General features: G+C 70.5%; 101 protein-coding genes (1 of these 101 cut by a window edge). 53 read left to right on the top strand and 48 right to left on the bottom strand.

From position 1 onward, the window contains the following. The 3 genes from AB4Z14_RS14685 to topA all read right to left on the bottom strand — a co-directional run. Positions 1-665 carry the 5' portion of a PIG-L deacetylase family protein gene (locus AB4Z14_RS14685; protein WP_442275828.1) on the bottom strand. The gene continues 127 nt to the left of window position 1, outside the view, so only the first 665 of its 792 coding nucleotides appear in the window; the start codon lies at positions 663-665; its stop codon lies off the left edge, out of view. Positions 666-677: 12 nt separating this feature from the next. Further along, positions 678-1151 carry a GNAT family N-acetyltransferase gene (locus tag AB4Z14_RS14680; protein ID WP_442275827.1) on the bottom strand — a complete coding sequence of 158 codons (474 nt, stop codon included), beginning with the start codon at positions 1149-1151 and terminating at the stop codon, positions 678-680. A 189-nt stretch (positions 1152-1340) separates the two neighbouring features. Further along, positions 1341-4139: a type I DNA topoisomerase gene (gene topA, locus AB4Z14_RS14675; protein ID WP_442275826.1), complete on the bottom strand. Its 2799-nt coding sequence runs from the start codon at positions 4137-4139 to the stop codon at positions 1341-1343. Between the two features lie 292 nt (positions 4140-4431). Here topA and AB4Z14_RS14670 point away from each other — a divergent pair, with 292 nt between their 5' ends. The 13 genes from AB4Z14_RS14670 (at position 4432) to soxR (ending at position 19766) form a co-directional block, all read left to right on the top strand. Next, the gene (locus AB4Z14_RS14670; protein ID WP_442275825.1) at positions 4432-5211 is read left to right on the top strand and encodes a dioxygenase family protein; all 780 of its coding nucleotides are present in this window, start codon (positions 4432-4434) and stop codon (positions 5209-5211) included. Between the two features lie 324 nt (positions 5212-5535). After that, a complete protein-coding gene (locus AB4Z14_RS14665) occupies positions 5536-6795 on the top strand; it encodes a toxic anion resistance protein (RefSeq protein WP_442275824.1) in 1260 nt (419 codons plus the stop codon). A gap of 200 nt (positions 6796-6995) precedes the next feature. Continuing rightward, complete coding sequence (locus AB4Z14_RS14660; RefSeq protein ID WP_442275823.1) at positions 6996-7556, top strand: hypothetical protein; 561 nt, start codon at positions 6996-6998, stop codon at positions 7554-7556. A gap of 53 nt (positions 7557-7609) precedes the next feature. Then, positions 7610-9274: an AAA family ATPase gene (locus AB4Z14_RS14655; RefSeq protein ID WP_442275822.1), complete on the top strand. Its 1665-nt coding sequence runs from the start codon at positions 7610-7612 to the stop codon at positions 9272-9274. After that, positions 9271-10608, top strand: a complete 1338-nt coding sequence (locus tag AB4Z14_RS14650) for a hypothetical protein (RefSeq protein WP_442275821.1) — start codon at positions 9271-9273, stop codon at positions 10606-10608. The genes AB4Z14_RS14655 and AB4Z14_RS14650 overlap by 4 nt, the downstream gene beginning before the upstream one ends. Then, positions 10605-11591, top strand: a complete 987-nt coding sequence (locus AB4Z14_RS14645; RefSeq protein ID WP_442275820.1) for a glutamate ABC transporter substrate-binding protein — start codon at positions 10605-10607, stop codon at positions 11589-11591. The genes AB4Z14_RS14650 and AB4Z14_RS14645 overlap by 4 nt, the downstream gene beginning before the upstream one ends. Then, positions 11588-12826: a hypothetical protein gene (locus AB4Z14_RS14640; protein WP_442275819.1), complete on the top strand. Its 1239-nt coding sequence runs from the start codon at positions 11588-11590 to the stop codon at positions 12824-12826. The genes AB4Z14_RS14645 and AB4Z14_RS14640 overlap by 4 nt, the downstream gene beginning before the upstream one ends. Next, a complete protein-coding gene (locus AB4Z14_RS14635; RefSeq protein WP_442275818.1) occupies positions 12823-15228 on the top strand; it encodes a tetratricopeptide repeat protein in 2406 nt (801 codons plus the stop codon). Before AB4Z14_RS14640 ends, AB4Z14_RS14635 begins: the two co-directional genes overlap by 4 nt. Further along, on the top strand, positions 15225-16517 hold the full coding sequence (locus AB4Z14_RS14630; RefSeq protein ID WP_442275817.1) for a protein phosphatase 2C domain-containing protein: 1293 nt from the start codon (positions 15225-15227) through the stop codon (positions 16515-16517). Before AB4Z14_RS14635 ends, AB4Z14_RS14630 begins: the two co-directional genes overlap by 4 nt. Beyond that, complete coding sequence (locus AB4Z14_RS14625) at positions 16510-17808, top strand: VWA domain-containing protein (protein ID WP_442275816.1); 1299 nt, start codon at positions 16510-16512, stop codon at positions 17806-17808. The genes AB4Z14_RS14630 and AB4Z14_RS14625 overlap by 8 nt, the downstream gene beginning before the upstream one ends. After that, entirely contained in the window at positions 17805-18698 is an 894-nt protein-coding gene (locus AB4Z14_RS14620; RefSeq protein ID WP_442275815.1) for an FHA domain-containing protein, read from the top strand. Before AB4Z14_RS14625 ends, AB4Z14_RS14620 begins: the two co-directional genes overlap by 4 nt. A 72-nt stretch (positions 18699-18770) precedes the next feature. Further along, positions 18771-19334, top strand: coding sequence for an AAA family ATPase (locus AB4Z14_RS14615; protein WP_442275814.1), 564 nt, complete (start codon positions 18771-18773; stop codon positions 19332-19334). Then, on the top strand, positions 19335-19766 hold the full coding sequence (soxR, locus tag AB4Z14_RS14610; RefSeq protein ID WP_056773821.1) for a redox-sensitive transcriptional activator SoxR: 432 nt from the start codon (positions 19335-19337) through the stop codon (positions 19764-19766). It begins immediately after the preceding gene. A gap of 471 nt (positions 19767-20237) precedes the next feature. On the opposite strand, the gene AB4Z14_RS14605 is transcribed toward soxR, so the two are convergent. The 5 genes from AB4Z14_RS14605 to AB4Z14_RS14585 all read right to left on the bottom strand — a co-directional run bounded on the left by AB4Z14_RS14605 (position 20238) and on the right by AB4Z14_RS14585 (position 26954). After that, entirely contained in the window at positions 20238-22361 is a 2124-nt protein-coding gene (locus tag AB4Z14_RS14605) for an ABC transporter ATP-binding protein (protein ID WP_442275813.1), read from the bottom strand. Further along, positions 22361-24091, bottom strand: coding sequence for an ABC transporter ATP-binding protein (locus tag AB4Z14_RS14600; protein ID WP_442275812.1), 1731 nt, complete (start codon positions 24089-24091; stop codon positions 22361-22363). The genes AB4Z14_RS14605 and AB4Z14_RS14600 overlap by 1 nt, the downstream gene beginning before the upstream one ends. Before the next feature lie 85 nt (positions 24092-24176). Beyond that, positions 24177-24923, bottom strand: coding sequence for a TetR/AcrR family transcriptional regulator (locus AB4Z14_RS14595; RefSeq protein WP_442275811.1), 747 nt, complete (start codon positions 24921-24923; stop codon positions 24177-24179). A 76-nt stretch (positions 24924-24999) separates the two neighbouring features. Beyond that, positions 25000-26586 carry a DUF7059 domain-containing protein gene (locus tag AB4Z14_RS14590; protein ID WP_442275833.1) on the bottom strand — a complete coding sequence of 529 codons (1587 nt, stop codon included), beginning with the start codon at positions 26584-26586 and terminating at the stop codon, positions 25000-25002. Beyond that, a complete protein-coding gene (locus AB4Z14_RS14585) occupies positions 26583-26954 on the bottom strand; it encodes an anti-sigma factor antagonist (protein WP_020145193.1) in 372 nt (123 codons plus the stop codon). Before AB4Z14_RS14585 ends, AB4Z14_RS14590 begins: the two co-directional genes overlap by 4 nt. A gap of 176 nt (positions 26955-27130) precedes the next feature. Here AB4Z14_RS14585 and AB4Z14_RS14580 point away from each other — a divergent pair, with 176 nt between their 5' ends. From AB4Z14_RS14580 to AB4Z14_RS14550, 7 genes are all read left to right on the top strand, one after another. Further along, positions 27131-29458, top strand: a complete 2328-nt coding sequence (locus tag AB4Z14_RS14580) for a DEAD/DEAH box helicase (protein ID WP_442275810.1) — start codon at positions 27131-27133, stop codon at positions 29456-29458. Positions 29459-29658: 200 nt separating this feature from the next. Continuing rightward, a complete protein-coding gene (locus AB4Z14_RS14575) occupies positions 29659-29877 on the top strand; it encodes a hypothetical protein (protein ID WP_442275809.1) in 219 nt (72 codons plus the stop codon). A gap of 201 nt (positions 29878-30078) precedes the next feature. Next, complete coding sequence (locus AB4Z14_RS14570) at positions 30079-31116, top strand: sulfate ABC transporter substrate-binding protein (protein WP_442275808.1); 1038 nt, start codon at positions 30079-30081, stop codon at positions 31114-31116. Then, positions 31113-32081, top strand: coding sequence for a sulfate ABC transporter permease subunit CysT (gene cysT / locus AB4Z14_RS14565; RefSeq protein WP_442275807.1), 969 nt, complete (start codon positions 31113-31115; stop codon positions 32079-32081). Before AB4Z14_RS14570 ends, cysT begins: the two co-directional genes overlap by 4 nt. After that, on the top strand, positions 32078-32884 hold the full coding sequence (cysW, locus tag AB4Z14_RS14560; RefSeq protein WP_442275806.1) for a sulfate ABC transporter permease subunit CysW: 807 nt from the start codon (positions 32078-32080) through the stop codon (positions 32882-32884). Before cysT ends, cysW begins: the two co-directional genes overlap by 4 nt. Then, positions 32881-33891, top strand: coding sequence for a sulfate/molybdate ABC transporter ATP-binding protein (locus tag AB4Z14_RS14555; protein WP_442275805.1), 1011 nt, complete (start codon positions 32881-32883; stop codon positions 33889-33891). Before cysW ends, AB4Z14_RS14555 begins: the two co-directional genes overlap by 4 nt. A gap of 379 nt (positions 33892-34270) precedes the next feature. Beyond that, positions 34271-34735 (top strand): RrF2 family transcriptional regulator, encoded by a 465-nt coding sequence (locus tag AB4Z14_RS14550; protein ID WP_028785748.1) that lies wholly within the window; start codon positions 34271-34273, stop codon positions 34733-34735. An 81-nt stretch (positions 34736-34816) separates the two neighbouring features. On the opposite strand, the gene AB4Z14_RS14545 is transcribed toward AB4Z14_RS14550, so the two are convergent. From AB4Z14_RS14545 to AB4Z14_RS14510, 8 genes are all read right to left on the bottom strand, one after another. Beyond that, positions 34817-35197, bottom strand: a complete 381-nt coding sequence (locus tag AB4Z14_RS14545; RefSeq protein WP_442275804.1) for an Rv3654c family TadE-like protein — start codon at positions 35195-35197, stop codon at positions 34817-34819. Continuing rightward, positions 35194-35517: a TadE family type IV pilus minor pilin gene (locus AB4Z14_RS14540; protein ID WP_442275803.1), complete on the bottom strand. Its 324-nt coding sequence runs from the start codon at positions 35515-35517 to the stop codon at positions 35194-35196. The genes AB4Z14_RS14545 and AB4Z14_RS14540 overlap by 4 nt, the downstream gene beginning before the upstream one ends. A 41-nt stretch (positions 35518-35558) precedes the next feature. Further along, positions 35559-35762: a DUF4244 domain-containing protein gene (locus AB4Z14_RS14535; protein WP_442275802.1), complete on the bottom strand. Its 204-nt coding sequence runs from the start codon at positions 35760-35762 to the stop codon at positions 35559-35561. Between the two features lie 75 nt (positions 35763-35837). Beyond that, entirely contained in the window at positions 35838-36668 is an 831-nt protein-coding gene (locus AB4Z14_RS14530) for a type II secretion system F family protein (protein WP_442275801.1), read from the bottom strand. Next, a complete protein-coding gene (locus AB4Z14_RS14525) occupies positions 36665-37657 on the bottom strand; it encodes a type II secretion system F family protein (protein ID WP_442275800.1) in 993 nt (330 codons plus the stop codon). The genes AB4Z14_RS14530 and AB4Z14_RS14525 overlap by 4 nt, the downstream gene beginning before the upstream one ends. Further along, positions 37654-38937, bottom strand: coding sequence for a TadA family conjugal transfer-associated ATPase (locus AB4Z14_RS14520; protein WP_442275799.1), 1284 nt, complete (start codon positions 38935-38937; stop codon positions 37654-37656). Before AB4Z14_RS14520 ends, AB4Z14_RS14525 begins: the two co-directional genes overlap by 4 nt. Continuing rightward, on the bottom strand, positions 38934-39722 hold the full coding sequence (locus tag AB4Z14_RS14515; protein ID WP_442275798.1) for a hypothetical protein: 789 nt from the start codon (positions 39720-39722) through the stop codon (positions 38934-38936). The genes AB4Z14_RS14520 and AB4Z14_RS14515 overlap by 4 nt, the downstream gene beginning before the upstream one ends. Positions 39723-40414: 692 nt before the next feature. Continuing rightward, a complete protein-coding gene (locus AB4Z14_RS14510) occupies positions 40415-41287 on the bottom strand; it encodes a Fic family protein (protein WP_442275797.1) in 873 nt (290 codons plus the stop codon). A 236-nt stretch (positions 41288-41523) separates the two neighbouring features. On the opposite strand from AB4Z14_RS14510, the gene trpS reads away from it, so the two are divergent. Next, entirely contained in the window at positions 41524-42690 is a 1167-nt protein-coding gene (gene trpS, locus AB4Z14_RS14505; RefSeq protein ID WP_442275796.1) for a tryptophan--tRNA ligase, read from the top strand. A gap of 82 nt (positions 42691-42772) precedes the next feature. On the opposite strand, the gene AB4Z14_RS14500 is transcribed toward trpS, so the two are convergent. Together AB4Z14_RS14500 and AB4Z14_RS14495 are read right to left on the bottom strand one after the other, a co-directional pair. Beyond that, a complete protein-coding gene (locus tag AB4Z14_RS14500; protein WP_442275795.1) occupies positions 42773-43636 on the bottom strand; it encodes a lysophospholipid acyltransferase family protein in 864 nt (287 codons plus the stop codon). A 74-nt stretch (positions 43637-43710) separates the two neighbouring features. Continuing rightward, entirely contained in the window at positions 43711-45375 is a 1665-nt protein-coding gene (locus AB4Z14_RS14495; RefSeq protein WP_442275794.1) for an alkaline phosphatase D family protein, read from the bottom strand. A 296-nt stretch (positions 45376-45671) separates the two neighbouring features. Here AB4Z14_RS14495 and acs point away from each other — a divergent pair, with 296 nt between their 5' ends. Both acs and AB4Z14_RS14485 read left to right on the top strand, forming a co-directional pair. Next, positions 45672-47657 (top strand): acetate--CoA ligase, encoded by a 1986-nt coding sequence (gene acs / locus AB4Z14_RS14490; protein ID WP_442275793.1) that lies wholly within the window; start codon positions 45672-45674, stop codon positions 47655-47657. 288 nt (positions 47658-47945) lie between these two features. Further along, positions 47946-49154 carry an acyltransferase gene (locus AB4Z14_RS14485; RefSeq protein WP_442275792.1) on the top strand — a complete coding sequence of 403 codons (1209 nt, stop codon included), beginning with the start codon at positions 47946-47948 and terminating at the stop codon, positions 49152-49154. A 70-nt stretch (positions 49155-49224) separates the two neighbouring features. Here the strand turns inward: AB4Z14_RS14485 and AB4Z14_RS14480 are convergent, their stop codons facing one another. After that, positions 49225-51030 (bottom strand): CotH kinase family protein, encoded by a 1806-nt coding sequence (locus AB4Z14_RS14480; RefSeq protein ID WP_442275791.1) that lies wholly within the window; start codon positions 51028-51030, stop codon positions 49225-49227. A 252-nt stretch (positions 51031-51282) separates the two neighbouring features. On the opposite strand from AB4Z14_RS14480, the gene AB4Z14_RS14475 reads away from it, so the two are divergent. The 9 genes from AB4Z14_RS14475 (at position 51283) to AB4Z14_RS14435 (ending at position 62554) form a co-directional block, all read left to right on the top strand. Then, a complete protein-coding gene (locus AB4Z14_RS14475; protein ID WP_442275790.1) occupies positions 51283-51828 on the top strand; it encodes an NADPH-dependent FMN reductase in 546 nt (181 codons plus the stop codon). Positions 51829-52101: 273 nt separating this feature from the next. Then, positions 52102-53157, top strand: coding sequence for a trypsin-like peptidase domain-containing protein (locus AB4Z14_RS14470; protein WP_442275789.1), 1056 nt, complete (start codon positions 52102-52104; stop codon positions 53155-53157). 2 nt (positions 53158-53159) lie between these two features. Next, positions 53160-54308, top strand: a complete 1149-nt coding sequence (locus AB4Z14_RS14465; RefSeq protein ID WP_442275788.1) for a hypothetical protein — start codon at positions 53160-53162, stop codon at positions 54306-54308. Further along, positions 54305-57229 (top strand): AAA family ATPase, encoded by a 2925-nt coding sequence (locus AB4Z14_RS14460; RefSeq protein WP_442275787.1) that lies wholly within the window; start codon positions 54305-54307, stop codon positions 57227-57229. The genes AB4Z14_RS14465 and AB4Z14_RS14460 overlap by 4 nt, the downstream gene beginning before the upstream one ends. A 38-nt stretch (positions 57230-57267) precedes the next feature. Then, the gene (locus tag AB4Z14_RS14455) at positions 57268-57966 is read left to right on the top strand and encodes a hypothetical protein (RefSeq protein ID WP_442275786.1); all 699 of its coding nucleotides are present in this window, start codon (positions 57268-57270) and stop codon (positions 57964-57966) included. A 184-nt stretch (positions 57967-58150) separates the two neighbouring features. Next, entirely contained in the window at positions 58151-58741 is a 591-nt protein-coding gene (locus AB4Z14_RS14450) for a hypothetical protein (protein WP_442275785.1), read from the top strand. Positions 58742-58805: 64 nt separating this feature from the next. After that, positions 58806-60626, top strand: a complete 1821-nt coding sequence (locus AB4Z14_RS14445; RefSeq protein WP_442275784.1) for a DEAD/DEAH box helicase — start codon at positions 58806-58808, stop codon at positions 60624-60626. A 329-nt stretch (positions 60627-60955) separates the two neighbouring features. Then, entirely contained in the window at positions 60956-61756 is an 801-nt protein-coding gene (locus AB4Z14_RS14440) for a LuxR C-terminal-related transcriptional regulator (RefSeq protein ID WP_442275783.1), read from the top strand. 60 nt (positions 61757-61816) lie between these two features. Continuing rightward, positions 61817-62554 (top strand): AAA family ATPase, encoded by a 738-nt coding sequence (locus AB4Z14_RS14435; RefSeq protein ID WP_442275782.1) that lies wholly within the window; start codon positions 61817-61819, stop codon positions 62552-62554. A 17-nt stretch (positions 62555-62571) separates the two neighbouring features. Here the strand turns inward: AB4Z14_RS14435 and AB4Z14_RS14430 are convergent, their stop codons facing one another. Genes AB4Z14_RS14430 through AB4Z14_RS14400 form a run of 7 tightly spaced genes read right to left on the bottom strand, consistent with a single transcriptional unit; the run spans position 62572 to position 70893 of the window. Continuing rightward, positions 62572-63996: a hypothetical protein gene (locus AB4Z14_RS14430; protein WP_442275781.1), complete on the bottom strand. Its 1425-nt coding sequence runs from the start codon at positions 63994-63996 to the stop codon at positions 62572-62574. An 8-nt stretch (positions 63997-64004) separates the two neighbouring features. Next, a complete protein-coding gene (locus AB4Z14_RS14425; RefSeq protein ID WP_442275780.1) occupies positions 64005-64925 on the bottom strand; it encodes a type II secretion system F family protein in 921 nt (306 codons plus the stop codon). 1 nt (position 64926) lies between these two features. Beyond that, positions 64927-66915, bottom strand: coding sequence for a type II secretion system F family protein (locus AB4Z14_RS14420; RefSeq protein ID WP_442275779.1), 1989 nt, complete (start codon positions 66913-66915; stop codon positions 64927-64929). Next, complete coding sequence (locus AB4Z14_RS14415; RefSeq protein WP_442275778.1) at positions 66912-68309, bottom strand: CpaF family protein; 1398 nt, start codon at positions 68307-68309, stop codon at positions 66912-66914. The genes AB4Z14_RS14420 and AB4Z14_RS14415 overlap by 4 nt, the downstream gene beginning before the upstream one ends. Beyond that, the gene (locus AB4Z14_RS14410; protein ID WP_442275777.1) at positions 68306-69478 is read right to left on the bottom strand and encodes an AAA family ATPase; all 1173 of its coding nucleotides are present in this window, start codon (positions 69476-69478) and stop codon (positions 68306-68308) included. Before AB4Z14_RS14410 ends, AB4Z14_RS14415 begins: the two co-directional genes overlap by 4 nt. Beyond that, entirely contained in the window at positions 69475-70272 is a 798-nt protein-coding gene (cpaB, locus tag AB4Z14_RS14405) for a Flp pilus assembly protein CpaB (protein ID WP_442275776.1), read from the bottom strand. The genes AB4Z14_RS14410 and cpaB overlap by 4 nt, the downstream gene beginning before the upstream one ends. A 45-nt stretch (positions 70273-70317) precedes the next feature. Next, entirely contained in the window at positions 70318-70893 is a 576-nt protein-coding gene (locus AB4Z14_RS14400; RefSeq protein WP_442275775.1) for a hypothetical protein, read from the bottom strand. Between the two features lie 244 nt (positions 70894-71137). Between AB4Z14_RS14400 and AB4Z14_RS14395 the strand changes: the two genes are divergently transcribed. After that, a complete protein-coding gene (locus AB4Z14_RS14395; protein WP_442275774.1) occupies positions 71138-71497 on the top strand; it encodes a hypothetical protein in 360 nt (119 codons plus the stop codon). Here AB4Z14_RS14395 and AB4Z14_RS14390 read toward each other — a convergent pair. The 3 genes from AB4Z14_RS14390 to AB4Z14_RS14380 all read right to left on the bottom strand — a co-directional run bounded on the left by AB4Z14_RS14390 (position 71478) and on the right by AB4Z14_RS14380 (position 72428). Further along, positions 71478-71894 (bottom strand): TadE/TadG family type IV pilus assembly protein, encoded by a 417-nt coding sequence (locus AB4Z14_RS14390; RefSeq protein ID WP_442275773.1) that lies wholly within the window; start codon positions 71892-71894, stop codon positions 71478-71480. The genes AB4Z14_RS14395 and AB4Z14_RS14390 overlap by 20 nt on opposite strands. A gap of 68 nt (positions 71895-71962) precedes the next feature. Next, positions 71963-72133, bottom strand: a complete 171-nt coding sequence (locus tag AB4Z14_RS14385) for a Flp family type IVb pilin (protein ID WP_442275772.1) — start codon at positions 72131-72133, stop codon at positions 71963-71965. A gap of 124 nt (positions 72134-72257) precedes the next feature. Further along, positions 72258-72428, bottom strand: coding sequence for a Flp family type IVb pilin (locus AB4Z14_RS14380; protein WP_442275771.1), 171 nt, complete (start codon positions 72426-72428; stop codon positions 72258-72260). A gap of 217 nt (positions 72429-72645) precedes the next feature. On the opposite strand from AB4Z14_RS14380, the gene AB4Z14_RS14375 reads away from it, so the two are divergent. Next, complete coding sequence (locus AB4Z14_RS14375) at positions 72646-74016, top strand: hypothetical protein (protein ID WP_442275770.1); 1371 nt, start codon at positions 72646-72648, stop codon at positions 74014-74016. On the opposite strand, the gene AB4Z14_RS14370 is transcribed toward AB4Z14_RS14375, so the two are convergent. Beyond that, positions 74013-75170, bottom strand: a complete 1158-nt coding sequence (locus AB4Z14_RS14370; protein ID WP_442275769.1) for an acyltransferase family protein — start codon at positions 75168-75170, stop codon at positions 74013-74015. The two genes, AB4Z14_RS14375 and AB4Z14_RS14370, sit on opposite strands and share 4 nt — an antisense overlap. Positions 75171-75312: 142 nt before the next feature. Continuing rightward, complete coding sequence (locus AB4Z14_RS14365; protein ID WP_442275768.1) at positions 75313-76524, bottom strand: hypothetical protein; 1212 nt, start codon at positions 76522-76524, stop codon at positions 75313-75315. 279 nt (positions 76525-76803) lie between these two features. On the opposite strand from AB4Z14_RS14365, the gene AB4Z14_RS14360 reads away from it, so the two are divergent. Next, positions 76804-77562, top strand: coding sequence for a glycosyltransferase family 2 protein (locus AB4Z14_RS14360; protein WP_442275767.1), 759 nt, complete (start codon positions 76804-76806; stop codon positions 77560-77562). Then, a complete protein-coding gene (locus AB4Z14_RS14355) occupies positions 77559-77939 on the top strand; it encodes a DUF2304 domain-containing protein (protein ID WP_442275766.1) in 381 nt (126 codons plus the stop codon). Before AB4Z14_RS14360 ends, AB4Z14_RS14355 begins: the two co-directional genes overlap by 4 nt. A 49-nt stretch (positions 77940-77988) precedes the next feature. Here the strand turns inward: AB4Z14_RS14355 and AB4Z14_RS14350 are convergent, their stop codons facing one another. The 6 genes from AB4Z14_RS14350 to AB4Z14_RS14325 form a co-directional block, all read right to left on the bottom strand. Continuing rightward, positions 77989-78951 carry a GDP-L-fucose synthase family protein gene (locus AB4Z14_RS14350; protein WP_442275765.1) on the bottom strand — a complete coding sequence of 321 codons (963 nt, stop codon included), beginning with the start codon at positions 78949-78951 and terminating at the stop codon, positions 77989-77991. Then, a complete protein-coding gene (locus tag AB4Z14_RS14345; RefSeq protein ID WP_442275764.1) occupies positions 78948-79718 on the bottom strand; it encodes a glycosyltransferase in 771 nt (256 codons plus the stop codon). Before AB4Z14_RS14345 ends, AB4Z14_RS14350 begins: the two co-directional genes overlap by 4 nt. Positions 79719-79728: 10 nt before the next feature. After that, positions 79729-80748: a GDP-mannose 4,6-dehydratase gene (gene gmd / locus AB4Z14_RS14340; protein ID WP_442275763.1), complete on the bottom strand. Its 1020-nt coding sequence runs from the start codon at positions 80746-80748 to the stop codon at positions 79729-79731. Between the two features lie 103 nt (positions 80749-80851). Then, positions 80852-81784, bottom strand: coding sequence for an NAD-dependent epimerase/dehydratase family protein (locus tag AB4Z14_RS14335; RefSeq protein WP_442275762.1), 933 nt, complete (start codon positions 81782-81784; stop codon positions 80852-80854). Then, on the bottom strand, positions 81781-82995 hold the full coding sequence (locus tag AB4Z14_RS14330; RefSeq protein WP_442275761.1) for a glycosyltransferase: 1215 nt from the start codon (positions 82993-82995) through the stop codon (positions 81781-81783). The genes AB4Z14_RS14335 and AB4Z14_RS14330 overlap by 4 nt, the downstream gene beginning before the upstream one ends. Positions 82996-82998: 3 nt before the next feature. After that, complete coding sequence (locus AB4Z14_RS14325) at positions 82999-84306, bottom strand: DegT/DnrJ/EryC1/StrS family aminotransferase (protein WP_442275760.1); 1308 nt, start codon at positions 84304-84306, stop codon at positions 82999-83001. A gap of 142 nt (positions 84307-84448) precedes the next feature. Between AB4Z14_RS14325 and AB4Z14_RS14320 the strand changes: the two genes are divergently transcribed. Then, positions 84449-85699 carry a lipopolysaccharide biosynthesis protein gene (locus AB4Z14_RS14320; protein ID WP_442275759.1) on the top strand — a complete coding sequence of 417 codons (1251 nt, stop codon included), beginning with the start codon at positions 84449-84451 and terminating at the stop codon, positions 85697-85699. 6 nt (positions 85700-85705) lie between these two features. Here AB4Z14_RS14320 and AB4Z14_RS14315 read toward each other — a convergent pair whose 3' ends face one another. Then, positions 85706-85948 (bottom strand): hypothetical protein, encoded by a 243-nt coding sequence (locus AB4Z14_RS14315; protein ID WP_442275758.1) that lies wholly within the window; start codon positions 85946-85948, stop codon positions 85706-85708. Positions 85949-86316: 368 nt separating this feature from the next. On the opposite strand from AB4Z14_RS14315, the gene nhaA reads away from it, so the two are divergent. Continuing rightward, positions 86317-87669 carry a Na+/H+ antiporter NhaA gene (gene nhaA / locus AB4Z14_RS14310; protein WP_442275757.1) on the top strand — a complete coding sequence of 451 codons (1353 nt, stop codon included), beginning with the start codon at positions 86317-86319 and terminating at the stop codon, positions 87667-87669. A 41-nt stretch (positions 87670-87710) separates the two neighbouring features. Here the strand turns inward: nhaA and AB4Z14_RS14305 are convergent, their stop codons facing one another. After that, entirely contained in the window at positions 87711-88964 is a 1254-nt protein-coding gene (locus tag AB4Z14_RS14305) for a hypothetical protein (RefSeq protein ID WP_442275756.1), read from the bottom strand. 146 nt (positions 88965-89110) lie between these two features. After that, on the bottom strand, positions 89111-89968 hold the full coding sequence (locus AB4Z14_RS14300; RefSeq protein WP_442275755.1) for a glycosyltransferase 87 family protein: 858 nt from the start codon (positions 89966-89968) through the stop codon (positions 89111-89113). Between the two features lie 172 nt (positions 89969-90140). Between AB4Z14_RS14300 and AB4Z14_RS14295 the strand changes: the two genes are divergently transcribed. From AB4Z14_RS14295 to AB4Z14_RS14275, 5 genes are all read left to right on the top strand, one after another. Next, the gene (locus tag AB4Z14_RS14295) at positions 90141-90692 is read left to right on the top strand and encodes a phage holin family protein (RefSeq protein ID WP_442275754.1); all 552 of its coding nucleotides are present in this window, start codon (positions 90141-90143) and stop codon (positions 90690-90692) included. A 22-nt stretch (positions 90693-90714) separates the two neighbouring features. Further along, positions 90715-91626, top strand: a complete 912-nt coding sequence (locus tag AB4Z14_RS14290; protein WP_442275753.1) for an alpha/beta fold hydrolase — start codon at positions 90715-90717, stop codon at positions 91624-91626. Between the two features lie 121 nt (positions 91627-91747). Next, positions 91748-92509: a serine hydrolase gene (locus AB4Z14_RS14285; RefSeq protein ID WP_442275752.1), complete on the top strand. Its 762-nt coding sequence runs from the start codon at positions 91748-91750 to the stop codon at positions 92507-92509. Between the two features lie 107 nt (positions 92510-92616). Then, entirely contained in the window at positions 92617-93831 is a 1215-nt protein-coding gene (locus AB4Z14_RS14280; protein ID WP_442275751.1) for a glycosyltransferase 87 family protein, read from the top strand. A gap of 118 nt (positions 93832-93949) precedes the next feature. Next, on the top strand, positions 93950-95062 hold the full coding sequence (locus AB4Z14_RS14275) for a hypothetical protein (RefSeq protein ID WP_442275750.1): 1113 nt from the start codon (positions 93950-93952) through the stop codon (positions 95060-95062). A gap of 11 nt (positions 95063-95073) precedes the next feature. Here the strand turns inward: AB4Z14_RS14275 and AB4Z14_RS14270 are convergent, their stop codons facing one another. Then, positions 95074-96270 carry a sensor histidine kinase gene (locus tag AB4Z14_RS14270; protein ID WP_442275749.1) on the bottom strand — a complete coding sequence of 399 codons (1197 nt, stop codon included), beginning with the start codon at positions 96268-96270 and terminating at the stop codon, positions 95074-95076. Between the two features lie 62 nt (positions 96271-96332). Then, a complete protein-coding gene (locus tag AB4Z14_RS14265) occupies positions 96333-97004 on the bottom strand; it encodes a response regulator transcription factor (protein ID WP_442275748.1) in 672 nt (223 codons plus the stop codon). Positions 97005-97065: 61 nt separating this feature from the next. On the opposite strand from AB4Z14_RS14265, the gene AB4Z14_RS14260 reads away from it, so the two are divergent. The 3 genes from AB4Z14_RS14260 to AB4Z14_RS14250 all read left to right on the top strand — a co-directional run bounded on the left by AB4Z14_RS14260 (position 97066) and on the right by AB4Z14_RS14250 (position 102961). Beyond that, entirely contained in the window at positions 97066-98526 is a 1461-nt protein-coding gene (locus tag AB4Z14_RS14260) for a ferredoxin reductase family protein (protein WP_442275747.1), read from the top strand. Further along, entirely contained in the window at positions 98523-99068 is a 546-nt protein-coding gene (locus AB4Z14_RS14255) for an FMN-binding protein (protein WP_442275746.1), read from the top strand. The genes AB4Z14_RS14260 and AB4Z14_RS14255 overlap by 4 nt, the downstream gene beginning before the upstream one ends. A 266-nt stretch (positions 99069-99334) precedes the next feature. Continuing rightward, positions 99335-102961 (top strand): S8 family serine peptidase, encoded by a 3627-nt coding sequence (locus AB4Z14_RS14250; RefSeq protein ID WP_442275745.1) that lies wholly within the window; start codon positions 99335-99337, stop codon positions 102959-102961. 170 nt (positions 102962-103131) lie between these two features. Here the strand turns inward: AB4Z14_RS14250 and AB4Z14_RS14245 are convergent, their stop codons facing one another. Next, positions 103132-103803, bottom strand: coding sequence for a response regulator (locus AB4Z14_RS14245; protein ID WP_442275744.1), 672 nt, complete (start codon positions 103801-103803; stop codon positions 103132-103134). Then, positions 103800-105557 carry an ATP-binding protein gene (locus AB4Z14_RS14240; protein ID WP_442275743.1) on the bottom strand — a complete coding sequence of 586 codons (1758 nt, stop codon included), beginning with the start codon at positions 105555-105557 and terminating at the stop codon, positions 103800-103802. Before AB4Z14_RS14240 ends, AB4Z14_RS14245 begins: the two co-directional genes overlap by 4 nt. A 101-nt stretch (positions 105558-105658) precedes the next feature. On the opposite strand from AB4Z14_RS14240, the gene AB4Z14_RS14235 reads away from it, so the two are divergent. The 4 genes from AB4Z14_RS14235 to AB4Z14_RS14220 are packed head-to-tail and all read left to right on the top strand — an operon-like array spanning position 105659 to position 109213. Beyond that, complete coding sequence (locus AB4Z14_RS14235; protein WP_442275742.1) at positions 105659-106684, top strand: Bug family tripartite tricarboxylate transporter substrate binding protein; 1026 nt, start codon at positions 105659-105661, stop codon at positions 106682-106684. A 2-nt stretch (positions 106685-106686) separates the two neighbouring features. Continuing rightward, on the top strand, positions 106687-107274 hold the full coding sequence (locus tag AB4Z14_RS14230) for a tripartite tricarboxylate transporter TctB family protein (protein WP_442275741.1): 588 nt from the start codon (positions 106687-106689) through the stop codon (positions 107272-107274). Continuing rightward, entirely contained in the window at positions 107274-108824 is a 1551-nt protein-coding gene (locus AB4Z14_RS14225) for a tripartite tricarboxylate transporter permease (RefSeq protein WP_442275740.1), read from the top strand. The genes AB4Z14_RS14230 and AB4Z14_RS14225 overlap by 1 nt, the downstream gene beginning before the upstream one ends. Continuing rightward, positions 108821-109213 (top strand): universal stress protein, encoded by a 393-nt coding sequence (locus AB4Z14_RS14220; RefSeq protein WP_442275739.1) that lies wholly within the window; start codon positions 108821-108823, stop codon positions 109211-109213. Before AB4Z14_RS14225 ends, AB4Z14_RS14220 begins: the two co-directional genes overlap by 4 nt. A 144-nt stretch (positions 109214-109357) precedes the next feature. Here the strand turns inward: AB4Z14_RS14220 and AB4Z14_RS14215 are convergent, their stop codons facing one another. The 4 genes from AB4Z14_RS14215 to nth all read right to left on the bottom strand — a co-directional run bounded on the left by AB4Z14_RS14215 (position 109358) and on the right by nth (position 112809). Further along, on the bottom strand, positions 109358-110137 hold the full coding sequence (locus tag AB4Z14_RS14215; protein ID WP_442275738.1) for a GNAT family N-acetyltransferase: 780 nt from the start codon (positions 110135-110137) through the stop codon (positions 109358-109360). Positions 110138-110210: 73 nt separating this feature from the next. Then, the gene (locus AB4Z14_RS14210) at positions 110211-111413 is read right to left on the bottom strand and encodes a MarP family serine protease (RefSeq protein ID WP_442275737.1); all 1203 of its coding nucleotides are present in this window, start codon (positions 111411-111413) and stop codon (positions 110211-110213) included. Continuing rightward, positions 111410-112153 carry an NUDIX hydrolase gene (locus AB4Z14_RS14205; RefSeq protein WP_056774027.1) on the bottom strand — a complete coding sequence of 248 codons (744 nt, stop codon included), beginning with the start codon at positions 112151-112153 and terminating at the stop codon, positions 111410-111412. The genes AB4Z14_RS14210 and AB4Z14_RS14205 overlap by 4 nt, the downstream gene beginning before the upstream one ends. Further along, a complete protein-coding gene (gene nth / locus AB4Z14_RS14200) occupies positions 112150-112809 on the bottom strand; it encodes an endonuclease III (protein ID WP_235508717.1) in 660 nt (219 codons plus the stop codon). Before nth ends, AB4Z14_RS14205 begins: the two co-directional genes overlap by 4 nt. Positions 112810-113043: 234 nt before the next feature. Between nth and gntA the strand changes: the two genes are divergently transcribed. From gntA to AB4Z14_RS14185, 3 genes are all read left to right on the top strand, one after another. Next, complete coding sequence (gntA, locus tag AB4Z14_RS14195; RefSeq protein WP_442275736.1) at positions 113044-113820, top strand: guanitoxin biosynthesis heme-dependent pre-guanitoxin N-hydroxylase GntA; 777 nt, start codon at positions 113044-113046, stop codon at positions 113818-113820. A 47-nt stretch (positions 113821-113867) separates the two neighbouring features. Next, entirely contained in the window at positions 113868-114551 is a 684-nt protein-coding gene (locus tag AB4Z14_RS14190) for a DUF1989 domain-containing protein (protein ID WP_442275735.1), read from the top strand. A 65-nt stretch (positions 114552-114616) separates the two neighbouring features. Beyond that, on the top strand, positions 114617-115294 hold the full coding sequence (locus AB4Z14_RS14185; RefSeq protein WP_020145792.1) for a Crp/Fnr family transcriptional regulator: 678 nt from the start codon (positions 114617-114619) through the stop codon (positions 115292-115294). Positions 115295-115343 lie beyond the last annotated feature (49 nt).

Below are 115343 nucleotides of genomic sequence, written 5' to 3'. Positions count from 1 at the left end.
CTTGCGTGCGCCTTGAGCGCCGAGCGCTTGACCTCGAGGAACTCGCTCACGTCGCACGCCCAGTGCAGCTCGCTCTCGAGGCTGCCGAGGGGGTTGCCGTCGTCCATCGGCTGGCTGGGGTCCCACTCCCCCACGTCGAGGCCCGCGGCCATCGCGGCCTGGTGCGAGCGGATCATCGCATCGCGGTTCATCGAGCCCTCGAGGTAGCGAGGCGTGCCGGCGAGCTCGGCGGCACGCTTCGTCACGGCGTGCACCTTGACGTGGTCGGGGTGGCCGTAGCCGCCGTGCCAGTCGTAGCCGACGACAACGTCGGCCGCCTCCTCGCGCAGGACGGCCGCGAGGCGCTGCGCCGCCTCCTCCGTGTCGGCCCGGGCGAAGCTCTCCTCGTGGTCGTTCTGGGCCCACCCGGTCATGCCGGAGTCGGCGTAGCCGAGGAACGCGACGCGGTGGGTGCCGATGACGGCGTTGGAGGCGGCGGCCTCGGCCCGGCGCCGCTCGACGACGGTCTCGCCCTCGGCCAGGTCGTCGGGCGCGTCGCCGTGGTCGCCGTTCGTCGCGACGACGAGCACGACGCGGTGGCCCTCGCTGACGGCCCGCGCCATCGAGCCCGCGGACTGCGAGGCCTCGTCGTCGGGGTGGGCGTGGACGAAGACAACGGTTGACATGGACTCAGCCTCTCACCGCGGGCCGACGTTCCCGTCACCAGCGCCACCGGGCGCGACCGGCAGCGTGTAGACGACGTAGCCCTCGAACGTCGCGAGCTCGTCGTAGAGCCGGCGGGCGACGGCGTTCGACTCGTGGGTCTGCCAGTAGACGCTGCCGCAGCCCTGCGCGCGCGCCCAGTCGCGCACGGCTGCGATGAGGGTGCTCGCCACGCCCCGGGCCCGCACTGCCGGGTCGGTGAAGAGGTCCTCGAGGTAGCAGAGGTCGGGTTCGCTCGAGCTGGGGTGCACGAGGAAGTGGGTGATCCCCACGAGCTCGCCGTCCAGCCATGCCCCGAGCCCGTGCAGCCTTGCGTCAGAGGCGATCTCGCGCCACGCCCTGTCGTATGCCGCCTGGTTGAGCTCGCGCTCGTAGAAGCGGATGTACGCGCGGAAGAGCGTCTCCCACCGGTCCCGGTCGGCAGGTTCCAGGCGTCGGGTCTCGATCACGACCCGACGCTAGCGCGACGGCACCGTCCCCGGCAGGGCCACGACACGGCATACCCAATGAGCCACTCGAGTGAGCGCCCAACCACACTCGAGTGAGCACGCGGTCACAGACGAGCGAGCGCCCCACCCCACGAAGGTGGGACGGAGCGCTCACTCGAGTGGGACGGAGCGCTCACTCGACGGGGCGGGTCAGGCCTTCTTGGCGGTGGCCTTCTTCGTCGTGCGCGTCGTCGCCTTCTTCGCGGTCTTCTTCGCCGTCTTCTTCACGGCGCGCTTGCGGGTCGTCGGGCCCTTGGCGCGCTTCTCGGCGAGCAGCTCGAAGCCCCGCTCCGGCGTGATCGCCTCGGGGTCGTCGTCCTTGCGCAACGTCGCGTTGGTCTCGCCGTCGGTGACGTACGGACCGAAGCGGCCGTCCTTGACGACGACGGGCTTGCCGCTGACGGGGTCGGCGCCGAGCTCCTTGAGGGGCGGGGCGGCCGCGGCACGACCGCGCTGCTTGGGCTGGGCGTAGATCGCGAGCGCCTCGTCGAGCGTGATGTCGAAGAGCTGCTGCTCGGTCGTCAGCGACCGCGAGTCGGTGCCCTTCTTGAGGTACGGGCCGTACCGACCGTTCTGCGCGGTGATCTCGACACCCTCGGCGTCGGCACCGACGACGCGCGGCAGCGAGAGCAGCTTGAGCGCCGACTCGAGGTCGAGCGTCGCGAGCTCCATGTCCTTGAAGAGCGAGGCCGTGCGCGGCTTGACCTTGGCGGTCTTCTTGGCCTTGGGCTTGTCAGCCCCGGCCGCGGCGGCGTCGTCGTCCTCGATGACCTCGGTGACGTAGGGCCCGTAGCGCCCGGCGCGTGCGATGATCTCGCGGCCGGTCTCGGGGTCCGTGCCGAGCACCTTGCCGTCGTCGGCGGCGACCTCGAGCAGCTCGCGCGCCTTCTCGGGCGTCATCTCGTCGGGCGCGATGTCGTCGGTGATCGTCGCGCGGCGCGGCGTCGACGGCACCTCGGCGCCGTCGGCGAGCTCACCCGTCGCGAGGTCGACGCCCGCGGGCACGAGCTCCTCGACGTAGGGGCCGTAACGGCCGACGCGGACCACCATGCCGTCGCCGATCGGGATCGTGCTGATCTCCTTGGCGTCGATCTCGCCGAGGTCCTCGACGAGGTTGCGCAGACCGGCGGCCGAGGTGGCCTCCTCGCCGAAGTAGAAGCGCTTGAGCCACGCGACGCGACCCTCGTCGCCGTTGGCGATGCGGTCGAGGTCCTCCTCCATCGAGGCGGTGAACTCGTAGTCGACGAGGTTGCCGAAGTGCTCCTCGAGCAGCCGGGTCACGGCGAAGGCGAGCCACGTCGGCACGAGGGCCTGGCCCTTGGTGAAGACGTAGCCGCGGTCCTGGATGGTGCCGATCGTCGAGGCGTACGTCGACGGGCGGCCGATGCCGCGCTCCTCCATCGCCTTGACGAGGGTGGCCTCGGTGAAGCGGGCGGGCGGGCTCGTCTCGTGGCCGTCGGCCTCGGCGCGCACGACCTCGAGCGGGACGCCGGCGCTCAGCTTGGGCAGGCGGCGCTCCTCGGCGGCGGCGTCGGCGCGGGCGGCGGACTCGTCGTCACGGCCCTCCTCGTAGGCGGCGAGGAAGCCCTTGAAGGTGATGACGGTGCCGCTCGCGCTGAACTCGACCGACTGGGCGCCCTCGAGCGCCGTGTCGACGGCGAGCTTGACGGTGGCGGTCGAGCCACGGGCGTCGGCCATCTGCGACGCGACGGTGCGCTTCCAGATCAGCTCGTAGAGGGCGAACTCCTCGCCGCGCAGCGACCCGGCGACCTGGGCCGGGCTGCGGAAGCGGTCGCCGGCGGGGCGGATGGCCTCGTGGGCCTCCTGCGCGTTCTTGACCTTCTTCTCGTAGCGACGCGGGCTGTCCGGGACGTACTCGGCGCCGTACATGTCGCGGGCCTGGCTGCGCGCGGCGGTCATCGCGGCGTCCGACAGCGTCGTGCTGTCGGTACGCATGTAGGTGATGTAGCCGTTCTCGTAGAGCCGCTGGGCCACGCGCATCGCGTTCTTGGACGACATCCGCAGCTTGCGGGACGCCTCCTGCTGGAGGGTCGAGGTCGTGAACGGGGCCGACGGGCGGCGGGTGTAGGGCTTCTCCTGGACGTCGGTGACGCGCGCTTGGAGCCGGCGCTCTGCGCCGGAGAGGGGCAGGCAGGCCTCGGCGATCCGGGTCGCGAGGGCCTCGTCGAGGTGGACGACGCCCTTGCCGGTCAGGCGGCCGTCGTCGGCGAAGTCGCGACCGGTGGCGACGCGGACGCCGTCGACCGACGAGAGCCGGGCCGTGAACTGCTGGCTCGCACTGTCGGGGGTGAAGTCGCCCTCGACGTCCCAGTAGGAGGAGCGGACGAACGCCATGCGCTCACGCTCGCGCTCGACGACCATGCGGGTCGCGACGGACTGGACGCGGCCGGCCGAGAGGCCCTGGCGGACCTTGCGCCACAGGACCGGGCTGACCTCGTAGCCGTAGAGGCGGTCGAGGATGCGGCGGGTCTCCTGGGCGTCGACCATCGCGGTGTCGATCTCGCGGGTGTCGTTGACGGCCCGCTGGATCGCCTCGCGGGTGATCTCGTGGAACACCATGCGCTTGACGGGGACCCGCGGCTTGAGCGCCTCGAGCAGGTGCCACGCGATGGCCTCGCCCTCGCGGTCCTCATCGGTGGCGAGGTAGAGCTCGCTGGCGTCCTTGAGGAGGCGCTTGAGCTCGGCGACCTTCTTCTTCTTGTCGGGGTCGACGACGTAGTACGGCTCGAAGCCGTTGTCGACGTCGACGGCGAACTTGCCGAACGGGCCCTTCTTCATGTCGGCCGGCAGCTCGGAGGGGTTCGGCAGGTCACGGATGTGACCGACGGACGCCTCGACCTCGAAGTCGCCTCCGAGGTATCCGGCGATGGTCTTCGCCTTGGCGGGCGACTCGACGATGACGAGCTTGCGGCCCTTGCCTGCGGCCATGGTGCACCTTCAACTTCCCGCATCTCACGTGCAGCGGATTCGTCGCTGCCCCGACGTGGACGCGGACCGACCGTAACAGCCCGCGCCGAGTGCGGTCTCACGACATCCACCGGAGGGGGCGTATGCCGTCCGCCGCAGCCCGGGTCCTCGGGCTCGCTCGGGTGGGTGGTGCGGGCACCTGCCGCGGGTGCGGCGAAAAGGGGCCACCCGGCATACGCCCTCGGGAATGATGGCGATCCAACACTCGTTCCCCATGATAGTTTAGACTTCAACAACTTCGGAAGGAACCGCCATGTCCGCCCCCGTCCTGTACCTCAGCCACGGCGCCCCGCCGCTCGCCGACGACGAGCGCTGGACGGCCGAGCTGGCCGGATGGTCAGCGGACCTGCCGAAGCCCACGAACGTCCTCATGGTCTCCGCCCACTGGGAGGACGCACCGACGACGCTCGGCTCGACGACCGGCGCACCGCTGACCTACGACTTCTGGGGCTTCCCGCAGAAGTACTACGACGTGACCTACGACGCCCCTGCCGCCCCCGGGCTCGCGGACGACGTGACGAGGCTGCTCACGTGGCCGGGCCACCAGGTGCACCGCGACGAGGCGCGCGGCCTCGACCACGGCGCATACGTCCCGCTCAAGGAGATGTTCCCTGACGCCGACGTGCCGGTGCTCCAGATGTCGATGCCGACGCTCGACCCGCGCGGCCTCTTCGAGATCGGCCGGCGCCTCGCCCCCCTGCGCGAGCAGGGCACGATGATCGTCGGCTCCGGCTTCACGACCCACAACCTGCGCTGGTTCAACCCGCACGCCGGAGCCGACGGCCTGCCCCCGCGCGCCAGCGCCGAGTTCGACCACTGGGCCCAGGAGGCCATGAAGGCCCAGGACGTCGACAGCCTGCTCGACTTCCTCGACAAGGCCCCGGCCGCCCGCGAGGCCCACCCCCGCACCGAGCACTTCGCCCCGCTCTTCGTCACCCTCGGCGCCGCCTACGAGTCCGGCGGCCTCGACAACAAGAGCGTCATCGACGGCTTCTGGTTCGGGCTGAGCAAGCGCTCCTGGCAGTTCGACTGAGACGTCGGACGCCCCCGGTCGCCGGGGGTGGGAACCGGCGGGTAACCCCATCCGTTCTCCGGATGTGGGTGCCCCACGCACGCGGCCGCGGCTCGTAACCTCCCCTGACTCCGAGCCGCGGCCGCTCCCCTCTCCGGAGGGGTCGTCCGAGCGACGGAACCCACGCGTTCGCCCACCCGTCGCAGGCGCACGGCACGTAGAGTGGCCGTACGCCCGACGAGCGCGCCGCAGGCGTGATTCGTGCGCCGTCCGCGGTGCCGACGGGCGAGGGACTTCGGTCGCGTCGCCGACGTGGCCGGCACGCGAGGGAAGGACCCGCTCCACATGACTGACCAGCCCGCCGCCCAGGCAGCCGCGCCCGCCCAGGTCGCTCCCCTCGAGCCGCCGCCCGGCGACGCGTTCATCCTCACGGCTCCCGCGCCGACGGCCGCCGTCGCCGAGACCGCCGCGCCGAAGATGGCGCCGGCCGTCCCCGAGGCGGCCCTACCCGGCCTCGATGCCAAGGTCGACACCTACCTCGACTCCCTGACCAAGGCCGCGGCCCGCTCGCCCGAGTGGGAGACCAAGGCCGCCGACGTGCGGATGATGGGCAACGACGAGGTGCGGTTCGCCGCCGAGTCGTCCAACCGGATGCTCCAGATGCCGGTCAAGGCCCTCAACGAGGGCGGCCTGTCCGGCAACTCGAAGGTCGGCAAGACCCTGCTCGACCTGCGGCGCACCGTCGAGGACCTCGACCCGGGCCAGGCCGCGGGCGCCAAGAAGTTCCTCGGCATGATCCCCTTCGGCGACAAGGTCACCGACTACTTCCGCAAGTACCAGTCGGCCCAGAGCCACCTCAACGGCATCCTCCACTCGCTCCAGTCGGGGCAGGACGAGCTCGTCAAGGACAACGTCGCCCTCAACCTCGAGAAGAAGAACCTCTGGGAGTCGATGGGCCGGCTCAACCAGTACGTCTACGTCGCCGAGCGGCTCGACGCCAAGCTCGCCGCCCAGGTCGCGACCCTCGAGGCGACCGACCCCGAGCGGGCCAAGGCGCTGCGCGAGGACGTCCTCTTCTACGTGCGCCAGAAGCACCAGGACCTGCTGACCCAGCTCGCGGTCTCGATCCAGAACTACCTCGCGATCGACATCATCATCAAGAACAACATCGAGCTCATCAAGGGCGTCGACCGCGCGACCACGACGACCGTCTCGGCCCTGCGCACCGCCGTCATCGTGGCCCAGGCGCTCAACAACCAGCAGCTCGTCCTCGACCAGATCACGGCCCTCAACACGACGACCTCGGGCATCATCGAGCGCACGTCGGAGGCGCTCAAGCAGAACTCCGCCCGCATCCAGGAGCAGTCGGCGAGCGCGACGCTGTCGATCGAGTCGCTGCAGAAGGCCTTCGCCAACATCTACGAGACGATGGACACCATCGACCAGTTCAAGGTGCGGGCGCTCGACAACATGGCCGCGACGATCGGCACCCTCGAGACCGAGGTCGCCAAGTCGCGCACCTACCTCGACCGCGTGTCCAAGCAGGACGCCCGCCGCGCCGAGAACGCCGCTCCCGGGCTGCTCGACCTCGGCTCCGGCCGGTGAGGGTGGCTGCGCCTGGAGGCCCGACCGGGAGGTGACGGGCCCGCGACGCGGGTGAGGTGAGGCGGGATCGCCGTGGCGCGACCCGTGGAGCAGGATGTGCGTGGTCGGCCGACGGTCGGCGCGCGGGACACACCAGAGGGGACAACGCAGTGGGAATCCGGTCGTGGTTCGGGTTGGACAGGCCCGAGGCACCCGAGCCCGTGCGCTCGGGGCCGCCGACCACCGAGCAGCTCCTCGGGGCGCTCGACGCCATCGAGGCCCAGGCCCGTGAGGGCAAGGTGCCCGGCGTCGTGCTCTCGCGCCTGCTGCGGGTCACCCGGATCGTGCGCCAGACGCTGCCCCGCCTGTCCAACCTCGGCCTCGGCAGCAGCCAGGGCTTCAGCGTCATGGCCACCGCCACCGACTACCTGCCGGTCGCCATCGGCAACTACCTGCGCCTCCCGCGCGACTGGGCCGACACGCGCCCCATCGCGGCGGGCAAGAGCTCGGTCATGCTCCTCGTCGACCAGCTCGACCTGCTCGGTACGACGATGGACAAGGTCTACGACGCCGTGTGCCGTGCCGACGCCGAGGCGATCATCGTGCACGGGGCGTTCCTCGAGCAGAAGTTCGGCCAGGCGTCGGACGGTGGCGTGCTGGGTCTCGGTCCGGACCCGGTGCGGGTCGCCCCACCACCCGGCACGGGCTCGTCGGGAACCGCGGACCCGTCCGGTGCCGTCAGCACGTCATCGTCCCCCCACCCGCTGGCCCCGCCGGAGTGATGCATGAACGCCGACCGTGAACGCCGACCCCAGTGCCGAGCTGAGTGCGGATCATGACCACTGACGAGTCACGCCTCGCCGAGAGCCTGGAGCAGCTGAGCGACGTCGCCGCGGAGGCAGGACTCGACCCCGCCGCCGCCCGCGACGAGGGGCTGCGCGTCGCGGCTGCGCTGGCCGAGGCCGTGCCCGGGGCGGCCCTCGCCTGGGCCGAGGTCGCGCACCCCGGCCTCACCGACGTCGCCCGCATCAACGAGGCGTTCTTCGACGCCGCCTCGTCCGGGCGTCGCTGGCGCGGCGCCCCGACCGACCTGCTCGACGCCCTCGTCGCCTCCCGGCACTCCCTCGCCGCCGAGTACGCCGAGGCGCTGACCGAGGTGGCCTCGTCCGCCGTCATGCTCGGCACGGCGCCGATCTGGGTCATCGCCAACGCGTCCGCCGCCTCCGGCGCCTACCTCGCCGCGGCGCGCCTCCCCTCGCACGGGCTGCCCGGCTTGCCCGGTGGCCCTCTCGGCGGCGTGCCCGAGATGGGTTTCGGCTCCCCCGACACGATGCGTCCGAACGTCCCCGGTCCGATCGACCCCCGCCTCCTCGAGCTGACGCGCCCCGGCAGCCTTGGGGCGCAAGGCGACCCAGACGGCATCCCCGCTCCCGGCGCGACGGCCACAGCCGCCCCCGCCGATCCGCCGGCCGGACCCGAGAAGCCCGCCGAGCCCGAGAAGTCGGTCGAGGAGCTCCTCGCCGAGCTCGACGCGATGATCGGGCTGGCCCGGGTCAAGAAGGAGATCCACCGACAGGTCGCCCTGCTCAGTGTCGAGAAGATGCGCACCCACGCCGGCCTCAAGGCCCCGAAGATGAGCCGGCACCTCATCTTCGTCGGCAACCCAGGCACCGGGAAGACGACCGTGGCACGGCTCGTCGGTGGCATCTACAAGGCGCTCGGCCTGCTCCCCACCGGGCAGCTCGTCGAGGTCGACCGCAGCGAGCTCGTCGCCGGCTACGTCGGGCAGACCGCGTTGAAGACCGCAGAGGTCTGCGCCAAGGCCACCGGAGGCGTGCTCTTCATCGACGAGGCCTACGCCCTGACCGGCGACCAGTACGCCGAAGAGGCGGTCAACACCCTCGTCAAGGAGATGGAGGACCACCGCGAGGACCTCGTCGTCATCGTCGCCGGCTACCCCGACCCGATGGTCCGCTTCATCGCCCAGAACCCCGGTCTGGCCAGCCGGTTCACGACGACGATCGAGTTCGACGACTACTCCGACGACGAGCTCCTCGACATCCTCGACTCGATCGCCACGGGCTCCGACTACGAGCTGACCACCGAGGCCCACACCCGCGTGCGCCACATCCTGCAGGCCACGCCGCGCACCTCGGCCTTCGGCAACGGCCGCTTCTCGCGCAACCTCTTCGAGCAGGCCGTCGGCCGTCACGCGTGGCGGCTCAAGGACGCGACGGAGCCGACGCGCGACGAGCTGCGTCTACTCACCGCAGACGACGTCACCGACCAGCCCGACGAACCCGACGACGAACCCGCCGGCGCGCCAGCCGAGCCAGAGGGGGAGGCGCCCTTTTCACCGGTTGCACCGGAGGCGACTCCCGAGGATCCGGCGGCGCTCAGGGCAGACCCTGATGGTCCGGCGGGCACCGATGAGGCAGTCTCGAACGAGTACGACGAGCAGGACGACACGAGCGCGACCGAGCACGAGGACACCGCATGAGCGCACCGACGACGAACATCCCCGTCGCCATCCCGGCGGGTGCGTCGTCCGGCGCGCCCGCGGGCCAGCATCCGCGCACCATCGCCGGCAGCCTCTCCGGCGGCCTCCCCGGCGCCCGGGGCCTCGCGAGCCGGCTGCTCCACGGCACCCCCGGCCGGATGCGCCTCTTCGGCCTCCTCGGCGTCCTCGCTGCGCTCCTGCTCGGCGCGATCAGCGTCAACGCGCTGCTCGCGTCGCAGTCCGCGGTCGAACGTGCTGCCAACAACAGCGCCCAGGTGGTCCACGCCCAGTCGATCCACGTCGACCTGCTGCGCGCGGACGCCGTCGCCACCAACGCCTTCCTCGTCGGCGGTCTCGAGTCGCCCGAGTCACGGGCCAAGTACGAAGGCGCCATGGGGCGCGTCGCCGCCGGCATCGCCGAGGCGGCCGCTGCCCAGCCCGCCGACGGCAACGCGCTCGGGGTGCTGTCCCAGCGCGTGCAGACCTATGCGGCCCTCGTCGAGCAGGCCCGATCCAACAACCGACTCGGTCTGCCCGTCGGCGCGCAGTACCTCACCCAGGCGAGCACCGGGCTCCGGGCCGACGCGATCCCCATCATCACGCAGGTGGTCGCGGCCAACGAGGAGCGGGCGACGATGGAGTTCGAGCGCAGCAACTCGAGCGTCCAGCTCCTCGTCGGGGTCGTCTCGCTCATCGGTCTCGTGGGCCTCGCCGTGTGGCTCGCCAGGCGCACGCACCGCTACCTCAACCCGTCGCTGACCGGCGCGATCGCGCTGCTGCTCGTGGCCCTCTTCGTCACCGCCACCGTCATCACGGGCATCAGCACGGCGACCCGTGACGTGTCCCGCGGCGACTACGAGCAGGCCGTCGCCCTCGCGAACGTCACGACGGCAGCCAACGACGCCCGCGCCAACGAGAGCCTGACCCTCATCAAGCGCGGGTCCGGCGCGGCCAACGAGGCCGCGTGGAAGACCAACCGCACCGCCGTCGACGCCGGCCTCGCGAAGACCGACCAGTCCGGCGAGCTGACGCGGTCGTGGCAGGCCTACGTCGACGCCCACGTCAAGGTGCGGACGCTCGACAACGGCGGCCACTGGGACGATGCGGTCAAGCTCTCGACGAGCACGGCCGACGGCGGGGCCGCCAACACCTTCGACACCTTCGACGTCGCCGTGACGCAGGCGCGAGACAGCGCCGGCAAGGCCACGGTCACGACGCTCGAGGGGCTCGGCGGCAGCGCACCGCTCGTCGCCGTCGTCGTCGCCCTCGTGGCGCTCGGCGCGTCGTGGCTCATCGTCCGCGGAGTCGGCCAGCGGATTGAGGAGTACCGATGAGCACCATCAGCTCGACGCTGCGGCGCCGCCTCTCCACCCTCGTCGCCGTGGCCGGACTGGGCGCCCTCGCCGGCTGCTCCGGTGTCACGTACGCGGAGACCCAGCTGCCGACGACCCCGGCACCGAAACCGTCGAGCAGCGCGCCTGCCGTGGCCGCACCGACGTGCACCAACGCGACGCAGTCCTACGACCCGCTGCCGAGCCTGCCGGCCCGCGCCGACATCAGCGACGGCACGATGCGCAAGATCCTCGACAAGGGCTTCATCACCGTCGGGGTCTCGGCCGACACGTACCTCTTCGGGGCCCGCAACGCCTTCACCGGCGGCATCGAGGGCTTCGACATCGACATGGCACGCGCCGTCGCCAAGGCGATCTTCGGCGACCCGAGCAAGGTGCAGCTGCGCGTCATCACGGCCGGTGACCGCATCCCGCTGCTCCAGGATCGCGAGATCGACATGGTCGCCCGCAACATGTCGATGACGTGCGGGCGGTGGAACGACATCGGCTTCTCGGCCGAGTACTACCGCTCCGGCCAGAAGGTCCTCGTCAGCAAGGCCCTGCCCGGCGCCAAGGACCTCAGCCTCGCCGACCTCAAGGGCAAGCGGGTGTGTGCCCCGAACGGCACCACCTCGTTGACCAAGCTCCAGCAGGTGCCGGGACCGGTCGTCGTGACGGCCGGCACGCACACCGGCTGCCTCGTGCTGCTCCAACAGGGCAAGGCCGACGCCATCACGGGTGACGACACGGTGCTCGCCGGCCTCGCGGCCCAGGACCCGAACACCGTCATCACGAGTGCCAAGGCCATCACCGTCGAGCCCTACGGCCTGGGCCTCAACAAGGCCGACGTCTACCTGGCCCGCTACATCAACCGTGTCGTCGCCGACCTCGAGGCCGACGGCGAGTGGAAGACGATCTACAACCGCTGGCTCGCAGCGCCGCTCGGGCCCGCGCCCGCACCCCCGACCCCGGTCTACGGACGATGAGCGCAGTGCCGCAGAGCCACCCCGACCCGGGCACCGTCGCACCGACGGCGCCCGGGCGTCTCGGCGTGCCCGTCCAGGCCGGTGAGGCCCAGACCTACCTCAACGCGTTGCGCGAGTGGGTCGCCCAGCGCCGCGCCGACCTCGGCGAGGTCGACCGCGCGGTCCTCAAGCTGTCTCAGGCCGAGCAGGTCGCGATCACCACCGACCTCACCGTGGCGCTGACCTTCTGGAAGGCCGTCAGCGACCGACTCACCCTGCTCGAGACGACCTTCGACGGAGGCCGCGTCGGTCCCGTCGAGGCCGAGCGGCTCTCGACCCTCATCCACGGACGGCTCGACTCCAACACGACCGAGCACCTCGCGCTGCCGTCGAGTGGCTCGCTCGCGGTGAGCCTTCCGGAGGCGTGTCGGCTGCTCGACTCGCTGACCCGCACCCTCCAGGCGCGAGCCTCCCTCGCCCCCGGGGCGGCCGAGGCGACGCAGCGGATCACCATGGTGCGGGCCGGGATCGAGCGCACCCGCGACCAGATCCCGCTGGTCCCGGCCGGCACGCAGCGTGACGATGCCACCGAGAAGCTCGCGCGGCTCGACCGCCGGATGGACGACCTCGTGGAGCGCGCCCGTCGTGGCGCCGACGTCGGCGGCATCATCGGCCCCCTCGAGATCGACGTGGCCGTGATCGAGCGCGACCTCATCGTCGCGGCGGCCGAGCGCGCCTCCGCTGCCCGCAGCCGGGTGCGCACCCAGCAGCAGGTCGAGGAGCTCGACGCGCGCGCCGCCGCCATCCGCGCCCTCGAACGCGCCTGCCTCGAGGCGATCACGCCGGCACCGCATCTCGCGATCCCCAACGTCCGCGCGCTGGGACCGGTGCCGCAGGCGGCAGCCGAGCTCACGGCATACCGCGACAAGCTCGAGCGCGTCTCCCGGGCGCTCGACCTGGCCCACGAGACGTACGCCGCAGGGCTGGCCGAGCGCGACGAGGTCGTCGGGCTCGTGGGTGCCGTCGGCGCCATGGCCACCGCGGCGACGCTGGCTCCCGAGGCGGGAGCCGACGTGGCCGAGCTGCGGCGCCGCCTCGACGAGACGCTCGCCGCCCGCCCGCTGCCGATCTCCCGTGCCCGGGCCCTCGCCGCGGCCTTCTCGGCCTACGTCGACGCAGCCACCCGCCCGCAGCCCCGTGCCGGTCGCGCCGCCCCCCGTCCGTCCGCACCCCGACCCCAGAGGCCCCGACCATGAACTGCACGCAGCCGGGCTGCACCGGAACGATCGTCGACGGCTACTGCGACGTGTGCGGCATGGCCGCCGGCTCCACCCCCGCCGCCGTCAGAGCACCTGCACCGGCTGCGGCCGCCGCCGGTCCGTCCATCCCCGAGGGTGGCGCCTGCCAGCAGCCCGGATGCGCGGGAACGATCGACGCGGGCTACTGCAACGTCTGCGGCACCCCGGCCGACCAGCTCGGTGTCGCCGGGTATGCCGCCCCCTCCGCGCCGTCCGCCGCTGCCGCCACGGCCGGCGCCACCGCGGCGACAGGGGCCACCGGTGGTGTCGGCCCCGAGATCTCCACGCGCTCGGCTGCCTCGAGCAACCTCGCATCGGCAGCGTTGGGCTCCAAGCGTGCCCGCGAGGCCGGGTCCATCGCCACGCGTCGCACGGGGGGCTCGCAGCGCCTGCGCTCGGCCCGTCTCGGTGGCGGCATCACCTCGGTGCGCCCGGCACCCGAGATCGACGCCGAGAAGGCCCTGCTCACCAACCCGTCCGTGCCCGAGAACAAGCGCTTCTGCCCGAAGTGCGGCGAGCCCGTCGGCCGCGGCCGCGACGGCAAGCCGGGCCGGACGACCGGCTTCTGCGCCAACTGCCGCCACCCGTTCTCCTTCGACCCCAAGCTCAAGGCCGGCGACCTCGTCGCGGGCCAGTACGAGGTCGCCGGCTGCCTCGCCCACGGCGGCCTCGGCTGGATCTACCTCGCGCGCGACAAGAACGTCTCGGACCGGTGGGTCGTGCTCAAGGGCCTGCTCAACTCGGCCGACCCCGATGCCCTCGCGGCGGCGATCGCCGAGCAGCGCTTCCTCGCGCAGGTGTCGCACCCGAGCATCGTCGAGATCTACAACTTCGTGACGCACGACGACGCCGGCTACATCGTCATGGAGTACGTCGGCGGCACCTCGCTCAAGTCGATCCTCAAGCAGCGCCTCCAGGCCGCCGGAAGGTACGACCCGCTGCCCGTCGACCAGGCCCTCGCCTACATCCTCGAGATCCTGCCGTCGTTCCAGTACCTCCACGACCTCGGGCTCGTCTACTGCGACTTCAAGCCCGACAACATCATCCAGGTCGGCGACGAGGTCAAGCTCATCGACCTCGGTGGCGTGCGCCGCGCCGACGACGACGACTCGGCGATCTTCGGCACCGTCGGCTACCAGGCCCCCGAGGTGGCCGAGCTCGGCGTCTCCGCCGCCTCCGACATCTACACGATCGGGCGCACGCTCGTCGTGCTGACGATGGAGTTCCGTGGCTACCAGACGACCTTCCTCAACACCCTTCCGGCCCAGGACACCGTGCCGGTCTTCCAGCGCTACGACTCGTTCTACCGGCTCGTCGCCAAGGCGTGCGCGCCCAACCGTGACGACCGCTTCGTCTCGGCCGACGAGCTGCGCTCCCAGATGGTCGGGGTGCTCCGTGAGGTCGTCGCCCTCGACCGGGGGTCCGGCGCTGCGGCGACCACCGTCAGCTCGCTGCTCTTCGACGTGCCGACGCCGGGCGTCGAGCCCGACGACTGGCGCAACCTCCCGGCCATGCGCCGCGACCCGCACGACCCGCAGACCGGATGGCTCACCACGGTCTCCGGCTCACCGGAGGAGCGCCTCGCGACGCTCAAGCGGGCCGCCGTGCGCACGACGGAGGTGCTCCTCGAGCAGGCCCGTACCGCGCTCGACGCCAACCGGCCCGACGTCGCCGAGTCGACGGCCGGCGAGCTGCTGAGCGCCGACCCGTGGGAGTGGCGAGCGGTGTGGATCCAGGGCCTGGCCGCGCTCGAGCGGGGCGACTCACGAGCCGCGCAGGCCGCGTTCAACGCCGTCTACGGCCAGGTGCCGGGGGAGCTCGCGCCCAAGCTCGCGCTCGCGCAGGCCTCGGAGCAGGCCGGTGACGGCGCCGTCGCCGAGAACCTCTACGTCGCGTGCGCACGCACCGACGCCACGTACGTCCCCATGTCGGCCTTCGGCCTCGCCCGTATCCGGGCCGCGCGGTCCGACGTCGAGGGGGCCGTGGCGGCATACCGGCTCGTCCCGGTCCAGTCGAGCGCCTACCGCACGGCACGCGCGGGCCTCGCGGAGCTGCTCACCAAGGCGAACCGGGGGCTGCCCGACCTCGCCGAGGCACTGCGCACGCTCGACGACACCTCGCTGTCGGCGCGGCGCCGGGCCGAGCTCACGACGCTGATCTACCGTGAAGCGCTCGTCACCGTGGAGAAGAGTGGCAACAAGGCCGATGTCCGCCTCGGCGAGCACAAGGGCACCCCCAACGGCCTGCGTCTCGGGCTCGAGGAGGCCCTGCGCGAGCTGGCCAAGCGCACCCCCGACCTGTCCGAGCGCGTCCCCCTCGTGGACGAGGCCAACGCCATCCGACCCTGGAGCCTCTGGTGACCGACATCCCGACCACGGGAGCAGCAGAGCCCGCTCCGCTGCCCGCTGCCTCGTCCGCGGCCTCGTCCGGGGCGACCGCCTCGCGGGACTGTCCCGCCTGCGGCACGGCCAACCAGGCCGACTCGACCTTCTGCGAGGCGTGCGGCGCCGACCTCGTCGTCGCGGCCCGCGCCTCGAACGGGGCCCAGCCGCCGGCCGACGTCTCGGACGGCACCGTGCTCGCCTCCGCGACACCGCAGACGGCGCCCGCCGGCGAGGAGTCCCCCCTCGACGTCGGCTGGACGGGGGCCGTCCCGTCGGCGGCCGTCGCCCCCGTGGCGGACGACCTCACGTGCCACGCCTGTGGCGAGGGGCACATCGTCGACGGCTACTGCGACCACTGCGGCACCCCGCCGCCCAACCCGCGCGACCACCTCGTCGAGTCCCCGACGGCCTGGGTCGGCGGCGTCTGCGACATCGGAAGGCGCCACGCCCGCAACGAGGACGCCATGTCGCTCAGCGCCAGCGAGCCGGCAGGGTCGCGCGCGGTCCTCGTCGTCTGCGACGGCGTCTCGATGGCCACCGACTCGCACATCGCCTCGCTCGCGGCAGCGACGTCCGCCCGGGCGGTCCTCGACCAGCCCTTCCCCAAGGGCGTCGGCACCCCCGACGCCTGGGCGGCCGGCGCCGGGCGCGCGCTGACGAGCGCCGTCACCCGCGCCAACGAGGCCGTCGCGGCCTCGGTCGTCGAGGACGTGCCCAACCCGCCGTCGTGCACCTTCGCAGCCGCGGTCGTCGAGGACGACGTCATCGTCGCGGGCAACGTGGGCGACAGCCGCGTCTACTGGCTGCCCGACGACACGACGGAGCCCGCGCGCCAGCTCGGCCGCGACGACTCCTTCGCCCAGGAGCAGATGGCGGCGGGCGTCCCGAGGCTCGCGGCCGAGACCGGACCGCACGCGCACTCGATCACGCGCTGGCTCGGCAAGGACGCTCCCGACGACCTCACGCCGCACCTGACGACGCTGACGGCGACGCCCGGCTGGCTCATGGTCTGCTCAGACGGGCTGTGGAACTACTGCTCCGAGGCCGAGGCGCTGCGCACCCTGCTGACCGACGCCGCGGCCCGGCTCGACGACGCCACTCCCACGACGGTGGCCCAGGCCCTCGTCGACTTCGCCAACGAGCAGGGTGGACGCGACAACATCACGGTTGCCCTCGCCAGACTGGCTGGGCGAGGATCGAGCACGACGACGACCGAGGCGACCGCAGCGGCGGCGCCGGTGGAAGGGGACCCGACCGATGGCTGACTTCACGGCAGAGGTGTTCCAGAACGAGTTCCTGCCCGACGGGGGCACCGACGTGCACGCGATCGTCCGCGTGACCTCGACCGGCGCCTCGGCAGGTGCGTCGGCCGGCGCCTCGGCCGGGCTCGCCGACCCCGGCTCGGCGGCGGAGGTCATCCTCATCGACACCTCCGGCTCGATGGGCCGCCGCGGCGTCCAGGCCGCCGGCGAGGCCGCGAAGGCAGCCCTCGCCGAGATCGTCGACGGCACGCTCTTCTCGATCGTGTCCGGCAACGGCACGGCGCAGATCGTCTACCCCTACAGCCACCAGGGCGCGCTCGTGCCGATGTCGGCGCACACCCGCGGTGAGGCCAACCGGGCCATCGATGGCCTGCGTGCCAACGGCGGCACGGCGATGGGCACCTGGCTCACCCTCGCCCGGCAGATCTTCGAGACCGTGCCGCACGTGACCAAGCGCCACGCGATCCTGCTCACCGACGGCGTCAACGAGGGCGAGACGCCCCAGTCGCTGCAGGCCGCCGTCCGCAGCTGCGTGGGCGCCTTCCAGTGCGACTGCCGCGGCGTCGGCGACCAGTGGCGCGTCGACGAGGTGCGCGGCATCGCCTCGGCGCTGCTCGGCACCGTCGACCTCATCCCGGCGCCCGAGGAGATGGCCGCCGAGTTCGAGGCCATGATGCGTGCCTCGATGTCCCGGGGCGTCGCCAACTCGGAGCTGCGCGTCTGGGTGCCGCAGGGTGCCGAGCTGCTCTTCGTCAAGCAGGTGTCGCCGACGCTCGAGGACCTCACGTCGCGACGCACGGTCGTCAACCCCCTCACCGGCGCCTACCCGACCGGGGCGTGGTCCGACGAGAGCCGCGACTACCACGTGGCCGTCCGCCTCCCGGCTCGGACGCTCGGCCAGGAGCAGCTCGCGGCCCGCGTGCAGTTCTCGCTCGGCGGCGACCCTGTCGCCCAGGCCCTCGTCAAGGCCAAGTGGAGCAACGACGACTCGCTGACGACCCGCATCGACCCCGCGGTCGCCGCCTACACCGGGCAGGCCGAGCTCGCCACCGTCATCCAGGAGGGACTCGCGGCCAAGGCCGCCGGCCAGGACGACGTCGCGACCTCGAAGCTCGGTCGGGCCGTCCAGCTCGCCGACCAGACCGGCAACGAGGAGATGACCTCGCGTCTGCGGAAGGTCGTCGAGATCGATGACGCCGACACCGGGACCGTCCGGCTCAAGAAGGGGGCCTCGAAGATCGACGAGATGTCGCTCGACACGGCGTCGACGAAGACGAGCAGGGTGCGCCGGTGAGCGCTGTCTGCCCCAACGGGCACACGTCCGAGGCCGAGGACTACTGCGACACCTGCGGCTCGCCCATCGACGCGAGCGCCCAGCCGGCGGCAGGCGGCGGTGTCGGGGCCGGTGCCACCGACCCGAGGGGCGAACCGTCCGAGGCGGCGAACGGCGCTGGCACGTCCGGCTCCTCGCTCGACCTCGACCCTCCGGCCCCGGCAGCCCCCGCGACCACGGCTCCCGCCGACCCGGCTGCACCGGTGGGTCTCGTGTGCCCCAACTGCCAGACGGAGAACCCCGACGGCGCGCTCTTCTGCGAGGCCTGCGGCTACGACTTCACGACCGGCGCGATGCCGCGCGATCCGTCGGCCGGTCCGGGCGACCTCGAGGACACCGAGCCCGACGGTGAGGCCGTCGACCCCGCGGCTGCCGGCTCTGCCGGCGTCGCCGCGGGTGCCGCGGGTGCCGCCGCCGGCGAGCAGGCGTCCACGTCCTTCGAGTGGCTGGCCGAGGTCTGGGTCGACCCGGACTGGTACCAGACGCAGGAGGCCGAGGACCCTTGTCCCTCGCCCGGCCTGCCGACGATCATGCCGCTGCGGCACCGGAGCGTCCTGCTCGGTCGCGTGTCCACGAGCAAGAACACCAACCCCGAGATCGACCTGTCGTCCGACCCGGGCGTCAGCCGTCGACACGCCCAGCTGACCACCGACGGCTCGCGCTGGTTCGTCGAGGACCTCGGCAGCTCCAACGGCACCTTCGTCGGTCCCGCGTCCGGACCGCTCCCCCAGCGCGCCATCGCGGTCGGCCCGAAGACCGAGCTCGGCGACGACGACCGACTCTACGTCGGCGCGTGGACCCGCGTCGTCGTGCGTCGTGCCACGCCCGACGAGGTCGAGGCCTACGCCTGACGCCTGCCCGCTACTTGAACGCCACATGAACTCTGACGACTTTTCGCCCGGGGGCGCCTAGGGTGGTGCGATGTGAGCGACCGGGCCCTCCACACCGCCGTCGACATCCCGCAGGTCATCGTCGTCACCGGCGTCATGGCTGCGGGCAAGTCGACCGTCTCCCAGCTCCTCGCGGAGCGCTTCACGCGCGCAGTGCACCTGCGCGGTGACGAGTTCCGCCGCGTCGTCGTGCGCGGCCGCGTCGACATGTCGCCGCACGGCGACCCCGAGGCCGAACGCCAGCTCGCGCTGCGCCACGCCATCGCGGCCCACTCCGCCGACGAGTACGCCGCGGCCGGCTTCACCGTCGTCGTCCAGGACCTCTTCGTCGGCACGACCCTGCAGCCCTTCCTCGACCGGCTGACGGCGCGACCGCTCAGCCTCGTCATGCTCGCGCCCGACGTCGGCACCGTGATGCAGCGCGAGTCCGAGCGCGTCAAGGTCGGCTACGGCGACCTCTGGTCGATCCGCGACTTCGACCACAAGGTGCGCACCGAGACGCCGCACATCGGCCTCTGGCTCGACAGCTCGCAGCAGACGCCGGACGAGACGGTCGAGGAGATCCTCGCCCGCCTGACCGAGGCGAGGATCGCCTAGGTGTCGGGCCTGACGATCGGGCAGGTCGCCGAGCGCACCGGTGCGGCCACCTCCGCGCTGCGCTACTGGGAGGACCTCGGGCTCATCGCCTCGGTGCGCACGACGGGCAACCAGCGGCGCTACGAGCGGGCCACGATCCGGCGGGTGTCGTTCATCCGGGCGGCCCAACGGGTCGGGCTGTCCCTCGAGGAGATCGGGGCAGCACTGTCCACCCTCCCGGACGCCCGCACCCCCACCGCGTCGGACTGGGCCCGCCTCTCGCGCGCCTGGCGCGGCCGGCTCGACGAGCAGATCCGCCGCATCGAGAAGCTACGCGACCAGCTCGACTCCTGCATCGGCTGCGGCTGCCTCAGCCTGCGCACGTGCGCGCTCAACAACCCGTCCGACGTGCTGGCCGACCACGGCCCCGGGGCCGTCCTCCTCGAGCCCTGACCCCGGCCGCGGGGTCCGAGGCTCAGCACGGGTCGAAGCGCGGCAGCGCGGCAGACGCGATTAGGGCGTTGTTACTGGCGGTCGGGAGGCTTCGGTCGTCGCCGGAGAGTCCGGCCGCGATCCAAGGAGGCCTCCATGCCCACTGCGCCGCGAGCCGGCGGAGCTCCGGCCGCACCGCCGTCACCCGAGACGGACCGACCGTCGGCCCTGCTGGCGCCCCCGCCCCCGGCCCTGGGCTGGCTGGTCGAGGCGCTCACCGGCGCGGGACTCACGGTCCACGAGACGGACGGCTGGCGCTCTCGCGCGCTGCCCGGCGACTTCGCACCGGTGGGCGTGCTGCTCCACCACACGGGGGCCGTGGCGTCCCCGGCCCCGGCCACCGCGGCGCACGAGAGGCCCCGCCGTCCAGTCGGGACGGCGGGGCCTGTCGTGCGCGCAGTTCGTGCTCGTCGTCCCGGTCGGCGCCCGGGCTCAGTCGCCCTTCGGCTCGGCGGGCACCGCCGAGTCGGGCGTCGGGACGCCGGGTCCGCCGGCCGGGCCGGGCGCACCGGCCCCGACAGTCGCCATCTCGGGCATGCCGTCCGCAGCGCCGGGTGCCCCCGCCGTCTCGTCAAGGTCGGCCGCGGCACCCGCGAACTGGGCGGCATACAACGTCGCGTAGGCGCCGCTGGTCGCGAGCAGCTCGGCGTGCGTGCCCTTCTCGACGATGCGCCCGTCCTCCATGACGAGGATGAGGTCGGCGTCACGGATCGTCGACAGACGGTGCGCGATGACGAAGCTCGTCCGGTCGGACCGCAGCGCCGCCATGGCGTGCTGGACGAGCAGCTCGGTGCGCGTGTCGACCGAGCTCGTGGCCTCGTCAAGGATGAGCAGCGCCGGGTCGGAGAGGAACGCGCGCGCGATCGTGACGAGCTGCTTCTCGCCGGCCGAGATGTTGGACGCCTCGTCGTCGAGCACGGTGTCGTAGCCGTCGGGCAGGGAGTGGACGAAGCGGTCGACGTAGGTCGCCTTGGCGGCCGCGATGACCTCCTCGTCGGTGGCACCGGGACGGCCGTACGCGATGTTGTCGCGGATCGTGCCGCCGAAGAGCCACGTGTCCTGCAGCACCATGCCGATCCGCGCGCGCAGGTCGTGGCGGGTCAGGTCGCGGATGTCGACGCCGTCCAGGGTGATTCGTCCGCCGTCGAGCTCGTAGAACCGCATGATGAGGTTGACGAGCGTCGTCTTGCCGGCGCCGGTCGGGCCGACGATGGCGACCGTCTGACCGGGTTGCACCGACAGGTCGAGGTCCTCGATGAGCGGCTTCTCGGACGTGTAGGAGAAGGCGACCGACTCGAAGGCGACGGCTCCGTGCGGGTCGTCGATGCGGGACGGTGTGGCGGCGTCGGGCTCCTGCTCGTCGGCGTCGAGCACCTCGAAGACGCGCTCGGCCGAGGCCACGCCGGACTGGAGCACGTTGGCCATCGACGCGACCTGCGTCAGCGGCTGCGTGAACTGCCGGGAGTACTGGATGAAGGCCTGGACGTCACCGAGACTCATCGTGCCCGACGCGACGCGGAGGCCACCCACGACGGCGATCGCGACGTAGTTGAGGTTCCCGACGAACATCATGACCGGCATGATGATGCCGCTGATGAACTGGGCGCCGAAGGATGCCTCGAAGAGCTCGTCGTTCTTCTGCTTGAAGTTCGCCTGGGTCTCCTTCTGGCGGCCGTAGACCTTGACGAGCCCGTGCCCGGTGAAGGTCTCCTCGACGATGCCGTTGAGCTCACCCGTGTTGCGCCACTGCTGGATGAAGAGCTTTTGCGAGCGCTTGGCGATGAGTGCCGTCACGACGATCGAGATCGGGATGGAGACGAGCGCGATGAGCGCGAGCTCCCAGGAGATCCAGAACATGATGCCCAGCACGGCGACGACCGTGAGCAGCGACGTGAGCAGCTGCGACATCGTCTGCTGCAGGGACTGGCCGACGTTGTCGATGTCGTTGGTGACGCGGCTCAGCAGCTCACCGCGGGGCTGGTTGTCGAAGTACGGGAGGGGCAGCCGGTTGAGCTTGGCCTCGACCTCCAGGCGCAGGTCGTACATCGTGCGCTGGAGGACGCCCTGGAGGATCCATCCCTGGATCCACATGAGCAGCGACGCGGCGACGAAGAGCGCGACGACGACCAGCAGCACGCGAGCGAGGGCATCGAAGTCGATGCCCACACCCGGGGTGAAGTCGACGTTGCTCAGCAAGTCGGCATACGTCGTCTGTCCCTGCGCACGCAGGCTGTCGACGACCTGCTCCTTGGTGGTGCCGGGCGGCGCCTCGATGGTGCTGCCGATGGCACCGGCGAAGATGAGGTCGGTCGCGCGCCCGAGGATCTTCGGCCCGATCGAGCTGAGCGCGACGCTCGCGACGGCCAGCACGAGGACGACGACGACCTTGACGCGGTGCGGCCGCAGCCGACCGAGCAGGCGCTTGGCCGACGGGCCGAAGTTGAGCGACTTCTCGCCCGGCTGGCCCATCTGCATGTGGGGCGGGCCGCCCCGGCGTGCGGGTCCGCGGCGGACCTCTGCGGCCTTCTCCTCGGCCGTCTTGACTCCCTCGGCCATCAGGCCGCCTCCTCCGCGCTGCGCTGGGACTCGACGATCTCCTGATAGGTGACGCAGGAGTCGAGGAGCTGGTCGTGCGTGCCCTGGCCGACGACGCGGCCGTCCTCGAGCACGATGATGTGGTCGGCGTCGACGATGGTCGAGACGCGCTGGGCCACGATGACGACGGTGCTGCCCACCGTGGCGGGCCGCAGGGCCCGGCGCAGGCGTGCGTCGGTCGACAGGTCGAGGGCCGAGAACGAGTCGTCGAACAGGTAGATGTCGGGGCGCTTGACGATGGCCCGGGCGATGGCGAGACGCTGTCGCTGGCCACCCGAGACGTTGGTGCCGCCCTGCGCGATGGCGGAGTCGAGGCCGCCCATCGCCTCGACGAAGTCCTGGCCCTGCGCGATGCGCAGGGCGTCCCACAGCTCGTCGTCGGTGGCGTCAGGGTTGCCGTAGCGCAGGTTGGTCGCGACCGTGCCGCTGAAGAGGTAGGGCTTCTGCGGGACGAGCCCGATCTTGCTCCACAGGTCGTCGAGCTCGAGGTCGCGCACGTCCACGCCACCGACCCGCACCTTGCCCGCGGACGCGTCGAAGAGACGCGGGATCAGGCCGAGGAGCGTCGTCTTGCCGGCACCCGTCGAGCCGATGATGGCCGTCGTGCGACCCGGGTCGGCCCGGAAGCTGACGTCGTGCAGCACGGCCGCCTCGGCGCCCGGGTAGTGGAAGTCGACACCGGCGAGCTCGAGGCCCGCGGCGACGGGCGCCATCCTCAGGGGCTGCACGGACTCGACGACGGACGACTCGGTGTCGAGGACCTCCTGGATGCGGCCGGACGAGACCGCGGCACGCGGGATCATCGTGGCCATGAAGGTCGCCATCATGACGGCCATGAGGATCTGGACGAGGTAGGACAGGAAGGCCGTCAGCTCGCCGATCTGCATGTCACCGGACGCGATGCGGTGCCCGCCGAACCACATGACGGCCACGGTCGAGAGGTTGAAGATGACCATGACGATCGGGAAGACGAGCGCCATGAGGCGTCCGACCTGGAGGCCGGCGTTGGTCAGCAGGCCGTTGGCCTCGGCGAAGCGGGCCTCCTCGTGCTCCTCGCGGACGAAGGCGCGCACGACGCGGATGCCGGTGATCTGCTCGCGCATGACGCGGTTGACCCCGTCGAGCGAGGTCTGCATCCGCCCGAACCACGGCACCATCCGGGAGATGACGAGGCCGACGACGAGGCCGAGCAGGGGCACTGCGACGGCGACGAGCCAAGACAGCCCGACGTCTTCGCGCAGGGCCATGATGATGCCGCCGACCATCATGATCGGCGTCGTGACGAGCAGGGCGAAGCCCATGAAGACGACCATCTGGACCTGGGTCACGTCGTTGGTGCTGCGCGAGATGAGCGTCGGGGCCCCGAAGCGCGTCACCTCCTGCGCCGAGAAGTCGACGACCGTGCCGAAGACGTTGCCGCGGATGTCGCGGCCCATCCCCATCGCGACGCGGGCCGCGAGGAAGGTGGCGGCGATCGACGCGGCGATCTGCACGAGGCTGACGGCGAGCATGATGCCGCCGTGGCTGATGATGAAGGCCGTGTCGCCCTTGGCGACGCCCTGGTCGATGATCTCGCCGTTGAGGCTCGGCAGGTAGAGCGAAGCCATGGTGCTGACGAGCTGGGCCAGGCAGATGAGCACGATCTGGCCCGAGTAGGGACGCAGGTGACTGCGGAGCAGTCGGATCAGCATGTCGGTGCCTTTCGGTGCGCGACGGGTGGTGTGGTGTCGCTCGGGAACGCTAGGGACTCACGCGGGGTGAGGGTCAACTGGTGTGTCACGGTCGCGACCCCTCGTCGGCGGCGAGCACCCGCGGGTCGCCGCCGAGCTGCGCGTGGAGCTCGGCGATCGACAGGCCGCTCTCCGTGGTGCTCGGCCGCCGCATCAGGCCGAAGAGGACGGTGTCGACGATCTCCTCGGGGGTCAGGACCTGTCCGTCGGCGATGCCGGGGTGGCTGCCCGAGAAGGTGAGCAGCCGGATCCGGTGGACCAGGTCGGCGGCCGGGACGACGAGCAGGTCATCGTCGTGGACCAGGTGGTGGATGGTCTCGAGGAGGGGCTGGTGCGCGGCGACGTGCTCCTCCTCCTCGTCCGCGTGCCCGCGCAGGTGCCGCCCCGCGTCGTAGCAGGCCTGGTGCGGTCCGCGGTTGGGCGGCTGGCTCAGGCCCAGGGCACCCATGAGGCCGAAGACCTCGGTGAAGCGCAGCTGCATGATGCGGGTGAAGTCGACGAGCCGGTCCCGGAGCGATCCCTCGGGGTCGATGGCCGAGATGCGGCGCCGGACGGGGGCCGGACAGAACGCCGCCTGCACGGCCTCCTTCTCGAGGACCTCCTTGGTCGGGAAGACCCGGAAGATCGTGCCCTCGGCAACGCCGGCCTCCTGGGCGATCTCGCTCGTCGTCGGCTTGCGCCCCTCACGGTGGGCGAGCCGGACGAAGACCTCGATGAGGGCGTCCCGGCGGTCGTCGGGGTTCATCGGGGCCGCCCGCTGACCGGGTCGCTGGCCCTCCACACGTGTCGACACGCTGTCCATCATGAATGAGTGAGCGCTCACTCACAAGTGGTTTGGCGAGACCAGCCCCCGGGTCGGCCCGCGCACGTCAGACGAGCAGCCCGTCTGCCACGAGGTCGCGCACCTGCGGGAGCACCTCCGCGCGCACGTCGGCGGCATCGAGCCCGAGCACCGTCGCGATGGCGTCGAGCGCCGCCCCCGCCGTCAGCTCGCCGTCGGCCACGCCGAGGTATGCCGCCAGCAGCGTCCCCGCGCGGACGACGCGTCCCAGCCCTCCGCCCTGCCGGACGAGGATGACACTCGGGTCCTCGGCACCCGGGACCCCGTGCCGCTCCTCGGTCACGTCGGGGGCGCACGACCACGCGACGTCGAGGACGTCCTCGTCGGAGTGCTCGGCGAGCCACGTCCGGGCCCGCAGCCCCGCATCGATCGCCGGTCCCATCGGGGCGGCGACGGGCCCGTGCGCCTCGTCGAGGGAGCGCCACGTGCCGCGGTCGGCGGCCGGCCGCTGGAGCGTGACGACCCCGAACCCGACGTGCTCGACACCGCGCGAGGCGAAGTCACGCAGCCACGCGGCATACATCAGCGAGTGTGCCTCGCTGCCGGGCTGGGCACCGCCGTCGCGGGCCCACAGCTCGGCGTACTCGGCGGGGTCCTGGGACTCGCGCTGGATGACCCAGGCGTCGAGGGCGATCCCGTCCCGGGCCTGCTCGTCGAGCCAGTCACCCCAGACGTCGCGCCACGTGCGCCCGGCCGGGACCTCCCAGTTGCCGAGGAACTGGGCGACGCCTCCGGGCTCGAGCACCGAGCCGACCTGGCGCACGAGGGAGCGGACGAGGGTGTCACCCGCGCGACCACCGTCGCGGTACTCGTAGAGCGGCACACCCTCGTCGCGGGGTGTGATGACGAAGGGCGGGTTGCTGACGACGAGCGAGAACTCCTGGCCCTCAACGGGATCGAGCAGATCTCCGGAGAGCAGCTGGACGTCGGGGACCGCACCCACGCCTTCGGAGGCAGCGAGCGCGAGGTTGAAGCCGGCATACGCGAGCGCCCGCTCCGAGATGTCGGTGGCGACGATCGCGCCCACGTGGCCGGTCAGGTGCAGGGCCTGCACGCCGCAGCCGGTGCCGAGGTCGAGCGCGCGGTCGACCGGACGCCGGACGGTCCACGACGCGAGCGTCGTCGAGGCGCCGCCGATGCCGAGCACGTGGTCGGGACGCAGGGGCCCACCGACGACGAGCTCGGAGAGGTCGGAGGCGACCCACCAGTCGTGGGCGTCGTCGCCGTACGGGCGCAGGTCGCACGTCGCGACGACGTCGCGCTCGGGCGGCGCCCACCGGTCGGCGGCGAAGCCGGCGCGGCCGCCCTCGAGGCGCACGAGCCCGAGGCGTACCGCCCCCTCGACCCCGAGCGAGGACAGGGCGGCGCCGAGGGCCGACGCGCGCACGGGTCGACCGAGGGTGAAGAGGCGCACGAGGACGCCGCACGCATCGTCCACCGACGTGGCTGAGGACTCCGTCGCGAGGAGTGCCGGCAGCGGCTGCTCACGGTGCAGGGCCGCGGACGCCACCGCGCCGAGCCGGTCGGCGATGCCGTCGACGGTGAAACGAGCCGCCGAGAGGTCGGCGCGCAGCAGCGCGACGAGGGACCGATCGACGACGGGGGTGTCGTTCAGGACCCCTCGCCCGGCGCGCTCGCCCCGGCCACGCTCGCGGCGAGCGCCGCGTCGAGGGTGGGGTGGATCTCGAAGACCTTGTCGAGACCGGTGATGGAGAAGACCTTGAGGACGCGGTCGTCGGTGCCGACGAGGCGCATCGAACCGCCCCGCGTTCGGGTCAGCTTGAGCCGCCCGACGAGCACCCCGAGCCCCGTCGAGTCGAGGAAGGTCACGTCCGTGAGGTCGACGACGAGCTGCGTGCGCCCGCTCTGGATCTGTTCGTCGAGCTTCTCGCGCACGAGTGGCGCGGTGTAGACGTCGATCTCGCCGCCGAGGTGCACCACGGTCTGCTCGCCGTGGTCGGCTCGGGTGATCGAGAGATCCACCTGTGCCCCTTCCTTGTGCCCACACGTGCACAGCTTCTGGTCGCGGGTTGCGCGGGTCCGGTCCTGACGTCGTGCTGACCGTTCTCCATCCGTCACGTTCCCCCCGCGTGACCGACCGCGCAGTAACATGCCCCGCTCGTCGGTTACCGTACCCCGACGGCATACGGTTGCTCCACATGAACGGGGAGTCAGCGCCCGCGGGACCCGTGCCGGAGGACCTCCTGCGCACGCTCGTCGGCGACCATCCCGAGCGTCTCGTGCACGTGCACGAGGTGCCCGCTCGCCGTGCTGTGCTCGGGGAGTGGCCCGAATGGGTCGACCCGGCGCTCCTCGGCTCCCTCCTCGCCTCCGGCATCGAGGCACCCTGGTCGCACCAGGTCGAGGTGGCACAGGCCGCGCACGCCGGCCGGCACGTCGTCGTCAGCACGGGGACGGCCTCCGGGAAGAGCCTCGGCTACCACCTGCCGATGCTCAGCGACATCATCGCCGGGGCGGGCGCACCGAACGGGCGCGGTGCCACCGCGCTCTACCTCTCCCCCACCAAGGCGCTCGCCGCCGACCAGCTGAGCCGCATCGACCGGCTCGCGCTGCCCGCGGTGCGCCCCGCGACCTACGACGGCGACACCCCCACCGACGAGCGGCGCTGGATCCGCGACCACGCCAACCTCGTGCTCACCAACCCCGACCTGCTCCACCACTCCCTGCTGCCCGGGCACGAGCGGTGGAGCTCGTTCCTGCGGGCGCTGCGCTACGTCGTCGTCGACGAGTGCCACGTCTACAAGGGCGTTTTCGGGGCCCACATGGCAGCGGTGCTGCGACGGCTGCGGCGGGTCGCCGCGCGCTACCGCTCCGAGCCGACCTTCGTCTTCGCGTCCGCCACCGTGGCCGAGCCGGAGGAGCACGCCTCCCGACTCCTCGGTATGCCGGTGACCCCGGTGACGCGGGACGGCTCGCCCCGCGCGTCGATGACGTTCGCCCTCTGGGAGCCCCCGCTGCTCGTCGACGAGACCGGGCAGCCGTCGCGAGTCAGCACCATCACCGAGACGGGCGAGCTGCTCGCCGGGTGCGTGCGCGAGCACGTGCAGACGGTGGCGTTCGCGCGGTCGCGGGCCGGCGTCGAGGTCGTGGCGCGGATCGCCAAGGAGCGGGTGCCCGTCACGGACGAGCACCGGGTCGCCGCCTACCGCGGCGGCTACCTCCCGGAGGAGCGACGCGAGCTCGAGCGGTCCCTGCGCGCGAAGGAGCTGCTCGGCCTCGCGGCCACGAACGCCCTCGAGCTCGGCGTCGACGTGAGCGGCCTCGACGCCGTGCTGCTCGCGGGATGGCCGGGCACGCTGTCGTCGCTGTGGCAGCAGGCCGGGCGGGCCGGCCGCTCCGGAGAGCGGTCGCTGGCCGTGCTCGTCGCCGCCGACGACCCGCTCGACACGTTCGTCGTGCACCACCCGGAGGCGATCTTCGGCCGCGGCATCGAGGCCACCGTCGTCGACCCCGACAACCCGCACGTGCTCGGTCCCCACCTGGCCGCGGCGGCCGCTGAGCTGCCGGTGACCGAGGCCGACGTCGAGATCTTCGGGCCGCAGACGCGCGTGCTGCTCGACGCGCTCGTCGCCCGCGGCATCATCAAGAAGCGGCCGCGGGGCTGGTTCTGGGGGCGTGAGGACCGGCCGGCCGACCACCTGTCGCTGCGTGGGGCCGGCGAGCCCGTGCGGATCATCGAGACCCGCACCGGGCGCGTCGTCGGTACCGTCGACGACTCGAGCGCGCACTCGCAGGTGCACACCGGCGCCGTGCACCTGCACCAGGGCCAGACGTGGGTGATCACCGAGCTCGACCTCGACGACCATGCCGCCTTCGCGGTGCGCGGTGACCCCGGCTGGACGACCCAGGCGCAGTCGGTCAGCGACTTCCAGATCGTCCACGAGACCGAGCACGAGGAGTGGGGGCCACTCCGGTGCTCGTTCGGCCACGTGACAGTGCGCCACCAGGTCACCTCGTTCCTGCGCCGCCTGCCCGGCGGAGAGGTGCTCGGCGAGCACCCCCTCGACCTGCCGCCCCGGTCGCTCGCGACGAAGGCCGTGTGGTGGACGATGCCCGCCATGGACCTAGCGGCCGCCGGGGTGGCGGAGGACGGCATACCCGGGGCGGCGCACGCGGCCGAGCACGCCGCCATCGGGATGCTCCCGCTCTTCGCCACCGCCGACCGCTGGGACATCGGCGGGGTTTCCACCGCACTGCACCCGGACACGGGGCTGCCGACCATCCTCATCTACGACGGACACCCCGGCGGAGCCGGCTTCGCCGAGCGCGGCTACCGACGGATCCGCCCGTGGCTCAGCGCGACCCGCGACGCCATCGACTCGTGCGAGTGCCCGGAGGGCTGCCCGTCGTGCATCCAGTCGCCCAAGTGCGGCAACGGCAACGAGCCGCTCGACAAGCGCGGCGCCGTGGCCCTGCTCGACCTCGTCCTGCGTCACGCGGGCCCAGCGGCCGGGGGTGCGCGGTGAACCGGCCACCGGGCGGACCCGGACGTCCGGGGCGTCCGGGGCGTCCGGGCCCGTCTCGGCCGCCGCGGGCGTCCGGCCCGTCCGGCCCGTCCGGGTCGTCCGGGTCGTCCGACGCGCAGGGTCCTCCGGCGGACGCCGGCGCCGGACCGTGGGTCGGGATCACGGGGGGCGCCGCCGGCCGGCCTGCCCCCTCGGTCGTCGTGCGTGGGACGCTGCGCCGGGTCGAGGTCGAGATGCAGCCTCTCGTGCTGGACGCCGACGACGGGACGACGTGGGAGCTGCTGCTCCCGCCCGGGTGGGCGATCGACGCCGAGCCGGGCACCCGGGTGACGGTGAGCGGGGACGCCGCCACCGACTTCGCCACGGTGTCGATGGTGGGGCCGGTGCTGCGCGTGCGCTCCCTGTCTCGAGGCGACTGAGTCCGGCGTCCGTCGGACCGGACCGCGGGGCCGGACCACACTCTGAGACATAATCCCGAGTTATTTGACCAGTAACGCATCGCTATTCGAAACTCCCATGCAACGGATAGGAAAGCAGCCGCCCGTCGACTGCCGACCGACCCGGCCCGCCGCACCCCGCGGCGCGACCTCGATCCGGACCGCACCCCTCAGGAGCCCGACATGCGCCGCCCCTCGATCGCCCTCGCCGCCATCGCCGTCACCGCGACCCTCGGTCTGACCGCGTGTGCCGGTGGCGGGGCCAGCGACACCGCCGCGGGGCCTGGCACCGCCGCCGCCGACGGCGCCGCGACGAGCACCATCAACCTCTACGCGTATGCCGTCCCGAAGGTGGGCTTCGACGTCGTCATCCCGGCCTTCCAGAAGACGAAGGCCGGCCAGGGCGTGCAGTTCCAGCAGAGCTACGGCGCCTCGGGTGACCAGAGTCGCAAGGTCGCTGCCGGCGCCGAGGCGGACTTCGTCAACTTCTCGGTCGAGCCCGACATCACGCGCCTCGTGGATGCCGGGCTTGTGGACCCGAACTGGAATGCCAACGAGCACAAGGGAATTCCCTTCGGCTCCGTCGTGACGATCGTCGTGCGCAAGGGCAACCCCAAGGGCATCAAGGACTGGGACGACCTGCTCAAGCCCGGCCTCGAGGTCGTCACGCCCAACCCGTTCTCGTCCGGCTCGGCCAAGTGGAACCTCCTCGCCCCGTACGCCGCCAAGAGCAACGGCGGCGTCGACAAGGCTGCCGGCCTCGCGTACGTCTCGGCGCTCGTCAAGGACCACGTGAAGGTCCAGCCGAAGTCGGGTCGCGAGGCCACCGAGACGTTCCTGCAGGGCAGCGGCGACGTGCTCCTCAGCTACGAGAACGAGGCCCTCTTCATCGAGAAGAACGGCGACCCCGTCGAGCACGTGACCCCGCCCACGACGTTCAAGATCGAGAACCCCGCCGCCGTGCTCAAGGGCAGCAAGAACCTCGCCACGGCCACGGCGTTCAACGACTACCTCTACACGCCGGAGGCGCAGAAGCTCCTCGCCGAGGCCGGCTTCCGTCCCGTCGACCCGAGCGTCGCCCAGGAGTACGCCTCGAAGTTCCCCGCGCCGACGAAGCTCTGGACCATCGCCGACCTCGGTGGCTGGAAGACCGTCGACAGCACGCTCTTCAAGAAGGACGTCGGTGACATCGCCAAGATCTACGACCAGGCGACCCAGTGACGTCTGACACCGACCAGCAGCGCAGGGGCCCGCATCCGGAGACGGACGCGGCGCCCCTGCCGCCGCGTCCGGGCGCGACCGCGCCGGACGGCATACGTCCTCGGGGCGACGACGCGCCCCACGGTGCGGGTTCCGGTGGCGCGGCGCGACGCACACGCCACGGCAAGGGCCTGAGGGGGTTGCGCCGACCGCTCGGCATCGGCATCGTCACGCTGTGGCTCAGCGTCATCGTCCTGCTGCCGCTCGCGGCGCTGACCGTCGCGGCGTTCGACGAGGGCCTGGCCGGGTTCTGGGAGGCGGTCACCGCGCCCGCCGCGCTCGCGTCCCTCTGGGTGACCGTGCTCGTGTCGGCCGTCGTGGCGCTCATCAACGCCGTGCTCGGCACGCTCGTCGCGTGGGTGCTCGTGCGCGACGAGTTCCGCGGCAAGCGGTTCGTCAACGCCGTCATCGACCTGCCGTTCGCGCTGCCGACGATCGTCGCCAGCATCGTGCTGCTCTCCCTCTACGGGCCCAACAGCCCCATCGGTGTCGAGCTCAACGCGACGCGCTGGGGGCTCGTCGTCGCGCTGCTCTTCGTCACCTTGCCGTTCGTCATCCGCTCGGTGCAGCCCGTCCTCATCGAGGCCGACCGCGAGGTCGAGGAGGCTGCGGCCTCGCTCGGAGCCACGACCTGGACGACGTTCCGCCGCATCGTGCTGCCGACCCTCGCTCCAGCGATCCTCAGCGGCACCGGACTCGCCTTCGCCCGCGCGATCGGCGAGTACGGCTCGGTCGTGCTCATCGGCGGCAACATCCCCCGCGAGACCCAGGTGGCCTCGCAGTACATCCAGCAGCAGATCGAGATCGACCGACCGCTCAACGCGGCCGCGGTCTCGGTCGCGCTGCTCGCCATCGCCTTCGTCACGCTGCTGCTGCTGCGCGTCGTGTCGAGCCGCAGCCAGCGGCGCGAGGAGCGTGACGCATGAGGGTCTCCCGGGGCACCCGTCTGTCGCTGCGCGTCGTCGCGCTCGGCTACCTCTTCGTGCTGCTCGCCGTGCCGATCGGCGTCATCCTCTGGCGCACCTTCGAGCCGGGGCTCTCGGAGTTCATCGCCTCGATCTCGACACCGGCAGCGAAGTCGGCGCTCAACCTGTCGCTGCTCATCGTGGCGATCACCGTCCCGGTCAACGTCGTCTTCGGCGTCGCGACCGCCCTCACGCTCGTGCGCGGACGCTTCCGCGGACGAGGGCTGCTGCAGGCCGTGGTGGACCTGCCGTTCGCGGTGTCACCGATCGTCGTCGGCGTCTCGCTCATCATGCTGTGGGGCGCGGGCGGGTGGTTCGGTGCGCTCGACCGGGCCGGCTTCCAGGTCATCTTCGGCATCCCGGGCATGGTGCTCGCGACGATCTTCGTGACACTGCCGTTCGTCGTGCGCGAGGTGGAGCCGGTGCTCCACGAGATCGGCCAGGAGCAGGAGCAGGCCGCCTCGACGCTCGGGGCCAACGGGTGGCAGACGTTCTGGCGCATCACCCTCCCGGCGATCCGGTGGGGCCTGACCTACGGCGTCGTGCTGACGGTCGCGCGGGCCCTCGGCGAGTTCGGCGCGGTCATCATGGTGAGCTCCGGCTTCCCCGGGGTCTCGCAGACCCTGACGCTCCTCGTGCACTCCCGCTACATCGACGACCACAACACCTACGGCGCGTATGCCGCCGCCACCCTGCTCATGGGCATCGCGCTCGTCGTGCTGCTGCTCATGACCCTGCTCGACCGCAAGAGGAGCGACCGATGATCACCGTCACCAGCGCCCGCAAGGACTACGGCTCGTTCACCGCGCTCGACGACGTGAGCCTCGACATCCCGAGCGGCTCGCTCACCGCGCTGCTCGGACCGAGCGGCTCCGGCAAGTCGACCCTGCTGCGCGCGATCGCCGGCCTCGAGGAGCTCGACTCCGGCACCGTGACGATCGAGGGCCGCGACGTCACGGACGAGCCGCCGCAGCGGCGCGGGATCGGCTTCGTCTTCCAGCACTACGCCGCGTTCAAGCACATGACCGTCCGCGACAACGTCGCCTTCGGACTGACGATCCGCAAGCGCCCCAAGGCCGAGACGGCCAAGAAGGTCGACGAGCTGCTCGAGATCGTCGGGCTCGACGGCTTCCAGCACCGCTATCCGGCGCAGCTCTCCGGCGGTCAGCGCCAGCGGATGGCGCTCGCCCGGGCTCTCGCAGTGGACCCGCAGGTGCTGCTGCTCGACGAGCCCTTCGGCGCCCTCGACGCGAAGGTGCGCACCGACCTGCGCCAGTGGCTGCGCCGGCTGCACGACGAGGTGCACGTGACGACGGTGCTCGTGACGCACGACCAGGAGGAGGCGCTCGACGTCGCCGACCGGATCGCCGTGCTCAACAAGGGACGCATCGAGCAGGTCGGCGACCCCGTCACGCTCTACGAGCGCCCCGCCAACGACTTCGTCATGGGCTTCCTCGGCTCGGTCGCGCACCTCGGCGGGCAGCTCGTGCGACCGCACGACATCGCGCTCGAGCGCGACCGCGCGACGGCGCTCGTCCTCGACGCCAAGGTGCCCGACTCCCCCGGGGTCATCGACGCCGTCGTCGAGCGGGTCGTGCCCCTCGGCTTCGAGGTCAGGGTCGACCTGCGGGCCGACTCGGGCGAGCGGTTCGCCGCGCAGATCACCCGGCGCGACGCCGCCGAGCTGCAGCTGCGGGCGGGGGAGACGATCCACGCGCGCGCCGTCGGGCGCTCGAGCGTCGTCGACCACGACCCAGCCCTCGCCATCTGACGACCGACCGTCCAGCTCCGCTGGACCAACGTGGGACAGATCTCGCACGGGCGCGGACGACGGCATAACGTATGCCGTGAAGCCCCTCTCGTCGCCGAGCGACGCGGGCGGGCAGCTCGGGTCACCGAGTGAACTGAGGCGGCGAGGGGACGACACCTCGCCGCCTCAGTCACACCCGGTGCGTCGCCACCCGTCGAGTGGCCCCGTCGTCACACCCGCACCGTCGAGCGGCCCCGTCGTCACACCCCGATGCTTCGCGACCCATCGAGTGGTCACGTCCCCACTTCTTGTCGTCCCGCCGCGGTCCCGGACACCGGCGCCACCTCGCCGGTGGGCCCGATTGGCACGGAGGTCACCGCGGGTGCGGCAGACTGCATGGGTGGACATCTCGGCACGAGTCGACTACGCGGTCCGCGCGATGCTCATCCTCGCCGAGTCGGACGCGGAGGGCTCGGGCCCGATCAGCATCGACAGCCTCTCGACCCGGCAGGAGCTGCCGCGCAAGTTCCTCGAGGCGATCTTCGCCGACCTGCGCCGCGGCAACCTCGTCCTGAGCCGTCGCGGTGCCCGCGGCGGCTACGTGCTCGGGCGGCCGCGTGGGGAGATCAGCGTCGGCGACATCTTCCGCGCCGTCGACGGTCCGCTCGCCGAGGTGCGCGGACTGCGACCGCACGAGACGGAGTACCAAGGTGTCGCCACCCACCTGCCGAGCCTCTGGGTGGCCGTCCGTGCGAGCCTGCGCGAGGTGCTCGACGACACCTCCCTCGAGGACCTCCGCACCGGCGACCTGCCGGACCGGGTGCGTCAGCTGCTCACCGCCCCCGACGCCTGGCAGAACCGCTGACGTCCGACCGTCAGCGCTCTGCCGTCACTGTTCGGCAGTCAGTGCTCCGCCGTCATCGTGCCGGACGTCAGCCCCCAGCCGTCAGCGTTGGGGGCCTGCACGTGCGCGGGCCGTGGCAGGCGCGGGCCACAGTCGCGCCCGGACAGTGACGCGCAGCTCGACGTCTGCCCCCATCGACGAACACGACTGTGTCGCTGCACCGTTAGCGCGAACCACCTGGTGCGCCACCGCACACGCCTGAGCCGCGTCCGCACCGTCCTGGATCGCCGATGCGGCGGCCAGGGAGCCGAGGTCGGCGGCCACCCGAGCCCGGTGGCTGGCGACCACCACGGACGCCACCACGAGACCGCCCATGGTGAGGACCAGCACCACGGCCACGACCGACAGCGCGAGGACGCTCGCCGCGCCACGCTCGCCCTGGGGACGTGTCGGCCCGACCCGCCCGATCGGCACGGTCGTCATGACGGCGACTCGACGGGTGTCACGGCTGAGGCGCTGAGCTCCCAGCCGGGCAGCAGCCCCCAGCCGCCGGTGCGGGCCGAGACGACGACCCGGACTCCCCCACCGACGCCGGAGACCTGCACGCGAGCGCCCGTGGGCGCCGTCTCGACGGCGAGGTCACGGACCCGCGCCGGGTCGTCGCCACGGGCCGCCGCTCGTGCGGCGACCCGGGCAGCGTCGACGCACCGGATCTGGTCGACGGCTGCGTTGACCGCGACGAGACAGATGCCGAGCAGGAGCACGACCGACGGGATGGCGACGGCGAGCTCCGCCGTCACCATCCCGCGCTCCCGACCCGGTGCGGGTCGAGGGCGACGCGACCTCACCCCGCGATCCCCAGGGCGCTCTGGACGATGCCGGCCAGGGCTCCGCGCACCGCGTCGGACTTGACGACTCCGAGCAGCACGAGCGCGAAGGTGCAGGCCGCCATGATGCCGACGGCGTACTCCGCCGTCGTCATCCCGCGGTCGCGGCGTCCGGAGGTCATCCGGCGACGCGTGAGCCGTCGAATCAGCTGATGGGTCATGGGTTCTCCTCTCCTCGCCCGGGCAAGGTGCCCGGGACGCTGTGTCCCCTGGTGGAGGGATGCTCGGGTGCCACGTCAGGCAGCGAGCAGGTCACCCGCGAGGGCGATGACGAGCGGCGCCACCGTGGTCAGGCAGAACGCCGGGAGCAGCACGAGACCGAGCGGGGCGACGAGGCGGACGCCGACCTTGGCCGCCGAGACCTCGAGGCGTTCGAGCTCAGCGGAGTGCAGGTCGTCCGAGGCGGCGAGCAACATCGCTCCGGGCGGCACGCCCGCCTGGTGGGCGATGGCCACCGCGCGTGCAGCCGGCGACCACGTGGGGCCGACGGAGGCCCAGGCATCGGCCTCGGTCGCTCCCCACCTCAGGGCAGCCGCGACCTGCCGCAGGTCCGTGGACGCGCGCCCGCTCAGCCCGGTGGCCACCGCCTCGAGCACGTCCCACGTGGGCAGGCCCGACCGGTACGCCAGGGCGAGCAGAGCGAGGGCAGAGGACACCTCGGCGTCGGTGGCCCGCCTCCCGTCGTCCTTCGTGCTGCCGGACGGGGCCGGCACTGCGCCACCGCGGTTCGCAGCTGGGGAGCGGTCCGTAGAGCCCATGCCGTAGGTCGAACCGGTCGGGTGGGTCGAAGCGGTCGGGCGGGTTGCCTTGGTCGAACCGGTCGGATCCGTCGAGCGGGTCGGGTCTGTCGGACTCGACCCGACGGCGATGCTCGGCGTCTCGTGGCCCGCGCCGACGACCGGGTGACCGCGACCGCCGAGCAGGACGAGGACCGCACCGGCAGCGAGGCCGGCTGCCATGACTCCGAGAAGACGCCCGCCGAGGACCACGTCGGCGAGGGCCACGGCTTCGGCGATCGCCTCGACGACGCCAGGATCGGCGGCAGGAGCAACGACGAGTGCGCTCATGGCCGCACCGCCCGACGGACCATTCGGGAGCACCAGACCCGCCCGACCCAGACGAGAAGAACCCCCGCCACGACGGACACCGTCGCGATCGGAGACCCGAGGTAGAGCGTCGCCGGGTCGATGCCGCAGGCCAGCCCGAAGAGCGGGCCCGTCAGCGGCAGGAGGGTCAGGACGGTGACCGTGGCCCGGGGCCCGGCCACGGCGACCGCGACCTTGCCCCGACGGGTGCGAGCGTCGAGGAGCCCACCCACCGCGCGGTCGACCGCGGAGGCGAGCGGGGCGCCGGTGGTCTCGGACAGGCGCCAGGCAGCCGCGACGAGTGCCAGCTCAGCGGATGCGCTGCGGGCCGCCCATTCGGCCCAGACCGGCGAGGTCGGCTCGGCGCGGTGGCTCGCGTCGAGAAGGCTGCCGACGAGCCGGTCGATGTCGGCGGCCGGCCGGTCATCGCCGCGTGCGGTGCCGCCGGACGACCACGGTCGGCGGGGAGCCGAGAGGGAGGCCGCGTGCCGGCTGCTGCGCGCGCGGGATCGTTGGTCCTGTCGAGCCTGGGCCTGTCGGGCCAGCTGGACCCGCTCGGCACCGAGCGTCGAGGTGGCCGCGAGCTCGATGGCGCGGCTCGGCGTCAGGCCCGCCCCGAGAGCCGGACCGATGCCGCGCAGCAGGTCGAGGACGTCGTCGACGAGCGCTCCCGGCCGTCGGCGAAGTCGCCAGCGCCGGTAGAGGTCGACCGGGTCCTGCTGCCACAGGCTTGCTCCACCATGGCCGGCTGCGAACCCGTCGGCTGCCGAGCCGAGTGCGGCGTGCCGCCCGGGCCCACCACCGGGCCCGCCGGCCAAGCCCCCGGAGAGCCCAGCGCCCGCCTCACCTCCTGGAGACTCACCTCCCCAGAGGTCGACCGCGGTCGCCCGAGCGGACACCCCGCTCGGCCACAGGAGCACGGCCAGACCGAGCAGGAGCGCGGCCAGCGCCCCGACGGCACCGGCGTTCACGACGCCTCCGCGGCCGAGGCCGGGATCGGTGGCGCGGCCGGGACCGTGGGCCGCGAGACCGGGTCCGGCGGCGGGGTCGAGGTCAGAGCCGGGGGCGTCCTCACGGTCGGGCGAACGGGCTCCGCCTCCAGCCCGAGCCGGCCGGAGAGCGCCGGCCACGCCGGACCGCACCGGGGCTCGTGACCGGGTCCGTCCCACTCGAGCGCGGGCACGATGCAGGGGTTGCCGTCGCGACGGAAGAGCGCCGCCACCGAGGCGACACGCCGCCCTCCGCGGTCGCGCATCACGTGCACGACGACGTCGATGGCAGCCGCCAGCTGGGCCCGGATCGCATCGGGCCCCAGGCCCGCCAGGGCACCGAGCGCCTCGAACCGGGCCACGACGTCGGCCGGGGCGTTGGCGTGGACCGTGCCGCACCCGCCCTCGTGGCCGGTGTTGAGCGCGGCCAGCAGCTCCCGCACCTCGGCCCCACGGACCTCGCCGACGACGATCCGGTCGGGGCGCATGCGCAGCGCCTGCCGCACGAGCGTCGTCAACGTGACCTCGCCGGCGCCTTCGACGTTGGCCGGTCGGGCCTCGAGCCGGACGAGGTGAGGGTGGTCGACCGTCAGCTCGCGCACGTCCTCGACGACGAGCAACCGCTCCACCGGGTCGCTGCAGCCGAGCAGTGCCGCCAGAAGGGTGGTCTTGCCGGCTCCCGTGCCGCCCGAGACGACGAACGCGAGCCGCCGAGCGACCACGGCGCGCAGCACGGGCTCCCACTCCGGGGGCATCATCGCGCGACCGCAGAGCTCGGTCAGGGACACCGGATCCGCGGGCGGCACCCGGATCGTGATGTGCGGGCCACCGTCGACGAGCGGCGGCAGCATCGCGTGGAGCCGAGCGCCGGACGGGAGCTGCCCGTCGACCCACGGACTGGCCTCGTCGAGGCGGCGCCCCGCGATGCCGGCCAGGCGGACGGCAAGACCTCGGGCGTCGTCGGCATCGAGCCGCTCGCCCACCCACTCCATGCCGTGCCCACGGTCGACCCAGATGCGTCCGTCGCCGTTGACGGCGATGTCGGTGACGCCCGGCTCGGCGAGCCAGGGGTCGAGCGGCCCGGCGCCGAGCACCCGCGAGGCCAGCGCCGACCGGGTCTCGGCGACACGGTGGGCTCCGAGCGCCCCACGCTCCTGGGTCGCCACCTCGGCCACCGCCGCGCCGTCGGGCCCGATGCCGTCGCGGACGCGCTGCCACACCGCTGGCGTGAGCGAGCCGCCGGGCCGTGGCTGGACGCTCACGCGGCGACCGCCTGGCCGGTGAGCCGCAGCAGCAGCTCGTCGGCGGCACGCACGACCTCGCCGCGTCCCCGAGCGCCCGGCGGCAGTCCTTCGGCCACCTCGGAGACGAGGCGCCGGTCGTCGCCGACCGTGGCCACGAGAGGCACGTCGAGGCCGTCCATGACGAGGTCCTCGAGGTCGGGCTCGATGCGGGCTCCGCGCAGGACGACCCACGGCTCGATCGGCAGCAGTGGCTGGGCCTCCCACGCCCGCCCGGCGTCACGCAGACGGCGGAGCAGGCCGCGCACGCCGGACACGACGGCGGCAGTGGCCGCGAGCTGCGGCACCTGGGTGCCGGACACGACGACGACCGCGTCGACGAGCAGCCCGACGCGGGCCAGCACGGACGGGTCTCGGGACAGGTCGAGAACCGTCAGGTCGTGCGCGTCGGCCAGGCCGGCCACGACGTCGGGCAGGCTCTGCGCCCACCCGTCGCCCGGGTCGTCGAGCGGACCCACCCAGCCGGAGCCGCCGCTCCCCGAGAGCACGGGCACCCCGCACGAGACCGGGAGCTCGTCGGCGAGCCCGAGCCCGTCCACGACGCCCGCCACGTCCGCCAGCTCCGGCCAGCGCCACCCCGGCTCCTGCTCGAGGCCGAAGACGACGTCGAGAGACCCTGAGACGCGGTCGAGGTCGACGGCCACGACCGAGCGCCCGGCCGCGGCGGCGCGCACGGCGACCGCAGCCGCGAGGGTCGAGGACCCGACCCCACCAGAGGCCGGCACGAAGGCGATGACGTTTCCCATGCGCCCACCGTCACGCACGGGACGGAGCCGGCCCAGCGGCATACGCAAGCCGGTGGATACCCGGCCCCGCGCCCGAGGGGATGTGGACAAGCCGACCCAGCCGCACGCACCCGGCCCGGAAAATAGTGGTGGCCTTCGTCCGGGGGAAGACGAAGGCCACCTCACGAGACTGGCACCGGGGGGGAGGGGCCAGATCGCGTCGGTGCTCGACCCATGAGGGGAGCACCACCAACAATGCTGGACGCTAGTCCTTCGGATTGCAAACCGAGAAGTCACGACACGCGGTGATTTCTCGCGATTTGTCACGACACGACAGAAACGTTCAACTCCGAAGGCGCCGACAGATCCTCCCACACAAGGCGGAGGCCCCCCGACCAACGGTCGGAGGGCCTCCAGAGAAGCTCCGGGCTACCAGGCGTGCATTCTCGATAGTGTCGCCCCGGTTGTGCGCCCGGGGGTGGACTGTTCCAAGGGAACTGCTCTCGCGTGGGTACTCGGCCTCTTCTCGAGACATCTGTTCTGCGTGGATCCGGATCTACGCCTCTCGGCGATGTGGTTCCTGAGTCCGTTCTACTCCACGCCGTCGGCGTGGCGACACCCCCCACGTCGCCGCCGCGGCAAGAAACTGTCCACCCCCGTGGACATCCCGCACGAATCGCCGCTCCCGGCCTGTCAGCCAGGGCTCAGATGACTCAGGTGAGTCGTCCCGCCCGCACCGCGTCGCTGATCCGCTCCCCCTCCGCGGCGCCCCGGACCATCGCCTCCCCCGCCTGGGCGAGCCAGAGGCCGACGCCTGCGGCGCCACCCTGGGCGTATGCGGTGAGCGCGCCGAGGTAGGCCGGCCCACCGTTCGCCACGTGGCCGGCTTCGGGGACGGCGACTCCGGTCGGATCGAGCCCGAGGGCCTGGACGAGCGCGCGCTCCATGGCCCGGGCCACGAGCCCGTTGCCGTGGACGAAGGGGCGGATCGCGGCGATCTCTGCGTGCACGAGGGCGGCGACCACGGACGCCGGGACGCGGTTGCTGCCGGCCGAGGCGACGATGACGTCGGAGAGCGAGGCGAGGCGTGCGGCGACGACGGTCGGTGGCGGTGCCGGCCCGAGGTCGACGAGCTCGGTGCATCCCTCGTCACCGATGCGCGGACGGCCGAGGGCGTCACCGCTCACGACCGGCGACGCGGCGGCGACGTGGAGCCGAGCCAGCGCCTGGAGGGGCGCGGCGCGCACGAGCGCGACGACGCGCTCGCTCTCTGCCGTGGCCGAGACGGCGCCCTTGAGGGTGCGCAGACCGGGGTCGAGGTCGTCGGGCCAGTCGCGCGCGCCGCTCATCAGCTCGCGCACGACGTCGACGGGGAAGTCGGCACCGTCGAGGGCCGCGCTCGCCTGCGCACCGCGCACCCGGGACTCTGCGGAGGCCTCGGGGATGCGCCGACGCAGGGCCTCGTGGAAGCGGAGCGCCGTGCAGGCCTCCCGGGCGGCGTCGGCACGGGCGCGCACATCGGGCAGGTCGGTCAGCGCGGCCAGCTGGTCGAGCAGCAGGGTCCGGGAGGGCTGGGCATCAGGCACCGCCCCAGCGTAGGAGCGGTCGACCTGGCATCCGGACGTTCGACAGCCCTCGGGGGCGTGAGTACCCTCACTGACATGAGTTCGACCGTCGCACCGACCCGCGCGTGGTGGCTGCCCAGCTGAGGCGGCCCGTCGAACCAACCCGAGATCCGGAGCCGCCCACGGGCGGCTCCTCGCATGTCCACGACGTGTGGCGAGGTCTCTCCCGTGGGCACCCACCACGACCAGGAGAGACCATGACCAGCATCACGAGCAACAGCGCGACCAGCAGCACGACCCGCTCCGCCACACCGCCTGCCCCCGGCGACGCCGACGAGAGGGCGACGTATGCCGTGGCCCTGGAGCGCAGCGCCGTCCTCGACGCGCTCATCGACGAGCACGCCGTCGGAGTCGACGGCACCGGCACCGAGGGCGCCGCACGTTTCCGGATGCTCACCGGCGACCGTCCCACCGGTCCGCTTCACATCGGCCACTACCTCGCCAGCCTGCGCAACCGGGTCAGGCTGCAGGACAAGGGCGTCGAGACGTTCGTCGTCATCGCCGACTACCAGGTCATCACCGACCGCGACTCGGTCGGCGAGATCGGTGCCAACGTCCAGGGGCTCGTGCTCGACTACCTCGCCGCCGGCCTCGACCCGGCTCGGACGACGATCTTCACGCACAGCGCGGTGCCGGCCCTCAACCAGCTCATGCTGCCGTTCCTGTCGCTCGTCACCGACGCGGAGCTGCGCCGCAACCCGACGGTCAAGGACGAGCTCGCCCTGTCCGACGGACGGCCACTGTCGGGCCTGCTGCTCACCTACCCGGTGCACCAGGCAGCCGACATCCTCTTCTGCCACAGCCGGATCGTGCCGGTCGGCCGGGACCAGCTGCCGCACCTCGAGCAGACACGAGCCATCGCGCGCCGTTTCAACCAGAGGTATGCCGCGGGGCACAGCGTCTTCGCCGAGCCCGAGGCCCTGCTCAGCGAGGTCCCACTGCTGCTCGGGACGGACGGCACGAAGATGAGCAAGAGCAAGGGCAACGTCATCAACCTGCGCGACAGCGCCGACGAGACGGCCGCCCGGGTCCGGGCCGCGCGGACCGACTCGGAGCGACGGATCACGTTCGACCCCAAGGGCCGTCCTGCCGTGGCGAACCTGCTGACGATCGCGGGACTGTTCCTCGACGAGGCACCGGACGCGGTGGCCGAGCGGGTCGGCGACGGCGGCGCCCAAGCCCTCAAGCGCGTCGTCACCGATGCGGTCAACGAGTCCCTCGCCGGGCACCGGGCGCGGCGGGCCGACCTCGCCCGCGACCCGGCATACGTCACCTCGGTGCTCCACGAGGGGAACGCGCGCGCCAACGAGGTGGCCGAGCGGACGCTGGCGACCGTGCGGGCGGTGATGGGGATGAGCTACTGAGACCCGCGAAACCACATCGCGTGCCCGGCGCCCGGGAGGGCGACGTGCCCAACGAGCAGGACGAGGCCAAGGATCGTGCGGACTACGAGGCGCTCTCACGGATCGACGGGGGCGCCTGAGCGCCACCCGTCGTGGCTCTACTGCGCCGGAGCCGACGCAGGCGGGCCCCCTTGCGGGAGCGCTGGATCCGCGCCTCGGCTGCGAGGTCTGCCTGGCGCATACCCTCCTCGTCGAGGCGCAGACCCTCCTCGGGGCCCGGCGCTGTGCCCCCGCGGGAGGCGGGGATCCACCAGCGGTCGGCGTCGTCCTTCGGCTGGTCGGGGTAGGCGTCCATCGCCTCGGCGAGCACGACCTGCAGGCGGTCCCGCAGCTGCTCGGAGACGGCGTACGGCTCGGCGTCGGGTGCGGGACTCAGCGGTTCGCCCACCACGATCGTGACCGCCGTGCCCCGGCGGAGGCTGAACCGACCACCCACGGTGAGGATCCGCTGGCTGCCCCAGACGGCCACCGGGATGAGCGGCACCTGGCACCACGTCGCGACCGCGGCCGCGCCGGGACGAAACGGCCGCAGCTCCCACGAGTGCGAGATGGTCGCCTCGGGGAAGAGACCGACGACCTCACCCGCCCGGGCCCTCGCGACGGCGTGGCGCAGCGCGACCTCACCGTGTGCTCGGTCGACGGCCACGTGCCCCATCGCCCGCATCGCGGCACCGACGAGCGGTGGGGTGAAGACGCCCTGCTTGGCGAGGAAGCGGACGAAGCGACCCCGCTGTCGTCCGACGAGACCGACGAACAGGAAGTCGAGGAAGCCCACGTGGTTGGCGGCGAGCACCGCGCCACCCTCGCGCGGCAGGTGCTCAGCGCCCCGTACGTCGATGCGCAGCCCGAGCGCGGCGAAGACCCCGAGGGCGGCACGGATGACGAGGCGATAGGTCCGGTCGGTCACACCACATCTTCGTCACGGCCACCCGCCCGAATGGCCCCGACACCCCCACCACTCGAGGGAGTTCGGGCGTGCGCTCAGGCGCTGCCGTGGGTCTCCTCGCGGATCGTGTCGGCGACGATCTGCTCCTCGCTCGGGGTCGAGCGCCGCAGGGTCGTCGTCGTCAGCGGGTGGTCGGCGGTCTGCCGCAAGCCGCGGACGCCGTCGTCGATGACGAACTCCGCGCGGGTGAACGCCTCCGCGCCGGGTGTCGTCACGACCGGCACGCACCGGAAGCGCGCCGTCAGCTCGGACGGGGTGATCGTCGTCGAGACGTAGCCGCGCAGGTTGGTCCAGAAGCGCAGGTTGGGGTTCCACGCGGCCCACGGGTGCTGGCCGGTCGGGCTGTCGTAGCCGTTGCCGCCCGACGTGATCGAGCTCGTGATGAGCTCCGAGCCGACGACCTCGCCGGGCTGGTCCCAGTCGAGGTAGAGGTCCGAGGCCCAGTGGGCGTGCACGTCGCCGGTCAGCACGACGGGGTTGCGCACTCCGGCATCGAGCCAGCCCTGGGTGACCCGCCGACGCGACGCGCGGTAGCCGTCCCACGCATCCATCGACACGGTCGTCCGCGCCGTCGCGTCGTTGTCGCGCTGCCCGAAGAAGACCTGCTGGCCGAGCAGGTCCCACCGCGCCTCCGACTGCCGGAAGCCGTCGAGCAGCCACTGCTCCTGCTCCATCCCGGGCAGCGAGCGCGTCGGGTCGTCCGCCGCGGGACAGTCCTTGTAGCCGTCGCCGCAGGCCTGGTCGGAGCGATACTGGCGCGTGTCGAGCATGTGGAAGTTCGCGAGCCGACCCCACCGGACGCGGCGGTAGAGGTCGAGGTTCGGGCCGTCCGGCACCGACGAGCGGCGCAGCGGCATGTTCTCGTAGTACGCGCGGTAGGCCGCGGCCCGGCGCTGGAGGAACGTCGGCGTCTCGGCGACCTTCTCGGGGACGTCCCCGGCGTAGTTGTTGTCGACCTCGTGGTCGTCCCAGACGGCGAGCCACGGCGCAGCGGCGTGCGCAGCCTGGAGGTCGGGGTCGCTCTTGTACTGCGCGTAGCGCTGCCGGTAGCCGGCGAGCGTCGTCGTCTCCGGGCCGGCATGGTTGCGGCCGACGCCGTTGCCGCCACCCTCGTACTGGTAGTCCCCGAGGTGCAGGATGACGTCCGGCCGCTCCTCCGCGAGGCGCCCATAGGCCGTGAAGTAGCCCGCGGGGAAGTTCGAGCACGAGACGAACGTCATGGCGAGCGCCGACGGGGTCTCCCACGGGTTCGGCGCGGTGACCGCCCGACCTGGTTCGGAGAGGTGCTTGCCCAGACGGAAGCGGTAGAAGTACTCCCGCCCCGGTCGGAGGCCGTGGACCTCGACGTGCACGGAGTGGGCCCAACCGGGCTGTGCCGCAATGGATCCCGCCTTGACGACATCGGCGAATCGGTCGTCCGACGCGACCTGCCAGTTCAGCTGGTAGGTGGCGGACGGCATGCCACCGAGTCCGTCGGCAGCGAGCGGGTCGAGGGCGAGGCGCGTCCAGAGGACGAAGCCGTCGGGCTCGGGGTCGCCGCTGGCGACGCCGAGGGTGAAGGGGTTGGCGGCCGGGACGACGGCCGCCGCGCTCGGACGGCTGTCGAGGACGACGCCGGCCCCGGCGAGGGCGACGGTCCCGGTGGCGAGGCCACCACGGAGAAGGGTTCGGCGAGAGGGCAGCTGGTGAGTCGTGTCCATGTCGTCCACATTTGTGACTCCGCGGCCGGCGCAGCCCACCACGCGGAGAACCTCAGGTGAAGCGTTGGGGCCGGATGGCGTATGCCGTCCGCCCGCCGCGGGTGCCCACGGGCCCGACCGCTCGTCCTCGGACTCGGACCGCTCGGCGGGCTACTCGTCGGTAGCGATGAGACCCGGCTCACTCCGCCCTTGAACCGCGAACTAGCCTGCGTTTGAGTTGTGCATCAACCACGTCGACCCCGCCGAGCACGCGGGCGGCGCGACCGCACCATCGTCGATGCGAAAGGGTGACACCAGTGAGCGAAGAGCCGCTCGACAACCTCGTCCATGAGGGACTGACCTTCCCACCGCCGCCCGAGTTCGCCGCGCAGGCGAACGGCACGGCCGACCTCTACGAGCAGGCGGCTGCCGACCACGAGGGTTTCTGGGCCGATCAGGCCCGCACCTACCTGACGTGGAGCACGCCGTTCACGCAGTCGCTCGACTGGAGCAACCCGCCCTTCGCGAAGTGGTTCGCCGACGGCGAGCTCAACGCGTGCGTCAACGCCGTCGACCGCCACGTCGAGGCGGGGCGGGGCGACAAGGTCGCGATCCACTTCGTCGGTGAGCCCGAGGGCGACACCCGCGACATCACGTACGCCGACCTCCACGCCGAGGTGCAGCGCGCGGCCAACGCCCTCGCCGACCTCGGCGTCGGCAAGGGCGACACCGTCGCGATCTACCTGCCGATGATCCCCGAGGCCGCGGTCGCGATGCTCGCCTGTGCCCGACTCGGCGCCCCGCACTCCGTCGTCTTCGGCGGCTTCTCGGCCGAGGCCCTGCACTCGCGCATCGACGACGCCAAGGCGAAGGTCGTCATCACGTCAGACGGCGGCTACCGCCGCGGGGCCCCGTCGGCCCTCAAGCCCGCGGTCGACGCGGCCCTCGACCACGACGACACGTCGGTCGAGCACGTGCTCGTCGTCAAGCGCACCGGCCAGGACACCGCGTGGAACGACCGCGACGTCTGGTGGCACGAGGCCCTCGAGAAGGCCGCGCCGACCCATGAGGCGCAGCCCTTCGAGGCCGAGCACCCGCTCTTCATCCTTTACACGTCGGGCACGACCGGGAAGCCGAAGGGCATCTTCCACACGACCGGCGGCTACCTGACGCAGGCGGCCTACACGAACGCCATCGTCCACGACGTCCACCGCGACACCGACGTCTACTGGTGCACGGCCGACATCGGCTGGGTCACCGGCCACTCCTACATCGTCTACGGGCCGCTCACCAACGGTGTGACGCAGGTGATGTACGAAGGCACCCCTGACACCCCGCACCAGGGGCGCTGGTGGGAGATCGTGCAGGACTACAAGGTCACGATCCTCTACACGGCTCCGACGGCCGTGCGCACCTTCATGAAGTGGGGCGCCGACATCCCGGCGAAGTTCGACATGAGCTCGTTGCGGCTGCTCGGGTCGGTCGGCGAGCCGATCAACCCCGAGGCGTGGCTCTGGTACCACAAGCACATCGGCGGGGGACGTGCCCCGATCGTCGACACGTGGTGGCAGACCGAGACCGGCGCCATCATGATCAGCCCGCTGCCCGGCGTCACGACCCTCGAGCCCGGCTCGGCGCAGAAGCCGATCCCCGGCATCAGCGCCGAGATCCTCGACGACGAGGGCAAGCCGTTCACGACGCCCGAGCAGGTCGGCTACCTCGTGCTGACGAAGCCGTGGCCGTCGATGCTGCGCGGCATCTGGGGCGACCCGGAGCGCTACAAGGAGACGTACTGGTCGCGGTTCGGCGAGAAGTACTACTTCGCCGGCGACGGCGCGAAGTACGACGCCGACGGCAACATCTGGCTGCTCGGCCGCGTCGACGACGTCATGAACGTCTCCGGCCACCGCCTCTCGACGGCTGAGATCGAGTCAGCCCTCGTGTCGCACCCGAAGGTCGCCGAGGCCGCGGTGGTCGGCGCCAACGACGAGACGACGGGCCAGGCCGTGTGCGCCTTCGTCATCCTGCGCCAGGAGTTCGTCGAGGAGGCCGACGAGGTGGGCGAGGGCAAGGACCTCGTCCAGGAGCTGCGCAACCACGTGGCCAAGGAGATCGGTCCGATCGCGAAGCCACGCTCGATCATGATCGTCGGCGAGCTGCCCAAGACCCGCTCCGGCAAGATCATGCGACGCCTCCTGCGTGACGTGGCCGAGGGTCGCGAGGTCGGCGACGTGACGACGCTCGCCGACAGCTCGGTGATGGACCTCATCAAGACCGGTATGTCGACGGGCTCCTCCGACTGACCCATCGATCACCGGCGCCCAACCCGATGCCGATGCCCCCCTCCCGCGCACCTGCGGGAGTGGGCGGCGTCGGCGTGAAGAGGCCCGAGAGGTCGTGTGCCTGTACCCTGCGGTGGCGTGACCCCCGGCTGTACCCGGCGCGCCACCCCAGGGCCTGGTCGTCCGCCGCTGCGCCGGTCCGAGCCCCCACCCCCACCCAGCACCTCGTCCATGGAGTCCCGTGCGCCCCACTCGCCGACAGCCCGTCCCCCGTGCATGCCGCGCACACGTCGACCTGCGGACGTGCTGATGAGCACCTCTGCACACGGAGGCCGGCCCGAGCTCGCCGACCCGGCGCGCCCAGACGGCGCCGTCCTCGTCGGAGGTTCGGGTCAGATCCTCGACGCGGTCGTCGAGGATGCACGCACCACCGTCCAGACGGACGCAACGCGGGTGCGTCCCCGACCGGACCTGGCCTGGATCTCATGGCTGCGGTTCGTGGCCATCGCCGCGGTGGTCACGATCCACACGGTGGGCTACAACGCGCTGGAGCCCGGGGCCCGGGGCACGCTGCGTGGCACCACAGCCATCTACCTCGACGTCCTGGGGGTCTTCGCGGTCCCGGTGTTCGTCATGCTGAGCGGCGCCCTGCTGCTCGACCCTGCCCGCTACCAGGGGCCGCGTGAGTTCCTCCGCAAGCGCGCCCTCCGGCTCCTGCCGGCCATCGTGTTCTGGCACGCGTGGTACTTCCTCGTGCGCAGACTCCTCCTCGACCAGGACCTGGGGCTGAGCGACGCCGCGGCCCAGGCACTGAGCGGCAAGCTCTACGGCGCCCTCTACTTCTTCTGGATCGTGCTCGGCCTGGCGGTGCTCACACCGTTCCTCATTCCCTTCGTGGCACAGGCGACGCGCCGCCAGATGCTGGTCGTGGGCACGCTCGGGTGCCTGATGACGGCCGTGAGCCAGGCGACGGCGCAGTGGCGCGACACCCCCGACGTGTTCGTCGAGACGGCCTGGACGTGGTGGGTCCCCTACCTCGGCTACTTCCTGCTCGGCTGGGCGCTGCGCGATGTCGTCCTGCGAGGCCGAGCGCTGGCCGGGTCCCTCGTCGTGGTTGTCGCGCTGGGAGCACTCATGCCGTGGCAGTGGCGCAACCCCGACGCGCCGGAGTGGCTCGAGACGATGAGCCCGGCCTGGTACTACAGCATCACGGCGATGGTCTACTCGGCGGCGCTGTTCCTCCTCTTCCAAGGAGTGATCCGGCGCGACGGACCGCTGCACCGCCTCGCCTCGCCCCGGATGAGCTCGCTGGCGCGAACCCTCGGTGACGCGACGATGGGAGTCTTCGCGCTCCACCTCACGATCCTGTTGTGGGTCTTCGAGTGGCCCGTCATCGGTGGCGAGCACACGGCGGGGAGCACGGTGGTCCTGCTCATGCGCATCGTGGCCGTGCTCGCGTTGACGTACGCCATCGTCCTGCTCCTGCGACGCGTGCCGGGAGTCAAGCGCCTGCTCTGACGCGGTTCCGCCTCCGCCCGAAGCCGGACCCCTGGACGCCCTGGGTCCGGACGTCCGGTCGCGGCGACCGTCACTTCCTGACGATGCGGATCTGCAGCGCCTCGATGCGCAGCGAGCGCCCGGTCGTGCCGGCCGTCGCGCCGTTGGACACCCAGCCCATCCAGCCGATGTTCTGCACGTGGACCCGATAGCTGATGGTGTAGCGCGTCGCGAGGTTCCCCGTGAGCTTCAGCTGGATCGCCTCCATGCGGAGCGACCGCCCCACCGTGCCGATGACGGCGCCGGGAGCCTGGTAGCCCATCCAGCCGATGTTCTGCACGTGGGCGTTGCCGACGACGGACCCGGTCGTCGTCGTGTTGGTGTCGGTGATCTTGATCGCCTCGGCGCGCAGGGACCGACCCGTCGTCCCGGTCATCTGACCGGTCGACACGGTGGGCTGCCAGCCGATGTTCTGTACGTGGGCGGAGTAGCGCAGGACCGGCACGTTCGCGCCGTAGGCGTGGGCGAGGTACGAGGCGCGCTGTGCGGCCCACGAGCGGAGCAGCGCCACCTCGGCGGCCCAGGTCGATTTGATCGGCGAGTGCCCGCCGTTGAAGGCGATCACCGAGGTCTGGCCGAGGATGTTGGGCCAGACGACGAAGTTGTGGCTGGCCGACTGCAGCAGCTGCGTCTGGTAACCGTCGATCGTGGAGGGCACGACGTTGACGAAGGGCTTCAGCGTCTCGTACGTCGCGTTGGCCTGCGCCGCGAACGCCTGGTTGCGGAAGAGCTGCGTCCACCAGTCGAAGGGGCCGTTGCCCTTGATCGTCAGGAGCTCGTTCTTGACGTAGTCCTCGGTGGGGTTGCCGCCGCGGTTGGTGGTGGCGTAGTTGCCGAGGGAGATGTCGTAGTCCCATACCGGTCCGGCGTGCAGCTTGTCGGTCGGGCCGTCCTTGTAGAAGAAGACGCTGGACGACGCGACGTCAGGGTTCTCGACGAACTCCGAGACGAAGTAGTACTTGACGAACGAGTCGACGTCGATGAGGGCGCTGATCTTGGTCCAGTCCGGTTTCGGTGCGTAGAGGAGTCCCTCGAGGGTGTTGATCGTGCTCTGGACCTCGTCCCACCCGGCTTGGGTGTCGGCATCGAGCACCACCCCCGGGTCGTTCTTGAACCCGACATAGGAGTCCTTGAGCGTGAAGATCGACCGGCTCCTGACCGTCGTGAAGTGGAACGGTTCGGCGGCGCCGAAGTGGCTGTCCATCTCGACGAGGACGCCCTGGGGGCTCGTCAGCGCGACGTGGCTGTCCGGCTTGGTCGGGTCGAACTTCGTCACGGTCACCTTGTCGGTCAGCAGGTAGCTGCCGAGATCCTCGCCGTTGACGACGAGGTCGACGAACCGCGACTCCGGGGTGGCGAACATGCCGAACTGGCGGGCGAGCTCGAGCGTCGCCTTGTTGCGCATGAGTGACGGGTCGGCCCGGTTGGCGATGAGGATCCACGTCTTGCCCGGCAGCATGCCCAGGATCGCGGTCTTCTTGTCGAACTTCAGCTGGTAGGACTTCTTGTCGAGCGTCCAGGTGAAGTTGCCGTGGCCCTTGATGGTCGGGCAGCCGACGCCGAGGGGCGCGACGTCCGTGGGCAGTGTCGTGCACGCGAGCGTCTGGGTGGTCGTGCCGTCGGCGACGTCGACCTGGCTCGCCACGGGAACGTCCTTGTTGGCATGGATGAAACCCAGGGAGTCCTTCGCGGGCAGGTCGGTCAGCGTCACGGAGACGGTCGGCAGGTCCGTGACCGTCGCGGGTGGCGTGGGCACGGCCGCGGTCGCGGCCACGGCGGGCCCCACCAGGGCCAGCGTCGCGAAGAGCGAGAGGCTCGCAACTCGAAGGTTTCTCATAAGCAAAGAATGCAGCTACTAAAGGTGTGTGAGATCAGTTTGGAAATTGTCGGATTTGATCTCGAGTGCAATTCATGACAATGCCTTCTTTTTCTCATTTGTTTATCGCCAAGTCTGAAATATCGTGCATTCACGACGTTCACATCGCCACACCCCGACCGACCGGACCACCGACCGGCACTGTGGCATGGGTCACAGCCGCAGCACCGGGCCGTCAGGAATGCCCGACGACCCGTGACAGTTGGTTGAACCGTGAAGCAACTTCGTATCGTCGTGTCCTCCACCCGCCCCGGCCGCATCGGCCCGAAGGTCGCCGAGTGGGTGGCCGCCCAGGCACCCGCGAGCGAGTGGGAGGTCGAGCTGCTCGACCTGTCGTCGCTGCCCTTCTTCGACGAGGAGGACATGCCGCGCAACGGCAACTACGCCAAGCCGCACACCAAGGACTGGGCCTCCAAGGTCTTCGAGTCCGACGCGATCGTCGTCGTGACGCCGCAGTACAACCGCAGCTTCCCGGCGCCGATCAAGAACGCCATCGACTACCTCTTCGCCGAGTGGGACGCCAAGCCCATCGCCCTCGTCGGCTACGGCTGGAGCGGCGCGAGTGACGCCACCGCCGACCTCACGAAGGTCCTCCAGCACGTCAAGGCCGACGTCGTCGGCTCGACCGGGCTCGTCTTCACCCAGGACGTCTCCCCCGCCGGTGAGATCGACGTCACCGACGAGCGTCGCGCCGAGCTCGGCGCGCTCGTCGACGCGCTGGCCGCCAAGGTCGACGAGCCCGTCGGCGCCACCGCCTGACCCCAGCACACGCACTCCCGACGGGGGCCGCCCACCACGGGCGACCCCCGTCGTCGCTCCCCGATGGCGTATGCCGTCACTCCGCCGGGCTCCCCCGCCGCCGGGGCGTCGGCCGGCGTATCAGACGTACCGCCACACGCTCCGTCTGACAGGTACGCCTTTCGGTCGATTCGCCTGAAGTGAGGCGGCCCCGGTGCTTGACTGGATGGGCGCCACGGATGGGAGGGCGGTTGTGATGGGCTCACAGCTGCGCGGGCCGGCAGAGGTCGCGCCATGACCCATGTCCTCGACGCGCTCCCGCTCGACTTCGCCGACCCGAAGGTGCAGCAGCTGGAGTCGGCCCTGATCCAGACCTTCCCGACGACGGGTGACCTGCGCATGGTGCTGCGCAAGTCCGGCATCTCAGAGGCCTACGTCAACCTCCTGCAACCGACGGCCGCCGCATGGCAGGAGGTGCTCGACGTCGCCCGCAAGCAGGACCGCCTCAGGGTCCTCGTCGCAGTGGTGATCCGCGAGCCGAACTCGGCCGCGATCCGCCCCACGCTCGAGGCGCTCCTCGCCGACACGCTGGCAGCGACACCGAGCGCCGAGGCGCCTCCTCCCGACGAGCCGATCGCCTGGAAGAACGACCCCACCCCCGACGGGCTCGAGCGCCAGATCGGGGCCCAGTCGACCCTGCTCGACGTGTCGTTCCTCCAGCGCGGCATCGAGATCAGCCCGTCGGTCGTCAAGCTCGTCGTGACGCTGAACGACGAGATGCGTTACAACGGAACGGGATTCCGCATCTCCGACGACCTGCTCCTCACCAACCACCACGTCCTCTTCGACGACCAGGGTCCGGCCACGACCGTCGAGGCGTGGTACGGCTACGAGCGGTCGTTCGCAGGGGCGACCCGGGAGCCACAGGTCATCGCCTGCGACCAGGGCACGATCGTGGGGCGCAAGGACCACGACTGGGCAGTCGTCAAGGTCGCGAGTCCCCTTCCGGCACAAGCACGCCCGATCGCGATCGCGGGGGCACCGACGCCGGCGGTGGCGGACCGGGTCTACATCATCCAGCATCCCGACGGGCGGGTGAAGCAGATCGGGATGGTGCACAACACCGTGGTCAAGGTCGACGACGACAGGATCGGCTACCTCACCGACACCGAGGGCGGCTCGTCGGGCTCGCCGGTCTTCGACGAGCAGTGGCGCCTCGTCGGGCTGCACCACCGGTGGGAGACAGACGTCGTGGGCGGCCGACGGCGCATCTACAACCAGGGCGTCCGCATCGAGCGCGTCGTCGAGGGCCTGGCGGCCGCGGGCGTCGTCCTGGAGGGGGTGGCCTGACCTTGGGCTACCTCGACCACCGGTTCGACCCCGGCACCCCGGCCGGCCAGTACGTCGTGGAGCGACTCGGGTCCCGCTACTTCGAGAAGCAGCCGATCCAGGAGCTGGCCCTGGCGGCCGGCGTCCAGCGCGACCAGATCTTCTGGGAGCAGAAGGCGTCGCAGCTGTGGATCGACGTGCTCGAGACGGCGTGGAAGCAGCAACGGTTGCGCCTGCTCTTCATCGCCATCTCCCAGGACGCCGGCGCCGACCGGATCTTCCAGGACCTCGCGGCGGAGCCGACCGATCACGAGGTCGTCGAGATCCCGCCCCAGTCGGCCCCGTCGCAGCCGGCGGTGGCCGGAGCCGCGGCCGCCGTCGCCGAGGCGGTCGGGGCGATGTTCACCGCCGCGGTCCTCTGGGACGACGTGCCGCTCATCGACCGCACCGACCTGCGCGGCCACGTGCAGCGGATGCTCGGACCCGGCGGTCGGCGGGCGCTGCTCGTCAGGGGCCCCAGCGGTGCCGGCAAGACCCACACCCGCCAGTTCATCCGCTACGTCTCCGAGAACGCCGTGCCACCGAACGGCACGAAGCCGAAGGTCAGCCCGGTCGACGCCGCGCGCCGAGCCGGCAGCCCGATCGACGTCCGCGAGCTGGCCGACACGGTCGCGCGCTTCGTGGTCGGTGAGCCCGCGCCGAACTTCGACCCGACCGCCCAGCCGCAGACCGTCGTGTGGCTCTTCAAGGACTGGCTCGTGGCGGAGGTGGCCGCCAAGGGCGACATCCAGGACTGCTGGCTCGTCTTCGACGGCTTCGACCGGACGACCGCCACGGCCGCGGCGCTCCAGCTCGTCATGGAGCTGGCGCAGTCGGCCGCGGTCCGTGACCTCGGGCCGGTGCGCGTCATCGTGCTCGGCTACGACGACCCCCTCTCGGAGCCGGATCAGGCCCTCGTCGAGCCCCTCCGCCACCCCGGCGACGACGACGTCAAGGCGTTCATCCGCGCGTACGCAACACGGGCGCAAGGCATCTCACCCGGAGCTGACGCGGTCGACGCCGTCTTCGACGAGCTGGTCAGCGACGGCGGTCCCGTCGCCCACCGCCGGCTGGTCGAGCTCGGTCCGAGCGCGTTCGCTCTCTGTCTCGACGTGTTCGGGGCGCTCCCGTGAGCGGGTCCCCGTCCGGGCGGACCCCCGTCGTCACGGCCGAGGACGTCCGGGCCCGGCTGGCCCAGCGGGCGTCGGCACGGTCGGCACCCTCAGCCCCGAGGCCCCAGCCCACCGCGTCGGAGGCCTCGGGGGCAGCCGCCGTGCCCTCGTCGACGAGGGACGTCGAGCCTGCCGCGACGGAACACACCAGTGACGCAGCCGCCCCGGACCCCGCTCGGCAGCGCCTGCGCGAGCGGGTCGCGTTGCTCGACTACTTCACCGTCGACGCCCTCGAAGGCCGTACGACGCGAGAGACCCCGCGACACCAGGAGATCGACGGCTTCATCGGCGCCGACTGCGAGCTCGTCACCACGAGGTCAGGAGGGGGCGCGTGGCGCCTGCGGCCTGAGGTGCGCGCCGACGTCCTCAGGTCACTCGGCCCCGGCAGGGCAGTCGCGCTGACGACCGGGCGGTGGGCCGTCGCCCCCGCACCCGACGACGTGACCCACCGGATGGCGGTCCGTCTGATCCAGGGGGACACGACGCTCCGCGCGCTCACGCCGGCAGAGCTGACCGGCATACTCAAGGCTGCCGTCTGGCTGGAGGGTCTCGGGCTCGACCTGCCGGCCGCCGCGGACGTGCAGTCGGCCCTCGACCTGGCCAACGTCCTCACCCCACTGCGGGCGGTGTCCACGCCGGACTTCGTCGGACGCGAGGAGGAGCTGGCCCAGCTCGAGGCCCACGTCATGGGTGGTCCCGGAGGCCTCCCCCTCGCCCTCCACGGCCCCGGCGGCGTCGGCAAGTCGACCCTCCTCGCGACGTTCGTGCTCGACCACATCGAGGGGACGGACGCGCGCCCGCCGATGCCCTTCGCATACCTCAGCTTCGAGCGGGCCGAGCTCGACCCGGAGTTCCCGATCGGGCTCATCGCCGAGGTGTGCCGTCAGCTCGCTCTCCAGTCGACTGACCTCGCGGGGCCGCTCGGCGAGCTGCGCCGGGAGATCGTCGCCGTCGTCGAGGCGGAGGCGGCGCTGCAGCGCGAGACGTCGAGCTCCCGGGGGCTCGGCACCAAGGACGCCGTGCGTCGGCACGTCGACGAGGACTCGTTCCTCATGGAGCTGAGCCAGCGGCTGCGGCGCGCCTGGGGCAGCAAGCCGGTGCTCGTCGTCCTCGACACGTTCGAGGTGGCGCAGCGGCGGCGCCGCTCGACCCTGGGCCGGCTCAACCGCACCCTGCAGAGCCTCCAGCGTCAGCTGCCGTCGCTGCGGGTCGTCGTCGCGGGTCGGGCCGAGGTGACCGAGCTGCAGGTCGAGAACCGCCCGCTCGAGGGGCTCGACGACACCCAGGCGAGGCAGTTCCTGCGCCGCGCGGTCGCCGACCTCGCCGTGACCGACGCGCTCGTGGACTCCGTCGTCGAGCAGGTCTGGGGCAACCCGCTGAGCCTGCGGCTCGCCGCCGACCTCATGCGCCGCGAGGGTCCCTCCGTGCTCGCCACGAAACGTGGTCGACGGCGGCTGCTCTTCGACCTCCGGGCGGAGCAGGTGCAGGGCGTGCTCTACCGCCGGATCCTCGACCACGTGGCCCGGCCGATCCGGCCGCTCGCCAACCCGGGGCTCGTCGTCCGGCAGATCACGCGTGAGGTCATCAGCGACGTCCTGGCGGTGCCGTGCGGTCTCGGCGAGCTCGCGCCGGAGCGGGCGGCCGAGCTCTTCGAGATGCTGCGCGGAGAGGTCTCGCTCGTCACCGAGTCGCGGCCCGGCGTCCTCGTGCACCGTGCCGACGTCCGCCAGGAGATGCTGCCGCTGCTCGACGCTGAGAGCCCGGAGCGGGTCGCCGAGATCCACCACCGCGCCGTCGCCTTCTACGGCGCCCGCTCCGGCACCGACGACCGCATCGAGGGGCTCTACCACCGGCTCATGCTCGGGCAGGCGTCGTCGACGCTCGATGCCCACTGGGACCGCGGCGCCGGGCCGTTCCTCGAGCCGGCGATGAGCGAGCTGCCGCCGTCGTCGCGGGTCTACCTCGCCGGCAAGCTGCGGCTCGAGGTCGACGCCGCCGACCTCGCCGAGGCCGACTACACCGCCTGGGCGCGGCAGGCCACGAAGCAGGCCAGGTCGCTGCTCGACTCCGGTCGCCCGGCCGCCGCGTGGGACCTCCTCGCCGCCGACGACCGCCGGCCGCGCCTCGTGGAGGTCAGCCGACTGCGCATCGAGGCGCTGGCCACCCTCGGTCGTCACGAGGAGGCGATGGCCGAGGTCGACGCGGCGGTGAGCGCTGCCGAGGAGCGTCCCCTGTCGCTCGACTACATCGAGCTGTGCATCGTCGGTGGCCGCGTCGCGGAGGACGCGGGCGACCTGGGGCGGGCGGCTCGGCTCTTCGTCGACGCCCGGGAGAGCGCCACCGACTTCGGGGCGCGGTCCGCGGCGCTGACGGCCGGCGTCGGCGTCCTGCGGATGGTCCGGCGCCAGGGCGGCCTCGGCTCGCAGTCGGCGACCCGCCGTCTGCGCGGTGAGCTCATCGCCGAGGCGGCCGGGCTCACCGAGCAGGACAAGGCGAGCCACCCCGGTCTCGTGCGCGAGCTCGCGGCAGAGCTCGGGGACGCCGTGCCGAGCCTGCTCGCCGACGCCTCCCTCCACGTCGGGGTCACCTCGGCCGGCGACGACGCCTCGGGCCACGACGCGAGCACCCTCGACGTCATCCAGGCCAACATCCGCCGGACGATCGAGAGCGACCCCACCATCGGGCCGACCGACCGAGACCTCGACGAGGACGACGAGGAGACCGCTCCCGACGTCGGTGACCTGTCGTCGGCGGTGCAGGGCCACGCCCTCGCCGAGGCCGTCAAGGCCCTGCCCGACGACCTCGACCTGCGCGAGTCGGTGAAGAAGTACTGGCAGGGCGAGGCCGACCGTCCGTCGTTCGACTACAACGCCGACAGCTGACCGCTGACGGGCGACCGCACCACGCGAGAGGGGACGTCATGCCCACGAAGCCGAAGGCCGATCCGCCGGACCCGAAGCCCGATCCCGCGCCGGGTCCCGCGCCGGGTCCCGCGCCGGGTCCGGCACAGCCCGGGCCGGCGAAGCCGGACCCTGCGCCGGCGCCCACGCCGCCGACCAGTGCCTCCGCGAGCGGTGCAAGCTGGCGCTGGCTCTTCTGGGCCGCCATCGCCATCGTCTTCGCCTACGTCGTGTTCGTCCTGCTCGCCTTCGTCCGCGCCGACGACAAGCTGCCCGAGACGGACTGGAGCCGGTCGGTCTACGTGCTGCTCGGTGTCGAGGCCCTCGCGTTCACGGCCGTCGGCTGGCTCTTCGGCCGCGAGGTGCACCGCGGTGAAGCGCAGGAGGCGCAGAAGCACGCCGACGAGGCGAAGCACGTCGCGACGCTCGAGAAGGACCGCGCCGACACCGCGAAGGACGCTGCAGCACAGGAACGTTCGCGGGCCGACGCAGCCCAGACGAAGGGCCGGATCCTCGCGAAGGCGGTCCACTCCCTCACGGAGCCGGCGGCGACCGGCAGCGGTCCCGGCGGCGGTCCCGGCGGCGGTCCCGGCGGCGGTCCCGGCGGCGGAGACGAGAGGTCGCCTGCCGGCGGTCGCACCCGCGGCATCGACAGCCCGGCCGCCGGCTCGACGCAGGCACTCCGCAACATCGCCGACGAGCTCTTCCCGTCGGACTGACGCCGGACCCGTGGCTGCGACGGCTATGCCGCCCTCCCGCCGTCGGGCGCGTGAGGCCGGCTTTCGCGTCCGTTTCGCCGACGAGCCGTCCGATCCGGTGATACAAAGCGGGCATACAGGGCATACGTGTCGTTCCTGAAACAGCCCGGGACGCGGCCGCCCCCCGCCCCCACCCGGAGGATGCATGTCGCACGACGACGCCAACGCGTCTCACAGCCCGAGCCGACGCACGGTCGTCAAGGGTGCCGCCTGGACGATGCCCGCGGTGCTCGTCGCCGCGCCGGCGCCGGTGGTGGCGGCGTCCGTGGCCCCGCTCACCTTCGGCGGCTCCGCCTGCAAGCTCCCGGGCGGCTCGTCGGACACGTACAAGGGATACGTCTTCGAGCTCGTCGCCACGAGCGCCGGCGGTTCCGACAACACGGTCACGGTCATCACCGGGGTGACCGTCGACGGCATCGCTGAGCCGCACTACTCCGTGTCGGTGAAGAGCGGCTCCTGCACGTGCTCCTCGTGCGGCAGCGCCCCGACGAACCACCAGTGGTGCACCCGGAGCGGCGCCGGCACGCAGCGGGTGCTGCTCTACACCGACGGAGCGGCGAGCGGCACGAGCTCCAACAGCGAGGTCTGCGTCACCTACACCCGCTACCGATGCGACTGCTCGCCGATGGTCGGCTCGCAGCCGGTCACGATCTGCAGCGGTCGGCGCTCGACGCCGCCGATCACGGACGGTGGCGGCGCCTGCCGGATCTCCGACGTCTTCCCCCTGCCCGCCTGACCCACACGCGGGGGCCGACGGCATCGCGTGTCGCACACCCCCTCCGAGGCACTACCGTCAGGGGGTGAGCGAGCGCAGCCTGGAGTCCGAAGCACCCGAGACCGATGCCCCTGAGGTAGAGCCGGGCGCGGTCGAGCCCGAACGCGTCTCGTTTGGCGACCTCGGTCTCGACGACAAGGTGCTCAAGGCGCTGCGCGACGTCGGCTACGAGTACCCGTCGCCGATCCAGGAGGCGACGATTCCGGCCTTGCTCGACGGGCGCCACGTCGTCGGCCTCGCCCAGACCGGCACGGGCAAGACGGCGGCCTTCGCTCTCCCCATCCTCAGCCGGCTCGACCTCAAGCAGAAGAGCCCGCAGGCACTGATCCTCGCGCCGACGCGTGAGCTCGCCCTGCAGGTCTGCGAGGCCTTCGAGCGGTATGCCGCCCACCTCAGGGGCGTGCACGTGCTGCCCGTCTACGGCGGGCAGGCCTACGGCGTCCAGCTGAGCGCGCTGCGCCGTGGCGTCCACATCGTCGTCGGCACCCCCGGCCGCATCATGGACCACCTCGAGAAGGGCACGCTCGACCTGAGCGAGCTGCGCTTCCTCGTGCTCGACGAGGCCGACGAGATGCTCAAGATGGGCTTCGCCGACGACGTCGAGACGATCCTCGCCGACACCCCGGACGACAAGCACGTCGCGCTCTTCTCGGCGACGATGCCCGCGCAGATCCGGCGCATCTCGAAGAAGTACCTCCAGGACCCCGTCGAGATCACCGTGAAGACGACGACGTCGACGGCGCCGAACATCACGCAGCGCTACCTCACGGTGAGCTACCCGCAGAAGGTCGACGCCCTGACCCGCATCCTCGAGGTCGAGAACTTCGAGGGGATGATCGTCTTCGTCCGCACCAAGAACGAGACCGAGACGCTCGCGGAGAAGCTCCGGGCGCGAGGCTTCTCGGCGATGGCGATCAACGGCGACATCGCCCAGAACCAGCGCGAGCGCACCGTCGACCAGCTGAAGTCCGGCAAGCTCGACATCCTCGTCGCCACCGACGTCGCGGCCCGCGGGCTCGACGTCGAGCGCATCAGCCACGTCGTCAACTACGACATCCCGACCGACACCGAGTCCTACGTGCACCGCATCGGGCGCACCGGCCGGGCCGGCCGCAGCGGGGACGCGATCTCGTTCGTCACGCCGCGCGAGCGCCACCTGCTCAAGGCCATCGAGAAGGCGACCCGGCAGTCGCTCACCCCGATGAACCTGCCCACGGTCGACGACATCAACGCGACGCGCCTCACCCGGTTCGACGACGCCATCACCGAGGCCCTCTCGACCGACAAGGTCGACTTCTTCCGCGACGTCATCGCCCACTACGTCAACGAGCACAACGTGCCCGAGGCGGACGTCGCTGCGGCCCTGGCCGTCGTGCTCCAGGGTGACGAGCCGATGCTGCTCGACCCGGAGCCGGTCCGTGCCGCACGGACCTTCGACGACCGCGGCCCGCGCGACCGTCGTGACGACCGCGGTGACCGCGGAGGTCGGCCAGGTCGCACCGACCGGAGCGACCGCGGAGACCGAGGCGACCGGGGACCGAGGCGCGGCACGTCCGGCCCGATGGCGACGTACCGGATCGCGGTCGGCCGACGACACAAGGTCGAGCCGCGCCAGATCGTCGGCGCCCTCGCCAACGAGGGTGGTCTGGGGCGCCAGGACTTCGGGCACATCGACATCCGCGCCGACCACTCGCTCGTCGAGCTGCCGGCGACCCTCCCGCCCGGCACGTGGGACAAGCTGCGCTCCACGCGCATCTCGGGTCAGCTCATCGAGCTGAGCGAGTCGCAGGAGCGCGGCAGCCGTCCGGCGCAGTCCAAGCCGTACCGCAAGGGCCCGCGCGACTGACTCGCCCCACGCGCCGCGTCGGCCCTCGGCCTCACGGTCCGGCCGCTGACAGCGGACCCCTCCATCGAAGGGGCTCCCGACGGCGCACGGTGCGCTCCCCCCTGTGCAGCACACCCTGCCGTTCCGTCAGCTCGTGCCAGACCCCCGGCTCCCTGAACGCCGACGGACCTCCACGAACTCGTCCAACCCCCACCCTCGTCGTGCCATTCTGAAGGCCGGAGCGGTTCACTGTCGAGTGTCGTTTCAGACACCTTGACGGCGACCGCGCTCGGCTCTTCGCAGGGCTTCGGCTGACGGCGGCGGCAGCCGTCGTTGGAGGAGGAGACGTGGTGCCCAGTCGACAGGTGGCGTCCGCCGGCGTGGCGCGAGACCTCGCTGTGGCTGCCGCGCGCGGCGAGCCCTTGCTCCCCTTGCTGCCCGCCGTCGTCGAGGTCCTGCGGGCCGACACGGGCGTGGGGCTCACCCGCCTCCGTCGGACCAGGCAGGGCATCGACGTGTCGGTGGATGTCGCCGGATCGGCCCCGATCACGCCTGCGATGGGTCGCCTCGCCGCCGAGGTCGCCGACCGGCACCCGGCGATCCCCGTGCTGTCGACCGCCGGCGCGGTCCGGGTCAGCGACCTCGTCGCGATCAGGGACTTCTGGCACACGGACGTCTACGAGCGGATGCACGGACACGTCGGCGGGCGATACCCGGTGGCGGTCATGCTCCACAGCTCGGCGACCGACGTCGTGTTCCTCGGCGCCCACCGCGGCACCGTCGACTTCAGCACGGAGGACCTCCACCTGCTCGAGGCGATCCAGCGCCCCCTCGCGGCAGCCCTGGCGTTCCGGGCCGCTCTCGACGACACCATCGCGGTGCTCAGCAACGACGGGACGGCGCTGACCTGCGGCTCCCTCAGCGACCTGGCGCCGATCGCCGCCCTCTGCGCCGCCTACCGCCCCACCCAGCGCGAGGCGGAGGTGCTGAGCCTCGCCGCCGCCGGGTGGACCAACCTGCGCATCGCCCGTCGTCTCGGCATCACCGAGCGCACGGTGCGCAAGCACCTCAGCTCCGTCTACGAGCAGTCGGGTCGCCGCGGCAGAGCCTCCGCCGCGGCATGGTGGGCGGCCCAGCAGGACCACGGCTGACCGATGGCGTATGCCGTCCGCTCCGCCCCGCGCGCCCCGGCCTTCTCGTAGGGTCGGCACATGGGGGACGACTGGACCGCACCACTGCCGGTGCGGCGCGTGCGACGGTCGACCGACGCCACGCTCACCGCCAACCAGTGGCCGGCGACCCTCGCCCCGGTCGCGCACGTTCTCGACGGAGGCCTCGACCTCGCACCCGCGACGATCGTCGTCGGTGAGAACGGCACCGGGAAGTCCACGTTCGTCGAGGCGGTCGCGGTGGCATACGGCCTCGCTCCCGAAGGCGGCTCGACGGGCGCCCTGCATGCCACGCGTCCGACGGAGTCGCCTCTGTCACAGTCGATCTCACTGGAGCGGGGTGCGGGCGCCTCGAGATGGGGCTACTTCCTGCGCGCCGAGACGATGCACGGCCTGTTCACCTACCTCGAGGACAACCCGTCGCGCCGTCCCGAGCCGCGTTTCCACGAGCTGAGCCACGGAGAGTCGTTCCTCGCGATGCTCAACTCGGACCGCTTCACCGGTGAGGGCTTCTTCGTCATGGACGAGCCCGAGGCCGGACTGTCCTTCCACGCACAGCTCGCCCTCGTCGGGGCCCTGATCCAGCTCGTGTCCCAGCCGGGTGTGCAGGTGCTCATCGCGACCCACTCGCCCGTCGTGGCGAGCCTGCCGGGTGCGCTGATCCTCGAGTTCGACGAGGACGGCATCCACGAGCGGGCCTGGGACGACCTCGACGTCGTGGACCACCACCGCCGCTTCCTCGAAGCACCCGAGCGCTACCTGCGGCACCTCCGCTACTGAGCGGACGTCAGCATGCCTCAGGCCTTGAGGAGTACATAGCCTCCGACTTCAGCCACGAGGCTCCACGAACCCGTGCCACGCATGACGGGAACGACCGCCGCGTCGGTGGGCATCAGGGCGTAGGTGCAGCCCACGCGAGACGTGTAGGCCTGCCAGCCGGGCTCGCCGGCCACGAAAGAGAGGTACTGCCGGATGCGCTCCACGCTGTAGAGCTCGACGCGCGTATCCATGGTGGGACGCAGTCCGGGATGACGAAGCATGAGCCACCCGCCGTCTGCCTGGTCGTTGCACACGACAGTGCCGGCAGGGAGCCGGTCGAGCGCGGCGTCCAGCCCGTTCGGTCCGATCCCGGGCGAGGCCGCAGCCACCGGGGCGAGGACGGCCGCCAGCACGAGGCTCAGGCCGCCCGAGAGCAGCACCGCGATCCGCTCACGGCGCGGGACGGCGGAGGCCTTCTGTCGGGTGAGTCGTTGGGGTGCCAGGGCGGCCAAGGGTGCCACCACGACCGCGGCAAGCCCGGTGGTTCGGGACCACGTGACTGCGAGCACCAGGGCCAGGACGGCAAGCAGCGCGACCGTCCACTCCCCACGGCCACGGACGACCTGGTCCACGACCACCACGGCTACGAGCAGCAACGCCGCGAGCAGCCCCGGGTCAGCCAGGCCCGGGGGCTGCCACTCGCTGATCAGCCCAGTCACGCCACTCACCTGGAAGGGTGAGACGAAGAGTCGAGGTCCCACAGGCGTCAGGGCAGCGACGGCCACCGAGAGCACGGGCACGAGGGCGAGCCGCGCCGCATCGCCGAGCGAGAGGCGTCGCTCGAGGAACATCCCGAGCACGACAACGCCACCGAGGACGGGGCCGATGAACCACATGCCGTGGCTGCACGCCCAGAGCCACGTGAGCGGCACGAGCCACCACCGGGCACGTCCGTCCTCGCGGGTCAGGAGCCACGTGCTCGTCGTGACCGCGGCCAGAGCGAACGTGACGAGCTGGGGTCGGGGCGAGAGGCTCCCGCTCAGGGCGACGAAGGTCACCGCCAGGACGACGGCCGAGACGAGGGCTGACGAACGACGCCGGCACGCTGCATACACAGCGACACCGACGAGCAGCGAACCCAGGCAGAGCAGCCACGCGACGCCAGCGAGGCCGTAGGCCGCGTGCGCCCCGTGCATGAGCACCTCGGGGAGCCATTGGTTGAGGATCCACACCTTCTCGGTCGCGGCACCGAAAGGGTCGTTGAGGACGAACTGCCCTGTCTGCGTGAGGTGCTCGCCCGCCACGACATGCCAGTACGCGTCTGGGTCCTTGAGCGGACCGAGCGGTTTGAGGGCGAACAGCGCAAGGACCAGGGCGGGCAGGAGCCAGCCGATCCGAGCCGCCGGTGAGCTCGGCCCGTGGTCTTGGGCCGCACCGGTCCTCGGGTCCGTGACGACGGCCACGGTGTCGATCAGCCGCCGCTGAAGGCCTGCATCATGCGGATGCCGCCCGGGCCGATGATGACGATGAAGAGCGCCGGCAGGATGCAGAACATCAGCGGGAAGAGGATCTTGATGGTGACCTTCTGGGCCTTCTCCTCTGCCTTCTGGCGACGAACGAGGCGCATGTTGACGGTCTGCTCGCGCAGGACCCCCGCGATGGGCAGACCGAGACGGTCAGCCTGGACCAGGGCAGTGATGAAGTTCTTCACCTCGGGCAGGGTGACGCGGTCGCCCATCGAGCTGAAGGCCTCGCCGCGCGACTTGCCGATCTGGATCTCGGAGAGGACGCGCGCGAACTCACCGGAGATCGGGCCCTCGACGTTTCGCGCCACCTGAAGGAGCGCCGAGTCGAACCCCTGCCCGGCCTCGACACACACACTGAGCATGTCGAGCGCGTCAGCGAGACTCTTGCTCGTCTCCTCCTGCCGACGCAGCGCGACGTTCTTGATGAGGATGTCCGGGAGGAAGAAGAGCGCGGCGCCACCTATGACGGCGAAGAGCAAGGCATTGGGCAGCTGGAACTTGCCGTAGAAGGCGCCGAGGACGACGCCGATCAGCAGGGCTGCACCCTTGAGCCCGAGGATGCGTTCGACGGTCCAGCCCGCCGGATTTCCTGCTTGGTCGAGCAGCTTCGTGTAGCGGTCGTCCGCGCCACCGGGCGAGAGCGCGCGGGCCAGTCCCTTGGTCCGCTCGAGGATGGGCGCGACGAGACGGTCCTTGGCCGCGAGATCGGTGGTGACGGCAGTACGCCGGTCGACGGAGTTCTCGATGAGCATGAGGGACTTGGCGACTCCGCGCGGCTCACCACCGGAGAACGTCAGGCTCAGGACGGCGATGAGCAGCCCCAGGCCGCAGAGTCCCGCGGCGACGTAGACGGGGTTCAGGTTCACGTCACACCTCGATGTTCACGACTTGGCGCATCCACACGATGCCGATTCCGAGAGAGATGAGCCCACCCACGCTCATGAACAAGCCCACGGTCGTCGTCCAGAGCAGACTGACGTACTCGTAGTTGACCTTCGTCATGTAGATGAAGATGAAGATCGGCAGTGCGACGAGGATGTAGGCGGAGAGTCGCCCCTCGGCGGAGAGCGTCGCGACCTGACGGTGCAGCGACTCGCGCTCGCGTAGCGTCCCGGCCGTCGTCCGGAGCGTGTCGGCGAGGTTGCCGCCGACCTCGCGCTGGATGCGGATCGCCATGACGGTCCAGTGCATCGAGGTGCTCTCCATGCGGTCGGCCACGCGTTCGAGGGAATCCGAGATGTCGGTGCCGATGCGCGTCTCTGCGAGGGCTCGGCTGAACTCCTTGCCGGCAGGCTCGGCGGCATCCCGGGCCACGGCGTCGAGGGCCTGCGGCAGTCCGAAGCCACTGCGGAGGCTCGTCGAGATGAGGAGCAGGATCTGGGGCAGCTGTGCCTCGAACTTGCGGGCCCGGCGAGAGGCGGCGAAGCGCAGGCCGACCGGCATGATGAAGATGCCGAGCACCGCACCGCCGATGAGCCCGATGATCTTGGCCTGCCCGCCGAGGACCAGCCCCACGGCCATGGCGACGATCACCGCGACGACACGCAGCACGAGCCACTCCCCCGCCCGGAAGGGCAGGTCGGCGCGCTCGATGAGGGCCATCGTCTTGCTCGTCGACTTGCGGTCCTTCATGACGCGGTCGCCCATGTCGAGCAGCTGCGCCGTGATGGTGCTCTGCGCGGCCTTCATCTCCTGGCGGGAAAGTGTCACCGTGTCGCCCACGACGTAGGAGTCGATCGAGGCCACCCGGCGCTCACGCTTGGTCTGGAGCGTCGGCATGAGCGACGTCGAGAGCACGACGAAGAGCGCCAGAGCCAGCAAACCGCCCGCGATGAAGGGCGTGCGGTCCGTGATCGGGACCGGTCCCAGGCTGACGCCCGCGGCCTGGGGCGCGGGCGCTGCCACCGGTGCCGGCGTCGACCCAGAAGGCTTCGGCGCGGTCGCCGGCGCCGCGAAAGTGACCTCCCGCGCAAAACCGAAGACGGTGCTGCCGGCGACGCCGGAGATCTCGTACCGGTGAGGACCGTTGAGCGGCTTGGGGATTGCTGACGAGAACTGGACCTGGCGGTTGAGCGCCTGCGCCGACGCCGCAAACGCAGCACTCACGCCGGCCGTGTTGTCGGCGGCCACGACGGTGCCACCGTTGGTGTCTGCGAACGCTTGAAGAGCCTTCGTGGCCTCGGGGTCGTTCGTGTTGAAACGCACGACGTCGACGCGGATGCCACCGGCCTTGAGCTTGGCGACCGCGTTCGTGAGTGCGAGAGCCTTGTTGTCGGCCACGGTGTCGGCACCGTCGCTGAGCAGGACGATGCTCCGGTCTCCCGTCCCGCTCAGCGCGGCAGCGGCGCTCTGCATGGCGGCATACAGGCTGGTGTCGCCGCGCGAGTCGAGGCCGTTGATGACGCGCTGGGCCGCGGCTCGGTCGACGGTCGGCGCGAGGTCGACGCCCGCCGTGTTGGCGAAGGAGGCGACTCCGACCTTGACGTCAGCCGGCACCGTCTTGAGGTAGGTCGCAGACGCCTTGCGCACCGTCGACATGCCCTGAGCCCCCATCGAGCCACTCGTGTCGATGACGAGCATCGCGCGTCGGTCGAGCTTGGCGGCCTGCTTGACGGTCGCGGGGAACGGCTCGTCGTCGACCTTCAGCTTCAGTGTCTTGGGGTCGAGCTGCACGTCCTCCTTGCTGCGCAGCGTGATGACGCCGGTGACGGTCGAGCCCGAGCCGGACGAGGTCGCCTTGACGTTGCTGAGGCCGACCGAGACGCCGTCGGCCCGGGCGGCGCCGGCGGGCAGCACCACGAGCCCGACCGCCAAGGCGGTCAGACCGGTGAGGACGCGACGGGTCGAACGGTTCACAGCGTCGACCGTGAGAACAGGTTGACGGGCAGCTCGACACCCACGTCGGCGAGGTCGGAGGTGAACTTGGGACGGATACCCGTCGGCATGAGGCCGCCGAGGAAGCGTCCGTTCTCGTCACGGCCGGCGCCGTAGTTGAAGGTGAAGATGTCCTGGAGAGTGATGACGTCCGACTCCATGCCCACGACCTCGGAGATCGCGACGATGCGGCGCGTCCCGTCCTTGAGTCGCGACTGCTGGACGATGAGGTCGACGGCGCCGGCCACCTGCTCGCGGATCGCGCGCACGGGCAGCTCGACGCCGGCCATGAGGACCATCGTCTCGAGACGAGCGAGGCTGTCTCGGGGCGTGTTGGCGTGGACCGTGGTGATGGACCCGTCGTGACCGGTGTTCATGGCCTGGAGCATGTCGAGGGCTGCACCGTCTCGGATCTCACCGACGATGATGCGGTCGGGGCGCATACGCAGGGTGTTCTTGACGAGCTCGCGGATGGAGACGAGACCGCGACCCTCGATGTTGGCCGGACGGGCCTCCAGCCGCAGCACGTGCTGCTGCTGCAGCTGGAGCTCGGCGGCGTCCTCGATGGTGACGATGCGCTCGTCGTGGGGCAGGAAGGAGCTGATCACGTTGAGGGTCGTCGTCTTGCCCGAGCCGGTGCCGCCGCTGATGATGATGTTGCGGCGGCCCTTGACGCAGGCGCTGAGGAAGTCCCGGACGTTCTCGGTGAACGTGCCGAACGAGATGAGGTCGCGGTCGGTGAACGGGTCGGCCGAGAACTTTCGGATCGTCAGCATCGACCCGTCGAGAGCGATCGGCGGCACGACGGCGTTGACACGGGACCCGTCGGGCAGGCGCGCGTCGACCATGGGGCTCGACTCGTCGACACGACGGCCGACACGACCGACGATCTTGTCGATGGTGCGGCGCAGGTGGGCCTCGTCCGAAAAGCGCGCGTCGACCGGGAAGATCTTGCCGGCGCGCTCGATGTAGATGTCCTCGGCCCCGTTGACCATGATCTCGGACACCTCTGCGTCACGCAGATAGGGCTCGAGGGGGCCATGGCCGAGGATGTCGTCGGAGACGTCCTGGGCGATGCGGGTGCGGTCGGAGTGCGAGAGCGGCGTCTGCTCGGAGTCGATGACCTCCTGCAGCGTGGTGCGCACCTGTGAGGCGAGCTCGTTCTCACTGAGGTTCGGGTCATAGAGGCGTGGCCCGAGCGAGGCGACGAGGGCCTGGTGGACTCGTTCCTTGACGCCGGCAAAGGGGTCGACGCCGCGGCGGCGCACGGGTGCGGCGCCGTTCGTGATGCGGACCTGTCCGTTGGTGCTCGGCGCGGGCTCGTTGATCTGCGTCGACTGGCGGGCCCGCTCGAGGCGTTCGGCGAGGTTGCTCATCTCTTGCTCCCGAAGAGTCCGAAGCTGCGCTTGGCGCCGTTCTGCAGGTCCTCGCCGAACCGGCGGCGGATCTCCTGGTCGGCGAGGTCGCGGATGGCGAGTGACACCGGGTTGCGCGGGTCGTCGAGGACGAGCGCGACGCCACGGTTGACCGAGGCCGGCACCGTGAGGCTGTTCGGGACGTTTGCCGAGATCGGCGCCTTGAGGGCGGCCTCGACGTCGTCGGGCTTGAGCCCGACCTTGGCGTCGGAGCGGTTGAGCACGATGGTCCGGGCCTCCCTCGAGGCGCCGAGCGTGTCCAGGGTGTTGATCGCGATGCGCAGGTTCTTGACCGCGGGGATGTCCAGCGTCGCGATGAGGACCGTGAGGTCACTGACGTCGAAGGCCGCGAGCACGTGCTCGGTGAAGGACGGTGGGGTGTCGACGAGGACGTAGTCGTACTGCCCCCGCGCCACGCGGAGCAGCTCGATGATGACGTGCGACGGGACGCGGTCGGCGTCGGCCGGGTCAGCCGGAGCAGCTATGACGTCAAGGCCGCTCACCTCGTGGCGGGTGACGACGGACTGCACACCTTGGTCGTCGAGGTGGCCGCTCATGGCGACGACGTCTCGCACCGAGCCGTGCGGCTGGAGCTGGAGGCTGATCGCGACGTCGCCAAACATGAGGTCGAGGTCGACGAGGAGCGTCTTGGCTCCGATCGAGGCGAGGTAGACGGCGAGGTTGGTCGACATCGTCGTCTTGCCGACGCCGCCCTTGGCGCTGAAGACGGTGATGATCTTGCCGTCACGCCCTCCGACCGTTGTCCCGTGGCCACTGAGCTGCTGCGTCAGCGCGACCGACCTGCGAACCGCGTCGGCGAGCGCCGTCTGGTCGTCGGCCTGGACGACCTCGCGGACGCCGCTGCGCAGGGCCTGCGCGAGCGCCGTGACGTCGAGGCGGTGCCGGAGCAGGATGACGCCGAGCTCCGGTCGGTCGATGCGCTCACGCTCGGCCAGCTCGCACGCCGAGTCGAGGTCGATGTCGGGGCCGATGACGACCAGCGACTGGTTGCGGTCCTCCTCGAGAGCGCGGCTGACGCGCGGAGCCGAGTTGAGGTGGAGCGCGTCGCCGCCGAGGGCGAAACGGTAGGTGTCGGCCGCGGCCGGGTCGTAGTCCCAGAGGATCGTCATTGGCCGGTCACCGCATCTCGCAGCTGGAGGTCCGTGACCTCGAGGCCCGGGTCCATCTTGACGTCTGAACCACGCAGGGCGCCGTAGAGCTGACGGTTGTTGATGCCGTGGATCAGGACTGGAGCATCGGTCGGCTTGATGGCGACGGTGACGAGGTAACCCCCGCTCGCTCCGGCAGCCGTGGCGGGCTGACCCTCGACGGGCGGGGCAGCCGCCTGGCCGGCGAGTGGCGCGTCACCCATGGCGATCACCAGGACGTCCGGCAGGAGCAGGCTCGTGCCGTGGACGTCGTTCTCGTTGAGAATCTTGGCCTCCGGGGTGTCACGAAGGTCCTTGATCTTGTACGACTGGTAGAGCGCGATGTGTGATCCAGGGGTCACGAACTTGCCCACTCGGGCGGGGTCGGAGAGCTGGAGTGACACGGCCAACATCCCGGTAGGGACCTCGATCGCCTTCGTGCCCGCCGGCGCTGTGCCGAAGCGTGCCGCCAGCAGGTACTCGCCCGCCTGGATGTCGGACGTCGCCAGGAGTGCGTTGTTGTCCGCGTTGATGTCCTGGAGCGCACCGACGGGGACGGCCTTCGAGCTCACGGAGGTCTGGGCGATGAGCCCGGTGCGTTGAGCGTCCTTGAGCGTGGTGCCTGCAGGGATCGGCTGCTGCGCCACCCAGACCGGAGCCGGCGACTCAGCGGCGATGGCTCGGGCGTCGGCGTTGCGCGCGTACGTGATGACGAGCAGGCCACCACCGAGAGCCAGGGCCAGCGCCACGACGATGGCGAGAATACGACGGTTCATGCGGAGATCCCCCCAGAGAAGAAGTTCATGGTCGTGCGTCTGGTGTCAGCCTGCGGGGGCGACGACCTTGCCGCCCTTCGACGGACCGGAGCTGATTGATGCCCCAACCGGTAGGAGGGCGGACGTGAACCAGCCCCAGATGCACTTGGAACTGCAGACGTTGAGCTCGTCCTTGTAGACCGCGTTGGAGCCCGCGGCGGGCAACGACGAGTACCCGGCCAAGAAGAACGAAGCGACGCCGGACATCGTGTAGGTGCCTGAACTGCCGTTGCCCGTGACGGTCTCGCTGACCGGGATGAACACCTCCTTGCCCAGGTACTGGTCGAGATTCGCGGAGGTCTTGCAGCCGTTGGGCACAGAGGCGCCGTTGTCTCCTGTGACTGTCGCGTCCGCGGCGATACTCGTCACACAGTTCGTCTCAGCGAGCCACCCGAAGCCCCCTGGGTAGAACTGGCCATTCGCCTTTCTGCAGGCGGGGTCCACGTTGTTCGCATCCGCGTGCGACTGGATGCCGACGACGTATCCACCCGACTTAATGACTGACGGGAGAAGCGTGGTCGACGTGCCGGGTGCAGGGCTGTAGGCAGGGCTTGGGGCGTACTTGGTTCCGTTCGCCGTCATCTTGAACCACTCACAGCTACCAACCGTGAGCGGCAGCGTGTTACCAGTCCCACTGGGCGCCCCCCAGGCCGCGCGGGAGCAAGCGGGAACCGGCCGGCTCGAGCTCTGGCCAAGAGCTGCCCCAAACGGCGTTGCCGCATTGTTGGTGGACCGCACCTCGACGTAAGCGGCGCTTGCTGCCCAGCTCGGGGCAGGGATACACGCGCCGAGGTCACTGGTGTTTCCCGAGCCGCACACTGCGGTGATGGGACTGGTGGCTGAATTGCCCGTGATCGCGGTAAGACTCGAGACACAAACGGACGTGATGGCGGCGCCGTTGGAGTTTGCCGAGGCGAGGCTTGCCAGGCTCGTCGGTGCGTTGGCGCTGGAACAGATTGTTGTGTCGACCGTACCCTTGGCACATGCGTTGGCGAGCGCCATGGCAGCTGAGTCCGACGCATTCTGGACCGAACGGCGGGAACTCATGACAGACCCGACATCGGCACTTATCGCAAGCATGCCGATGACGATGCCGCACGACACGAGCACCGTAACGATGATGGCCACAGCGCCGCGATCACGGCGCCTCGTGCGCATCAGTCTCTTCAGCCGCCGCATTGCATGACTCCAGTCGCTCGAATGTTGCCGTCAGCCAGCGAGCCTCCGAAGATGCGCATGGCCGGACCGAGGACGATCCACTGGAAGGGGCGGCTGACAGCGACAGTCGCTCGAGCCGTCGACGTGGCGACTGACGGACAGTAGACGGGCGCTGGCGACAGAGTCGCATCACCAATGCCGGGCAGAGCCGCCGATACCCTCGCCGCGACCTCAGTGGTCGGCGCCGGCGTCGACCCCAGAGGAAGGACCACCGCTGCCCTGGCGCCCTCGCGGGCTGCATTGGAAAGCTCGATCTGCGTGAAGTACGCGCGTCCGAAGTCGACGATGCCGGCGATGATGAGGAACAGCACGGGGAGGACGATCGCGAACTCCACGGCGGATGCGCCGCGCTCAGTTCTGGCCATGCCAGATCGCCCTCCCCAAATTGTGCGGTGACGTCCGTAGCCCCCCGGCGTGGACGTGGTGTGAACTATCAGACCTGCTTGGCGACGTTGTCGAACGTCGTGGACAGGTTGTTGCCGAGCAGTGAGACGGCGGCGATGATCACGACGGCGATCAGGGCGACCATGAGGCCGTACTCGACGGCGGTCGCGCCGCGCTCGGAGTTGAGTCGGCTCTGGATCTTGGCAGCAAGCTTGGTCATTTCGTTCTCTCCCTGGTGGTGTGGCACTACGCCCGAACTATGTGAGTTGGAGCTCGTAGGACCCCTCCACGAGCGAGCCGCGGGTGCGAGACCGTACCCCCGGCCTCGCACCCGCGTCGTTTGCTCAGACCTTCTTCGCGACGTTGTCGAACGTCGTCGAGAGGTTGTTGCCGAGGAGGGAGACAGCAGCGATGATCACGACAGCGATCAGGGCAACCATCAGGCCGTACTCGACAGCGGTCGCGCCGCGCTCACGGTTGAGCAGCGTCTGGACCTTGGCAGCAATCTTGGTCATGGTGAAGGGTTCCTCCCAGTGATGCAGGGCCACCCGAATGTGCCCCCCGCTGAGGGAAGATTAGGTTGCAGGATGCAGCGTGTCTTGAAAATCGTTGAAGTTCGCAACGCGCACCCAAAGTTCACCTTTCGGACAGGGCGAGATGAGAGCGTTGGGCCGACCTAGACACCACTGTCCGCGGGCAGCCGGTGGCTCAGCGAGGAAGCACAGGGAGACGTTGGCACTCGACACGAACGCACCGGGACGCCGCTGGGTCCTGCCCATCGGGGTGATCGTCACTCTCGGCGTTCTGGCCAGCGTGGTTGCCCAGCTGACGATCATCGGGTCTGACGCGTTGTGGCTGCCCGCCCTCGGCGACTCAATCCGCCGAACGCGGTCCATCCCGACCGGAATCCCTTTCGCTGCAGCGGATTCGGCAGGATGGGTCAACACGACCGTCCTCGGCCAGCTGCTCTTCTCATATGCCTTCGCCCTCGGCAGCCTCGGCATCGTCATCGCCCAGCTGGCGGCTGTCGTGCTGGCTCTCGGCACTCTGGCTCTGTCCTCGAGCACGCTCGGCGCCAGGTCGCTGGCAACCTCCGTCACTCTGGTCGTGGTCGCACTGGGCGCTGCTGCTCCGCTGCTCATCGCCCGCGCGCAGCTCCTGTCCTTGCTTCCGTATGCCGTCCTGCTCGTCCTGCTTCGACGCCAGCAGGAACGACCCACTTCAGCCATCTGGTGGACGGTGCCGCTGGTGGCGATCTGGGGTAATCTGCACGGCGGCGTGCTGGTCGGCGTCGCGGTCCTCGGCTGCTATCTGGTCTTCTCTCGACTGCGCCAATCCCCCTTCACCGCTGTCGGTGTGGGTTTGGCAGCTCTGGCGGCCACGTGTCTCAACCCGGGCCTGCTCGATGCGCCCCGCTACTACATGGGTGTCTTCGGTGGTGAGGCCACGAGTGATGACTCGGGGATGTGGAGCCGGCTGAGCCTGACGAACCCTTTCGACATGCTTCTCGTCGTTTCGGCGTTGGTTCTGCTGGCCCTGGGCCTTCGCCGCCGAAGGCCGTTGTGGGAGTACTTCGCCGGCGTCGGTCTCGCGATCGCGACGGTCACCGCCGCTCGCCACGGGATCTGGCTGCTGCTCTTCCTTGCCACCCCCGCTGCTCTGGGTTGGGCCCGACTCGGCGAGGAACCGGTCCGGGCAAGGGTCTCCCCGCCACGCCAGAGCATGGCGGCCGTCGCGCTGCTTGCCGTTGCGTGCGTGCTGGTCGCACTGCGCGCCCCTACCTTCGCAGCCACGGACGCCGAGGCGACCTCGCTCGCCAGCGCCACGCGAGGCCAGGTCGTACTGGTCGAGGAACCACTCGCCGAGTCTCTCGCCGCGGCGGGGGCGACCGTGTGGGTGAGCAACCCCCTGGACGCGTTCACGGCGAGTGACCAAGCGGCATACCTCGCCTTCATGAAGGGCGACGCCGCCGGCGCCCACCGAGCTCTCATAGGTGCCGATGTCGTGATTGCGAGGGCCGATTCGTCTCAAGCAAAGTTGGCCCTGGCAGCAGGCCTGTCGAGCACCTCACGCGTTGGTCCGTTCACGTTGTACGCGCGCTAGCTCTGGACGCTCCAGCCCGCGCTGTCACGAGCAACGGCCCCTGGCGAACTTGCGCCCTGCGCCGCGGCCCCCTGCTCCGCTGGGGAGGATCGGATCCAGCGACGGCGCAGCGCGGACTCGACCGGGCGCTCATAGAGCGCATACAACAGCCACGACGCTGTGATCGCGAGAGCGACGATGGCGACGCCGACGACGACCGCTGCCGCGCCATGAAGGTCACGCACATGCGCTTCGACTGCGGCGAGAACGACTCCGTGAACCATATAGAGCGCAAAGGACCAGAGACCTAGGAGTACGGGCACCCGCGACACCAAGATCGACCGGCCACCGTCGATTTCATGCCCGGCAACAGATGCAATGAGAAGCCCGAACGGCAGGACCATGGAGAGCGAGAACAGCCACGACCACGACGCATTCGCCCTGCCAAGCACCTGGGCCATCGTGACGAGCAGGTAACACGTGACAACCAACGCCGCCGCTGGTATCGGCCTGACGCTCACGCGCCAACCGCGCCGCATGGCCATGCCCAACAAGATGCCCACCGAGAAATCCACCATCCTGAACAGGGGCAGGTGGTAGAGGTACTCGCCCAGCGATGACGAGAAGGAGGCGAACGACGCGCCAAGTGCAGCGGCGCCCGTGACCAGGGCGATCACCCATCGTGTGTGATGGACGCAGCGAGCGAGCAGGCCGAAGAGCAACGGAAAGCAGGCGTAGAAAAAGACTTCGCACGAGAGCGACCAGGCAGCGCCTACGAACGAGAGGTACACAGCAGGTTCCGGTGACCAGGCTTGCAGCAAGGCGAGATTCACGGGTAGCGCACCCCAGTCGACGCCGCCCCTCAGCAGCATGAGGAGAACGGCGATCGCCGTGAGTGCGTGAACCGGATAGACGCGAGCGATGCGCCTGGCGTAGAACTCTCTGGCAGATGTGGCACCTGTCCAGCCGTACGCGAGGACGAAGCCGCTGAGGACGAAGAAGAACGTCACCCCGACGTAGCCGGCCTTCGCGACGAGCAGCACGCTGGCCAGCGCGGGCATAGCCAGCGGCAGGTGGTGCAGGACCACGACGCAAGCGGCAAAGAAGCGCAGGCTCGTCAGCCCGCGAAGCCGAGCCGGCGCCCCTACGTTCACCGTCGACCCCCTCGCGGCCATGACAGCCCGCCCCGACGACGGCCCCAGCCAGCAACGTACGACCAGTCGGCGGTCTGAGAGATCCGTTTTCGGAGAAGGGATGGCCTTCCCAGCTTCAGAATGAGGTTTATATCAGGACAAATCAGACGCAACTCTTTGCGGATCACGGGGCTGGGCGGGGCGCCTCGGTCCAGACGACGATGATGTTCGCCGCATACCACCGCTGGCACAGGACGAGTACCACGAGAACGAAGCCGACCCATGCCAGAGTGCGTCGCGTGGGCTGACGGGGAGTCCCAGCGAGAAGTACGGGGAGAGTCGGGGTGAGCAACAGGTAGCGCATGACGGCCGGCAGGATCGGCGTCATCGCGAGCAGGAATGCGGGATATGCGGCTGACCACGCCCGAAGTTCGGGCGCCCAGACACTTGCGGAGGGCACGAGCATCGACCCGGCGACGAGCAGGAGGAAGCACCCCACGATGATCGGGCCAGCGGGCCCGAACAGGTGGTACGCGTCCTCGAACCAGCCGAGATAGAAGCTGCGCTGCCCTGCACTGCGTTCCATCCCGGCGTCCGTGCCGATGAATACCGATGCCAACAGCATCCAGGAGAACAGCCCGAAAATGCTCATGGCTCCAGCCAGCGCGAGCGACGCAGCCCCCGCGCGCTCCGTGCGCCAGAAGGCACCCTCTCTCCGATAGCGCAGATAGGCGTGAACGATGACCACGAGCAGGAAGGGCAAGGTGACAAGGCGGGTCATCGACAATGCGAGCACCGCGGCCGTGGCCCACAGGTAGTGCCAGTCCACCATGAAGTTCAGGGCGGCCATGAGGAAAAGCAGAGCCAGCGCTTCGCTGTAGCCGATCTGCAGAAGCGGGGCACTGATGAAGAAGGACGAAAAGAGGACCGTGACACCAGCGAGGAAGGGTCCGCCGGTGCGGATCACGAGGCGATACATGAGCACCATGGCACCCGCCCCCGCCAGACAACTGACGATAGTCGCCGCCACGGGGAAGGACAGCGAGGTCAGTGCCATGACGAGCCGGACGATCATTGGGTACGCCGGCGGGAAGGCCCACGTCCACAGCGTGTTTCGCGTGTCTGCCGTGCTGCCACCCGGGGCGGATAGCTCGTAGCCTTCCGTGGCGATCCGTCTGTACCACTGGGCATCCCAGTTGGAGACGATGCCTGAGTAGCCCGGGTCAGCCTGGGTTGGGTCGTACACGTAGTAGTCGGCACGGGTCCGGTTGAGTGCCACCTGATCCTCGGCGGCCAGAGCCAAGAACACCGCGTCGACGATGCGCGATGCTGCAAAGATCGTCAACGGCACCCACCAACGCGCGAGCCACGCGCGCGCCGCGCCGGCGTCCGCCACCGAGGGCAGATCCTCTGGTCGCGTCAGCTGGGACTGCCTTTCATCGCGCATGTGGTCCCCTCGACGAGCGCGTACTTGAGCCTCGCGACTGCCATGGCTTTGTGCCAGCCGGAGACGCCGCGAGCCTAAGCGAATCGGTTCACAACGGCAGGTCTTTGGACATCCATGCGCCCACGCGTGTCACGGAAATGTCCGTTTGCCGGACACGAGGTCGAGGGTCGGTGCACCATGAGCGCGGACGGATCCGCCGGGGCGGCGCACACGACCAACGGGGTAGGGATGACACATCAGACGCAGGGCGGCGATTGGCCGACGGCCGAGCCGCGAGTCCTGGTCGTCATGCCTGCCTTCAACGAGGCCGCGTGCATCGCGACCGTTCTGACCGAGGTTCTCGACGCTCTACCAGCAGCGGACGTCCTCGTCGTCGACGACGGGTCGGCCGACGCGACCGCCGCCATCGCACGACGCTTCCCTGTGAAGGTCGCGCGACACTCCTTCAACATGGGGGTGGGGGGTGCGATGCGCACCGGCTTCCGGTACGCCTCCGCCAACGCGTACGACGTCGTCGTCCAGATCGATGCTGACGGTCAGCACGTCGCATCCCAGGCACAAGCGCTCATCGACGCGACCGCGCACGTCGACATCGTCATCGGGAGCCGCTTCGGCTCGGGAGTCGGCTACGACGTCCACCTGGTGCGGGGCACCTCGATGCGTCTGGTCGCCAGGCTGATGAGCCTCGTCGTCGGCAATACCCTGACAGACTCGACATCTGGCTTCCGCGCCTTCTCGAAGGCGGCCATCGAACTGTTTGCCCACCATTACCCGTGCGAGTACCTCGGTGACACTGTCGAGTCGCTCGTGCTGGCACGTCGGTCCGGCCTACGAGTCGGTGAGGTCGGCGTCGTCATGCGCCAACGGGCTGGCGGTCGGCCGAGCCAGGGCACGGTGTCGTCGATCGGATACGCCGGCCGCGCAGTTGCCACGGTGTTCCTCGGCATGGTCCGGGCCAAGCCTGTCACGGGCGGTGTCCTGCGGTGACGGGTGGTTTCGGTCTTGCCTTAGCCGGGGCAGCACTCGTCGTCCTCACCATCTTCGAGATGGTCAGGCGTCGCTACATCCGAGGACGGTTCGCCGTCACCTGGACGATCGTCGGGGTCATCACCGCCCTGATGGCACTCGCCCCGGGAGCTCTCGACTGGGCAGCCCGGGTAACGGGCGTCGCCGTGCCACTCAACCTTCTGTTCTTCATCGGCTTCCTGGGTCTGCTGCTCATCCTCATCCAACTCACCGCGGAGATGGGACGCCTCGAGAAGCGGCTGCTGCGCGTTGCCGAGGAGGCCGCCCTGCTGCGGCTCGAGACCGAGAGCCGGCATGGGAGCGGGCAGGCTGACCCGACGACCTCCAAGCGCGACTGACCCTAGGACGAGCGGCCTTTGCGGGCGCGTGTGTCTGTCGCTGCGGAGATCAGCGGCGAGCAGAGTCTCGGTGTTCGGCATACCAGTTGTAGGCCTGCTCGACCCCGGGACGCAGCTCGACGACGGGTCGCCAGCCGAGCGACTCCAGCCGTGACACATCCAGCAGCTTTCGCGGGGTGCCGTCCGGCTGGGTGTCGTCCCACTCGACCGTGCCGGAGAAACCGGCGACTTCTGCGACCAGATCGGACAGTTCCCGGATCGTGAGATCCCGTCCCGTGCCGATGTTGATCGGGGACGCGTCGTCGTAGGCCTCAAGGAGGTGCAGAACAGCTGAGGCCAGGTCGTCGACATGGAGGAACTCACGGCGTGGCGCTCCCGATCCCCAGTTGGTCACGGTCGAGGCCCCGTCACGTACGGCGTCGTCGAATCGACGGATCAACGCAGCGAGCACGTGGGACGAGTCGGGCTCGAAGTTGTCGCCCGGACCGTAGAGGTTGGTGGGCATCGCGCTGATCCAACGTCTGGCGTGTTGGCGTCGCATCGCCTGGACATGCATGACGCCGGCGATCTTGGCAATGGCGTAGGCGTCATTGGTCGGCTCGAGCGCGCCGGTAAGCAGGGATGACTCCTTGATCGGCTGCTCGGCGAACTTGGGGTAAATGCACGAGGAACCCAACAGGAGTAGGCGATCCACATCGTAGGTATGCGCCGCGTCGAGCACATTGACCTGGATGCGCACGTTGTCGGACAGGAAGTCCACCGGCCGGGTGCTGTTCGCCAGGATACCGCCGACGCGGGCCGCTGCCATGACGACATAGCGCGGCCGGACCTCGTCGAAAAAGGCGAACACGTCATCGCGTTCTCGCAGATCCAGCTCTGACGAGGCACGCCCGACGAGATTGGTGAACCCTGACGCGCCCAGATGCCGCCACACTGCACCGCCGGCCAGGCCATGGTGCCCCGCCACGTAGAAGGGGGCAGCCCGGTCGAGCCGGGTCACCGTCTCTGTCACTGTCGCCGCCTGTTGCGCGCGCGACGTGACAGCTGGTCCGACACGATGTTGATGGCGACCCGAACGGGTCGCTCCCACAGCACCGCCAAAGGCCTCACCGCCGAGGGCAGGTGCCGCCGTCGGACGCCGTCGCCCTCGGTGATGGAGAGGTCGCGGTTCGCCACGGTGAGTGCGTCCGGGTGCCACCGATATTTCGCGATGCGGCTTCGCGTCGTGACATACCGTCCCTGATCGCGCAGGCGAAGGAACATGTCGAGATCCATGACGAATCGCAGGCTCTCGTCATACGGCCCGACGATCTTCATGGCAGACAGTCTGGTCAGAGAGGCCGGCTGAGGGATGAGGTCAGGTCCCCATGCAAGGATGCGACGCGCCCACCTGCCGGCGCTGCTCACGGCAAAGATCTCGCCGAGATCGTCCATGTAATCGCAGGCGCCGAAGGCGACGACGGCGCCATGGTCGGTCTCCAGGAGATCGACGAGCTTCCGAAGCCCGTCGGGATGCAGCTCGTCATCGTCACCGATCCACGAGAAGTACGCCTCGCCGTCCGCTTGGGCGATACCGACGTTCACCGCGGCCGACAGGCCACGTTTCGGATCGTCGATGACGATAGCTCCATGCTCGGTTGCAACGCGTCGCGCCTCTTCAGCCCCAGCAGGCACGACGACAACCAGGCGTACGTCGACTCCCTCCTGGTCGCGGACGCTTGCGAGGGCGGGGCCGAGCGTATCGACCCGCTCACCGAGCGTCGGAACCACTGCGAGCACGGCGCCACGCTCAGTCATGGGTCCACGCCCGGTGGACCCACGGGGAGCCCTCAGTATCAAGGGCCTTGAGGTCGGCATCGACCATGATCCGGGCGAGGTCCGGCGTGTGGACCTCGGCTGCCCAACCGAGGACCGACTTGGCCACGGAGGCGTCGCCGATGAGCGCGTCGACCTCGGTGGGCCTGAGATAGCGCACGTCGAACCGAACGTGCTCTTCCCAGTCGAGCCCTGCGTGATCAAAGGCGAACTGCACGAAGTCGCGCACCGAATAGGCGCTGCCAGTTGCCACCACGTAGTCGCGCGGTTCGTCCTGCTGCAGCATCATCCACATCGCTTCGACGAACTCCGGCGCGTAGCCCCAGTCGCGAACGGCGTCGAGGTTGCCGAGGTAGAGCTCGCTTTCGAGGCCTGCCTTGATTCGGGCGACGGACCGGGTGATCTTCCGGGTCACGAAGGTCTCACCTCTTCGAGGGCTCTCGTGGTTGAAGAGGATGCCGTTCACGGCGAAGAGGCCGTAGGCCTCACGGTAGTTGCGGGCCACCCAATAGCTGTAGACCTTGGCGGCCCCATAGGGGCTCCGAGGATAGAACGGTGTCTCCTCGTTCTGCGGTGGTGCTGCTGCTCCGAACATCTCCGAGCTCGACGCCTGGTAGAAGCGGCACTGCAGACCGATCATGCGGATTGCCTCCAGCAGTCGGATCGTGCCGAGGCCGGTGGTGTCGCCGGTGTACTCGGGCTCGTCGAAGCTGACTCGCACATGCGACTGGGCTGCGAGGTGGTAGACCTCGTCCGGCCGCACCTGGGCGAGCAGCGTCACCAGTCGGGAACCATCCGTGATGTCGCCGTAGTGGAGGAAGAGCTTGGCCTCGGACTCATGCGGGTCGACGTAGAGATGGTCGATGCGCGTCGTGTTGAAGGTTGATGCCCGCCGGATCAGGCCGTGAACCTCATACCCCTTGGCAAGCAGGAACTCCGCGAGGTACGAGCCGTCCTGCCCGGTGATGCCGGTGATCAGGGCACGTTTCGTCACAAGTCTTCCTTCGTCCAGATGGCGTAGCAAAGGCCTTGCCCGCGTGCTCGCGGACGCCCGGTCATGCTACCGAGGACGTGGGATCCACAATGGTGCAAATCAGTCACTCCCCGCGCCCGGCTGTAACGCGTGCTGAACGCGCGAGGTCAGCAAGTGTCTGCTCGATCGGGTGCTTCGGCGCCCATCGTGTGTCGCGTCGCAGTTTCGCCACGTCGGCCACGAACACCGGTTGATCACTGGGACGGAACCTCCCGACGTCGCTACGGATCTCGACATCTCGATCGAACGCCTCCACCAGGCCCTCGAGCATCTGCCGCATGGTCCTACCCACACCACTCCCGACGTTGTACACCTCGCCCGGTCCTCCCGTGTCAGCAAGTTCGAGGTAGGCCGCGGCCACGTCACGGACATCGAGGTAGTCACGCACCACGTCGAGGTTGCCAACGTCGAGCGTCGTGGCGCCCCGTGCGAGCTGGCGGGCCCAGTCGGCAAGCGCATACGCCCCGACGTGACCCGGGCCCGTGTGCTGGAAGCCGCGCGCCACGACGAGGTCCACGCCCGTCTGACGCCACCACTGTCGCGCAATGGCCTCGGCTGCCGCCTTGGAAGCGCCGTACGGCGTGATCGGAGCCAAAGCGGTGTCCTCGCCGATGTTGTCCGCGCCCTCAGCGACCACGCCGTAGGCGAACGCGGAGCTCGCCACGAGAACGCGGGGCGCCGTCCCGGAGCGAAGGACCGCGTCGAGCACGGCCGCGGTCCCGACCGTGTTGGTTCGGTAGAGGAGACCAAGGTCAGGCGTCGTCACCGTGTCCACGACCGCAGCAAGGTGGTAGACGACGTCGGGGCGCACCTCTCCGACGAGGGACCGGAGTCCGAGCCAGTCATCGATATCGACGTGCCGCTCGTCGACACCGTCGACGCCAGAAGTGCGTGAGCGCGCCGTTCCGGTGACTGACCAGCCATCGGCCACCAAGCGACGAGCGAGGTGGCGTCCCGTGAAGCCGCTCACCCCGGTGACCAGCGCGTGACGGGTCACGGGCCGACCGCTGCGAGAACCACGTCCACCACTGAAGGCCACGTATACGTGCGGATGACACGGTCCCTTCCTGCAAGGCCCATGATTGCGGCCCGCTCCGGATCGGAGACCAGCTCGGCCAGACGCGCTCCGGTCTCGACACTGTCTGTGGGGTCCACCAGAAAGCCGCTGACCCCTTCCTCGACGTCCTCGTCGGTTGCCCGGCTGCGCACCACGGCAGTCCCGCAGGCCAAGGCCTCTTTCACGGGGAGAGACATGGTGGTGGCACCGGAACCAGCCGAGGTGCCGGTCTGGAGCAGAACCGTACCCATCGAGTACACGCGCGGAAGGTCCTCGAAAGGCAGGAACCCCGCCATGACGATCTGCTCGTCGATGCCGAGCTGGACGGCGAGACGTCGCATCTGCTGCTCAGCCGCCGGATCCTGACGTGTGCTCGTGATGAGTAGACGGGCCGAGCTGTCCAGCCGCACGCACTCGGCGAAGGCGCGCAAAGCGAGATCTGTGCGTTTGATCGGAGAGAAGTCCGTCGAGTGGATGACCCACGGGCCTGGGCCGTAGCGCTGCACGAGGTGAGCGATCTCGTTCTCCGCGTACGGGCGAAAGAGATCCGTGTCCACTCCTGCGTAGGCAGGCATTGCGTCCGATCGGCCGTACGTCCTCGCGATCTCTCGACGAGTGGACTCGTTGAGTGTCACCAGCGCATCGGCCCCCGTCACTCCGGAACGGTCGAGACGGCCATAGGCCATGTGAAGACCCTTGAGCAGCAGTCGTTTCCAGAGTGGGTACATTCCGATGACTTCCCGGTCATGGAAGAAGGGGAATGGTTCGAAACACAGGGAGACGTGCCGTAGCCCGCGTCGCCGCGCGACACGTCCAGCGATCCAAGGCATCGGGAAGAAGCTGGAGACGATCACCGCTGCGTCGTTTGCCATGCCGTCCACCTCCGCGAAGTCACGCCGCAGGTGAACGGGGAACAAGGCCCAGTAGGCAAGGCTCGTGGACGTCAGGCCGCCGACCTCGTGGAGAGGGATGCCCGCGTCGGCATACCTTTCACGCCACAGGGGAGAAGCCGACTCGACGAGCATCGTCACCGGCCGGTCCTTGGCAACGCGACGGGCAACCTCGTAGATGTACTTCGTGCCGCCCGTTGGCAGCTCGAAATGGCTGTGCAACCAGAGGACCGACCGTGATGACCCGTCGTCGTGCGGCACGGGTCAGCTCGGATCGACGTAGAAGGATGTGAAGGACTCGACGATGTGGTTGAGCTGGGCCCGGCTGAGGTTTGGATGGTTTCCGACGAAGAGGCCCCTCTCGCCGACCTGGGTTGCACCTGCCAGATGGCCGACGGTGCGATGTGGGTTGTCACGGAAAGCCGGCTGGACAGCCAGGTTGCCCGCGACGATCGGACGTGTGGCCACACCCCGAGCCTCGAGGTGGGCGCTCAGCCTGCGGCGGACGTCACCGCTCTCGGCCATGACGGTGAACCCGAACCACGTGCTACGACCGCCTCGTTGTTCCGTGACGAACTCGAGATGGTCGGACAGCCCGGACATCGCGCTGAGAAGGTACTCCGCATTGGCTCGGCGGCTCTCGTTGAACGACTCGAGACGGGTGAGCTGGACGAGGCCGAACGCGGCCTGAAGCTCCATGGGGCGCAGGTTGTAGCCGACATTGACGAAGAGGAATCGAGGGTCGATCCACGGATTGGCCGACTCCACCTCCTCACGCTGAACCATGTCCCGCGTCCAACCATGGGCACGCATCGACCGTGCGAGGTCTGCGATGAGGTCGTCGTCCGTGACGAGCATCCCCCCTTCGATGGTCGTGATGTGGTGCGAGAAGTAGAACGAGTAGGTGCCGCACTGACCGAAGGAGCCCACCATGCGTCCGTCGATGGAGCTACCCAGCGACTCGCATGTGTCTTCGATGACCCAGAGATCGTGCTGCCGTGCGAAGTCCATGAGCGGCGCCATGTCGATCGGGTTGCCGAGCAAGTGCACGGGCATGATCGCGCGGGTTCGACTGGACAGCGCCTTGGCGAGATCCTCGGGGCGCAGGTTGAGCGTCCTGGGATCGATGTCGACCAGGACGGGAATGCACCCGTGTTGAAGGATCGGCGCGATCGTGGTCGCCCAGGTAACAGCCGGGACGATGATTTCGTCACCAGGCCTGAGGGCGCCCGGCAAGGACGGATTGGAAAGAACGGCGAGGGCCAAGAGATTGGCCGACGAACCGCTGTTGACCATGATGGCGTGCTTGCTGCCGACGAAATCGGCGAACTCGCGTTCGAACTCCCGGACCTTCGCGCCCATGGTGACGTTTTGCTCGAGCATCGTGAGCAGTGCCCCGCGCACTTCGCCGGCGCCGTATAGCGGGACGGAGAGAGGACAGGTGTCCGCGGGCATCGGTTCGATCAGATCGAAGTACTCGTCGAGCAGGACGTCGATCTGCCGCCGGATCTGATGGCGTCGATCGACGCTCGTGTCGGAAGGCGCCGCGTCTTGCCCAACAGGTCCGGTCACCCGCGTGATGCTACCCAGCCGCGGCCCGACGAACACGCGTATCGGGCGCAAGGCGCATTTCGAGTCGGCCACCCCCGGGCCGGTCTATCGTGACCGAACGGGGCTCCGCACGAGGTGCCTGCTGGAAAGGGGTCGGAGGCTCGTGACGCGCCAGAGGACACCACGGCACGGCGGTGTCACGGAAGTGACACTTGGCAACCTCGCGATAGCCCTGTCGGTCGTGGCGATGCTTGCCGTGGGACCGCGAACACTGGGACCCGAAGCCTTTGCTGGTTTCGCGTTGGCGTGGACTGCCACGACGCTGTTCGGTTATGGCTTGGCCATGCCCACCGAGCAGCTCGTCGCTCGCAGAGTGAGCGCTGGCCTCGCCGCGCACACGAGAGTGCCGATAATCCGTCTGGCCGTGTTGGGCGTGGTTGCCACCGTGGCCGCCTTGGTCTGGACGGGATGGTCGGCGACCGCTGGGACCTACACCCACACCGGCTTCGCTGTCGCGAGCGGCATCTTCGGCTGGACCGTGGCCAGCGCCGTGCGCGGGCACGTCGCCGGCTCTGGTCACCTGGGCACCTATGCCACGCTCTTTGGCGTTGAGGCCCTGCTACGCCTCGCACTTGTCGCGGCCGCGGTGGCGACCCCGTCGGCGGCATCGTGGCTGATGGCCTGCGCAGTGGGCATCCCCATACTTCTCGCCGGAGCCATCGGAGTGATGGCGAATCGTCGCAGGCCCACCGCCACTCTCAGCCAGACGCCGAACATGGATGTGCGGGGCGAGCAGCTGTCCTTCGTCCTCGTTGCGCTCTGCTATCAACTCTGCCTCAACGGCGCCCCGTTGGTGCTCGACTGGCGAGTGGGTGGGAGTGCTCCGGCGACCGTGGGCGCGTTTGTCGTGGCGAGTAGCTACTTCCGCCTGGCCTCAGTGATCACCGGGGGCTTCACCACGCCCGCCCTCGTCTCACTCAGCAGGTCCTGGGCGAGCGGGCAGCTCGACGAGTTCTCGCGCGACCTTCGTCAAGCAGTGAGAGCTGTGACCGTCCTCGCCACGGTTGCCTCTGGGCTGGCGATGGCCTGTGCCCCACTCGCACTACCGCTCTTTTACGGGCGTAACCCTGATGTGAGCCTTGGCATCGCAGCGGCGCTTGCCATGTCCACGGTCGCAGCCACCGCTTCGGCCGTGGCCGGAACCGGACTCATCGCTGCCGGTCGGGCACCCTGGGCGGCACTGTGCTGGGCCCTCGGCGCCATCTGCATGGTCGCGCTCGTGTCATTTGATGACGGGATCGGAGTGGCGACCGCCGTGGGGCTGCTCGCCGGCCCCGGCTTGGTCCTGATCGCCCTGCTCTCGGTGCTGTCCCTCGCGATCCGGACGCGTGAACAGACGCCGCAGACGTCCTGACGCGTGTCAGTGTTGAGCGCGACGCCGGCCGAAAAGTGTGGTTACGCGCGAGCCACGGTGCGCCGCGGCCGTTGACCGCGCGGCCTCGTCCTCACGCAGCTGCTGGAGCAGCGTCTTCGGCTGCGGCGGCGGCCAGTCCTGGGCGCGCGGGTCCTTTGTGTCCATGTAGTACTCGGTCCACCCGTAGTCGTCGCGGTAGCGCAACGTGCCATCGCCGACGTAGTACCAACCCGCTGGCTTGTCGTTCATCGTCAAACCCCCAATAACACTCACCCATGGTGGGAGCCCCCCTCCCGAGCCACAATGTACGGCTGCCAACCGCCCGGAATCTACCGATGTCTAATTAGTCCGATTTGACCGTGGCGCAGCGCGTTCCGGCCTGCGGCGTCGGCCGCGCGGCCATCACCAGACCTCGGCATGCCACCCCCTCACCTCCGGCTCCCGGAACGCTCCCGGAACGCTCGCGGAACGCTCCCGGACCGCGCCCCCGACCGCGTCCCGGGCCGGCGGTCGCCGCCTCGCTAGAATCGAGGCGGCTCACGGCGACGACGCAAGTGGCCATGGTGTGCCGGGAAGTCTGGTCGGCGGCCCATGACCCATCCCCGAAGGGACCCCAGGTGAGCGACCACGACCCCACCACGACCCCACCGACGCCCGCTCGAGACAGCGCCGGCAACCGGCTGCTCGGCCGAGGCAGCTGGCGCGAGGCCCGCTACGTGGCAGACCTCCTTCGCACCGAGACCGTGGGTGGCGCGATCCTCCTGGCCGCCGCTGTGACCGCGCTCGTCTGGGCGAACTCGCCGTGGCGCGACGGGTACGCCGCCCTGCGTGACACCGTCATCGGCCCGCACGCCCTGCACCTCGACCTGTCGCTCGGGACGTGGGCGGCCGACGGGCTGCTCGCCGTCTTCTTCCTCGTCGCAGGCATCGAGCTCAAGCGCGAGTTCGTCGCGGGCGACCTCTCCGACCGGCGCAAGGCGGCACTGCCCATCGCGGCGGCGGTCTGCGGCGTCGCGCTGCCCGCGATCCTGTTCGTCGTCACGGCCACGCTGATGAGTCGGGGCGACAGCGCGAGCGAGCTCAGCGGCATACTCCGCGGCTGGGCCGTCCCGACGGCCACCGACATCGCCTTCGCGCTGGCGGTGCTCGCCGTCATCGGCACGCACCTGCCGAGCGCGCTGCGCTCGTTCCTGCTGACCCTGGCCGTCGTCGACGACCTCATCGCGATCACGATCATCGCCATCTTCTACACCGACACGGTCAGCTTCCTCTGGCTGCTCGCCGCGGTCATCCCCCTGGCCGCGTGGCGCCTGCTCCTCAAGCGCAAGATCACCAACCCGCTCATCCTCGCGATCCCGGCCCTGCTCGCCTGGGTCTTCGTCCACTCCAGCGGCGTCCACGCCACCGTGGCCGGCGTCCTGCTCGGGCTCCTCGTCCCGGTCAACCGCGAGGTGGAGGACGACCCCGACCGCCACTCCCTCGCGGAGCGCATCGAGCACAAGATCCGTCCGTTCTCCGCGGGCTTCGCGGTGCCCGTCTTCGCCTTCTTCGCTGCCGGGGTCACGGTCGTCGGCGGCGGGTTCGGCTCCGCACTCGGCGATGCAGCCGCAGTCGGCGTTGTCGTCGGGCTCGTCGTCGGCAAGACGGTCGGCGTCCTCGGGGGCACGTGGGCGGTCGCCCGCTTCACCCGAGCCGAGCTCGACGAAGACCTGGCCTGGACCGACGTCCTCGGGCTCTCGGTGCTCTCGGGCGTCGGGTTCACCGTCAGCCTGCTCGTCGGGGAGCTCGCTTTCGGCAACGGCTCGGAGCGCGACGACCACGTCAAGCTCGCCGTCCTCTGCGGCAGCGTCATCGCCGCGCTGCTCTCGAGCGTGGTGCTCCGGGTGCGCAACCGGCACTACCGGCTCGTCGAGGCCCGGGAGACCGCGGACAACGACATGGACGGCGTGCCTGACCTCTTTCAACGGTGATCACGGCGGCACTGCGTCCGGCCGACGACAGACCTGAAGGGCTATGGGCCGAAAATCCTTCCGTAGCGATCAATGACGACGAGGCGACTGACGAAGTAGTACTGGCTCACGAGGAGCAGCGCCGCCACAGCGACGATCTGCACTAGCTTCCACCCCCGTATGGGCGTGAGGCGCCCGACGAACATCATGGGCAACGTCGGAGCCATCAGGAGGTACCGAAGAATGCCCGGCTGGATGATCGTGACAAGTGCGAGATACAGCGGATAGACAGCCGTCCACGCGCGAAGGTCCGAACCCCACCCTTGGGCACGCTCACTGCTTGCGTACAGGATCATCGCCAGCAGGATCACGACCAGCAGCAGGAGGATCAACGGGCCGGCATAGTCGAGCGTCTCGGTGAACCATCCGAGGTGAAGCGACAGATATGAGTTCGTCCGCGAGAGGCCCGCTGCAGCCCCGATGAACTGCGATCCGATGACCAGCCAGACAACCGATCCGACGATCGCGTAGACAGCGAGCGCTGCCAGGAGCACCTCATCACAACGGCTTCGGAACCATGTCATGCCCGAAGACCGGTAGCCCTGGATCACATGGAAGGCCACGACCACAAGGAGCGGCGCGGTTATCAGTCGTGTGAAGGACAGCAGCACCATCGCCAATAAAGCGAGCCCGTAGTTGCGTCGTCTCAGGGCCAGGAAGAAGCCCATGAGGAGCAGCAGGCCAAGAGACTCCGAGTAGGCAAATTGCATCAGTGGGGCGCTCGTGAAACAGCAGAACAGAATGGTGGCCACCCGAGCAGTCGTCAGCCCGCCACTCTCTCGTAGAAGGCGATAAAAGATGAGCACCGCTACGGCTCCGGCGACCAGACTCAACGCCCAAGCGGTCTGCGCGTAGGGCAACCGTGTCACAGCCGTGACCGTGCGGACGGCCATGGGGTACAGGGGTGGAAAAGACCATGCCCAAGCCTTGTGGGTGGCCAGCGGCTCCCCGGGCGCGGGCACTTGGTATCCCTGTGTCGCAATCAGTTCGTACCACTGGCCGTCCCAGTTGGTGATGATCTCCCAGTAACCCGGGTCTGCAGCCTTCGGATGGTTGAAGAAGATCACCTGTCCCATGGGCATGACCTTCTGTCTGCCCGATGAGGTGACCACCCAAAAGGCGATGAGCGCCTGCGTGACGGCGAACACCCCGAGCGGAAACGCTGACTGCCGCGCGATTCGACTGGCTCGCAAGGTCCATCCTGCACGAGCTGAAGTCTTGTTCGCGTCTTGCGTCGCGCCGAGCACGGCCCTCATCGCTCCCCTTTTGCGTGGACGGAGCCACATCATGTGATGGTTTGGCCGCCAAGTCCCGCGTTTTCCTAGATTGGCCCGACGACGACCCGTGCATCGACCTTTGTCTGAACGACTCCGGGCAGGGATTCTCGCCGTTGGCGTAGGTCCTACGTGAACGTCTCTGTCAGGGCGGCCCGACCTTGTTGACGACTCTGCGCTGTGCGCTGCCATGCGAGCAGTCGAGGGAGGGCAGCGAGGATGGCAAACACGGCATAGCCCTCGATGACCGGGCACGCGAGCACCATGGCTGGCGCCAACAGCCAGGCGCGGCCACGTCTCGCGGCCCACACCGTGAGCAGAGCCGCGCACCCCAGGCGGACCGTGGGCCCGATCCCACGATCACCCGCCGACTCGAGCACGAACGAGACCCAGCGCCCCCACGCGTCCGGGCTCACGGCATACGACAGCCCGCAGACCAGGACGGTAGATGCCGTCGCCCACGCAAGGGGCCGCCAGTCACGGCGCGCCGGGAACCACAGACCGACCACCGCCGGGCCGATCTTCGTCAGCAGCGGGAGCATGAGCCACCACGCCTGACGTCGAACGCTCCACACGAGCGCCACCGCGAAGAAGAGGTAGATGTTGCCGATGAGGATGTCCGGCAGGAGGAAGAGCCCTGCCACCAGCCCTCTGAGCCACCCCAGCGGCCGGACGAGCCAGAGCAGGGCCGCCAGGCCGAGCATCGCCCAGAGCACCTGGAACGCCGGCCAGGGCAGGTGACCCAACGGGGAGAGGACCTGAGCGAAGACCGGGGAGTAGAGGTAGGCGTCGGTGAACTCCGGCGGCAGCGTGTACCAGGTGCTCTGATCCGAGGCTGCCAACCAGTATGCGTGGGAGTCGAGTCCCAGGGTGCCGGCGCGGGCGTAGCCGGAGACCTGGAGGTAGGCAAAGAGCAGACCTCCGGGCAACAGCGCGACCCACAGCGCCCGAAGCAGACGTTGTCGGTCGATCGATGCCACGGTCACGCCTGTCCCCCCTCAACGGGTACGTGCACAGCGTCCCCACGCGTGCCACATCCCGGACCTTAACGCCGGGTCGCGCACGGCGCGCGGGGTTGAGCACGGTCGGGTATCGATTCGAAGATAGGGTGAGGATGCACGTCATGGCTGAACTGAACGGAAACGAGGAAGTGAGCCGATGAGCACGGATCCCCGGCAGGAGCGGACACTCGGCCAGCTGGTCGCGTCCGCGACACAGGACATCTCGACGCTGATCCGCAGCGAGATCGCCCTGGCCAAGGCTGAGGTCTCGGTGCAGGTCAAGAAGGCGGGTGTGGGCGGCGGCCTGCTCGCCGGCGCGGCCGTCATCGCGTTCTACTCCGTCTACTTCCTCTTCACGACGATCGCCGAGGGCATCCAGGCCCTGGGCCTGCCGCGCTGGGCGAGCTTCCTCATCGTCACCGTCCTCATGCTGCTCGTCGCAGCCGTCCTCGGCCTGCTCGGCGTCAAGAAGATGAAGACCGTCGACCCCACCCCGGCGAAGACGATTTCCGAGGCGCAGGAGACGGTCGAGGCGATCAAGTCGGCGGTCGAGCACCCGGGCACGACCGTCCCGGCTCCGCGTCCCGAGTGGGACCGCCCCGGTCTCCCGGCCACCGTGGCGGCCGACGCCACTGCCCCCATCACTCCCGCCGCGCCGTCGAGCAACGGGAGCGCGTCGGGCACGCCAGACCCGTCGCGCGACGCCTGACCCGAGACCCTCAGCCGCACCCATGTCCGTCGACGCTGCCTTCGTCAACATCGACGGACCGTGGGAGCACCGCTACGTCTCCGCGAACGGCGCCCGCTTCCACGTCGCCGAGCTGGGCGACGGCCCGCTGGTGCTGATGCTGCACGGCTTCCCGCAGTTCTGGTACGCGTGGCGCGCCCAGATGGTCGCCCTGGCCGACTCCGGTTACCGCGTCGCCGCCATGGACCTCCGCGGCTACGGCGGATCCGACAAGCCCCCGCGGGGCTATGACACCTACATGGCGACCCTCGACGCCGCCAGCGTCATCCGCGCCCTCGGGGAGAAGGACGCCGTCGTCATGGGTCAGGGCCTCGGCGGCTGGATCGCGTGGTGCATGCCGATCCTGCGACCCGACGTCACCCGCGCCATCGCGTCACTGTCGATGCCACACCCGCGGATCCTGCGGCACGCGATGTGGGCCAACACCAGGCAACGTCGGGCCTCGTCATGGATCGCCGGCCTGCAGAAGCCGTTCGTGCCGGAGCGAGAGATGGCCAAGTCGCACGACTACGTCGAGGACCTCCTCCGCTCGTGGTCCTCACCCTTCGGTAGCTTCCCGACGCCCGAGGACGTCTCCCGCTACGGCGACGCCATGATGATCCCGTTCGTGGCCCACTCCGCGGCCGAGCACTACCGCTGGCTCGGCCGGTCGGCCGTGCGCCCCGACGGGCCGCTCTTCATGCGCCGCATCCGTCACGCGATCCGAGTGCCGGTGCTCCAGCTCCAGGGCAGCGACGACGGCTGTGTCATCGCCGCCGCCACCCACGGGTCGGGCGCCTTCGTGCCCGGCGACTACCGCCATGTCAAGGTCCCCGGCGCCGGCCACTTCCTCACCGAGGAAGCCCCCGACCCGGTGAACGCCGCCCTCCTCACGTGGCTCGGAACCCTTGCCTGACATGGAGCTCGAGCTTCCCGACGCCGGCGGCGTCGCGTGGTCGGTGTGCGTCCGTCGCGTGATGGTGGAGCCGGGACCGGGGAATCGGAGGGCTCACTCGACGCTTCCACTGGACTCCGGAATGCCGTTGGCTGCCGCGGGTGCCGACGCGCCGTTGCGCACGGCGTCCGTCGGCAAGGTGCTGCTCCTCGTGGAGACGGCCCGACTCATCGCCGCCGGCGACCTCTCCCCCGATGAGCCACTCACCCGCTCGGTCGACCTCTGGGTCGGCGACTCCGGACTCTGGCACACCCTCTCGGTCGAGACGCTCCCCCTCATCGACGTCGCGGCGCTCGTCGGCGCCGTCTCCGACAACCTCGCGACCAACGTCCTGCTCCGGCGGGTCGGGCTCGCCGAGGTCGCGGCCCGTGCCACCTCCCTCGGCCTGCGTGCAACCGCCCTGCACGACCGCGTGCGAGACGTCCGCGGCGCCGACCATCCCGCCACCCTGTCCACCGGCAGCGCCGCCGAGCTGAGCCAGCTCATGGCCCGACTCGCCTCCGGCACAGCCGCCGGTCCAGACGCGGACCGCCTGGTGCGCCAGTGGCTCTCGGCCAACGTCGACCAGTCCATGGTCGGCTCGGCTCTCGTCGAGCAGGGCGGTCTCGACCCGATCGCCCACCACGCCTCGCTGGACCTGCCGACGACGTTCTGGAACAAGACCGGGACGGACGCCGGGGTGCGGGCCGACGTCGGCGCTGTGACGTCAGGCGATCGGACGATCACCTGGGCCGCGGTCGCCAACTGGGACCCCTCTCCCGGCACGACGCTCGACCACCTCACGGTCTGGGCCGTCCTGCGCGGGATGCGCCACATCGGCGAGCAGGTCCTCACTCAGCTCTGAGTTAGCGCGAATTGGGGCGAATCGCGGACTTCCGGCGGACCCTCACGGACAATGGCCGGGCGCGAACATGCTCGGTTCCGCCGCCTCGCCGCTCACCTCGGGAAGTCATGACCACGCCCAGCTCGCGTCCGCTCGCCACCCTGCTTGCGCCGGTTGCCCTTCTCGCGACGGCCCTGTTGGCCTGGGGCCAGTGGAAAGGCGTGACCAGCGGCATCTGGGTGGACAGTGACGTCTACGTCATGGGGGCGCGGCGCATCCTGGACGGCGGTGACCTCTACGCGAGCACTACGTCGGTCGACCTCCGCTTCACCTATTCGCCCTTCGCGGCGGCAGTCTTCGTCCCCTTGGCACTACTTCCTGTCGAGGTGGCGCGATGGAGCCTCACAATCGTCTCGTTGATCGCGTTGGTGACCACGGTTGTGGTCGTCGGACGTCGTCTCGCGCTCAAACCCTGGCTCATGGCCTGGCTCGTCGTGGCGACCGCAGCGCTCGAGCCCGTGCTCCGCAACCTGCTGCTCGGGCAGATCAATCTCATTCTCATGGCGATCGTCATCGTCGACCTGCTGGTCTTCCCTCAGCGATACCGGGGAGTTCTGGTCGGGGTCGCTGCGGGGATCAAGCTGACCCCCGCGGTCTTCGTCATCTACTTCCTGCTCCGCAAGGACTGGGCCTCAGCGGCGCGAGCAGCCGGGGCGTTCTTCGCAACTGTTCTCACCGGTCTCGTCGTGTCCCCGTCGAGCACTCTGGCGTTCTGGGGAGGCGGCTTCCTGGGCCTGGGCAAGTTCGGGGCTGACGCGGTCGTGGGAACGGACAACCAGTCGTTGCTCGCCGGTGTGCTGAGACTGCTCGGGCGTCCCGAGGTCCCCGTCACGGTCCAAGCTCTCCTTGCGATCGGAGGGGTCATCCTGGGATCCATCGCCGCGCGCAAGAGCCTCGACCGCGGTGGCGCTGTCGGGCAGGTCGAGGCAGTGGCCTGGCTAGCCCTCGGGGGCCTTCTCGGGTCGCCCGTGTCGTGGACCCATCACTGGGTGTGGATCACTGTGGTCCTCGCCGTCCTCGTGGCCCGACAGTCGCCCGTCCGAGCCGCCCTCGTGCTCTTCATCTTCTGGTTCCCGCTGATCTGGATGCTCTACACGACCGACGGATTCGAGGCGCTCACCTTCACGTGGTGGAAGGCGCTGCTGTCTGCTGTCTACGCCATCGCCGGAGTGGTCATCCTGATCGGCGAGGTCATGCGCAAACCGCCTCCGCCTCCGTCGCTGGGGACGACCGTGACATCGATGGCCAGCGTGCCGCCCGAGAGCGCAACCACCCCCGCCTGATCTGCTCCACCTGCCGCGGGGGCGTGTCGCGGTCCGCGGTTCAGTCAAATGCCCTCGGCTGCCACTCAGAACTGGGACCGTGGATCTCTGCACCACTTCGCTCGTCACAGGGGGCGGCATGTCAAGGGCTCGCACACTCCGGATCGCGCTGGGCCTCATCGTCGCAGGTCTACTGCTGCTCTTCATCGTCGTGCCACCCGCGACGGTCGCGGTGCCTCCCGGCATGGAACAAGGGCTTCGCATCGTCTTCGGGCTGGGCCGTGAGGCCCGCACCGCCGTGAAGCTGGTCGACGCCTGCGACGCTGCGAGAGCGAACGCCAAGCCCCCGACCGACCTCGTCGAGGCGAGCAACGGCACGTGCGTCAAACCGACCGGCACCACCACCCCGAAAGCGTCCGAGCGTCCCGCGATCCTCTCCACGTCGCTCCTGGGTGACCTCGTGGCGTGCGGGGACGAGGCGAGCACGAGGACCGTCCCCTCTGCCCAGCTCACCGTCTCGTCGGAGCTCGTCGGCGTCACGGGCCTGCGCTACACGATGACAGCGGACCCGGCTTCGCCGGTGGAAGTCGCGCCCGGTGCGTACTGCGGGCGGCTCGTCGTCGAGCGCGCAGCCGGGCCCTACCGGTCCTTTCCCGCGCTGGTACTCGTGGACGACCGGATGCAGCCCTTCGCCGTCGGCAAGGCGCTGGCCCTGCTCGTGGTCGGTGCGGGAATCGGGCTGCTCATCCGGCTGCTCAACGACCCGTTCGGCAAGCTGCTCAGAATCACGAGGAGGCTGGACCGCATCCGCCGGTGGTTGGCGTCAGGTCCGACCGGCTACGACGACCAAGCCATGGCCGGGATCCAGCGCAAGATCGACGACGCCAACGCCGCCATCAAGGATCTCGACACCGACGGCGCGGACGAGATCGTCACCGACCTGGAGAGCGCACAGAAGGTCACCCCGGAGGCCGGCCGCGAGATCCTCGCCCATACGCGCCCGGCCCGGGCACAGCTGCCCGACCCGTCTCATCCCGCTTTCTGGCTGATTCGTCACTACTGGGCGGTTGCCCTCGGCGCCATCCTGGTCGTCGTGGCTGCGACGGGTGTGTGGACGCAGTACATCGGAAACAACGCCTTCGAGGGTTCGACGAGGGACTGGGCCGGACTCGTCATCTTCGCTCTGGCCGCCCAGGTCACCGTGTCTGGCCTGACGGAGGCCCTCGGCAAGCTCGCACCCGGGTCGAAGTAGGGCCAGGCCCCTCAGTCGGCGGCAGCAGCTGGGATCAGCAGCGTGAAGGTCGCTCCACCATTGGGAGTCCGGGCCACGTCCATCCGGCCACCGTGTGAGCGGACGATCTGCGTCACGAGTGCGAGCCCGAGGCCGACGCGCCGGCCTCCAGACCCGCCGTCTCCGCGGGAGAAGCGTCGAGACAGGTTCTCGACGTCGGCGGCATCGACCCCGTCACCGTGGTCGACGACGTCGACGCGCACCTGGCCGTCCTCGACACCCGACCGCACCTCGACCCGGGTCCCCTTCTCGGAGTGGGCGATCGCGTTGTCCACGAGCGCCAGCACCGAGCGACGAAGGCTCGGCCGCACCCCCTCCACGACACAGGCCCCGCCGTCCGACGCCTCGTCGACGAGCGTCACCCCGTGGTCCGCGGCATACGGCATGAGCGAGGTGACGACCTCCGAGGCGAGGGCACCCAGGTCGACCCGCTCGGCCACCTCGTCGACGTGCTCGAGCTGCGCCGAGAGCAGCAGGTCGGACACGACGTCGGCCATGGCCTGGGTGTCGTGGACGAGCTGGTCGACCTCGGCGAGCCGGCGCGCCGACGCCGGGTCCCCGCCGCCGGCGGCAGCATCCGCCGCGACGTCCGCCGCGACGTGCCGACGCAGCATCTGCGCCCGGGTGCTGATGACGGCCAGAGGAGTGCGCAGCTCGTGCGAGGCGTCGGCGACGAACTGGCGCTGCAGCTCCATCGCCTCGCCGAGTGGCCGCACCGCACGCCGCCCCGCCAACAGCCCCGTCAGCGCGGCCAGGAGCACCCCCACCACCCCGGCCGCCGCGGTCGACACGAGCAGCCGCTGCTCCTCGCCGGTGTGCAGGCGGATGTCGTAGACGGCGACGTAGCGCACGCCCTCGCGCCGGTCGACCCACGCGGGCCACGACCGCCCGTCTGCCGTGAGGCTCGTCTGCCCCGACTCGTCCGGCCCCACGGCAGAGGCCGCGGTGGCCAGCCCGGGAGGCATCGACCGGGTCGCCTCGTGACCGGAGTCGGTCAGCTTGACGAGCCACGTGCCGGGCGGCGCGTCGACGACGTCGTCGGCCGTCCGGGCCGTCGTCTCGGTGCGCCCGCGGATCTCGGCGAGCTGCTGCCGGTCGAAGAGCACGGCCGTGCCGATGATGGCGAGCAGCACGACGAGCGCCGTCGTCGCACCGACGCGCAGAGCCACCGACCGCGATGCCCGTCGCAGCGGGTCGCGCTCCCCCACGGCCGCCCGTGAGCGCCGACCCATCAGGAGGCCCCGAGCCGGTAGCCGACCCCGTGCACGGTCTCGATGACGGACTTCCCGAGCTTGCGGCGCAGGTAGTAGACGTACGTGTCGACGGCGCCGAGCGTGTCGGCGTTGTCGAAGGCCGCGACGAGCAGCTCGTCCCGGGTGAAGACCCGCGTGGGCCGGCGCGCCAGCGTCTCGAGCAGGCGGGCCTCGCGGCCGGACAGCATGACCTCGCCGTCACCACCGACGAGCCGCTGCTCGGCGACGACGAGCCGTCGCCCACCGACGGCGAGCTCGCCGGCCGCACCACCCATCGGGCGCAGCAGGGCCCGCAGCCGCGCGAGCACCTCGTCGACGTCGAAGGGCTTGACGACATAGTCCTGCGCCCCGGCATCGAGACCCTCGACGCGGTCGGCCACGGTCCCCCGCGCCGTGAGGAAGAGCACCGGCGCCGTCAGGCCCCGCGAGCGCAGGCGCGTCACGAGGTCGACCCCCTCGATGCCCGGCAGCCCACGGTCGACGACGAGCACGTCCCAGTCGTCGACGAGGCCACGGTGCAGGCCCGCCTGTCCGTCGCGGACGGCCGTGACGGCATACCCCTCCTCGCCGAGCAGCTCGGTGAGCATCTGCGAGAGGTCGGGGTCGTCCTCGACGAGGAGCAGCCGTGGGCGGATCGGCGACGCGGTCATGGCCCGAGCCTCCCTTTCGTGTCTCATAACTTTCTGAGATCGGCTGCCCACCATCGTCTATGTGAGCACCACCATCGCACCACACCGTGGGACCCCGAGCCGGGTCCGTCGAGCCCTGCGTGCCGGCGCGGACTTCCGCCGCTGGCAGGCCCGCACCGGCGACCTCCTCGAGACCCTGGCCATCGCGAGCCTGCTCGCCGTCGTGGCGCAGTTCCTCCTCGGCGGAGGCAGCCACGACCTCGTCGCCGGCACGAGCAGCACCACCCTCATCGCCGTCGGGCGCCTCACCGGCCTCGTCGCGATGGACCTGCTGCTCATCCAGCTCCTCCTCGCCGCCCGCGTGCCGTGTATCGACCGCGTCTACGGGATGGACCGGGCGCTCAAGGCGCACCGCATCCTCGGCCGCATCACGGTGCCGCTCGTGCTCGTCCACGTCGGCGCCATCGTCATCGGCTACGCGGCGCGCGACGACCTGCACGGCCCGTTCGCTCCGGTCGTCGAGTCGTTCCGGCTCCTCACCGGAGGCAGCGACCTCCTCTTCGCCTTCATCGCCACGGCCCTGCTCGTCGTCATCGCGGTGACGTCGGTCAGCATCGCCCGCCGGCGCCTGTCCTACGAGTGGTGGCACCTCGTGCACCTGACGGCGTATGCCGCCGTCGTCCTCGCGGTGCCGCACGAGCTGTCGATCGGCTCGGACTTCACCACCTCGCAGTGGGTGCGCACCTACTGGTGGACCCTCTTCGTGATCGTCGCGGCGAGCGTCCTCTGGTGGCGCGTGCTCGTCCCCGTCGCCCGCAGCCTGCGCCACGACCTGCGCGTCACCGACGTCGTCGAGGAGGCCCCCGGCGTCTGGTCCGTGTGGATGAAGGGCCGTCACCTCGACCGGCTCCCGGTCCGCGCGGGGCAGTACCTCAACTGGCGCTTCGTCAGCCCGCGCCTGCTCGCGACCGCCCACCCGTGGTCGATCTCGAGCGCCCCCGACGGCCGCCGCCTGCGCATCACGGTGCGCGAGCTCGGCGACCACTCGAGCCGCCTGGCCCACCTGCGACCCGGCACGCGCGTCCTCTTCGAAGGGCCCTACGGCGCCTTCACCTCCCGCCAGCGCGTCCGCCGTCGCGTCCTGCTCCTCGCCGCCGGCATCGGTGTCACGCCGGTCCGCTCGATCCTCGAGGAGCTCGTGCGCCACGGCCACGCCGGCCCCGGCGACGTCACCGTCGTCTACCGCGCCAACGACGAGTCGCAGCTCGCGCTGCGCGACGAGCTCGAGCACCTGACAGCGGTCGGCGGCCACCAGCTGCTCCTCCTCGTAGGCCCGCCCGTCGGCGGCTCCTGGCTGCCGCCCGACCACTCCGGCGGCCGACCGGTCCCCGACGCCGAGCGCCTCGCCGAGCTCGTCCCCGACCTGCGCCGCCACGAGGCCTACCTCTGCGGGCCCGGCGGCTGGATGAACCTCGTCCACCGCAGCCTCCTCGAGGGCGGCATCCCCAAGGCCCACATCCACGACGAAAGGTTCTCCTGGTGAGGAAGGCAACGTCTGCCCTCGTCGGCCTGGCCGGCATCGTCACGCTGAGTGCGTCCTGGGCCACCGGGCTCGCACCGAAGCACGCCGCCGTCACGGGCGTCCACATCCTGTCGTCGGCCAAGGCCGGCACGCCCGTCGCCGCTGCACCGCCCAAGCCGTCCGGCAGCTCGAAGGCCTCCGGCTCCAAGCCGGCGGGCAGCTCGAGGACGTCCAGCGGAACGAAGACGTCGGGCGCGCCCAAGGCCACCACTGCGGCACCAGCGTCCGGCACCGTCGACGGCGCCGTCGTCGGGACGCAGTACGGCTCCGTGCAGGTGCGGGTCAGCTTCACGGGCAAGAAGATCACCAACGTCCACGCCCTCCAGCTGACCGACAGCTCGCGCACGTCGGTGTCCATCAGCGCCGGCGCCGCGCCGACCCTGAGGCGCGAGGCGCTGGCGGCGCAGTCGGCGCAGATCGACGTCGTGAGCGGCGCGACCTACACGAGCGAGGCCTACCAGCAGAGCCTCCAGTCGGCGATCGACGCCGCCCACCTGGGCTGACCAGCCCCACGATCCGCACCCGACAGGGTGCCCGCGACGCGGCCCGCCGATCTTCCCCTGTGGTCGGCGGGCCGCACCTTTCCCGCGTCGGACAGCACCCGGCACACACCCCCGACCGATGGCGTATGCCGGGTGCCGCGGAACGCGTGTGACGCGTGGTTCGCGGAGGGTGCGGGTGCGTTCAGAGGTCAATGCATTCGAGGCATCCGGGACGTCGTGCTCTGTCATGATGCGCTCGCACCACCACTTCTCACAGGGGCTCCTCCATGTTCAGACACCGGCCGCTCGCCGCTGCCCTGACGCTTGCGCTCGTCGCTCCCGTCACGGCCCTCGCCACCTCCCCCGTCGCGTCCGCGGCTCCGACACCGTCGGCCGGTCGAGCAGCACCGACGCCTTCGGTGAAGCACCTGCCGAGGCCCGTGCGCGACCAGGGCAGCACGCGCGCCCACGACCCGCACACGGTGCTCGTGAAGTTCACGCCGTCGGCCTCGGCATCGAAGCGGGACAAGGCCGTCCAGAGCCGAGGTGGTCGCTTGACGACCGCCGTCGGGGGCACCGGCTTCGTCACCGTCCGCACGACGGGCGCCGCCGACGAGCTCGCCAGCCGGCTGAGCACCGATCCCTCCGTCGCCGAGGTGACGCTCGACTACATCCGTGAGTCGAGCGCGTCGCCGAACGACTACTTCAACGCGACGACGCACGAGCAGGAGTACCTCAAGACCGTCCGCATCCCGACGGCCTGGGACCGCTCGAAGGGCTCGCTCTCGCAGGTCGTCGCGGTCCTCGACTCCGGCGTCAACGGCAAGCACCCCGACCTCACCGGGCGCACCGTCGCCGGCTTCAACGCCATCACCGACGTCGGCATCGCGGCCGGCGCCGCCAGCGACGACTTCGGGCACGGCTCGATGGTCGCGGGCATCATCGCCGCCGAGACCAACAACTCCGAGGGCATCTCCGGCGTCGCGTGGAACGCGCGCGTCATGCCGGTCAAGGTCCTCAACTCGGCCGGCAAGGGCACCGACTCCGACATCGTCCAGGGCATCAGGTGGGCGGCCGACCACGGCGCCCGCATCATCAACATGTCGCTCGGTGGACCCGGTGACAGCCCCGCCCTGCACGACGCGGTGAAGTACGCGGTGGCCAAGGGCGCCGTCGTCGTCGCGGCGGCCGGCAACACGGGAGGGGACCGGCCGGAGTACCCGGCGGCCTACCCCGAGGCCATCGCCGTCGCGGCGACCGACACCAAGGGGAGCCTGACCTACTTCAGCACGCACGGCTCCTGGGTCGACGTCGCGGCGCCGGGCTGGGACATCCTCTCGACCGAGCGCGGCAGCGACTACTACATCGGCGCCGGCACGTCGTTCTCGGCGCCCATCGTCGCCGGCATCGCGGTGCTCCTGCGCAGCAAGACCCCGTCGATGACCCCGGCACAGATCGCCGCCCGGCTGCGCACGACAGCGCGTGACGCCGGCCCGCGGGGCATCGACCCCTTCTACGGCGCCGGGATCGTCGATGCCACCAACGCCCTCGGCGGCGGGTGGGCCGGTGACTTCGCCCAGCCCACGTCCACCACCGGCGAGCCGAACGACGTGCCCGCCCGATCGACCCTGCTCGACGGCAGCACCATGCAGGCCCTCGGCACCGAGGGCGACGTGGACTGGCACCGCTACGTGTCACCCGGCCAGCAGCAGGTGCTGCTCACCGTGACACCTCCCACGGTCGACCCCAACAACCTGCAGCCGCAGAGCATCGACCCGATGCTGGCCGTCTACGACGAGAACCTCAAGCTGGTCGCCCAGGTCGACACGTACGGCGACGGCCAGCCCGAGAGCCTGGGCGTCCGCATGGCCGCCGGCACCTACTACGTCAGCGTGAGCAACTACAACGGCTCCCGCGTGGGCAACATCCTCTACACGTTGAGCGCGCAGCCGCAGCAGGGCGGCGGCCTGCTGGCCGACGCGACCCACCTGCCCTCCGACGGGTCCTACGGACCCATCGCCACGGGCGACCTCGACGGCGACGGGCGCGACGACGTCGTCGCGGGAACGATGTACGGCTCCGGCCCGGTGGTCGTGCACGTCTTCAGCCAGCAGCCGACCGGCGGCCTCGGTGCACCGGTCGTCCTGGAGACGGCCGATGCCTCGGTGCCCCGCAACTTCGTCGTCACCGACTTCGACGGCGACGGCTCCCGGGACATCGTCACGGCCACACAGGTCGGCATCCAGGTCTTCCGGCAGACCGCGACGCACACCTTCGCCGCGCCCGAGGTGGTCCCGGACACCGTCGATGCGGTGCAGGTCGCGGTCGCGGACGTCACCGGTGACGGTCGCCGCGACCTCGTGGTCTCGACCATGACCGAGATCGTCCTGCTCACCGGTCAGGCCGACGGCACGTTCACCCGGACGGTCCTCGACTCCTCCCCCTCGCTCCAGCTCGAGGTCACGGACATCGACGGAGACGGACGTGTCGACATCACGACGAACGCCTTCGACGCCGTGCACGTGCTGCGCAACACGACGGCCGGCTGGGTCACGACGAGCCTGGCCAACCCGATGGTCGACCGGATCGAGGCCATGGAGGTCGCCGAGCTGAACGGTGACTCCCGACTCGACATCGCCGCCGTCGGTGGGGGCAACGCCCCCGACGCGAAGCTCGTCGTGTGGCGTGGCGCGGCGGGCGGGACCTTCGGGCCTCCGACGCAGTCGGCGACCGTCGACCTCCCGCAGACCATCGAGGCCGCCGACGTCAACGGCGACGGCCGTCAGGACCTCGTCATCGGTCACGGCGGGATGGCCACCGTGTCCGTCATGCAGCAGCGGGCCGACGGCACGATCGCCGGACCCAGCCCGAGCGCCACGACGACCGGAGCGCACTACGATCCCAACGGTCTCGCCGTCACCGACCTGACCGGCGACGGCAAGCTCGATGCCGTCGTGGCCGCCTACACCGGGCTCGACGTCCTTCGCAACGGGGCGGGAGCGACACCGGGGACGACGCAGCTGTGGGTGAGGAGCACGACTCCCAACGACTTCGGTTCGGGGATGACACAGACCTACACGCCGACCGTGACCTTCGCGCGCGATGTCGTGCCGTCGAGCGTCACCTCCTCCACGGTGCGGATCCTCAACGGTCGCAACGGATCCGCTGTACCCGCCACCGTCACGTACGACGCCGTCAAGCGCACCGCGACGGTGAGGCCGAGCTCGCCGCTCTACGACAACGCGCCCTACCGCCTCACCGTGTCCGGGGTGAAGGACACGTCGAGCGCCACGATGACGACGGCATACTCCTCGACGTTCCGCACGGTCGACGTGGCACCGAAGGGCGTCGGGACGTTCAGGGCGGCCGGCGCGCTGCGCGCGGCGACGCTGACGTGGACGGCACCGGGGGTCAACGACCTCGACCGCTACGTCATCCGGATGACCGCGGGGTCCACCCCACCGTCCAGCCCGACGACCGGCACCGCCGTCTACTCGGGCACGGCGCTGAGCGCGAAGGTCAACCTCGCCCAGGGGACGACGTACACCTTCCGCATCTGGGCCAAGGACCGCTCGGGCAGGTACAGCGCCGCCTCGTCAGCCCGGCTCGTGGGCACCGCCGAGACCATCACGTCCACCGTCACCTCGCTGACGAAGGGGCGCACGGTCACGGTGAGCAGCAGGCTGACCCGTCGCGACACCGGCAGTGCCGTCGCCGGCGTCCCCGTCCAGCTCTACTGGCGCCGGGTCGGCTCGACGACGTGGAACCTCACGGCGACGCGCACGTCGAGCTCCACCGGCGCCGTGTCGTTCACGCACGCTCCCACGGCGTCGGTCGACTACATGTGGATCTACCGCGGTTCGGGCACCTTCGTCGGCTCGAGCAGCGCGCTGCGCCGGGTCACCGTCCGCTGACGCCGGCGCGTCCGCCCCGCCCCACTCGAGTGAGCGCCCCGTCCCACTCGAGTGAGCGCCCCGTCCCACTCGAGTGGCCCCGTTCTCACTGCAGCTGCGTGAGAACGGGGCCTGTCGACGGTGGGATCCGTGCGACGATCGGCCTGGCTGCGCGTGGTCGGCGGGTGCGGTCAGAGCCAGCGGTAGCGGCGCTCCGGGCGGCCGGTCGTGCCGTAGCGCAGGGTCACCTCGGCCTGGGCGAACGACACGAAGTGCTCGAGGTAGCGACGGGCACTGACCCGCGAGATGCCCACGGCCTCAGCACATTCCGTCGCCGAGAGCGTCTCGCTCGACTCTCGGAGCGCCTTCTCGACAGCCTCCGCCGTCTCGGCGCTCAGGCCCTTCGGAAGCACGGCCACCGGACCGCGGCCGACCGGCTGCGAGGTGAACGCCGCGTCGATCTCCTCCTGCGTCAGGTCGTCGCTGAGGCCACGTGCCCGCTCGGCGGCATACGTCCGCAGGCGTTGCTCGAGGTCGGCGAAGGCGAAGGGCTTGAGCAGGTAGCCGACGACACCGTGCCGCACCGCGCCTCGCACCGCGTCGGCCTCCTTGGCCGCGGTGATGACGAGCACGTCGCAGGTGTGCCCGGCCGCCCGCAGGCGGGTGACGACGTCGAGCCCGAACGCGTCGGGGAGGTAGAGGTCGAGGAGCACCAGATCGGGCCGGAGCGACTCGACGAGGGCCACGGCCTCGTCGCCCGTCTGGGCCGTGCCGACGACCTCGAAGCCGTCGATCCGCTCGACGAAGCCACGGTGGATCCGAGCCACCATGAAGTCGTCGTCGACGACGAGCACCGTGGTCATCGCTTCTCCTCCGCGTGCCCGTTGGCGGCCTCGACGGTGAGGCGGGCGACGAACTTCGCGCCCGTCGGGGTGTTCTCCACCTCGACCTCGCCGCCCCGACGTTGGCAGATCAGCCGCGTCAGCGCCAGCCCGATGCCGCGCTCCCCCGCCCGGGCGGCCTTCGTCGTGTAGCCGTGGGTGAAGACCTCGGTCACGACCTCGGGCGCGATCCCCGGCCCCGAGTCGACGACGCTGACCTCGAGCGAGCTCGCGTCCTGGCGGATCGTCAGCTCGACCCACTTGTCGGCCCCCTTCGCCGACGCCGCGGCGTCGATGGCGTTGTCGACGAGGTTGCCCACCACGGCGGCGACGTCGGCCGAGTCGCGAGAGCCGACGCGACCGAGCGACGTGTCGTCGGAGACCCGCAGCTCGACGCGCCGCTCGGTCGCCTGCGCGGCCTTGGCCATGACGAGCGCCGTCACGGCGGTGTCGCGGATGCGGCGCGACACGGTGAGGTCGAGCTGCGCCCGGTGCTCGCTCACCGCGTCGACGTAGCCGACGACCTCGTCGTACTCGCCGAGCTGGATCAGCCCCGAGATCGTGTGCAGCTGGTTGGCGAACTCGTGCGCCTGGGCCCGGAGCAGCTCGGTCGTGCTCCGGAACGAGCCGATCTCGCGCTCGAGGTCGGCCAGCTCGGTGCGGTCGCGCAGGGTCGTCACCGAGCCCAGCGGCCTGCCGTCCTTGCTGACCTCCATGCGATTCATGACGAGGACCCGTCCGCGGCGCAGGACGACCTGGTCGCGAGGCCTCGTCCGGGCCCCGTCGCCCGCACCGGCGCCCGTGGCGTCATCCGCCTCACCACCGTCTTCGGCCCCGACCACGGCATCCGAGGACTCGCTCTCGTCCGTCACCCCCCGTAGCACGTCACGCAGCCGTGGACCGATCGGGAGGTCGTCGAGGCGCATCCCCACGGCGTGCTCCGGCAGGTCGAGCAGACGCTGGGCGACGTTGTTGACCAAGGTGATCCGCTCGTTCGTGTCGAGCGCGACGACACCCTCGGCGAGCCCGAAGAGCATCGCCTCCCGACTCTCGGCGAGGCCCGTGATCTCGGCCGGCTCGAGCCCGAGCGTCTGCCGCTTGATGCGCCGGGCAAGCAGCCACGAGCCCACGCCTCCGAGCACGAGGGCGATGCCGAGGTAGGTCGGCAGGTAGGACGACGCACCTTGGAGGCGGTCGAGGGCGGACGGCATACGCACGGCGACCATGACGGTGCCGAGCTGGGCGCCGACGGGCAGCGGCGCCGACTCCGAAGACGAGGTCGGCGTGTAGAGCAGCGGGCTCTGCGCGACGAGCATCCGCTCGCCCTGGACGTCCATGACTCCGGTCCAGCTCGCCCCCTCGCCGACCGCCGGGGCGCCGAGCGGGATGCGGGTCTTGTCGATGGTCGGGTCCGACGACACCCGCGCGATCTCGTCGGCGTCGGCGATCGTCACCGACGTGACGGTGTACTGCGTCACGACCGACTGCACGACCGCCGGGAGCACGTTGACGATCCCGCCGGGGCCCATCTCGGTGCGCACGATCGGGGTGCTTGCGAGCTGCTCGGCGATGGCCGACACCCGGCGGCCCTCGGTCCGCGTGAACGTCGACTCCGACTGCGCGAGGGACACCAGTGCGACGGTGACGAGCACACCGAGCAGGATGACCATCTGCACGACGAGCAGCTGCCCGGCGAGGGAGAGGCGACCGAAGCGGCCCGGTCTCTGCGTGACCAAAACGAACTCAACCTTCATTGCTGACACAAGGGCGACACGGCGTCGTGGCGCAGGCCACGATCATGCCGTTCCAGCCACAGAACGCGAAAGAGACCTCAACGATGAGCACTCGCACTCCCGCCCGCAGGTCCGTCCTGTTCGGCGTCACCGTCGGCGTCACCGCCCTGGCCCTCTCGGCCTGCGGAGCCACCGCCAAGAAGGACGACGCCGCCACCGGCGCGGCCGGCGGCTCCCCCGCCAACAACCTCCAGATCATGGTCCCCAACGCCCCCGGCGGCGGCTACGACACGACCGCCCGCACCGCGGCGAAGGTCATGGAGGCCGCCAAGATCACCAGCGCCATCCAGGTCTTCAACCTCCCGGGCGCCGGCGGCACCGTGGGCCTGCAGCGCACGGTCAACGAGAAGGGCAACGGCAAGCTCGCCATGCAGATGGGGCTCGGCGTCGTCGGCGCGGCCTACACGCAGAAGAGCCAGGCCACGCTCAACGACACCACCCCGATCGCCAAGCTCATCGAGGAGGCCGGCGCGATCGTCGTGCCGAAGGACTCTCCCTACCAGGACGTCAACGCGCTCGTCGCGGCGTGGAAGGCCGACCCGAAGAAGGTCAACGTCGGCGGCGGCTCGTCCCCGGGCGGACCCGACCACCTGCTCCCGATGCAGCTGGCCAAGGCCGTCGGCATCGACCCCAAGGTCGTCAGCTACATCGGCTTCGACGGCGGCGGCGAGCTGCTCCCGGCCCTCATCGGCAACAAGATCTCCTTCGGTGCCAGTGGTTTCGGAGAGTTCCTCGACCAGGTCAAGGCCGGCCAGGTCAAGGTCCTCGCGGTCACGAGCGAGAAGCGCATCGACGCCCTCCCCGACGTGCCGACCCTCAAGGAGTCCGGCATCGACCTCGTCTTCACCAACTGGCGCGGCATCGTGGCCCCTCCCGGCATCTCCGACGCCGACAAGGCCACGTGGATCGACGCGCTGACGAAGATGCACGCCTCGCAGGGCTGGAAGGACGAGATGACCAAGCGCGGCTGGACCGACGCCTTCGTCACCGGTGACGCGTTCGGCACCTTCCTCAAGGAGCAGGACGCCTCGGTCGCCGAGATCCTCACCACCCTCGGACTGGCCAGCTGACCATGTCGGACCACACCCCCGACCCCACGCGCGACGCGCCCGCCGGTGCTCTGACCAGCACCGGCGGCACGTCCGCCGTCATGTCCGACGGGGTGGCCGCGCAGGGCCGCGGGGATCGCGCGCAGTACGGCATGTGCGCGTTCCTCGCGGTCCTCGGCGCGCTGCTGCTCTTCAACGCGGCCCGCATCGGCCATGCGACGAGCAGCAACGACCCCGTGGGTCCCCGTCCCGTGCCGATCATCCTCGGCATCCTGCTGCTCGTGACCGCCGTCCTGTATGCCGTCGACGTCTACCGCGGCGGCGTCGGCAGCGCCGAGGAGGGCGAGGACGTCGACCTCTCGACCGGCTCGGACTGGAAGACACTCGGCCTGCTCGCCGGCTTCTTCGTCCTCAACGCCGTGCTCATCGAGCCGCTCGGCTGGGTCATCAGCGGCACCATCCTCTTCGCCGGCTCGGCCTTCGCCCTCGGCAACCGTCACCACGTGCGCGGTCTGCTCTTCGGCCTGGGCCTCGCGCTCGCCACCTTCTACGCCTTCGCCATCGGGCTCGACGTCAACCTGCCCGCCGGCGTGCTGCAAGGAATCCTCTGATGGACAACTTCGCCAACCTCATCGACGGGTTCGGGCACGTCCTGACCCCGATGAACCTGCTCTTCGCCCTCATCGGCGTCACCATCGGCACCGCCGTCGGCGTCCTCCCGGGCATCGGCCCGGCCATGACCGTCGCGCTGCTCCTGCCCGTCACGTACGGCCTCGAGCCGACCCAGGCCCTCATCATGTTCGCCGGCATCTTCTACGGCGGCATGTACGGCGGCTCGACGACCTCGATCCTGCTCAACACGCCCGGCGAGTCCTCGTCGGTCGTCACGGCCATCGAGGGCAACAAGATGGCCAAGGCCGGCCGGGCCGCGCAGGCGCTCGCGACCGCGGCCATCGGCTCCTTCGTCGCCGGCACGATCGGCACCCTGCTGCTCGCGCTCGTCATGCCGCAGGTCGTGAAGTTCGCGGTCAGCCTCGGCGCCCCCGAGTACTTCGCGATCATGCTGCTGGCCTTCGCCGGGGCGAGCGCGGTGCTCGGCAGCTCACGCATCCGCGGCTTCGCGGCCCTGCTCATCGGCCTCTCCATCGGGCTCATCGGCATCGACAAGGTGACCGGCCAGCAGCGCATGACCTTCGGGACCGCGCAGCTCGCCGACGGCATCGACGTCGTCGTCGTCGCGGTCGGCATCTTCGCCGTCGGCGAGGCGCTCTGGGTCGCGGCCCACCTGCGGCGCAAGGCCGCCGGCGTCATCCCCGTCGGCCGTCCGTGGATGGGGCGGGACGACTGGGGCCGCTCGTGGAAGCCGTGGCTGCGCGGCACCGCGTTCGGCTTCCCGTTCGGTGCCCTCCCCGCTGGTGGCGCCGAGATCCCGACCTTCCTGTCCTACATGACCGAGCGCAAGCTCTCGAAGCGACCGGAGGAGTTCGGCAAGGGCGCCATCGAGGGCGTCGCCGGACCCGAGGCCGCCAACAACGCCTCGGCTGCCGGCACCCTGGTCCCGATGCTCGCGCTCGGGCTGCCGACCAACGCGACGGCCGCGATCATGCTGGCCGCGCTGCAGGGATGGGGCCTCGAGCCGGGGCCGCTGCTCATGGAGAAGCAGCCGGTGCTCGTTTGGACGCTCATCGCGAGCCTCTTCGTCGGCAACACGATGCTGCTGCTGCTCAACCTGCCGCTCGCCCCGGCCTGGGCCAAGCTGCTCCAGATCCCGCGTCCCTACCTCTACGCCGGCATCCTCTTCTTCGCCTCCATGGGGGCGTATGCCGTCAACGCCCAGCCGTTCGACCTGCTCCTGCTGCTCGCGCTGGGCATGGTCGGCTTCGCGCTGCGCCGCTTCGGGCTGCCGGTGCTGCCGCTCATCATCGGCGTCATCCTCGGCCCGCTCGCCGAGCTGCAGGGGCGTCGCTCGCTCCAGCTCTCGGGCGGCGACCTCAGCGGTCTCGTCGGCGGACCCGTGGCCTGGGTCTGCTACGCGATCATCGCGCTGGTCCTGCTGTGGCCGCTCGTCGGCAGGCTGACCGGACGGGGTCGTGGACACGGGCCCGACGGCGACGGCGGCCCGGGGTCGAGCACCCCCGCGACGACGGAGGTCATGGCATGACGATCCTCGTCGGCTACATCCCGACGTCGCAGGGCGAGGCGGCCCTCGCGGCCGCCATCGCCGAGGCGAAGGCGCACGACGAGTCGGTGCTCGTCATCAACATGTCTCGTGACGACAAGCTCGTCGACGCGCACCGCGCCGAGGGCTCGGACCTCGACCGGCTCGACGCCGATCTCGCCGAGTCCGGGGTCACGCACGAGGTGCGTCGCATCGAGCACGGCACCGACCCGGCCGACCAGCTCCTCGAGCTCGTCGACCGGGAGCAGCCCCGGATGCTCGTCATCGGCATCCGGCACCGCAGCGCCGTCGGCAAGCTGCTGCTCGGCTCGACCGCGCAGCGCCTGCTGCTCGACGCCACCTGCCCGGTGCTCGCCGTCAAGGCGGACTGAGCGACCCGGCATACGCCCCCGTTCGAGGTGATACCGGCAGCCACGGTGCTGCCGGTATCACCTCGAGGCGCGCCCGGCCCCTGACGGTTCGAGGTGATGGCGCGCGCCACCTCGGTGCCGACATCACCTCGAACCCGGGACGGGTCAGGCGGGGGCTCGGGAGACGGCAACGTGGCGGGCGACCTCGGCGAAGCCGGCGCGCTGGTAGAGCCCGATCGCGGGCCCGCCCTCCTCGGCGACGATGACGAGCCGCCCGACGGCCGGGTCCTCGAGCGCCCACTCCCCTGCGGCACGCACGAGCGCCCCGGCGATGCCGCGCCGGCGGTGGCTCTCGAGGGTGACGACGTCCTGGTAGCGGGCGAGGTCGCCGAGCCGCACGATGCCGAGGTTCGCAACGAGCCGGTCGCCGTCGAAGGCCCCGAACCACCGCGCCCGCCCCGACTCGACGAGCCCGCGTTGCGCCGCCGCCCGCCGCCGTTCGAAGACGAGACGCGCGTCGCGACGGTCCTCGGGGGTGTCGCTCCCGCCGACGTCGGCCGACTGCTCCCAGTCGTCGTCGGACTCGAGCGGCGTGAGCCGTATGCCGTCGGGTGCGTCCGCGGGAGCCGGCACCGACGTCGTGGCGAGGTCGACGTCGACCTCGACGTCCCAACCGTGCGCGGCCCAGGCCTCGGTGTCACCGCCGTCGTGCGTGAAGGCGATCGCTCGGTGGTGGGCGTCCGGGAGCTCCTCCTCGAAGCATGCGGTCCAGCGCTCGATCTCGTCCGAACGGACCGCGGAGGGCACGAGCAGGAAGTTGCCCCACCAGAAGGTCGGGTTGGCCTCGGTGCGCACGACGAGGTGGTCGCCGAGGTCGGTGACGGTCGCTCCCTGGAGGCGGAGCAGGTCGAGGTCGGTGGTCAGCCCGGGACTGTCGATGCGCACCCCCCGATCCTTCCACCGTCGAAAGGCCACACCGACGAACTTCGGCCCTTCGACGGTGGAGGGGGCAGGCGAGTCAGCCGGCGACGCAGGCGCCGGTGTCGACCTCGGCCCCCGCGGACCTGGCCTCGTCGAGCACCGGCTTGGCCTCGGCGAGCGTCAACGCGTAGCCGGTCGAGTCGTCCTCGAGCGACTTGGCGAAGATGACACCGACGACCCGGCCCTCGGCGTCGAGCAGGGGGCCGCCGGAGTTGCCCGGCTGCACGGTCGAGGCGAGCGAGTAGATCTCGCGGATGACGCGCTCGCTGCCGTAGACGTCGAGCCCGCGGGCCTCGAGCTGGGCCCGGACACGGGCGGACACGACCCGGTAGGGGCCGTCAAGCGGGTAGCCCGGCACCGCAGCCGAGTCGCCGCGCTTCAGCTCACCGCCGAGCGGGAGCGCCGGCAGAGCCAGGCCCGGCACGCTGAGCACGGCGAGGTCCCGACGCGCGTCGAAGACGATGACGCGCGCGCGCAGCGTCTGGTCAGCGCTCTCGACCCGCACCTCGTCGGCGCCGGCGACGACGTGGGCATTGGTGACGATGCGGCCCGGCGAGAGCACCCAGCCGGTGCCCTCCTGGCCGCGCTGGCACGACTGAGACTGGGTCGTCACCTTGACGACGGACCGGCCGGCCGCGCGGATCGCCGCCGACTGCGCGACAGCGGGGTCGGGGTCCTGCACCGGCGTGATCGGCTCGGGTGCCAGATCGCCGAACACCTGCGGGAAGCCCTGGCTCGACAGGAAGCCGCGGAAGCTCGCGAAGACCTGGCCGGTCTGCTCGGGGACGACGGAGTTGACGACCTGCAGCACCTTCGAGTCGGCCATCGCCTTGGACAGCGCCGGGTTGCCGGCCGTGCGCAGCGCACCGCCGATGAACCAGATGATGAGGCTGGCGGCGACCATGACGACGATGCCACCGAGGACCGAGTCGACCTGACGCAGCGAGGTCTGGCCGACGCGGCGCCGGATCCGTGCCCCGAGGAGGCTGCCGAGGTACTGGCCGAGCCACCCGAACGCGACGACACCGAGGATGAGCACGAGCACCCGGGTGCGGTCGTTGTCGGCAACCGACTGCCACCGTGCCAGCATCTCGGGGAGCTGCCACACCGCGAACATCGCGAAGGCGAAGAAGCCGACGAGCGAGAAGACGCTCTGGATCAGCCCCTGCCGGTAGCCGGAGTAGCCGTACGCCAGCAGGAGCAGGACCAGGGCGATGTCGAGCACGACACTGCCGGTCATGACCGCCTCCCTCCGAGGTAGCGCTCGGGGAGCTCGCGCCGGATCTCAGGATCCCACGGCCGGGAGAGTCCGCCGAGCTCGAGGACGCTGCTGACGAGCCCGGCGGTGAAGCCCCACAGGAGCAGGTGGTCGAGGTCGAAGCCCGGTCCGACGTAGCCCGAGGGATGCGTCACCGAGAAGCGGGTGGCCGGGTCGACGAGGTGCGAGACGGGTACCGAGAGCACGTCGTGCACCTCTGCCGGGTCGCGGACCCCGATCGGCGAGGGCTGCGCCCACCAGCCGAGCACCGGCGCGACGACGAACTGGGCCGGAGCGAGGAAGAGCGAGGGCAGCTGGGCGACGACGTCGACCCCAGCCGGGTCGATGCCCGTCTCCTCCTCGGCCTCGCGCAGCGCGGTGGCGACGAGGTCGTCGTCCCCGGGGTCGCGGGAGCCGCCCGGGAAGGCGATCTGGGCCGGCTGGGTGCGCATCGTGTGCGAGCGCTCGATGAGCACGACGTGCTCGCCGTCGTCGTCGGCGCCGGCGGGTGGGGGGCCGAAGAGGATGAGGACCGCCGACTCGCGGCCGCCCTCCTCCGGCGGCAGGAAGCGGGAGAACCACTCGGGCGCGACCTCCTCGAGGCGCACCGCGAGCTCGTCCATCCACGCCGGACGCGGCACGGTCCCCGCCCCGGGCGTCGGGGAGGGCTCGATGGAACCCGACCTGCCGGCATACGCGATCCGGCTGAGCGTGTGGGTCACTTCGGCGCCAGCTCGTACTTCAGGAGCTTCGCCGCCTTGTCGGGGTCGGTCTCGCCGGCGCCGTAGCTGGGGCACCAGCGCGCGACCGGGCACGCCCCGCAGGCCGGCTTCTTCGCGTGGCACGTGCGGCGGCCGTGGAAGATGACGACGTGGCTGAGCATCGTCCAGTCCTTGCGCATGAAGAGCGCGCCGACCTCGTGCTCGACCTTGACCGGGTCCTCCTCCTCGGTCCAGCCGAAGCGGCGGGCGAGGCGGCCGAAGTGGGTGTCGACGGTGATGCCGGGGACGCCGAAGGCGTTGCCGAGCACGACGTTGGCCGTCTTGCGGCCCACACCCGGGAGCGTCACGAGGTCCTTGAGGCGCGGCGGCACCTCGCCGTCGAAACGCTCGACGAGGGCGATCCCGAGCTTGATGAGCGAGTCGGTCTTGGCGCGGTAGAAGCCGGTCGGCTGGATGATCGTCTCGAGCTCGGTGCGGTCGGCGTTCGCGTAGTCGGCGGCCGTCGGGTACTTCGCGAAGACGATCGGCGTCACCTTGTTGACCCCGACGTCGGTCGTCTGCGCCGACAGGATCGTCGCGACGAGCAGCTCGAGGGGTGTGCTGAAGTCGAGCTCGCAGTGGGCGTACGGGTAGCGCTCATGGAGGGAGCGGTACATCTTCCGGGCGCGCCGGGTCCGCGCCACAGGGGTCTCGTCGTCGATCACGAGGGCTCGGGGGGACACGGACGACACTGTATGCCGCCCCGCTGTCACCCGCTGTCCGCCTCCGTGGGGCGGTCGGTCGGGCGCGTTCGTCCAGGGTTTGGTGCGGTTGCGTCCGGGGCGCGTCCAAGGTTTCGCGCGAAGCGAACCAGAGGTGGGTACGTCCTGCATGCACAGGAGGAGTCCGACATGTCAACCGAAACGCGCACCCAAGCCCCAACGCCCACAACGGCGCCCGGGCTGCTCGCCCCCGACGAGCGGCACGGGCTCGAGACGACCCTCGACCTGCTGGCCGGGATGGACCTCGCCCACGCCTCCGACGACGACGTCGTCCGGGCCCTCGAGCTCATGGTCACCCATGCCGAGTTCCCCTGCCTCGGGGCCAAGTCCGTCTTCCGCCGCGGCAGCGTCGCGCACGTCGTCCTCGACGACATGTCCGGCCCGGACGTCCCGACGCAGCTGCTGGAGCGGCTCGCCGCCTTCGCCGGGTCCATCGAGGGCGAGAGCGGCTTCCACTCCTTCATCGCCACCTTCCGAGGGCCCCTACCCACCGACGAGGCCGGGTTCGAGGCGTCCCTCTTCGGGCTCCTCCAGCGGCTCCACGACGCCGACGACAGTTCATGGGCGGACGGCGTGGGCTCGGACCCCAACGACCCGCACTTCGCCTTCTCCGCCGGCGGCACGGCGTACTTCATCGTCGGTCTGCACCCGGCCGCCTCGCGGGTGGCCCGGCGCGCGCCGCTACCCACCCTCGTCTTCAACCCGCACGACCAGTTCGAGGAGCTGCGGGCCGAGGGACGCTTCGACGGCATGCGCACGACGATCCGGCGGCGCGACGAGGACCTCCAGGGCTTCGTCAACCCGATGGTCGCCGACCACGGCGACAGCAGCGAGGCCATGCAGTACTCCGGGCGGCATCACCAGGGCGGCTGGGAGCCGCCCCTCGACGTCCACGACGCCGACTAGACGCACGCACGACCCGACACACGACCGAGGACCACAGGGGAGCAAGGATGACGATCTCGCAGGACGCCCGACTCACGACGGACCGACTGTTCGGCCCCGGCGGCCCGGTGCTGCAACCGGCCGGCGACTACCGTGACGGCATGGACCTGACCCGGCTCGCCCCCCAGACCGGAGCCGCCTTCGTCCTCAGGGCCGGGCAGCGACTCACCGTCATCGACCCGACCGGCGAGCAGGTCAGCGACTTCTTCGCCGTCATGGACGACGACCGCGACGAGTGGTTCAGCTCGGGCCGCACCATCGACTACGCCAACTCGACCGCCGTGACGACCGGCAGCGTGCTCTACAGCAACCGGAGCAGGCCGATGGCGACCGTCGTCGAGGACACGTGCGGGCACCACGACATCCTGCTGACGCCGTGCTCGCGGCAGACCTTTGACCTGCTCTACCCCGAGTTCGAGGGCGCCTACCACCCGAGCTGCTTCGAGAACCTCGCGACGAACATGGCGGCCTTCGGCGTCGAGCCCGACCGCATCTCGACGACGCTCAACATCTTCATGAACGTGTGGAACGAGCGCGACGGCGAGCTGCACATCGACCCGCCGACCTCGAAGGCGGGTGACCGCTTCGTCCTGCGTGCCGAGGCCGACCTCGTCGTCGGCCTGACCGCCTGCTCGGCCGAGAAGTCCAACAACGGAGTCTGCAAGCCGATCGACTACCGCATCGACGACTGAGACGCGCGGCCCGAAACCCCTGTGGTGGCAGGGCGACGGCGGAGGCGACGTGGCACACTGACCCCGTGGATCTCGACGTGGTGAGGCGTGCGCCCCTGTTCAAGGCTCTGGACGACGAGGCGGCCTCCGCGCTGCAGTCGGAGATGAGCCGGTCGCACATGGAGCGCGGCGACGTGCTCTTCCACGAGGGAGACCGGGGCGACACGCTCTACGTCATCGCCGAGGGCAAGATCAAGCTCGGCCGCACGAGCCCCGACGGACGCGAGAATCTCGTCGCCATCCTCGGCCCGGGCGAGATGTTCGGCGAGCTCAGCCTCTTCGACCCGGGCCCGCGCACCATGACGGCCACGGCCGTCGCCGAGACGCAGCTCCTCGGCCTCGGCAACGACTCCCTCACGGCGATCCTCACCGGCCGCCCCGAGGTCTCCAAGGCCCTGCTCGCGGCGCTCGCGCAGCGCCTGCGCCGCACCAACGCCCACCTCGCCGACCTCGTCTTCACCGACGTCCCCGGTCGCGTCGCCAAGGCGCTGCTCGACCTGTCCGAGCGCTTCGGCCGCCCCGTGGAGGGCGGCATCATGGTCTCCCACGACCTGACCCAGGAGGAGCTCGCGCAGCTCGTCGGCGCCTCCCGCGAGACGGTCAACAAGGCGCTCGCGGACTTCGCGACGCGCGGCTGGCTGCGGCTCGAGGCGCGCGCCGTGCTCCTGCAGGACGTCGAGCGGCTCAAGCGCCGCGCTCGCTGACTCGCGCCTCCCACCCGGTTGAGGTGGACACGCGGGCAGAACCCCTCGC

Source organism: Terrabacter sp. 2TAF16, from assembly GCF_052115065.1.
Classification (GTDB): domain Bacteria; phylum Actinomycetota; class Actinomycetes; order Actinomycetales; family Dermatophilaceae; genus Terrabacter.
Note: the sequence above shows the minus strand (reverse complement) of the source record. Positions and strands in the feature narration are given on the sequence as shown.

Excerpts from the sequence above, each read along its gene's own strand:
- AB4Z14_RS14580 (WP_442275810.1), top strand. The coding sequence starts at position 27,131 with ATGAACGGGGAGTCAGCGCCCGCGGGACCCGTGCCGGAGGACCTCCTG.
- AB4Z14_RS14395 (WP_442275774.1), top strand. The coding sequence starts at position 71,138 with ATGGGACTGGTGGCTGAATTGCCCGTGATCGCGGTAAGACTCGAGACA.
- AB4Z14_RS14495 (WP_442275794.1), bottom strand. The coding sequence starts at position 45,375 with ATGGACACGACTCACCAGCTGCCCTCTCGCCGAACCCTTCTCCGTGGT.
- AB4Z14_RS14450 (WP_442275785.1), top strand. The coding sequence starts at position 58,151 with ATGTCGCACGACGACGCCAACGCGTCTCACAGCCCGAGCCGACGCACG.
- AB4Z14_RS14235 (WP_442275742.1), top strand. The coding sequence starts at position 105,659 with ATGAGCACTCGCACTCCCGCCCGCAGGTCCGTCCTGTTCGGCGTCACC.
- AB4Z14_RS14640 (WP_442275819.1), top strand. The coding sequence starts at position 11,588 with ATGAGCGCAGTGCCGCAGAGCCACCCCGACCCGGGCACCGTCGCACCG.
- cysW (WP_442275806.1), top strand. The coding sequence starts at position 32,078 with ATGAGGGTCTCCCGGGGCACCCGTCTGTCGCTGCGCGTCGTCGCGCTC.
- AB4Z14_RS14275 (WP_442275750.1), top strand. The coding sequence starts at position 93,950 with ATGTCAAGGGCTCGCACACTCCGGATCGCGCTGGGCCTCATCGTCGCA.
- gntA (WP_442275736.1), top strand. The coding sequence starts at position 113,044 with ATGTCAACCGAAACGCGCACCCAAGCCCCAACGCCCACAACGGCGCCC.
- AB4Z14_RS14455 (WP_442275786.1), top strand. The coding sequence starts at position 57,268 with ATGCCCACGAAGCCGAAGGCCGATCCGCCGGACCCGAAGCCCGATCCC.
- AB4Z14_RS14190 (WP_442275735.1), top strand. The coding sequence starts at position 113,868 with ATGACGATCTCGCAGGACGCCCGACTCACGACGGACCGACTGTTCGGC.
- AB4Z14_RS14210 (WP_442275737.1), bottom strand. The coding sequence starts at position 111,413 with ATGACCGGCAGTGTCGTGCTCGACATCGCCCTGGTCCTGCTCCTGCTG.
- AB4Z14_RS14290 (WP_442275753.1), top strand. The coding sequence starts at position 90,715 with ATGTCCGTCGACGCTGCCTTCGTCAACATCGACGGACCGTGGGAGCAC.
- AB4Z14_RS14245 (WP_442275744.1), bottom strand. The coding sequence starts at position 103,803 with ATGACCACGGTGCTCGTCGTCGACGACGACTTCATGGTGGCTCGGATC.
- AB4Z14_RS14480 (WP_442275791.1), bottom strand. The coding sequence starts at position 51,030 with ATGAGAAACCTTCGAGTTGCGAGCCTCTCGCTCTTCGCGACGCTGGCC.
- AB4Z14_RS14305 (WP_442275756.1), bottom strand. The coding sequence starts at position 88,964 with ATGAGGGCCGTGCTCGGCGCGACGCAAGACGCGAACAAGACTTCAGCT.
- nth (WP_235508717.1), bottom strand. The coding sequence starts at position 112,809 with ATGTACCGCTCCCTCCATGAGCGCTACCCGTACGCCCACTGCGAGCTC.
- topA (WP_442275826.1), bottom strand. The coding sequence starts at position 4,139 with ATGGCCGCAGGCAAGGGCCGCAAGCTCGTCATCGTCGAGTCGCCCGCC.
- AB4Z14_RS14545 (WP_442275804.1), bottom strand. The coding sequence starts at position 35,197 with ATGACGACCGTGCCGATCGGGCGGGTCGGGCCGACACGTCCCCAGGGC.
- AB4Z14_RS14415 (WP_442275778.1), bottom strand. The coding sequence starts at position 68,309 with ATGAGCAACCTCGCCGAACGCCTCGAGCGGGCCCGCCAGTCGACGCAG.
- AB4Z14_RS14250 (WP_442275745.1), top strand. The coding sequence starts at position 99,335 with ATGTTCAGACACCGGCCGCTCGCCGCTGCCCTGACGCTTGCGCTCGTC.
- AB4Z14_RS14600 (WP_442275812.1), bottom strand. The coding sequence starts at position 24,091 with ATGCTGATCCGACTGCTCCGCAGTCACCTGCGTCCCTACTCGGGCCAG.
- AB4Z14_RS14650 (WP_442275821.1), top strand. The coding sequence starts at position 9,271 with ATGAGCGCACCGACGACGAACATCCCCGTCGCCATCCCGGCGGGTGCG.
- AB4Z14_RS14645 (WP_442275820.1), top strand. The coding sequence starts at position 10,605 with ATGAGCACCATCAGCTCGACGCTGCGGCGCCGCCTCTCCACCCTCGTC.
- AB4Z14_RS14605 (WP_442275813.1), bottom strand. The coding sequence starts at position 22,361 with ATGGCCGAGGGAGTCAAGACGGCCGAGGAGAAGGCCGCAGAGGTCCGC.
- AB4Z14_RS14655 (WP_442275822.1), top strand. The coding sequence starts at position 7,610 with ATGACCACTGACGAGTCACGCCTCGCCGAGAGCCTGGAGCAGCTGAGC.
- AB4Z14_RS14530 (WP_442275801.1), bottom strand. The coding sequence starts at position 36,668 with ATGAGCGCACTCGTCGTTGCTCCTGCCGCCGATCCTGGCGTCGTCGAG.
- AB4Z14_RS14625 (WP_442275816.1), top strand. The coding sequence starts at position 16,510 with ATGGCTGACTTCACGGCAGAGGTGTTCCAGAACGAGTTCCTGCCCGAC.
- AB4Z14_RS14470 (WP_442275789.1), top strand. The coding sequence starts at position 52,102 with ATGACCCATGTCCTCGACGCGCTCCCGCTCGACTTCGCCGACCCGAAG.
- AB4Z14_RS14435 (WP_442275782.1), top strand. The coding sequence starts at position 61,817 with ATGGGGGACGACTGGACCGCACCACTGCCGGTGCGGCGCGTGCGACGG.
- AB4Z14_RS14410 (WP_442275777.1), bottom strand. The coding sequence starts at position 69,478 with ATGACGATCCTCTGGGACTACGACCCGGCCGCGGCCGACACCTACCGT.
- AB4Z14_RS14635 (WP_442275818.1), top strand. The coding sequence starts at position 12,823 with ATGAACTGCACGCAGCCGGGCTGCACCGGAACGATCGTCGACGGCTAC.
- AB4Z14_RS14220 (WP_442275739.1), top strand. The coding sequence starts at position 108,821 with ATGACGATCCTCGTCGGCTACATCCCGACGTCGCAGGGCGAGGCGGCC.
- AB4Z14_RS14230 (WP_442275741.1), top strand. The coding sequence starts at position 106,687 with ATGTCGGACCACACCCCCGACCCCACGCGCGACGCGCCCGCCGGTGCT.
- AB4Z14_RS14515 (WP_442275798.1), bottom strand. The coding sequence starts at position 39,722 with ATGGGAAACGTCATCGCCTTCGTGCCGGCCTCTGGTGGGGTCGGGTCC.
- AB4Z14_RS14485 (WP_442275792.1), top strand. The coding sequence starts at position 47,946 with ATGAGCACCTCTGCACACGGAGGCCGGCCCGAGCTCGCCGACCCGGCG.
- AB4Z14_RS14225 (WP_442275740.1), top strand. The coding sequence starts at position 107,274 with ATGGACAACTTCGCCAACCTCATCGACGGGTTCGGGCACGTCCTGACC.
- AB4Z14_RS14555 (WP_442275805.1), top strand. The coding sequence starts at position 32,881 with ATGATCACCGTCACCAGCGCCCGCAAGGACTACGGCTCGTTCACCGCG.
- AB4Z14_RS14295 (WP_442275754.1), top strand. The coding sequence starts at position 90,141 with ATGAGCACGGATCCCCGGCAGGAGCGGACACTCGGCCAGCTGGTCGCG.
- AB4Z14_RS14670 (WP_442275825.1), top strand. The coding sequence starts at position 4,432 with ATGTCCGCCCCCGTCCTGTACCTCAGCCACGGCGCCCCGCCGCTCGCC.
- AB4Z14_RS14400 (WP_442275775.1), bottom strand. The coding sequence starts at position 70,893 with ATGACGGCGAACGGAACCAAGTACGCCCCAAGCCCTGCCTACAGCCCT.
- AB4Z14_RS14385 (WP_442275772.1), bottom strand. The coding sequence starts at position 72,133 with ATGACCAAGCTTGCTGCCAAGATCCAGAGCCGACTCAACTCCGAGCGC.
- AB4Z14_RS14315 (WP_442275758.1), bottom strand. The coding sequence starts at position 85,948 with ATGAACGACAAGCCAGCGGGTTGGTACTACGTCGGCGATGGCACGTTG.
- trpS (WP_442275796.1), top strand. The coding sequence starts at position 41,524 with ATGACCAGCATCACGAGCAACAGCGCGACCAGCAGCACGACCCGCTCC.
- AB4Z14_RS14570 (WP_442275808.1), top strand. The coding sequence starts at position 30,079 with ATGCGCCGCCCCTCGATCGCCCTCGCCGCCATCGCCGTCACCGCGACC.
- AB4Z14_RS14390 (WP_442275773.1), bottom strand. The coding sequence starts at position 71,894 with ATGGCCAGAACTGAGCGCGGCGCATCCGCCGTGGAGTTCGCGATCGTC.
- AB4Z14_RS14265 (WP_442275748.1), bottom strand. The coding sequence starts at position 97,004 with ATGACCGCGTCGCCGATCCGCCCACGGCTGCTCCTCGTCGAGGACGAC.
- AB4Z14_RS14540 (WP_442275803.1), bottom strand. The coding sequence starts at position 35,517 with ATGGTGACGGCGGAGCTCGCCGTCGCCATCCCGTCGGTCGTGCTCCTG.
- AB4Z14_RS14535 (WP_442275802.1), bottom strand. The coding sequence starts at position 35,762 with ATGACCCATCAGCTGATTCGACGGCTCACGCGTCGCCGGATGACCTCC.
- AB4Z14_RS14380 (WP_442275771.1), bottom strand. The coding sequence starts at position 72,428 with ATGACCAAGATTGCTGCCAAGGTCCAGACGCTGCTCAACCGTGAGCGC.
- cpaB (WP_442275776.1), bottom strand. The coding sequence starts at position 70,272 with ATGAACCGTCGTATTCTCGCCATCGTCGTGGCGCTGGCCCTGGCTCTC.
- AB4Z14_RS14665 (WP_442275824.1), top strand. The coding sequence starts at position 5,536 with ATGACTGACCAGCCCGCCGCCCAGGCAGCCGCGCCCGCCCAGGTCGCT.
- AB4Z14_RS14280 (WP_442275751.1), top strand. The coding sequence starts at position 92,617 with ATGACCACGCCCAGCTCGCGTCCGCTCGCCACCCTGCTTGCGCCGGTT.
- AB4Z14_RS14370 (WP_442275769.1), bottom strand. The coding sequence starts at position 75,170 with ATGGCCGCGAGGGGGTCGACGGTGAACGTAGGGGCGCCGGCTCGGCTT.
- AB4Z14_RS14360 (WP_442275767.1), top strand. The coding sequence starts at position 76,804 with ATGACACATCAGACGCAGGGCGGCGATTGGCCGACGGCCGAGCCGCGA.
- AB4Z14_RS14285 (WP_442275752.1), top strand. The coding sequence starts at position 91,748 with ATGCCGTTGGCTGCCGCGGGTGCCGACGCGCCGTTGCGCACGGCGTCC.